Source organism: Sphingobacterium sp. E70, assembly GCF_019285695.1.
GTDB classification, from domain to species: Bacteria; Bacteroidota; Bacteroidia; order Sphingobacteriales; family Sphingobacteriaceae; genus Sphingobacterium; species Sphingobacterium detergens.
In genome coordinates this window covers 831,001-944,694 of sequence record NZ_CP079104.1, presented here as the reverse complement: position 1 = coordinate 944,694, position 113,694 = coordinate 831,001, and the positions used below count along the sequence as shown (strand labels likewise).

Below are 113,694 nucleotides of genomic sequence, written 5' to 3'. Positions count from 1 at the left end.
ATTACCTTTATTGTCACTTATTTCTAAATTGTCAAAAATATCTTTTGACACCGTTTTGCGATTACCTTTGTTGTCACTTATTTCTAAATTTCCGAATATATCTTTTGATATCGTTGTACGATTACCTTTGTTGTCACTTATTTCTAAATTTCCGAATATATCTTTTGATACGGTTTTGCGATTTCCTTTATTGTCACCAATTTCTAAATTTCCAAATATATCTTTTGATACGGTTGTGTGAATTCCTTTATTATCACTAATCGTTAAATCATTTTTGATGACGTTTAGATCTAAACCATTCGAAATGACGGATTTTATGATCTGCTCTCTGATATGATTAGAAAGCGTATCAGTCAACTGCTTTGAATAATTTTTGTCGGAAGAAATAGCAGCTTTTACTGTCAATATCGAAGAGAATAACAGGGCAAAACTAAATAGGATATATAAGCGTTTCATGTGGCTGTGATTTATGATTAAGATACACTTTTTTGGACAAAAATAAATTTTGCCGCATCACATTTTTATTTTATCCAAAACGGTATTTGTATTTATACCGTTATAAATATCTAGCAAAATCTTTTTCAATCATTGTACTGAATTCTCGTGATATCAATACGTTTAAGCTTTTCTTCGCCTAAATGTAGAATTGCTTGTTTACTGGCTTCGATAAAGTAAGGAACTCCAGGGTTGTACCAGTATTCAAAATGTTTTTTATCAGAGATATCAAGTGTGGATGTTTGGGCCATTTTTTTATTTCATTTGCTGGGATGCCCAATTGAGGTAGTAAAGCCAGCAAATATTTTTTTGCATCTGTTGGATTTATAGTTGTTATTTGGGAAATTACGCAAAACTATTATCTAAATCCAGATCATCCGTAAACATTGATATACGCGCAGGAATTGGGGTATTGCCAAATGGATTTTGCATTTCTCCTGTATAAAGCAATGTATCGCGAACTGGATAGATTATTCCGAATGGACTATGAAATAGGAGGATATCTTCGGCAACCATTTGTTCGATCAATTCCTTTGAACTGAACAGTTTTAGAAGGGCCTGATTCATTTTTTTGATTGTTCTGGGGGCATCTTGCCTGATTTCTCGAAATGCTCGGATATCTTATCAAATATGTTTAGCATTTTGTTTTTAATTTCTTCAAAGTTCTCCAGACCCCTATATTGACCGACTTCATCCGTTTTATATGTTGCTTCCATAACCATATCTTTTGCTATATTTTTGATTAATTCTGAGGTAGAACTGTCTGCAAAGGAAAATTTTGACCAATCTATATCATAAGCCCATTTGATTCTATATCCAGTTTCAGAGGAATCCAAAACGGTAAAGTTTGCTTGAAAAGTAGCAGAATCATTTTTTATAAGTTTGTCGTCTTGCCACTGTTGTTTTAATTTTGTGACCTTAAAATTATAAGAGTCTCCATTCTGCCAGTAGGCGACAAAGGGAATACTATCGACCTTAGTTTGGCCTATTACTTTGTGAGCGATTAAGAACAGAAACAGTGCGAGATAACTTACTTTCATACGTTTTGTTAATTTAAATTTTAAATATGGCTTTTTTACAAATTTATAGTTATTTCTTTAAATATTGGTAGGACAGGTTAGTGGCTATTGTTCTAGCAGACTATAAGCCCAATCCTTTTAATCCGCTAACAATATCCAGATAAAATTGGGGTATATGCAAATTTCCGATATTTCTACGCATTATATCGGTTATAGCAGCATGCGAAATACCTTTTGCGCACGTATGTGTTCAAACCGATCACCCCAAACGGCATTTTGAAGTGGTATCATTCCGTCATTCTCACCAGCTACCCGTGTTAGGTATTTAAAGGTTAGAGCATATAGCAAATCGTCCTGAGCGGTATTCATTGTTGATGCAAAGCTCTGATAATATACATTTTCCATATTGGGGTTGGACTGATTGAAAGCATGCATTTCTTTTATGCTTAGATTCCGTATCAATTCCGTCGGATTAGGCGATTGGCCACCAAGTAAGAATGAAATCCGTTGTACAAGTTTTTTTGTAATGGAGCCTCCAGATAGATGTTTTTCCATTAAATAGTCTGCTATTGGTGTGCCCAAATGTGGTGTTGATAGCGTACTTAGCGATGCGACTATTTCATGTCCACCTAGTGCTGAAATAAAGTGCCTAGCGTCTATTCCGCCCTTGGAATGGGCGATCAGGTTAAATTTTTAGTCCCCGTTGTTTCTACAAGCCTCAACAGATTTGCTTTTAATAGCTGTGCGTTATTGGCAACATTAGCCCAGCCATCTGTTTTTCCGTAATAAAACAGAATGTTGTTGTCTCTAAAAGCCTTTGGAATTCTTCCCAAAACAAACTGTTATCTCTGGCAGCTGTACCATGGATAAGAACGATGGGATATTTTAACCTAAGATCTGTCATTTGAGAATTGAGAAAAGTCTTACTAAAGCTATGATTTAAACGCTAATATTTATAATCCAATCAAAAAGTGTCAATTTTTTTAAAAATAATGAAGATTTATTCCATGTATGATTATCTAAGGAAACGATTGACTTATTTGATGTGTCTGGCGGAGGGAGAACTGGGAGCTATGCGTCTGTTAGATGTCGTTTAATAGGTTTTTAAGGCGGATTAAGAGGTTTAATAAAAAGTATTTGAAAATGCATTTTTACTAAAATAATTAGTATTTTAATTTGTGTTTAGCTATCTTTGTACTATTCACTTGCAGAAGTAATACCAATTAAATAAATAATTATGTTATCAGATCAAACTTTAATATCGGACATAAAGGCGATTATTTCCAAATCTAGAGATGATGCTATTCGTGTGGTAGATCATCAGCGTACATTGATGTATTGGCATATCGGCAAACGTATTTTCGAAGAGGAGCAACAAGGTAAGGATAGGGCTGATTATGGGAAATACATCATAAAATATCTTTCAGAGGAGCTGCAACCTGAGTTTGGTAGTGGTTTTTCCGCTAGACAGTTGAATTGGTACCGCCAGTTTTATCGCACCTTTCCAATTGTGTCTACACTGTGGACACAATTGAGTTGGAGTCAATACAAGCTACTTTTAAGTCTTAATAGCGAGGAACAGCGAGAATTTTATGTCGCCGAAACCATAAAGAATAACTGGACTGTCCGACAGCTTGAGCGGCAGATCAATACCAGTCTATATGAACGCCTATTACTTAGTAACGATAAAGAAAGTGTGTTGGCTGTTGCAAAAGAGAAAAGATGCCTTCCGATGCGAAGGAGATCATCAAAGATCCAATGGTACTCGAGTTTTTAGGTTTAAAGCGAGAGAGTGCGTATTATGAAAAAGACCTTGAAGGCGCTATTATCACCCATCTGCAGGAGTTTTTGCTGGAATTAGGGAATGGCTTTTCCTTTGTTGCCCGCCAAAAACGTATACATATTGAAGGCGATGAGTTCTTTGTTGATTTAGTTTTTTACAATCGTCTATTGCAAAGCTTTGTGATTATTGAAATCAAGACACATAAATTAACGCATCAGGATATAGGTCAATTGCAAATGTATGTCAATTACTACGATCGTATTGAAAAGCTCCCACATGAGCATCCCACGATTGGTATTTTACTTTGCGCAAGTAAAAATGATGCGGTCGTGAAATTTACCCTTCCCGAAGAACAAAAACAGATCGTTGCCAGTCAATACGAACTTTATTTGCCTACCGAAAAGCAGTTGCTGGACGAGTTAAATAAAGAACTGGATAGTTATGTAAGCAAAGGTGGAGTTGAGTAGATCACTGAGATTTTATTCTACCTTACTGCATCTTCAAAAGTTGGCCTTTGACGTTTTCCTGCTATGACATCCCGCACAATGGATGCAATATTTTTATTTATTTTGTCATTGGGGTCCAATTTAATAGCATTTTCAACTGCCTTTAGTGCTTCCGTATCTTTAAGAGCGATGAGTACTATTATTTGCAACCCGAGAAAAAAGAAGTAACTGCGAAAAATATGCCGCTTTGCTAGATTTTAGGCTGAATATTGATTGAAAATTTTGACAGCATTTTCTGTGTTTTTCCTGTATGATTTAGATCCTTGCTGGTTTTTTCAATTTTATTTTTCAAACATAGAATATTTTGTACATTTGTATCGAATAAAATCGAAATAGAAATGGCAGAAACTGTACAACCAAGAGCTCCAAAGACAACTGATAATAATGCGAATCAAACTCATTACTACAAAACATTGGTAGTAGCTATCGCTTTAGGTTTAATAGGCACATTTATCCGTTTTGTACCGGATGTATGTACTGCAATGGGACAACAAACATTTTTGTTCTCTGCGATAGCAAATATCTCATTGATCATAGGTACGCTTATTGCATTTAAAACTGTTTTCGGGATTTTGGGATTTGGAAAAAATCGTGACTAATTAAAAGTCATTTAATGATATTGGAAAGCCTCAGTTTTTACTGGGGCTTTTTGTGCCTATATGTGATGTTTTAATAGGAAGTTGATAAGAGTAAAGTAAGTTCACATACAAGTGAAATTTTACCCCAAACAGAAAAGGGCAGCATGGAAAAGAGTGCCATCAAAGAGAAAGCGGGTAAACTATTGCGGGGTAATTATTTATTTGATAGGCCAAAAAAGGGCATCAATTATTTAATTGATGCCTTTTCGCTATGAATGCTGTATAGACTATGCAAATAATGACCAGGTACCCCATGGAATACGAGCTAGCATTAAAATTAAACCGATGATGTAAAAAATCACAACAGTTTGATTTGCTTTTCTCGAGTTTTCCATCTTTTTAGCTTTTGAGTAACCGATGGTAATCAATACAATGGCAATGATCATCGTTAAAGGGTGCTCAATGATTTTTAAACGCAATGTTGGATCTTTCATCACGGCGCCAGAGATCATCGATGGATACTTCAAATAAAAGTATAAGATCAATCCCACTAATAATTGGATATGCGATACGATAAAACCTAATAAGGCAATTTTACGGTTGTAAGGTTTGTTGCCTAAATAGTTCATTAAGGTGATCACAATAGATATCACCAGGGCTAGCAATAAGACAATTGCTATTGTCGAGTGTAAGTGTAACATAAAAGCTCTCTTTAATTGTTTCCTAAGTTAGCAAAGATAAAAATATAATGAATGTATTTGTTAAAAATCATTGTTCTAGCAGAAATACCTCTGCAATTGGGTTGAAAAGGTACATGCGTTTGCTGGTTAACTCCATACATTTATAGCGTTTTCGTATTTTCTCAATTCGCTGAAAAGACCTTCCGTTCTTTAATTTAAAAAATGTCCATCTTCTAATGCTTCTACTGTGAGTGCATTGCTTTTGGCCTTGTCATAGGCCTTCAATGTCCGAAAGAGATGAAGATCGGTACAGCTCGATGCCGCTGGATTTTCCATATAACTGTGTATCGCATTATTGACATCGGTTGGGAAGATACTGAGTTTTAAAAAGGATCCATCAACTCCTTAAAGTGTTTCTTCCATTCAGTCCCATGTGGTTTTACGCGGTGTTGATGCTTATTCCAGGTCTGAAGATGTGCAAATTCGTGTATGGTCGTGATCAGAAAGGAATAAGGATTCAGGTCATGATTGACCGAGATACGATGTGGACTACCCTTAAACGGAGCACGATAATCCCCAGTTTGGTGCTTCTGGACCGGGAAATTTTAAATAAGCATGCGGTGTGATTTATCCAATTGGATATAATAGAGCTGCTTCTTCGGGCATGTATTTTTGAGGGTTGCACTGTAATCTTGCATGCCGTAAAAATAGTGATTTATTCATGCTCACATAATAATCGGAGGACATTATTTTGTCACTGGCAAACATTTTATTGTCAAAAGATCGTGTTTATCCGCAGGAATCTGCGGGGTAATTCGCTGTGGTTGGTTCATCCTGGTACGATCAATATGATGGATTTGAAGTGACATTTACAAATGAAAGCACTATAAATCGTTTATGAAAAAGGTGTTTTTAACTATAATATTTAGTTTTTATTTGGAATTTTGATATTATTTTTAGTATTTAGTGCCGTTAAATAAAATTCAAGAAGACAGTGTTCGAAACCGGTGCAATATTTTTTTGAAACAAAATGCATTGAAATCGGCTGAGTTTTAGGTAAATTACCTACTAAAGAAAGGATCATAAAAGATACGATTAATCCGGATGAGGAACGGTTTTCCTCTCAACTGTAAAATAGACCTTCAAGAATATGCTAGATACCTTACATATTAAGAATTATGCCCTGATCAATGTATTGGAAATCCAATTTGATAGTGGCTTGAATATGATTACTGGGGAGACTGGAGCGGGTAAATCCATTATTATGGGAGCACTTTCCTGATTTTGGGTAACAGAGCAGAGGAAAACATTTTTTGATCCATCAAAAAATGCGTGATCGAAGGAGAGTTTAACATTGGAGCTTATCAATTAAATAACTTCTTTGAGCAGAATGATTTAGATTATGCGGATCATACGATTATCAGAAGGGAAATAACGCCAGATGGTAAATCCCGTGCTTTTGTCAATGATTCGCCAGTTACATTGGCGATACTAAAGCAATTGGGCGAGCAATTGATCGATGTACATTCGCAGCACGCGACTTTGCAGGTCAATACGGAGGAATTTCAATTTCTGGTTGTTGATAGTGTTGCTGGTTCATTTGTATTGAAACAGAACTACAAAGAAAGCTATGCTGCCTATAAAAAGGCAAAGCGGGAATTGGAGGAACTGAAAGAGACGGTAAAGAAGGCAGCGATAGAATTGGATTATTTTCAATTTCAGTTTGATGAGCTGGATGGAGCGAAACTGATTGCTGATGAACAGGGGACACTCGAACAGCAGCAGCGTCAATTGGAAAATGCAGAGGATATCAAACGGGCCCTAAATGCTGCTTCGCATTTGTTGGAAAACGAAGATACGGCAATATTGACGCAATTGAAAGATACAATGACACAAGTTGAGGGTATATCTTCTTTTTGCCCGAAGCGTCTGATCTCTCTGTGCGGTTGAAAAGTACCTTGATTGAGCTGAAAGATGTGGCTGCCGAGTTGGCCTCACTTGAAGAAGATACACAATTGGATGAAGGAACTTTATTGGAGATTAATGAACGATTGAGCTTACTTTATTCATTACAGAAAAAGCATCATGTTGATTCTGTTGAGGAACTCATTCAGCTTAGAGATGATCTGGAGACAAAGCTAATCGCTATCAATTCCTCCGATGAACAATTGGAGCGACTGGAAGCTGAGGTTGTGCAGAAGTTAGCGATTGCATTGCGGAATGCGAAGGAACTATCGGAAGCGCGCAAATTAGTGCTGGATAGGATTGCCAAGGACGTGCAAAATACCCTGTCGAATGTCGGTATGTCAAATGCGATGCTTCAGATTGTATTAGAGCCATTAAAAGAAGGCGAGATGCGTGAATCTGGAATAGATACCATTCAGTTTCTATTTTCGGCCAATAAGGGGCAGGCATTGCAATCTATCCATCGTGTAGCTTCAGGGGAGAACTTTCTCGTGTGATGCTGGCGATAAAGTCGCTGGTTGCTAAAACTTCGGCTTTACCAACGATTGTTTTTGATGAGATCGATACTGGAATTTCGGGTGAGGTTGCATTACGTGTGGGTGAGGTCATGGAAAATCTAGCCGAAAATATGCAGGTGATTGCCATCTCGCATTTGCCACAAATTGCTTCAAAAGGGGCAGCGCACTTTAAAGTATACAAAGAAGATAACACCAATCGTACCATATCAAATATCGTTCGTTTGGATCAATCCGGAAGGGTAAAAGAGATCGCACAGATGCTGAGTGGAACAAACCCGACAGATGCTGCGGTAGAGCATGCTGAGTTGTTGTTGAAAGGGGAGTAATTGGGTTGGATGGCCTGCCGTACTAGAGAAGGGCAAAAAAATAAAACCTCAGAATATTTATTCTGAGGTTTTATTTTTATTTACTCTACGAAATCAGTTTCTGATATGATAATTTTTACAATTATGTCTTGAGTAGGCGGATTAATTGTAAATTCATTAGTAGGATCTTCTCCTATTATTGAAACTTCTCCGACTTTATAGTCAATATGGAAGCTGACGGGATTGGTTTCTCTGCCATCATTGAATGCAAACGAAGCCGGTAATATTTTGTATGAAGCTTCTTTTTTAAGCTCATATGAACAGAAACATTTCCTTGATCAATATAATATTTAGTAAGTTCCGGTAGGTTTATCTTATGTATTATCCTTTTATTATTATCGGATGACCATTCATTGGGTTTAACCGTATAAATAAATGACCTGCCAGGATTAATAGCCTCTTGTGTAATATACTCCTTTGTACAAGAAGAGAATGAAACCAAGGCTGCGGTTCCAATTAAAGCTGCGAATAAAAGTCTTTTCATATCGTTTGTGTTATTTGTGACATTTTTTATTATAGGACGATAAAATAGTGCGAAAGTTTAACGTCAACCTTTTTATAACAAAAAATGCACCACAATGGTGCATTTTCTTGAAATTATTTCGAGTACAGCAAGCGATTATTTCTCAGCTGTATCTTTTGAAGACTTCGGATCTGAGCTAGAGACCTCAATATCTTTGGTTTCCGGATTGATGCTGACAGTTAAAACTGAACCTGTTTGCACATTTCCCTTGAGGATTTCTTCTGCAATTGGATCTTCCAGATATTTTTGAATTGCCCGTTTTAATGGACGTGCACCAAAATTACTGTCATAGCCTTTATCAGCAATGAAATCTTTTGCCTCTTCCGTCAGATTAATGATATAACCTAAATCTGCAATTCGTTTAAACAATGATTTCAATTCGATATCAATGATTTTGAAGATATTTTCTTTTGTCAATGAATTGAAAACGATAACATCGTCAATACGGTTCAGAAACTCTGGAGCAAAAGCTCTTTTAATGCAGTTTCAATTACTCCACGGGAGTGTGCATCTGTTTGTTGTGATTTTGCTGCTGTAGTGAAACCTACACCTTGACCAAATTCTTTCAACTGACGTGCTCCAATGTTGGAGGTCATGATGATAATTGTGTTACGGAAGTCTACCTTACGGCCCAAACTATCGGTCAGCTGACCTTCATCCAATACTTGCAGTAACAAGTTGAATACATCAGGGTGAGCTTTCTCAATCTCATCCAAAAGCACCACTGCATAAGGTTTACGGCGTACTTTTTCTGTTAACTGTCCACCTTCTTCATAACCTACATATCCCGGAGGCGCTCCGACCAAACGTGACACGGCAAATTTCTCCATGTACTCACTCATGTCAATTTGGATCAATGCGTCTTCAGTATCAAACATAAATCGAGCTAACTCTTTCGCTAATTCTGTTTTACCGACACCAGTAGGGCCTAGGAATATAAAGGAACCAATTGGTTTCTTAGGATCTTTCAGTCCGGCACGTGTCCGTTGGATGGCTTTAACCAATTTACCGACGGCATCGTCCTGACCAATGATTCTTCCTTTCATGAGTTCACCCATATTCAACAGTTTTTGGCTGTCGGATTGGCTGACACGTTGCACTGGGATACCAGTCATCATCGCCACAACTTCCGCTACATTTTCTTCGGAAACAGTGTATCGCTTAGATTTGGTTTCTTCTTCCCACGCAATCTTCTCTTTCTCCAACTCGTCGATAAGCTTTTTCTCTGTATCCCGTAGTTTAGCAGCTTCTTCGTATTTTTGACTACGAACAACCTTGTTTTTCTCCAATTTGACTTCCTCGATTTTATTCTCGATATCAATAATGGATTGTGGTACATGGATATTGTTCAAGTGTACACGTGAACCTGCTTCGTCCAATGCGTCAATCGCTTTATCTGGTAGGAAACGATCCGTAATATAACGTGTTGTCAATGACACACAGGCTTCAATCGCGTCTGGCGTATAAGTCACATTGTGGTGATCCTCATATTTCTCTTTGATACGATTCAAGATCTCTACAGTTTCATCATGTGTAGCCGGCTCGATAGTCACACGTTGGAAACGACGGTCTAAAGCACCATCTTTCTCAATATATTGACGGTATTCGTCCAGTGTAGTCGCACCGATACATTGTATTTCTCCTCTTGCCAAGGCTGGTTTAAACATATTAGAAGCGTCCAAAGAGCCCGAAGCACCACCAGCACCAACAATGGTATGGATTTCGTCAATAAACAAAATCACATCCGGTGATTTTTCCAGTTCATTCATGACCGCTTTCATGCGCTCTTCAAATTGACCCCGATATTTCGTGCCGGCAACAAGAGAGGCAAGATCTAAAGTAACCACACGCTTGTTGAACAATACACGTGATACTTTACGTTGCACGATGCGTAACGCCAATCCTTCTGCTATAGCCGATTTACCTACTCCAGGTTCACCGATCAATAACGGATTATTCTTTTTACGACGTGATAAGATCTGTGATACACGTTCGATTTCTTTTTCACGACCTACAATAGGATCCAATCTACCTTCTTCAGCAGCTTTGGTCAGATCTCGACCAAAGTTGTCCAATACAGGTGTTTTGGATTTAATATCCGAAACCTTTTTAGGTTGGATATATTGATCATCCTCAGCAAAGTCATCGTCACCGGTAGGAGAGCCTGGAGCTTCATCCTTAATGGTGGTTCTATTTTGCTCAACTTCAGATTTGAAGATGTCATAAGTCACATTATATTGCTGTAAAATCTGCGAAGCGATATTATCTTCATCCGCAAGATAGCCAATAATAGGTGCTCGGTGCCAATAATATCTGACTTGAAAATTTTCGCTTCCAAATAAGTTATTTTCAGCACTTTTTCAGCTTGTTTAGTTAACGGCATGTTGCCAATAGGTGCACGTGATACAGATGCCCCCTTCACTGCGTCCTCCACAGATTGACGTAGGGCAGTTGTGTCAATGCCTATGTTTTTAAGGATTTTGATCGCCATTCCATCGCCCTCACGAATCAGGCCGAGCAACAAATGCTCTGTGCCTATATAATCGTGACGCAATCTCAAAGCTTCCTCTCTACTGTACGATATAACATCCTTTACGCGCGGTGAAAATTTTGCTTCCATTGAATACCTTTCTGTTTTATATTAAGGATATATAAATGTAGTAAATTCTACATTTCAAACCTTAAAATTATTTTAAATAATGTCATCAACAATTAAGCCATGACCATTATACGTCCAAAATGTCAGTATAAAAGATTACATTTGTATGTTAATATAACAAGAGTTTTCCAATTTTTTTAAATTTTATGTCAGACGAGAAGATTATTTTTTTCGATGGCGGGAGTCAACAAAATCTATCCGCCTCAAAAACAAGTTCTAAAAAATATCTATTTATCTTTTTTCTATGGTGCCAAGATCGGTGTGATCGGTTTGAACGGATCCGGAAAATCTTCATTATTGAAAATTATTGCGGGTTTGGACAAATCGTATCAGGGTGAAGTCGTGTTTTCTCCAGGTTACTCTGTGGGATATTTGGCACAGGAGCCCCAATGGATCTCGAAAAGACCGTACTTGAAATTGTGCAGGAAGGTGTTGCCGAAATTACGGCAACCTTAAAAGAATACGAAGAAATCAATGAAAAATTTGGTTTGCCTGAGGTCTACGAAAATCCAGATGAAATGGATAAATTGTTGGCAAGACAAGGTGAATTACAAGATAAAATTGACGCAACAAATGCTTGGGAAATCGATTCCAAATTGGATAGAGCAATGGATGCATTACGTTGTCCAGAACCTGATGCCAAAATTGCCAATTTGTCAGGTGGTGAGCGCAGACGTGTAGCATTATGTCGCTTATTATTACAAGAACCAGATGTATTATTGCTTGATGAGCCGACCAACCACTTGGATGCAGAGTCTATTGACTGGTTAGAACAACACTTGAAACAGTATAAAGGAACTGTCATTGCCGTAACCCACGACCGTTACTTCTTGGATAACGTCGCAGGATGGATCTTAGAACTGGATCGTGGTGAGGGAATTCCTTGGAAAGGGAACTATTCTTCGTGGTTAGATCAAAAAGCTAAACGTCTGGCACAAGAAGAAAAGCAAGAAACCAAACGTCAGAAAACTTTGGAGCGTGAGTTGGAATGGGTACGTATGGCTCCAAAAGCCCGTCATGCCAAATCTAAAGCTCGTCTTCATAACTATGAAAAATTAGCTTCTGAGGAAACCAAAGAACGCGAAGAAAAATTAGAGTTGTTTATTCCTCCAGGACCACGCTTGGGTAACTCTGTTATTGAAGCAACAGATATTTCCAAGGCTTATGGTGACCGTATCTTATTTGAAAATTTAAGTTTCATGTTGCCCCGGCCGGTATCGTTGGTATTATCGGGCCAAATGGTGCAGGTAAAACAACTTTATTCCGCTTGATCACAGGTCAGGAGACACCAGATACGGGGTCGTTCAAAGTAGGCGAGACGGTCAAATTGGGTTATGTCGATCAGATGCACCATGATCTGGATCCTGAAAAATCTGTTTGGGAAAATATCACTGGTGGTAATGATAATATGATCTTAGGCAATCGCTCGGTAAATTCCAGGGCATACGTATCCAAATTCAACTTTAATGGTGCTGATCAACAAAAGAAAGTTGGCGTGCTTTCTGGTGGAGAACGTAATCGTGTCCATTTGGCGATCACATTGAAAGAAGGCTCAAATGTGCTTTTACTCGATGAGCCGACCAATGATATTGACGTTAATACATTGCGCGCGTTAGAGGAAGGTTTGGAGAATTTCGGTGGTTGTGCTGTGGTGATCTCCCACGATAGATGGTTCTTGGACCGTATCTGTACACATATTCTTGCTTTTGAAGGTGATTCTCAAGTGTACTTCTTTGAAGGTAACTATACTGAGTATGAGGAGAACCGCAAGAAACGTTTGGGGATGTGACTCCACATCGTATTAAATACAAAAAATTGGTGAAATAACGATGATCATGGAAGGCGGAAGGCTTCTGGCGGCTATAATAGACCATGCAATTGATGGTATTATCACCATTGACAACAGGGGAATGTGGAAAGCATTAACCCTGCTGCCTTAGAATTGTTCGGTTATAATGCCGAAGAAGTTATAGGACATAATGTTTCAATGTTAATGCCTGAACCTGATCGGGGTAATCATGATAATTATATCCATAATTATCAAACGACTGGCCATAAGAAAATTATTGGAATCGGTCGGGAGGTGATGGGATTAAAGAAGAATGGAAAAACATTTCCATTCCGGCTTGCGGTCAGTGAAGTCTGGCTTAAGGATAAAAATATTTTCACGGGATTTATCCATGATCTTTCACGCGAGAAGGCTGCTGAGGACATGCTAAAACAGCATGCAGCCGAATTGGAGCATAAAGTCAGTGAGCGAACCCGTGATCTAATATCGATGGTTTCGGAGCTGGAAAAAGCAAAGGCCGAGGTCTCTAAATCTTTGGAGAAAGAAATTGAACTTAACCAGCTTAAATCGCGTTTTGTTTCCATGGCTTCACATGAGTTTCGCACACCTTTAAGTTCCGTTCAATTGTCGGCTTCGTTGATCGAAAAATATGCGGATCGCCCCGATGATAAGGCGAGTATCATTAAACACACCAACAAGATCAAAGGTGCGGTGCAGCTCCTGACCAGTATTTTGAACGATTTTCTCTCATTGGAAAAATTGGAGGCGGGTATTGTAGTCATGAACAAGCAGTACATTAATTTGGTGGAACTGGCTGAGGAGATTACGGAGGAAATGCAATTGATCTGTAAGAAAAATCAGCATATTGTGTATCAACATACGGGCGAGATCGGACATTTTTCTTTGGACCAGAATCTATTGAAAAATGCTTTGGTGAATTTGATCTCCAATGCAATCAAATACTCGGGCGAAGATACATTAATTGAATTTACAACCTGTATTGATGACGATGGCTGTTCGATTTCGGTCAAAGATAACGGTATCGGTATTCCCGAAGAAGATCAGGTGCATTTGTTTGAACCTTTTTTAGAGCGCATAACACGGGGAATATTCCGGGTACGGGATTAGGGTTGAATATCGTGAAAAGATATATTGAACTTATGCAGGGTAAAATGGAGTTTGTATCGGAGGTACACAAAGGAACATCATTTAAAGTTAGTTTTGAATAGGCGTAAGCTTAACCTTAGCAGTGGAGAAAATCTGTGCTAATGAACTTATGAAATAAATGCAAGGCATTAGAGGACCCATTGAAGATAAACAGGCGAGCTCTCATCAGCCATTGAAGGATAAATAAGATGAAAAATAAAAAGACAATTCTAATTATTGAGGATAATATTGACATTAGAGAGGGGACAACAGAGATTTTGGAGTTGACAGGACGGTATGATGTTATTACAGCGGAGAATGGTCGGATAGGAGTTGATTTGGCAACCCGGCATATTCCTGATTTGATTCTCTGTGATATCATGATGCCTGAATTGGATGGTTATGGTGTACTATTTATGTTGAGCAAAATAGAAAGCACTGCAAAAATTCCTTTTATTTTCTGACGGCCAAAGCCGAACGTGCAGATATGCGCAAGGCAATGGAGATGGGGGCTGATGATTACCTGACCAAACCTTTTGACGACGTGGAACTGATGAATGCGATTGAGGTTCGTTTAAAAAAGCACGAGCAGTTATCCGCTGATACGCCCGAAGACGCTGATCTAAATCTGAGTGAAGAGGAGCAGGTTTTATTGCTACAGGAATTGCTCGCCAACTCGCGGGTGAAAACGCTAAAGAAGAAACAGTCAATCTTTGAGAAAGACGATTCACCTACTTATGTCTATTATGTCAAATCGGGGCAGATCCGAAGCTTTAAATCATACAAAGATGGACGCGAGTTGTCAACCGGAATTTATATCGAAGGAAATTATTTTGGTTACGCTTCGGTGTTGTTGAATGAGAACTATGAAGATTATGCAGAGGCTGTTGAACCGAGCGAGGTTATTTTAATCCCGAAAGACGCCTTTTGGAACTTTTGTGGAAAAAGCCAGCTATAGCAAGTAAGTTTATCAAATTGCTTTCTGTTGACCTTCGTGAAAAAGAAGAACAACTGTTGGGTTTTGCCTATCATTCTGTCCGTAAACGTGTGGCCAATGCGCTGATCAGTGTAGCCGAAAAAGTGGAATTAATATCAATGAGGTCAATGCCTGTACAATTGATATCACCAGAGATGGAATTGCTTCGATAGCCGGTACGGCAAATGAAACTGTTTCACGTATGCTTTCTGATTTTAAGGAGGAAAAACTGATCTCGAAGGAAAAAGGAAAGATTTTCATCAATTCTATCAAAAACTTGAGGGATGTAAAACAGTAACAAGTAAATATTGCGTGAGCTTTGGGGCTTACGGTTTATAAATATCAATACAAAAAGGGTGTGTCTGAATTCTTCGGATACACCCTTTTTGTGTAATTGTGATATATATCATTATCAGGCATGGTCTTGTATCATGTTTTTGGGCTGAGCTATGAGCTAATTTTGTTTTTAGGATAAACTTATACGTGGTTGATTGTAGAATTCAAAATGAAAGTAGTTGTATATAATGTGAGGTCATTTGAAAAGGAGTTTTGGGCATTAGCTAATGCAAAACAGCATGATCTCACCTTGATTTCAAACGGATTAAATGCCGAAACTCAAAATTATGCGCGCGGAAAGGATGCGATTGTCATCTCAGGAGGAGATATTTTGGATGATAAAATGCTACTTAATTTGAAGGAATTGGGATCAATAAGATCATGACTAGGAGTAAAGAAACATCCCATATCGATTTGGTGAAGGCAGGCGCTTTAAGTATTCAGATTGCGAATGCACCTTTTGAGGATCAAAGCCCAAAAGGACTGGCAGAACAGACTGTTCGGAATCTCAATCTCTGGGGATGGAAAAATGTGTTGGTAAAGCATGTTGTTGTTTAAATGACTGTGCAAAAATAATTTTCAATGAGTACACAAGACAGGACTATGGCGGAGCTGGTGCAGAAATATAATATTGCAGCACCACGGTACACCAGTTATCCAACTGTCCCATTTTGGGATGAGAAAACATTTTCTATTGATGCTTGGATGGATCAGGTATACCGTACTTTCAAACAGTCAAAGGATAGGGGATTAAGTCTGTATATACATCTTCCATTTTGCGAAAGCCTATGCACCTACTGTGGCTGTAATACGCGTATCACAAAAAATCATCAGGTTGAACTGCCTTACATTGCTGCTCTTCTAAAGGAGTGGGAGATGTATCTGGCTGTTTTCAAAGGTGAGAGGCCGCTCGTGTCAGAAATACATTTGGGTGGCGGTACACCGACATTTTTTCAACCCGAGAACCTGAAATTGTTGATAGAGGGATCCTTGAACATGTCGATGTTACAGCAGATCGCTCTTTTTCATTTGAAGCGCACCCTGCTAATACCACAACCGAACACTTACAGATTCTTTTCGACCTAGGCTTCCGTCGTCTCAGCTTAGGGATACAGGATTTTGATCCTTTGGTGCAGTTTATGATCAATAGACAGCAGACCTTTGAAGAAGTGGAAGCGGTGATGCTGAATGCCAGAGAGATCGGTTTTGAATCTATTAATTTTGATTTAATCTACGGATTGCCGAAGCAGACCCAAGCATCTGTACAGGATACCATTGAAAAATCCATGCTGCTCAAGCCAGATCGGATATCTTTTTATAGCTATGCCCATGTGCCCTGGTTGAAACCCGGGCAGCGGCATTATACGGAGGCGGATCTGCCAAAGGGTACTGCCAAACTAGCACTTTACAATCTTGGAAAAAAGCTGATCCTGGCACAAGGCTACGCGGATATCGGGATGGACCATTTTGCAAAAAAGAGGATGAACTTTATTTGGCCTTCCAAGAGGAACGCTTGCACCGAAATTTTATGGGGTATGCGGATCGGTTTAACCCCTATTAATTGGGATTGGTGTGTCCTCAATCAGCGATGCTTGGGGTGGTTTTGCACAAAATGTAAAAACAGTTGAAGAATATCACAAGCTGATCGCATCAGGTGTATTGCCTGTCGTGAAAGGACATATACTTAATGCAGAGGATCTGGTCATAAGACGTTATATCCTTGATATGATGTGTAAAGGTAAAGTACAATTGGATCCCACATCGGATTTAACTGCTCAGATCAAAGAAGAATTGTCAACATTAGTCCAGGATGGCTTAGTCAGTATAGAAGGAGATCTGATTCGGTGCACTGCGATCGGACGTTCATTTCTACGGAATATCTGTATGGCCTTTGATCAACGTTTTTTGAAGCTGCGTACAAAAATGCAGTTATTTAGTGAAGCAATTTAATTGGGATATGGCGGTAACAAAGGAAAAAGTACAACAAATCGAGAAATGCTACCACTGTGGAGACAAAATCGATGAAACAGGTTACCATCTCGATGATCATGATTTTTGCTGCCTTGGATGCCAAACGGTCTATCAGGTTTTGCACAATGGGGGATGCAACAATACTACCGTTATAATCAGTATCCTGGGAAATCCAATAAAGAAAAACAAGCAGATTTTTCGTATTTAGATGAGCCACAGATTGCGGCTAAATTAGTCGATTTTAAGGATGATAAGATAACTATCATTACCTTTTATATTCCTGCTATCCATTGTAGCTCATGTATTTGGCTGTTAGAAAATCTCTATAGGCTAAATCCAAATGTGCTACAGTCCCGTGTGGACTTTATGAAAAAACAAGCAAGCATTACTTTTAATCACACTTTACTTCCGCTCAAAGATTTAGTATATCTATTAGCTAATATCGGTTACGATCCCAAAATTACGCTGCAGGATGTTGTTAAAGAGGGAATAAGAATAACCTGAATCCCTTGGTTGCCAAGATTGCAGTAGCTGGATTCTGTTTCGGAAATTCGATGTTATTTAGTTTTCCGGACTACTTTGGTATGGGAGCATTTGAAAAGGAGTATGCAAGTTTTTTCGGTTATATCAATTTAGCTTTTGGATTGCCAGTTTTGTTGTATTGTGCTTCAGACTACTTTAAGTCCGCTTATTTCAGTTTGAAACAAAAAGGTTGAATCTGGACGTCCCTTTGGCCTTGGGTATTTTGGTTCTGTTTTTACGTTCGGCCTTCGAAGTAATAACGCAGACTGGAGCTGGTTTTACAGATACCTTATGTAGTTTGGTCTTCTTTATTCTGATCGGAAAATGGGTGCAACAGCGGACCTATTACCATATTTCTTTTGAAAGGGATTACCGGAGCTATTTTCCCGTTGCGGTAACTGTACTTACTGAAGAAGGGGACAAACCTGTGCAATTGGCCGATGTTCATATCGGTGACCGTATCCTTGTTCGTAACAATGAGATTATCCCGGCGGATGCCATATTATTAAAAGGTGACGCAGCGATTGACTTTAGTTTTGTGACCGGAGAATCGAGCCCTGTGAGTAGAACCTTAGGGGAAATTATTTACGCTGGGGGCGTCAGACTGGTGAGGCAATCGAATTGGAAGTCATAAAGCCGATTTCACAGTCGTATCTGACCAAATTATGGAATAATGAAAACTATAAAGATTACGATAAGCACTTTCAGACTTTTGTGAACTTTATAAGTAAATATTTTACTGTTGTTTTATTGGCGATCGCTTTTTTGCAGCGCTGTATTGGGCTGTGGACGGTAGCGCCAATAGGGCCTGGGGAGCTTTTACGGCAGTGCTGATTATCGCATGTCCTTGTGCATTGGCGTTGAGCTCTCCATTTACCCTGTCTGCGGCATTAAGTATTTTCGATAGAAACAAATTCTATGTCAAAAATACAGCGGCAATCGAACAGATGGCAACAATAGATACACTCGTTTTCGATAAAACCGGGACTATTTCGTCGCCTAAAGCAACCTCAATTTATTTTGAGGAACACTTAGCACAAATGAAAGAAAATTGGTCAATGCGGTATGTCGAAATTCTAGCCATCCATTGAGCCGAGAGATTGTGAAATGGCTGGATGTGTGCTCAGATATCCCAGTACGAAATTTTAAAGAGTTTCCGGGAAAGGGGATGGAGGCAGTAATTGAAGGCCTAGTCGTCAGAATTGGTAGCGCTAATTTTTTGAACATAGGAAATATCAAGACTGACGGATCTGTCGTATTCATACGTATCGGTGATGAGCTGAAAGGATATTTCACCATGGAACAGGCATGGAGAGCTGGTCTGTCGGCATTGATCGAAGATTTCAGACCTCATTACGACCTGCATCTGATATCGGGAGATAATGACCGACGCCTGGATGCGTTAAAATTGATTTTTCCTTCGGAAGCATGCTTGATGTTTAACCAATCACCAATGGAAAAATTGGGGCGCATTCAGCAATTTCAACAAGAAGGAAAACATGTCTGTATGATCGGGGATGGATTGAATGATGCCGGAGCATTGCGTAAAGCAGATTTAGGGATTGCTGTCAGTGATGATATCAATAACTTTTCACCTGGATGTGATGCTATTTTAGACGGCGAATCATTTTCAAAATTATCGGATTTATTTGCTTTCAGCAAAGATGCTGTAAAGGTAATCCATATGAGCTTTGGGATATCATTGCTCTATAATATAATCGGGTTAAGTTTTGCTATTCAGGGAATTATGTCGCCCTTGTTTGCGGCAATCTTGATGCCGATAAGTACAGTTACAATTATCTCATTTACCAGCTTAATGACAAGATGGTATGCAAAACGTCATAAACTATAGTTGTTATGGAAATCATGTATATTCTGATCGGTTGTAGTGTCTTATTAGCGTTGGTGTTTTTATGTGCTTTCTTTTGGGCGAATAAGTCAGGGCAGCATGATGATACCTATACCCCCTCAGTAAGAATTCTGTTTGATGATGAAACAACGGAAGAAGTGGAAAAATAAATTGAAATAACTAAAACGTTATCGTAATTAAATTAATTACTTTTTTTTGTAATTAAGGTTATTATCAATAAAATTGGGGATAAATACCAATTTGAAATAGAAATACATGAGTAATAATCCATTTTCATTAAAAGATAAGGTTGTCGTGATCACAGGTGGTACGGGGATTCTTGGTGAGGCATTTGTGGAAGCGTTGGCTGAGGCAGAGGCAAAAGTTGCTATTCTTGGGCGTAACGAGCAGATCGGAAAGGAACGTGTACAGCAAGTTGAATCTCTCGGAGGGGAGGCCATATTTGTAGAGGTTGATATCATGGACGAACAGGATGTCAGTAGAGCAAAGGATGAAATTCTTGATAAATGGGGGCGAATAGACGCTCTTGTGAATGCTGTTGGCGGAAATATTCCGGGCGCGACAATAGGAGCTGACCAAGATCTATTTGCTAGTAACATTCAAGATACGATTAAAGCGATCGAACTAAACCTCTATGGAACCATTATCCCAACACATATTATTGGTCGCGTAATTGCAGAAAGCGGAAAAGGAGCCATCGTAAATATCTCCTCCTTGACAGCAAGCAGACCTTTCACACGGGTATTGGGATATACAGTTGCCAAACACGGTATTGATGGTTATACAAAATGGATGGCAACGGAACTTGCACAGCGTTATGGTGATCAAGTTCGCGTCAATGCAATTGCTCCAGGTGTCTTCCTGACCAAACAAAACAAAAATCTATTGATAAATCCAGATGGTAGTTATAGCGAACGTACCAAGCGGATACTTAGCGGAACACCTTATAACCGATTGGGAGATCCACGGGAATTGAAAGGAACTTTAATTTATCTATTGAGCGATGCCTCGGCTTTTGTAACTGGTGAGACAGTCTTTGTAGATGGTGGTTTTAATGCATGGTGTGGTGTTTAACGAAATTTTGAGATGAATAAATTAGAACAAACATGGCGTTGGTATGGTCCCAACGATCCAGTATCCTTGCAGGATGTTAAACAGGCAGGCGCGACGGGTATCGTTACAGCGCTGCATCATATTCCTCATGGTGAGGTTTGGCCTCTTGCCGATATTCAGGAACGAAAACGTATTATTGAAGATGCGGGTTTGGTTTGGTCAGTGGTAGAGAGTGTAACGGTTCATGAAGAAATTAAAACAAAAGGACCTCGAGTTGATGAATATATCGCCAAGTATAACCAGACATTAGCTAATCTTGCGGAATGCGGTATTAAAACAGTCTGTTACAATTTTATGCCTGTGCTGGATTGGACCAGAACGCAATTGGATCTGGTGATGGCAGATGGCTCAAAGGCCCTTTATTTTGACTGGATTGACCTTGCGCTTTTTGATATCTTTATTTTAAAACGAGCTGATGCTGAAAAGGACTATTCAGAAAATATTGTCAAAAGAGCAACAGCGCGCTTCGGGAAATCTCCGAGCAACAAAAAGATAGCTTGGCCAATGTTGTTCTGATGGGGATTCCGGGAGAAAAAATGTGGAATTGGATGCATTAAAAGCCAGTATTGATACCTATAAACATATTGGAAGGGATGGCTTGCGTAGAAATCTGGTCTACTTTCTAAACGGAATTGCTGCGGTATGTGAAGCAAACGGTATCTGTATGACGATCCATCCTGATGATCCACCATATCCGATTTTGGGTTTGCCACGTATTGCTAGCAATGGTGAAGATCTTGGCTATATCTTGCGTGAAGTTCCGCAACAATTCAATGGTATCTGTTTTTGTACAGGTTCTTTAGGAGCTAGCCAGACCAATGATTTGCCAGCAATATTAGAGCAGGTAAAGGCGCGGGTAAACTTTGTCCATTTGCGTAATGTCAAGAAAGATACTATTGGTAGTTTCTATGAAGCAGACCATTTGGATGGGGATGTGAATATGCATAAAATTATGCAAATTTTGGTTACCGAAAACCAGTTGCGATCTACTGCTATTCCTTTTAGACCTGATCACGGACATCAGATGCTGGACGATCTTAACAAGGTGACAAACCCTGGTTATTCTGCTATTGGCCGATTAAGAGGTTTAGCTGAATTGCGGGGACTGGAATATGGAATTGCTGGTGAGTAGTCTACGATAATAATCATACTGATTACTTTCGCTGATGACAAGGTTATAGTATAAAAAAACAGTCGGAGATAATAGCTTAAGCTATTATCTCCGACTGTTTTTTTGTTATTTTCTCTCGATGTAAAAGGGAAGGGGTTATAACGAAGATTTTCTTACGACAAGTTGTGTCGGAAGTTCTATGGTTTCAAATTCGTGAATCGGTCTTGTCTGATTGATGGTATCAATCAGTTTTTTTGTTGCTATTTCACCGATTTCAGTTGCAGGTTGTACGACAGTTGACAGTGCAGGGTTTAATGAAGCTGCAATTTGTGTATTGGAAAATCCAATGACGGCAACCTCCGTCGGAACTTCAATCCTAAGTTCTGCTAAAATGCCTAATGTTCTTGTCGTGATGACATCCGTTGCACCGAAAATTGCATCGATATTTTTATGGTCAATATACTCTTTGATTATAATTTCTCTTATACTCTTGTCTAAATCAATTGTGCTGTTAAAGCTACATTCGATGTAATGCTTTTCATTAAAAGGTATGGCTGCATCAGAGAGAGCTGCTTTAAAACCACTTAAACGTTCTTCGGCAACCCCTAGGTTTTTTCCTGTGATATGTAATATATTCCGTTTTCCTTGTTGAATAAGGTGTTGGGTTGCATTGTATGCTCCTTGAAAATTATTGACTCCGACTTTGAATGTGTCTAATTTGTGATTGATGCGGTCAAAGATAACAACAGGTATTTTAGCTTTAATGAGGTCTTTAAGCTCCTCAATATTTGACCCAGAAGATACAGGGGCTATCATTAGCCCATCTATGCCTCGCATTCTTAAAACATCTATACAATTCTTTTCTACACGTTCATCCTCTCTACTTTGCATAAAGATAACATCGTAGATGGTTTGCTGGGAAGCGATCTGAATTCCATCGAGAATCTGAGATACGAATGTATTACTGATATTGGAAACAATGACTCCAATGGTATTTGATTTCCCGATTTTTAAACTTCGTGCCAACTTATTGGGGTGGAAATTGTGCTTTTTAGCGTACTCCTGAACCGTTTTTTTAGTTGCTTCACTGATTTCGTAGCTGTCTGATAGTGCTTTGGAAACTGTCGAAACAGAAATATTGAGTTCTAAGGCTATATCTTTCAGGGTAGTTCTGCTCATCACTTTGGAGATTGTTATAAGAAGATAAATCTACATAAAAAAAAAAGACAAACCACTTGTTTTTGATAATTATCAAGGGTTTGTGTTGTAACAATAATATAGTCTGGTTTATCGTATTTTTATGTTTAACAAATGCAGTTTTTTGAATGCTTTTACTTCAAAAAACTGCGTTTCCAGTCAGTGAGTCCGAGTGTTTGGCCTATTTTGGTTTTTTTTTTTTTTTTGCTGTGATTCGGGAGCTGTTCGGGACCGAATCGGGCTTTAAACGAGTGTGAGTGCAGATGCTGGTAGGGTTTGACCGGATTGCTACCGCTGTTCTAGCGTGTTAGACTCGGACTCAGCACGGACTCAACATGGAGACACTACGGACAGATAGCAAAGCTGTCCCGACGGAGGTAGGTCACAGTCCCGAGGTTTATCTCTTGTGTTGCCACTAGAGTCGGGAGGGTGAGAACTGCTGGATATGATATATGACCACGCTAGTCCCATAGTTGGGTTTTGATCGGAGGCAAGACCGGTTTAAGAGGAAGGGAAGAGGGGGCGGCACCCACTGAGTTATTCCCTCTGGCTTAAAATGGCAGGGGTTCCATATGGAAGTGAGCACTGCGGATCCCTTTTCCCTTGAGACATCCGTTTCTATCCATTCTGTGGTCCAGGGTATCCACACTTGCGGCCCATCTCCGGCCTTTGCGCCGTGAGTTTGTGCTCAGGAGCTGTTTCCCTGCGGTCGATCCGCGCGTACTTGGCCTTTTTCGGTTGCGTTTCGGGTCTCGTTCGTCCACGCCTCGCCCTTTGTTCGGAAATTCTCTATATATTCTCTATCCGTTACCTATCGTTCACCTATCCAAACAATAGGGAATGGATAGGGAAAGGATAGGTAAACGATAGGTGGAGGCCGAAGGAAGGGCGAAGAAGGGGTGAGCAGATCCCGAGGAGCGCCCGTTTGAAAATACCCTTCAGCCCCTCTGGCAGTGACTGTCGCGGTTCCTTGCTTCCCTGATCCCCGGTTTCTGCTGCCCATGCACTTTTATCCCTTCACTGTTTTTTTGCGTATAGCTGGCCTTGCTGCGACCTTTCCACTGCATTCCCCGGTTTTTTTGCGCTGCTGCGGCGTAAGTCTAGCCCATAGGCAATCCGGCCTTTCCACTGCGTATCCGCTGCAGATCCTGATATAACCAGCCTTTTTGTCCCCGGAGCCCCCGGGATCCTGTTTCACAAAAAGAATCCGCCAAGTTCACAGCGAGTTAGCGGCAAAATGAAATAAATAAGAACAAAAGGCTTGGAAGTGATTATAAAAACTCCCTATCTTTGCACCACTCCGCAAGGGAGGGACGGTTGCTTCGAAAGAAGAGACCATGAAAAAAGAAGGGTTTAGGTAAGCGCGACAGGATTTAAAATCCCGTTCAGATTATTTTAAACGCGGAAATCAGAAAAAGAAAAAGAAAAAAACTTCAAAAGTTTTTGGAAGTTCAAAAGATTTCTACCTTTGCAGTCCCAACGGAAACGGAGGGAAACAAAAAAAAGATAAAGAGGAGCGCAATGCTCATCGGAATATAGCGGATACGGAAGTTGAAGCGAGATAAGTTCTTTAAGAAAACACAATCATGTAAGCGTGACGAGTAGACAAAACGAAAGTCATGAACAAATTCAAGCAATTCGTTCAATTCGATCCAAGATCAGAGATATAAAAAAGAATTCTGATTATGTAAATAGTTGGAATCAAAAACTTCATTTTACAATGGAGAGTTTGATCCTGGCTCAGGATGAACGCTAGCGGCAGGCCTAATACATGCAAGTCGGACGGGATCCATCGGAGAGCTTGCTCGAAGATGGTGAGAGTGGCGCACGGGTGCGTAACGCGTGAGCAACCTACCTCTATCAGGGGATAGCCTCTCGAAAGAGAGATTAACACCGCATAATATATCTGATTGGCATCAGTTGGATATTAAATATTTATAGGATAGAGATGGGCTCGCGTGACATTAGCTAGTTGGTAGGGTAACGGCTTACCAAGGCAACGATGTCTAGGGGCTCTGAGAGGAGAATCCCCACACTGGTACTGAGACACGGACCAGACTCCTACGGGAGGCAGCAGTAAGGAATATTGGTCAATGGGCGGAAGCCTGAACCAGCCATGCCGCGTGCAGGATGACTGCCCTATGGGTTGTAAACTGCTTTTGTCCAGGAATAAATCTCTTTACGTGTAGAGAGCTGAATGTACTGGAAGAATAAGGATCGGCTAACTCCGTGCCAGCAGCCGCGGTAATACGGAGGATCCGAGCGTTATCCGGATTTATTGGGTTTAAAGGGTGCGTAGGCGGCCTATTAAGTCAGGGTGAAATACGGTGGCTCAACCATCGCAGTGCCTTTGATACTGATGGGCTTGAATCCATTTGAAGTGGGCGGAATAAGACAAGTAGCGGTGAAATGCATAGATATGTCTTAGAACTCCGATTGCGAAGGCAGCTCACTAAGCTGGTATTGACGCTGATGCACGAAAGCGTGGGGATCGAACAGGATTAGATACCCTGGTAGTCCACGCCCTAAACGATGATAACTCGATGTTGGCGATAGACAGCCAGCGTCTTAGCGAAAGCGTTAAGTTATCCACCTGGGGAGTACGCCCGCAAGGGTGAAACTCAAAGGAATTGACGGGGCCCGCACAAGCGGAGGAGCATGTGGTTTAATTCGATGATACGCGAGGAACCTTACCCGGGCTTGAAAGTTAGTGAAGGATGCAGAGACGCATCCGTCCTTCGGGACACGAAACTAGGTGCTGCATGGCTGTCGTCAGCTCGTGCCGTGAGGTGTTGGGTTAAGTCCCGCAACGAGCGCAACCCCTATGTTTAGTTGCCAGCATTTAAGGTGGGGACTCTAAACAGACTGCCTGTGCAAACAGAGAGGAAGGTGGGGACGACGTCAAGTCATCATGGCCCTTACGTCCGGGGCTACACACGTGCTACAATGGATGGTACAGCGGGCAGCTACATAGCAATATGATGCTAATCTCTAAAAGCCATTCACAGTTCGGATTGGGGTCTGCAACTCGACCCCATGAAGTTGGATTCGCTAGTAATCGCGTATCAGCAATGACGCGGTGAATACGTTCCCGGGCCTTGTACACACCGCCCGTCAAGCCATGAAAGTTGGGGGTACCTAAAGCATGTGACCGCAAGGAGCGTGTTAGGGTAAAACCGATAATTGGGGCTAAGTCGTAACAAGGTAGCCGTACCGGAAGGTGCGGCTGGAATACCTCCTTTCTAGAGTATCGAAGATCGGTGCTCGTCACGTACATATGATTGAATAAAAGAAAAACATCAGAAGAAAGTGCCCGCCCCTATAAGGAGCAGGACCGAGAGAGATAGATGAACAGAATAGCTAGTCCCGTAGCTCAGTTGGTTAGAGCACTACACTGATAATGTAGGGGTCAGCAGTTCAAATCTGCTCGGGACTACTTAAAGAGATCTGAGAATAGAGATGTGAGCATTGAGACAAATTAAATTGTTTCCTGTCTCCGGTCTAAAATCTGATATCTGAAAAAAGGGGAATTAGCTCAGCTGGCTAGAGCACCTGCCTTGCACGCAGGGGGTCAACGGTTCGAATCCGTTATTCTCCACGTTTTTTGAGGAAAGATAGAGCAAGATAACAGACCATACAAGGTCTGATATCTCAGATCTAAAATCTCCTATCTAAAAAAAAAAAAAGAGTTCTTTGACATATTGAAAGAGAAAAAAATTACAAGAGAAGACAACAGTATAGAGACAATGCTGATATGTGTCTGATGTAGGGAGGAGACCCTCGGTCCAGGCCGAACGAATCTTTGCGTAGCATATCGGTATATATATCAAAAGCAGCCGCATAGTAGCAAAAGGCTATGCCGGTGAAGAAAGTAAATAAGGGCACACGGGGATGCCTAGGCTCTCAGAGGCGAAGAAGGACGTGATAAGCTGCGATAAGCTTTGGGGATTGGCAAATGCGACTTGATCCAGAGATTTCCGAATGGGGCAACCTGACTATTTGAAGAATAGTCGTATGATACGCGAACGCGCTGAACTGAAACATCTAAGTAGGCGTAGGAGAAGAAAATAACAATGATTTCCCAAGTAGTGGCGAGCGAACGGGAAAGAGCCCAAACCGATCATGTTACGGCATGGTCGGGGTTGTAGGACCACGACATTGTACAGCGCTATGAACTGGAAGCAGGTGGGAAACTGCGCAATAAGGGTGAGAGCCCCGTACAGGTAAAGAATGTTGACATAGTGGTATCCTGAGTACCGCGGGACCGGAGAAATCCTGTGGGAATCCACCAGCACCATCTGGTAAGGCTAAATACTCCTGAGAGACCGATAGTGAACCAGTACCGTGAGGGAAAGGTGAAAAGAACCCCGAACAGGGGAGTGAAAAGAACCTGAAACCGTGTGCTTACAAGCGGTTGGAGCAGGCAGGTCCTGTGACAGCGTGCCTTTTGCATAATGAGCCTACGAGTTACTCTTGTCTGGCAAGGTTAAGTCCTTCAGGGACGCAGCCGAAGCGAAAGCGAGTCTTAATAGGGCGCATAGTCAGATGAGGTAGACGCGAAACCTTGTGATCTACCCTTGGGCAGGTTGAAGTTGCAGTAACATGTAATGGAGGACCGAACCGATAAACGTTGAAAAGTTTCCGGATGACCTGAGGGTAGGGGTGAAAGGCCAATCAAACTGGGAAATAGCTCGTACTCCCGAAATGTTTTTAGGAACAGCGTCGGCATCGAGTTTAATAGAGGTAGAGCTACCGATTGGGTGCGGGGAGTCAAATCCTACCAAATCCAGACGAACTCCGAATGCTATTAAATATGGCCGGCAGTGAGGCTTTGGGTGCTAAGGTCCAAGGCCGAGAGGGAAAGAACCCAGACCATCAGCTAAGGTCCCCAAATTCGTTCTAAGTTGAACTAACGAGGTCCGGTTGCCCAGACAGCTAGGATGTTGGCTTGGAAGCAGCCATTCATTTAAAGAGTGCGTAACAGCTCACTAGTCGAGCGGCCGGGCGTGGATAATAAACGGGCATCAAGAACGGTACCGAAGCTATGGATTTGCACTTATGTGCATCTGGTAGGGGCATTCCTATGGGGCGAAGATATCTGGTAATGGGTGTTGGACCGTATGGAAAAGCAAATGTAGGCATAAGTAACGATAAGGCGGGTGGGAAACCCGCCCACCGAAAGACCAAGGTTTCCTGATCAACGTTAATCGGATCAGGGTCAGTCGGGACCTAAGGCGCACCCGAAGGGGCAAGCCGATGGACAACTGGTTAATATTCCAGTACTCTTCATAACTGCGATGTGGTGACGGAGTAGTGACACTGCCGCGAACTGACGGAATAGTTCGTTGAAAGGCGTAGGTATAGGGACGGTAGGCAAATCCGCCGACCCTGCTGAAACCCAATAGTACAGCAAAGCTTCGGTGGCGCTGATAGAGCAGGTAAACAGACTTCCAAGAAAACCCGCTAAGCTTCAGGTTATGAAGACCCGTACCGCAAACCGACACAGGTGGTCGAGGAGAGAATCCTAAGGTGCTCGAGTGAGTCATGGCTAAGGAACTCGGCAAAATGGCCCTGTAACTTCGGGAGAAGGGGCGCTGTCTCAGCGATGAGCAGCCGCAGTGAAAAGGCCCAGGCGACTGTTTAACAAAAACATATGGCTTTGCAAAATCGCAAGATGAGGTATAAGGCCTGACACCTGCCCGGTGCTGGAAGGTTAAGAGGGGATGTCATCGTAAGAGAAGCATTGAATCGAAGCCCCAGTAAACGGCGGCCGTAACTATAACGGTCCTAAGGTAGCGAAATTCCTTGTCGGGTAAGTTCCGACCTGCACGAATGGTGTAACGATCTGGGCGCTGTCTCAGCCATGAGCTCGGTGAAATTGTGGTATCGGTGAAGACGCCGATTACCCGCAACGGGACGGAAAGACCCCATGCACCTTCACTATAGCTTAACATTGAGATTGGGTACAGGATGTGTAGGATAGGCGGGAGATGTTGAAGCGTGTTCGCCAGGATACGTGGAATCAACCTTGAAATACCGCCCTTTCTGTATTCGGTTTCTAACTCCCTAATGGGGAGGACATTGTTTGGTGGGTAGTTTGACTGGGGTGGTCGCCTCCAAAAAGGTAACGGAGGCTTTCAAAGGTAAGCTCAGTACGCTTGGTAACCGTACGCGGAGTGCAATGGCATAAGCTTGCTTGACTGTGAGACCGACAAGTCGAACAGGGTCGAAAGACGGACATAGTGATCCGGTGGTTCTGTATGGAAGGGCCATCGCTCAAAGGATAAAAGGTACGCTGGGGATAACAGGCTGATCTCCCCAAGAGCTCATATCGACGGGGAGGTTTGGCACCTCGATGTCGGCTCGTCACATCCTGGGGCTGGAGAAGGTCCCAAGGGTTGGGCTGTTCGCCCATTAAAGTGGCACGCGAGCTGGGTTCAGAACGTCGCGAGACAGTTCGGTCCCTATCTGTTGTGGGCGTTGGAAGTTTGAGTGGATCTGACCTTAGTACGAGAGGACCGGGTTGGACAGACCTCTGGTGAACCTGTTATGCCGCCAGGTGTACGGCAGGGTAGCTACGTCTGGAATAGATAAGCGCTGAAAGCATCTAAGTGCGAAACTAGCCACGAGATGAGACTTCCTTATAGGGTCGTAGAAGATGACTACGTTGATAGGCCATAGGTGTAAAGGTTGAGAGACCAAAGCCAAGTGGTACTAATAGCCCGAAGCTTTCTCATGCAGAGACACACTGTTGTCTTCCTCTTTAATTTTTGAAACAAAGGAAACGAAACTCTTTCAATATACATGTCAGTTAGACGTGTGCATGGAGCAGAGCTATGTGGGACCTGAAAGGATCTCGGTACTCATATCTCCTATCTCACATCTAAAAAAAAACTTTAGGTGCCTATATCGGCGGTGTCTACCTCTTCCCATTCCGAACAGAGCAGTCAAGCCCGCCAGAGCCGATGGTATTGCCGTAACAGGTGGGAGAGTAGGTCGGTGCCTTTTTTACACGGAAGCCCTTGCTGGAAACAGTCAAGGGCTTCTTTCGTTTAGTTACTTCCCAAAAGGTTCCATTTGGATACTTTCCAATTAACAATGACCCTACAGCGGAAATTCGGTGTAGGACAAGCCTTATCAAGCCGGTGTGTATCCTCCTTGTCATCTAAGGCTATATCTTTGTCGATGTTATGCGGCTTTTGCTGTAGTGATCTTAACCGAGTGAAGTTCCTTTTATGTGCATCGTTCCTGAATAGAATTTGGGCTGCGACTATATAAATACCAGCGACCTCCTGTTGGCGATAGAGCAGTTCCGAACATCATGTATTTACCTATTTGGGGTAGTGTCGATAGTCCTTGTACAATCCCATCGAGGCGATGAAAATAGCCTTATTGAATGTAGCCTCAATCAAAAGAAAATATACCTACCTTCCCTATGAAAGTGACCGCCGTCACTTTTGTTATCAAAATGGATTGCGTGAATCGATATGCTATTTATCGTTTTTGTCTAAACGGCTTAAAATCAATTATTGCACAACGGATATTCGAGAATTTGACCCTTAAAATAAAGTGACGTACATCACTTTTGTACGCATTCTCTATCATTAGATTGTCATAAAATGCTGCTTACTTTTGATTCAGAATCAACAATTTAAGTAATGCAGTTAGAGCAGTTTAATTACGACAATAGAATTGTCAGAAATTTCGGAATCGCTACCATTATTTGGGGGATAGTTGGTATGACCATAGGATTGCTTGTGGCAACGCAACTTGTCTGGCCTCAAATGAACTTCGGATTGCAATACACAACATTTGGCCGTGTACGTCCAGTACATACCAACGCTGTGATATTCGCCTTCGTGGGTAACGGTATTTTTATGGGAGTCTATTACTCCTTGCAGCGGGTGCTTAAAGCGAGAATGTTTAGCGACGTCCTGAGTAAGCTTCATTTCTGGGGCTGGCAATTGATCATTGTTGCCTCGGCTATCACACTGCCATTGGGGCTGACTTCAAGCCATGAGTATGCTGAAATGGAGTGGCCAATTGACATTGCAATTACCCTGATCTGGGTTGTATTTGGAGTCAATATGTTTGGCACAATTATCAAACGGCGCGAACGTCATATGTATGTCGCAGTTTGGTTCTATATCGCTACGTTTGTTACTGTAGCAGTCTTGCATATCGTTAACTCCATTCAACTGCCTGTAGCCGGATGGAAAAGCTACTATGTATACAAAGGCGTTCAGGATGCATTGGTACAATGGTGGTATGGCCATAATGCCGTGGCTTTTTCCTAACGACTCCTTACTTGGGGATGATGTACTACTTTTTGCCAAAAATGGCCAACCGTCCCGTTTATTCCTATAAATTGAGTATTCTGCACTTTTGGTCACTGATCTTTATCTATATCTGGGCCGGACCTCACCATTTGTTATATACAGCATTACCAAGCTGGGTACAATCCTTAGGAGTTGTATTCTCGATCATGTTGATTGCACCAAGCTGGGGTGGTATGATAAACGGTTTGTTAACGCTGCGTGGTGCCTGGGATAAGGTGCGGACAGAACCGATGCTGAAATTTATGGTTGTAGCACTGACCTGTTATGGTATGGCAACCTTTGAAGGCCCAATGTTGTCTTTAAAGCAAGTCAATGCAATCGCACACTTTACCGATTGGATCGTTGCACACGTACACGTAGGAGCATTGGGATGGAACGGATTTATGACCTTCGGTATCCTTTATTGGTTGATCCCACGTATTTACAAAACGGAATTATATTCTAAAAAGCTAGCATCGACACACTTTTGGATTGGTACATTGGGGATTTTATTTTATGCCATTCCAATGTATTGGGCAGCAGTTGTGCAGGGCTTGATGTGGAAAGAGTTTACCCCTGAAGGCGTATTGAAGTATCCAAACTTCTTGGCAACAACATTGGAAATCCTTCCAATGCATATGATGAGAGCAGTAGGTGGTGCACTATACCTATCTGGGGTTTTCTTGATGACATTCAACTTGATTAAGACGATGAAGCAAGGGAAACTTTTGGCAAATGAACCGGCTGAAGCTCCTGCTTTATTACCGGTTCAGGTCAATGAGCAATCTCAACATCGTCGTCTAGAACGTAAGCCCATATTGTTTATGGTATTGGCACTTATTGCAATTCTGATCGGTGGTATGGTTGAAATGGTTCCGACATTTACCATTTCTAAAAATGTACCGACAATCGCAAGTGTACAGCCGTATACAGCATTGGAACTGCAGGGTCGGGATCTCTATGTAAGGGAGGGTTGTGTGAATTGTCATACACAGACTATTCGGCCATTTAGATCGGAGACTGCCCGTTATGGCGAGTATAGCAAAGCTGGCGAATATGTTTACGACACACCATTCTTATGGGGATCGAAACGAACAGGACCTGATTTGCACCGTATTGGCTCTAAATATCCTAATAAGTGGCATTTTGATCATCTTTTAGATCCAACCATTACCTCTCCTGGAAGTATTATGCCTTCATATCCTTGGCTAATCGACCAAAAGTTGGACAATGCGATTCTAAAAGATAAAATGGAAGCCCTTCGCAAATTAGGAATCCCTTATACGGATGCGGCAATAGCGAATGCAGATCAGGATCTGAACAAACAAGCACAGAAAATTGCGGATGATCTGAAACAAAATCAAGTCAATGTGTTAGCCGATCGTGAAATTATAGCAGTAATAGCTTATCTACAACGATTGGGAACAGATATAAAAGCAGCTCCGAAAGCGGCTGAGGATGTTAACGTAAATCAATAGCGCTATGTTTAAACAAATCACAAATTTGAACGGAAGTGAGCTTTACCTTATTGTGTCACTTTGGATATTCCTGATTTTCTTTATCTCGGTCGCAATTATGTTGTTTCGCATGAAAAAGGACTATGTGACTTACATGAAGGAATTGCCTTTGGAAGAGGAAACTGAAAAGGAAATGAATCATTCACCTGAAAGTATATAGTATATGAGTTTATTATTAGATACCGCACCTGCCACGGTAGAAGCTGTTCAGTCTACCTGGGGTTTTGGTACGGATAATTTATACACAGATATCTTAATTATCGTATTGATTGTCGTGATGTTGGCTCTTTTGGCCTCGGCACTGATGGTCAACCGCGCAATGAAATCCATCATTAAGATTACGATGCCTGAACTGGTCAAAGAGGAACAACTCAAGAAATTAGCCAATAAAGGATGGTTGAAACGATCTTGGAATAAGATCATGGGGATTAGGCCTATTTCTGAGGAAAAGGACATTGTCATCGATCACGAATACGATGGTATCCGGGAACTGGATAATCCCATTCCAATCTGGTTTAATTTTTTGTTCTATGGAACAATCTTCTTTGGCGTGGTCTACTTATTCATCTATCAGGTCTCTGGGATCGGTATGAATCAAGACCAGGAGTACGCACATGAAATGGTTGTTGCAGAAAAAGAAAGACAGGCTTATTTAGCTGCTTCTGCGAGTAATGTTGATGAAAATACGGTTGAATTTGAACCAGACATGGCTGTTGAGGGAAAAGCAATATTCGCTACAAACTGTGTCGCCTGTCATGGAGGAAACGGGGAAGGTGGTATTGGACCTAATTTAACGGATAAATTTTGGTTGCATGGCGGGGAGATCAAAGATCTTTTCAAAACAATTAAGTATGGTGTCCCGGATAAAGGAATGGTGCCTTGGGAACAGACTTTGAGTCCAGCTCAAATTGCACAGGTGGCAAGTTACATTGTCACGCTGAGAGATACACATCCGGCCAATCCAAAGGAAGCGCAAGGAGAAGAGGTAGCCTATGGGAATGCTAAGGATGCCGCACAACCAAAAGATGGTACAGGGACAGAAAAAGAAGCTGAGTAGTAAATCGAGACTGAAATGAGCACAGTAGTAGTTAATAATGCCAATAATGGCGGATCTAAGTCAAAAAAGAGACAGTGGATTTATGCCAAAAAACCGCAGGGAGCACTTTATAAAAAGAGACAGTGGGTTGGTTATACACTACTACTGTTCTTATTTGTAGCTCCTTTCATCAAGATAAACGGTGAACCATTCTTGATGTTCAATATTATTGAACGGAAATTTTCGATTTTGGGCAGCCTTTTCTATCCTCAGGATCTCTACATATTTGTGTTTGGAATGTTGATCGTAATGGTCTGTGTTGTGCTATTTACGGTTGTATTTGGTCGGGTCTGGTGTGGATGGACATGCCCACAAACGATTTTTCTCGAATTGATCTTTAGAAGGATAGAGTATTGGATTGAAGGAGATTGGCAACAACAGAAGAAATTAAATGAAGGCCCCAACACGGATCAAAAGCAGTTGAAGAAAGTGTTGAAGCACAGCATCTTTTTGATCATTTCGTTTTTTATATCGAACATCTTTTTGGCTTATATTATAGGTTCGGATGCGTTGATTAAAATCATCAGCGATCCGCTGGATCAGCATATCGGTGGTTTGGTCTCCATTATCTTATTCACACTGGTATTTTACGCGGTATTTGCTTATGTCAGAGAGATTGTGTGCATCGCAATTTGTCCCTATGGCAGATTACAGGGGTTCTTTTGGATGATCAAAGTATCACTGTAGCCTATGATCATAGACGTGGTGAACCCAGAGGGAAACAACAAAAAGATGCTTCTAATACACAAGGTGACTGCGTTGACTGCAAGCTCTGTGTTCACGTTTGTCCGACAGGAATAGATATCCGTAAGGGACTACAGTTGGAATGTGTAAGCTGTACAGCTTGTATTGATGCTTGCGACGCTGTCATGGAAAAAATTGGAAAACCAAAAAAATTGATCGGTTTTTATCCCATGGGGAAATTGAAGGCACACTCAAGAAGAAAAGTAATATCCGTGCTGTTGCTTACTCTATTGTCTTGGTATTGTTGATGACGGTATTTGGTTTTCTGTTGTTCAATCGCTCTCAGGTTGACGGTCGTTTGTTGCGGGCGAAAGGAAGTACGTACCAGCTTCGGGACGATAAGACGATCAGTAATCTTTATGCTTTGGAATTAATCAACAAATCTGGGAAGGAAATGCCTTTTAGGTTGATATGTGAAGATCCGAGGCTGAAGATTCAACTGGTCAATCCTATCCAGAAGCTCAGTAAAGATGGGCACGCCTCTTTAAGCTTTTTCTAATTATCGCGAATAAGGACGTCGAAACATATAAAAGTAATATCAAATTATCTATCTATTCAGGGGACAAAAAGGTGGAAAGTCTAAAAACTACTTTCATTGCTCCTCCTGGCATGAATTAAAAAAATAAAAATAATGAATTGGGGTACAAAAATTTTTTTGAGCTTGGCGGTATTTATGTTGTGCATTGTCGGAGCTGGATTGTATATGGTCAGCCACAACTCGGACAGCTTGGAAGAAGATGATTACTATGAACAGGGTTTGAACTATGACCAGGCTTATGAAAAAAAAACAGAATGTGCTGAACATGAAAGAGACGCCAACTATCGAGCTTAGAAAAGATACACTTTATATCCATTTCGTCTCCAAAGTGAATAGGGAAAGCTTTTGTTCCGTAAGCCTTCAGATAATACGCTAGATAAGGAGTTGCCATTTCAGACAACTGGTAATCTGTTTACATTACCCATTTCCTCATTCGATAAAGGGATGTGGAATTTGTATGTTGACTGGGAAAGCGCTGGTAAGGATTTTCTATTTGAGGAACATATTTTATTTTAAACCGAGAAAATGAGTTACACCTACTTTGCATTTTTTATGGGCTTATTTGGTAGCATACATTGTGCGGTCATGTGTGGTCCCTTAATTTTTGCAATTGAGGGTAGGCAAGGACTAAGCTGGGCTGTTTTTCTAAATAAAGTACTTTATCAGTTAGGCAGGGTTTTGACTTATGGTAGTCTCGGTTTTCTTTTGGGAACGATAGGTACATTTGCCCAAGTCCAGGGCTGGCAACGTGCATTGAGCTGGATCACGGGAGTATTATTAGTGCTGATTGCAGTGGTTCAGCTTATAGGGAAAAACAATCGTACAATTGCCAGCTTGCAGACTCGTTCCGTGCAGCCTGTTGTCAGGCTTCTGTCGAAATGGTTATATAAACCTGGGGAGTTTTATCGCTGGGGTATTGAACGGATTATTGCCCTGTGGTATGGTTTATATGGCTCTAATGTCCGCAATGAATGCGGACAGTTCACAACAGAGTTTCCTATTTATGCTGTGCTTTGGATTGGGGACAATTCCACTCCTGTTTTTGTTTTCCTTCTTGGGAAACTTCTCCAGATCTTTCAAAATTAGCTTTTCAAAATGGATTCCCGTGTTATATTTTTTGCTGGGAATCTGGTTTATACTCCGAGGCGCAAACTTAGATATCCCCTATTTAAGCCCTTTAATTCATATTGACGGCGCGATAAACTGTGCTTAACAGCAAACAATTTGTCAGTGCTAAGTATTATATTTGATATTAAACTTAGCGCATCATATGGAGGTACTTCATCATATTTTACAAATTGCTTTACAATATTACTGGATTCCCTTACTCATTTTATATATTGGTGTCATTGGTACCATTTTGATCGAAAACCGCAATCCTGCCAAAACGATTGCCTGGATTATGGTGATTGTCTTTCTACCTGTAATCGGTTTGCTCAGTTATTATTTCTTTGGGCAGAAATTCAAGAAGGTTAAAAGGATGAAACGGATGTATCGAGAGCAATCAAAGAAATTGCTTGATGCTTGGCGTAAGGAATCGGAAATTATGGAAGAACATATTGATACGCTGAACGAACGCATCGGTAGTTTAGCCATGGTGTATCGGTACCTCAAAAACCAGAAAATATCCACATTCTCTCTGAATAACGATGTTACCTTATTTATTAATGGCGAGGAAAAGTTTCCGGTACTGATTCAGCAATTGAAAAATGCAAAACATTCCATCCATATGGAGTACTATATCTGGGAAATGGATGAAATCGGTCGGGAAATATTAAAGATTTTGGAAGAGAAGGCAAAATCTGGTGTGACGGTACGTTTGATACTAGACAGCTTTGGAGCACCTGATGTGATTAAATATTTGCGTCGACATAAACCCGATTTTCTTTTTGAAGCTTTTCTCCCAGTTACTTTCACTTCATTGGCAAATAGTAACTACCGAAATCACCGTAAGATTGCGGTGATTGATGGAAAAGTTGGTTTTGTTGGCGGAATCAATATTTCGGATCGTTATATCAACAATGGGAAAAATGATGTTTATTGGCGCGATACTGCGATGATGATCATTGGTGCTGCCGTAAATACCTTACAAATTCAATTTTGGAACAGTTGGAACCAAACGGATGCGGAATCATTTGAACTGGGTAAAGGCTATTTAAATAGATTCCCGATCACAAATGAAGATGCGAGTGGTGTTGGTTTTACAGCTAGTGATCCCGGTTCTCCTGCTCCATTCAATATGGAGGCAATTATAGCGGGATCAATGAAGCAAAAGAATATGTACAATTGTGTACGCCTTATTTTATTCCAAGTGACCAATTGACAACTGCATTGATGTTGGCGGTTTCTTCGGGAGTTCGAGTTGATCTCATGTTACCTGCGCAATCTGATTCCTTTTTTGTACAACATGCTTCCTTCTCCTTTATCAAGCCGCTGCTCGAAAGGGGAGTAAATGTATACCTATATACCAAAGGATTTCTCCATGCCAAAACAATCTGTATTGATGGCAAACTAGCCTATATCGGGACAACCAACTTGGATATCAGGAGCTTTTATATCAATTTTGAGATATCTGGGATTGTCTCTGACAAAGCGCTTTGTGAACGTATGAACAATCAATTTCTTGCTGATATTGAATCCTCGGATTTAATCACAATTCGTAAATGGATGCAAAGAAGTCGTTGGAAACGTGGTGTGGATTCCATTTGTCGTTTACTCGCGCCTTTACTTTAGTCGGCTACGTGGATAAGGGTACAATGGTATAATAAATGTTAAAAATACCATAATAGGATGGGCCTTTGGTTAAAATTGAATATATTTAGCTATTCTTTTTTAATTCTAAGACTTTCAATGAAGCACATAAAACTATTGACTTTATCGATAGGGATTTTAGGAGTCGGGTCGGCTTATGCACAGACTGCACCTACATTGCCTATTAATACAATCGTAGAACGGGTTCAAAAATATTTTCAGGGCTACCCAACAGAAAAAGTACATCTACATTTTGATAAACCTTATTATGCGGTAGGAGATACGTTATGGTTTTCCTCCTATTTATCACGTAATCTACCAGAATATGAGCCAAGTAAAATAGCCTATGTGGAAGTTTTGAATAGCCGAGACTCTCTGATCCAAACTTTTAGAATTCCATTGGATAAAGGTGTTGGAAATGGGCAGATGGTCCTCGATCCGCAGTTCATGACACAGGACAACTATCGTTTCAGAGCGTATACAAAATGGATGTCAAACTTTGACGCATCTTATTTTTTTAATAAAATAGTTCCGATAGGTGATGTGATCAATAAAAAATTGATCACCAATATTGAATTTCAGAATAATCTTAACGGAAATAAAAGTCAGGCGGTTATACAGTTTAGGGATCGCGCAGGTAAACCGATGATTAATTCTAAGATCAACTGGGAATTTGTTGCTGGATGGGAAACGGTAGATAAGGGGAAAGGTGAAACGGATGCTATGGGAAAGGTGACGATCAGTTTATCGGCAAAGGAGAGGGCTGATTTAGAAGGGACAATTAAAGGTAAGTATACAAGAAAATAAGAATGAAAAACCTTTGTCCAGTTCTTTCCTGCTCAAAAATGCTTTGTGGGACGCTGATGTGCAGTTTTTTCGGAAGGTGGTGACTTAATTGCTGGATTTGCTAAGAAAGTTGCTTTTAAAGCTGTAGGATCTGATGGTAAGAGTTTGAAGGTGAAAGGTACAATCCTTGATTCTAAAGGAAAGTCGGTCGCAGAATTTGAAGATTTTGGATCGGGTATGGGCTATTTCTCTTTATTACCCTTGGCTGGAGAAAACTATCAGGCATCCATAAAATTTGACAATGGACAGGAACGTAAATATAAACTTCCGGCTGTTGTTAATGATAAAGCAAATGTTGTGTTTGTTAAGCAGGATGAAAAGAATGCTGAATTTGCTGTAGTGACCAGTGAAGAGAATTTTTCTAAAAATCAGGGACAATCCTATTATGTATTGGTTCAATCCAATGGACATCTTTGCTTTGGAGCTCAGGTGAATTTAAAGTCGTCATCTGCGCTGGTTAATATTCCAAAGGAACGTTTGCCAAATGGAATTGCTCAGGTTACTTTATTGACCCCGGATGGCAAACCTGTAAGTGAACGTTTGGCATTTGTTCAGAGTGAGAAATTGCTTAATATTCAAGTTGCAAGTGATAAGCAGAGTTATAAGGCGAAGGATCCGGTCAACCTGAAACTTTCAGTTGATAATAATGGACAGAAATATCCCGGTAGTTATTCCGTTTCTGTTATTGATGAGTCTAAGGTTCCCTACAATGATCAGGCTGATCTCTCCATTGTAAGCAACTTTTTGCTGACTTCAGAGTTGAAAGGGAATGTCGAAAATCCAAATGCATATTTTGATGAAAAAAATCCGAATAGAGAAAAGGCGTTGGATGCATTATTAATGACTCAGGGATATCGCCGTTTTGATTACCCTGCTTTAATCTCCGAAAAGTTACCGCAGATCAGTTTTCTCCCAGAGCAAGGGATAGAATTGTCGGGTATTTTACGGATGAACACAGGCCGCCCGTATCCTAATGGTGGCTTGTTGTTGTCTGTGCCTTCACGGAATATTAAAAAGATGTATATACCGATCAAAACGGTCGTTTTACGTTCAAAGATCTCGTTTTTCCGGATTCGTCGAAAGTGACGGTAAATGCAAGGTCAAATGATAATTACCGTAGTTTGGTGATCAATATGGATCAGACTTATTATCCTGAAATCGACAAAAATAATGGTTATAAAAGCTATTTCGTTCCCAATATAGATCAAGCATTCGCTCCTTATTTGGATAACAGTCGTAAAGAATACAGAAAATCCATCTTATTGGATGAAGTAGAAGTGACGGCTGTACAGAAAAAGGTAATTACAAATAAGGATTTTCCTGCAATTTCTGGTTTATCAATGCCTGAACATCGTATCGAAGCCGAGCGTTTGACTGGGTGTAACGTATTGACCATGTGTCTGCAAACTGTTTTAACGGGCATTACCTATGATCCACAAACATTGAAATATTATGTTTCGCGCGATTACAATGCCGGTGGACGTACCCCAGTTCAGTTTTTTCTAAATGGTATGGCTATTGACGAACCTGGATTAAATAGTATCAACGTTGCGGATATCGAAGGGATAGAAATCTTTTTGCGTGACGAATTGGGTACAGTGTCAAGAATGTATCAAAACAACGGTGTTGTGTCGATTTATACCAAGAAAGTTGAAGCCAAGAAACCTCGAATGGCACTAAGTGAAATTGAAAAATTGTTGCCCAAATCGAATGTTATCGATATGTTCCCGCTAGGTTATGTTAAGGAACGTAAGTTCTACACGCCAAAGTACGATACACCTGAACAAAAATCAGCCAACGATCTGCGGACTACAATTTATTGGAACCCGAAAGTACAGGTAACGGAGACAGGGGAGACAGCAATACAATTCTATAATGCTGATGGAAATGGTAATTATAAAGTAATTGTAGAGGGAATGGACCAAACAGGAAATATAGGTCGAAAGGTGATTAATTACCGTGTACAACCTTAATAGAATAAAGGAAAATGTCTAATAGGAACGCTGCTCTTTTGTGAAAGGGGCAGCGTTTTTTTGTGAAAAAAAACACCTCCTTGATGGGCAAGGAGGTGCAAACTAACCAATTATAAACCTAAATTATGAAAAGTATTTTGTCGCTTTAAAAGCGTTTATCTTCTTATTTGTAAAGTATATTTCAAATCCTATGCCAAATAGATTTCTAGTCTATTTGGCAGTTATTTTTAACAGAAATATTATAAATGTAGCTATGCTAACTTGAAGACTACTGATAGTCAATTGTGCAGGAAAATATGAGCCAGCTACGTTCCCCGCAGAATGTAGGAGTAGGACTGGAATTGTAATCATCGTTTTCTGGGCTGGAATTAGATGCCTTGTTGATCTAAATGATAATAACATTGTCTACAGCGTGGCTCATAGGCTTCTTTTTCACCAAGGAGTACGGTCTGGGTATCTTTTGTCAATCGATATGAATAATTTGCTGGTGCTCCGCATTGCATGCAAACTGCATGGACTTTGGTGACATGTTCAGCTACAGCCATCAAACTAGGGATAGGACCGAAAGGCTGTCCCTTATAATCCATATCCAATCCTGCAATAATTACACGAACACCACTGTTTGCCAATTTGACACATACTTCTGTCAATCCGTCATCAAAAAATTGCGCTTCATCTATTCCGACAACTTGGGTGGCCGAACTCAATAGTAATATCGCTGATGAATTTTCGACAGGGGTGGAGGGTATACTATTGCTATCATGAGAAACGACTAATTTTTCATCATATCGTTTATCCACGGAAGGTTTGAAAATTTCAACATTTAGTCGCGCATATTGTGCCCGTTTTAGCCTGCGTATTAACTCTTCGGTCTTGCCAGAGAACATTGACCCACAGATAACTTCAATACTTCCATATCGAGCTGGTCGCAATGTCAGATTATGTTCGGAAAAAGCATTTGATTAAATTATTTTTTTGGATAGCCAGCAAATAAGGTATTATTTGTCAATAGACCTCCTATTATATTCTGTTTTTGACAATGCTAATATCGAAATTAAATATTAAATTTGAGTAGCAAAAAGTGAATACAGATTCAAATATTTATAAATCAAAGGATTGAGTTTTCCACTTTTTAGGTTAGAGAAAGTATAGGTGTTATAAACGATTAATAGGCGATTTCAAATAAAATTATGGGTACTAAAGAGGAAATTTTTAATAAGATAGGAGATTTATTACAGGATTTGAATGCACAGTATTTGGCTTTGTCAGAAAGGAACACTGGTACTGAAATAGGTGAGCTAGTGAACTTGGAAGCTAAAGCACAATCTGTTGCGGCTTATGTCACTTTACTTAAAACAGATGCCGTGCTACAGGGTGGACAAGGTCAAAATACCTTGCGAGAGTCGGTGATGGAGAGTAGAAAAATAGCATTTAATGACTATTTTACGCCACCTTCTTCGATACGAGCATCCAGCCAAACTATTGCGGAACCGGAACGCGATGAGAAAGCTATTGTTCGCAATGAGGACACTACAAAGTTAAATGGCGATACTGTTGAAGTGAAAGAGGAAATGCAGGAAACCAATGACTTATCAACAGCGCATTATTCACCGGAAATAACACATGAAACTGATCATACAATAAATGAAACTGTTGTTGAGCATATTGAGGAAAAACAGTATAAAGTAGATGAACCCACGATAGACCTTGTAGAGGAAGAACCTGTTGTCGTTACTGAAATCGTAGAAGAACCAAAAGAGATCATCATTAAGGAAGTTCAGGAGAGTATTATCCAAGAAGAAGTGAATACAATCGTGGAGGAGGTACCTTCGAGACCGCTTACGTTAAATGAGATTATTTCACAGCAAAAACAAGCAGGGGTACAGAACCGAGTATATCAAGTGAACCAATCTGGAAGTTCTGATAAACTGACTGACATCAAGACCGGGATAAGTTTGAATGATAAACTTTTATTTATTAAAGATTTATTCAATGGTTACAGTTTAGCTTACAGTGAAGCAGTGGAGCTACTGAATAGATTCAGCAGTTATGCAGAAGCTGACGCATTTTTGCAAACGAATTATGCGGTTAAGAACAGATGGGCAGATAAACCTCATACCGTCGAAAAATTGTATGAGGTATTACGCAGAAGATATAGTTAATTTAATATTTTCCATAAGAAAAAAGCATCTTTAATCACTTTAAAGATGCTTTTTTTATGCGATAGTCTGACTATTGTTATTTTATAATTCTATTTCAATTGAAATTGCAACCATTCTTTGCCTTCGTGACCATAAACAAAATATTTTGGTTGGAAGATCTCGGCTAAAGATTCTAATTCCGTTAGGTATTCGTAGCCTGGAATACTGGCAAAATTAGGCTTGGTCATAATAAATAGCTGATCAAGTTCGATCGCCTTTGATTGCGCAATTGCTTGATCGTTCAATAAAACAGGTATTTGAGTAAATACACTTTCATCACTGTCAATTATGATTATTTTATCGGCTTCATGAGCTATTGTCGTGGGGATTCCGCCTGCGATTTTTATGGATTCTTGTAGAAAGGCAGACTGGTTGATCTCCTGTGGATCAATTCGATCTAAAACCAATACTTTGGGTCTGTCGCTAGCCGTTATAAATTTAAGTTTGTGAATGAGGATACTGGTCTCATCTTCTACTTTTTCGATGAGCTCGGCTACGTTTTGCTTGATATTTAATTCTTCCCCAAGTGTATTGATATAGGCAATCACATCTTCAATGCTAACGATTTCAGATTGCTTTGCCATTAATTTAGCAGATATTTCCTCTGGGACAGAAGTGTTATTTAGATTCAGCTGTTCCAAAAAATGGGCAACTAATTTTTCTTGATTGCTTTGCATGCTGCAAAAATACAAAAAGGGTAGCATTAGCGAAAGTAAATTAGCAATAGTAGGTATTGGAGGATTTTTGTAAATTGGCATCAAATAAATGTTATAGATATGTTTGACAAATTATTTCAGGCACAGCAAAAGGCAGAAGAAATCAAAAAGACTAGATACCATTTCGGTATCCGGTGAGGCTGAGGGCGGTTTGATCCGTGTGGTGGCGACAGCCAATAAGGAGATTAAAGAGATTACGATCGATCCTGTTTTTTTGTCCAATGCTGATAAAGAAGAATTAGAGGAATTGTTAGTGGTTGCTTTGAATAAAGCAATAGCCCAAGCGGAGAATATCAGTCAAGCTGAAATGCAAGCTGCGAGTAAAGATATGTTAGGCGGCTTAGGCGGATTATTTAATCAATAAATACATGATTATGAAAGCAACTTATTACGGTCAATCTTGTGTTGAGTTTGATTTTGACGGAACGAAGGTTTTGTTGGACCCATTCGTAACGTATAACCCATTAGCGAAAGCAATTGATGTAAATACGATTAAACCAGATTACATCTTTTTGAGCCACGGACATCAAGACCATGTCGCCGATATGGCTACCATTCAAAAGAATAGTAATGCGACAGTATTGGCCATCGTTGAGACAGCTGCGTGGGTAAGGAGACAAGGGGTACCCGAAGATAAAGTTGTTGAATTCAATCTCGGTGGTACAATACAGTTACCTTTTGGCTCCGTTAAGATGGTTTATGCTGCTCATACCAACAGTACGCCAGATGGCCAATATGGTGGGTTTCCAGTTGGCTTTGTCTTTAATGTACACGGCAAAAGATCTATTTTGCTGGTGATACTGCCTTGACAATGGAGATGAAACTGCTTGCTGATCTGAAGCTGGATTGGGCTTTTCTTCCGATTGGTGGGTACTATACAATGGATGTGGATGATGCGATCAGAGCGGCAGAATTTATCAATTGCTCCCGTGTGGTCGGGATACACTACGATTCATTTCCACCGATTCAGATTGACAAACAAAAGGCCTTTGACAAATTCCAGAATGAGGACATCTCATTGTCTCTTCCAAAAATCGGAGAGACAATAGAATTATAAAAAGCAAAAAGGCCGAACTAGTTCGGCCTTTTTGCTTTTTATAATTTCTTCCAAGATATATTGTTACTGTGCTTTTCGGCTAAGATGATATGACAATTTTCTTTAAATCTTCTAGACTGAAAAGTGGGGTGTCGATGATTTTGTTTTTAAGGATTTGCTCCTTGTTTTCTTCGAAATAGAAGAGCTTCCACTCCCCATTTTTGTATTCTAAGCTGCTTAGATTTTCAATCCAATCGCCCGAATTCATGTAGGTGCATGTACCTTTTCGAGTAATGACCTCCTTTATTTGGGGCTGATGAATGTGACCACAGATTACAAAATCATAGTTTTCTCAATAGCTAACTCGGTTGCTGTATGTTCGAAGTCTGAGATATACTTAACGGCCTTTTTAACAGAATTTTTTTTTTTTTTTTGAGAGTGAGTATTTCTCCTTTCCCATTTTATCTAGACAATAATTGATCACATTATTAAGTTGGATCAATTTGTCATAACCCCAACCCCAAGTTTTGCCAACCATTTTGAATGATGGATGGATGCATCGAAAACATCGCCATGAAAGATCCATACCTTTTGATTATTAAGTGAAAGAAGTAGCTTGTTGCTCAGTTTGATGTTTCCTAACTTGAGGTCAGTAAACTTGCGTAACATTTCGTCGTGATTACCAGTAATGTAATGGACTTCAGTACCAGTTGAGCTCATATCGATAATCTTCTTGATGACCTTTAAATGATCTTGTGGAAAGTAGCTTTTTTAAATTGCCAAATATCTACAATATCGCCATTGAGGATCAATATCTTGGGGCGACGGATTCCAGGTAAAGTAAAAGTTCTTTGGCTCTACTTCCGTATGTACCTAAGTGTATGTCTGAGAGTACAAGTATATCAAGGCTTCTTTTCATCGGAATAAACTATAAATATTCTTTTACAAAAAAAAGGTAATTTTATTTTGTACTGATGAAATTCCTGTTATTAAATTATTAAAATTTCCCGTAAAACGGTATGAATAAGTTTATTAGAATTTAATATTGTAGCTTAATTGTTGTAGGTTAGTTTTTTAAAAATGAGGAAATTTTTGGAAAAGAAGGAATTCAAAAGTTGTTTGTCAAGATCTCAGTCTAATTAGCCTAATTTTGAAGCTAGATTTGATTTGTTGAAAGGAGAAGGTAATAAAAAGGTGCATCATCTAATGCACCTTTTTTAAATATGTTAAAGATTATTTTCCTTTTCTATTTAGCAGTTGCTGCCGCTCTATCGATGTGAAATTGTACTAGGTCATCAATAGGAGAACGCAAAATTTTACCTACTTTCATGCCATATTGTTCAGCTTTTTCAGCTAATACATTTCTGAAATTGTAGCCTACTGAACCAATGCAATTAAAAGTATAACTTTGATAATTAGGATATTTACTTACTAAATTTCTGAAGAAAGCTTCAAATGCTTCATCTACAATATTACGTGTATATTCGATATTTACATTATTGTCATATACGAATTTACTGAAACTTGCACAGAAACGATTAGGCATAGGTTTGGTATACACCGCGTCCATGATTTCATCTTTCGTCATTTTATACGTGTTCCAAAACACTTCCTTTACATCTTTAGGCATTAAATTACGAACATAGTCTGCAAGTAATTTTTTACCAATGTAACTACCCGATCCCTCGTCACCTAAAATGTAAGCTCCGGAATCAATATTTAATGTAATTTCTTTGCCGTCATAGAGACAAGAATTTGTTCCTGTACCCAAGATCGCAGCAAATCCAGCTTCGGATCCCAGTAATGCTCTTGCTGCAGCAAGGAGATCATGTCCCACTTCCACTTTCGCTGTAGTAAATACGTGTTTTAGTGCATCAACTACGATCTGTGCCTTCTCTTTATTATGGACCCCTGCACCATAATAATTTACTTCCGCGATTTTTTCAAAAGGTAAATCCTGCGGTAATCCTTTTTTAGGGAGTTTACAATGTATTCACTGTCAACAAAATACGGGTTATACCCTTCTGTGTTGAAGTAGATTTTTTTATTTGAATCGTCTAACAAACACCAGTTTGTTTTTGTTGATCCCCGTCAGCAATGATTATCATTATTGAGTAGTTTTAATTGTGTTTATCGTTATAAAATGAGTAATCAATTCATTAATCAATTCCCCGAAAATACATTTTTTAATTTTAAATATCATAATTTATCCGAGTATTTTTGAAAAAATAAATTTTATGAATTTGCTCATAATATAAAAAAACTGGCTTAACAATACTGTTAAGCCAGTTTTTGGGTGCTGTAATAAAATTGATTAAATAGTGTACTATTTACAATTAGTTGATGCTTTTAATGTGCTCCTTCCGCCTCGATTTCATCAATATTGATTCCTTGTTTAGTTAAAATTCCCTTGACAAATACAGCAAAGAAAACGATATAACAGAATCCGATTAATGGTAGGATATAGGAGTTGTGTATTCCAATAAGATCTGCCAATTTTCCTTGGATAGGAGGAAGGACACCACCACCAAGGATCATCATGACCAGGAATGCTGAACCCTGAGCAGTATATTTTCCTAGACCAACGATTGATAAACTGAAAATAGATGACCACATAATTGAACAGGCAAGTCCTCCAGATAAAAATGCATAAATCGCGATCGTACCTGAAGAGAAAAGGCCGATTAACATGGCGATGATTCCAAATAAACCGAAAATGATCAATGTACGGGCTGGTTTTTTCTTTACTTAGATAAAAAGCAACGATTTGCAGAATAATACAGATCACATAGTAATAAAGGTGTGACATTTCGAAGCCTGCAAGTGTATTGACACCAATTATAATCGAGAAAGCGATTAAAGGAACAATAATCAGCAGTCCATTTTTAGCCGATTTACTGAGGTTGAATGCTGTAATGGCTCCGGCCCATCGACCGATCATCATACTTCCCCAATACATGGATACATATGGTGTGATTTGTGAAGACTGTAGGTGGCCAAATTCTTTTAAAGTAAGCAACTCACCTAAGTTACTACCAATAGCAACTTCGATACCTACATAGATAAATAATGCAAGCATTCCCAAAGCCAGTTGCGGATATTTCATTGCTCCCCAGCCTTCAGGGTTCTTTTTCGCGCTTCTGTTGGAGAAAAGTAAACCGCCGATAACAACAATTAATGCACCTGCTAACCACATCATACGTTGTGTTTCAAGAGGTTTGGCAACTTCTTTAATATGTGCTTTTAATTGGTCGATTTGTAGCTGATCAGTGAGGCTTGAGGCTTGTTGATGGAGCTGTTCGATATGCAATGCAAGGTCACTTTTGTAACTTAGGAATACTGGAGTGAACATACCGAATAGTAGAACTGTCATGATGATCAAGGTACGTAAAGCCTTATTGGCTTTTTCCATGGGTTCATTGCTAATTCCAGCTGGAACTTTTTACTGAAATTGAATAATGCTGCAGCCAAAATAAACAACAAACCAACACCAACATATAGATATACAACTTTATTTAAAGGAAGATTGGCAATTTCTGAATCTGAGATCGGCTCAAATGTTCCAAATAGCGAGAAACCAATCACCAATGGTCCTATTGTCGTTCCGAATGAGTTGATACCACCGCCAAGGTTGACACGGGATGCTCCGTCTTTGGGTCACCTAATAAAACGGCGAAGGGATTGGCAGCTGTTTGCTGTAACGAGAATCCAAGTGCAACCACAAATAGACCCAACAACATTCCAATATATAAATTTACCTCGACCGCCACAATCATTGCTGCTGCTCCCAAAGCAGAAAATAGTAGACCATAAACGATACTTTTTTGTAACCCCACTTTCCAACAAGGTCTTTACCGCCAATTGAACTAAAGATAAACAGGAGTAATGCTCCAATGTAGTAGGCCGTGTAAAAAGCAAAGTCAATGAGCTGCGATTGAAATTGATCTAGGTGAAAATAATTCTTGCAGAATGGGATAAATACGCTATTTCCCGCTGCAATGAATCCCCAAAAGAAAAACACAATAATCAATGTGTAGAGTGCGGGGTAATTGGTTTTAGTTTGTTGCTGTTCCATATAAGGGATCTAAAAACTTAAATTTTGAAAGGTACGAACTTATGAAAAAAATATAAAATTCAATCTAAAAATGTCGTTAAATCGTTTTACTAGCTACAATAGTAAATATTTTTTTGAAATATTTTGAAATAACAAAATTTGTTTTTTTCTTTGTCTAGGTTCTCAAGATTTAATCCACTTCGGGTTTAAAAGAAATCATTAAGTTCTTCATTCACTTAAACAAGGAAACAAGCTTAGGTGTGTAATCAGAATAAAGCTCAAAAGAAAATCCAAAAATCATACACAACACATTAATGGATATTAACGAATTAAACGCTAAACTCGTATCGGAATTGCGCGAGATTGCTAAGTTGATCGGTATCGCGGATGCTGATAAATTGCGTAAGCAAGAATTAATAGAAAGAATTAGCAATACCGGTGGGGAAGAAGAAGCAGCTCCGGCTTCTGTAGAAAAAGTTGCTAAAGTGGAGGAGGATAATCAGGAACAGGGTGAACGCACTCGTAAGCGCGTAAGAACGGTGAAGACCGTTGAGCCTGTGACTGTCAGAAAACGTGAGGCTGTTGAAAGTGAGGAAAGCAGTCCCGCAGTAGAAAGTACTCCTACAACAGATAAAGGTTCCCAACCTGAAAAAACACCTCAAACTCCAAAAGCTGAAAATACTTCTTCTAGTACAGATTTCGACAATGTTATCGTTAATGAGGGTGTGTTGGAAATTATGCCAGATGGCTATGGTTTCTTGCGTTCATCAGACTATAACTATTTGACATCTCCAGATGATATTTATGTATCACAGTCTCAGATCAAATTATTTGGTTTGAAAACAGGAGATACCGTTCGTGGTTGTATTCGCCCTCCAAAAGAAGGTGAGAAATATTTTCCATTGGTTAGAGTAGAGGCCATCAACGGACAGAATCCTGCAGAGGTACGTGACCGTGTGCCTTTTGACTACTTGACACCTTTATTCCCTGATGAGCGCTTAAATCTGGATATGGGTATGGGTAACTACTCAACTCGTATTATGGATTTGTTTACGCCAATCGGTAAAGGTCAACGTGGATTGATCGTTGCTCAACCAAAAACGGGTAAAACAAATTTATTGAAGGAAGTTGCCAACGCAATTGCGAAGAATCACCCTGAGGTATACCTTATTATCTTGTTGATCGATGAGCGTCCTGAAGAGGTTACGGATATGGCAAGAAGTGTGCGTGCTGAGGTTGTATCATCTACTTTTGATGAGCCTGCTGACCGCCATGTGAAAATTGCTAATATTGTATTGGAGAAAGCGAAACGTATGGTAGAGTGTGGTCATGACGTGGTCATCCTATTGGATTCAATCACTCGTCTGGCGCGTGCTTACAATACTGTTGCTCCTGCTTCAGGTAAAATCTTGTCAGGTGGTGTGGATGCAAATGCGTTACATAAACCAAAACGTTTCTTTGGTGCGGCTAGAAATATCGAAAACGGTGGTTCATTAACAATCCTTGCAACAGCTTTAACAGATACTGGTTCAAAAATGGATGAGGTGATCTTTGAAGAATTTAAAGGAACGGGTAATATGGAGTTACAATTGGATCGTAAATTGGCGAACAAGCGTATCTTCCCTGCAATTGACATTACTGCGTCAAGTACGCGTCGTGATGATCTATTGACGGATAAAGAATCATTGCAACGTATCTGGGTACTTCGCAATCACTTGTCGGATATGAATTCTACAGAAGCAATGGAATTCTTGCAAGGACAAATGCGTGGTACTAAATCAAATGAAGAATTTTTGATCAGTATGAATGGGTAATCCCATCAAATTTTGATATTTTAGCCATCATTTTACTAAAATGATGGCTTTTTTGTGTCCGATCGTATGATGTGGTAGAGTATAATTCAATTTTGAAATATTATTGAGCTGCTAATACATACAAAGAGGCCACTTTGAAAATTGCAATAAGTACATAAATATAATATTGATGAAAAAACATATTCCAAATCTGCTAACCTGCCTCAATCTTTTTAGTGGCTGTATTGCTGTACTGATGGCGTTGGATGGCAACATAAAAGCGGTAACTATATGTGTGCTTGCTTCTGGAATATTTGATTTTTTTGATGGTATGGTCGCAAGGCTGCTTCATGTAAAATCACCTATTGGTAAAGAATTGGATTCGCTTGCCGATATGGTCAGCTTTGGATTTCTACCAGGGGTAATTATGTTTACATTATTACAAAAGGTATTTCCCGGTGGATCTTTATTTCCTTATCTAGGCTTTATTGTTACTGTATTTTCAGCTTTACGATTGGCAAAGTTTAATTTGGATGAGCGGCAAACGGCAGATTTTATAGGGCTTAATACTCCAATGAATACTTTTTATGTGCTTTCATTGCCTTATATCGCTGATAAGTATCCTGAACTTATCATAAATCCAATATTCTTGATTTGTAGTGCGCTGCTGACCAGTTATCTATTGATTAGTGAGATTCGACTGTTTTCGATGAAATTTAGTTCAATGGACTGGGCGACGAATAAATATCGCTTTATTTTTCTATTCTTAACTTTGGTGTTATTTGCAATTGGACAATTTATGGCTTTGCCAGTTATTCTACTTCTGTATTTTATATTGTCAGCATTGCATTTCAATAAAAAAACGATCTAGCTTAGATCGTTTTTTCATATTGTTCGAGTTCAAATAACAATTCTTTCATTTCGATGTCCAGCACCTCAAAAGTTGCCCTAAGTCCTTCTAAGGATTCCTGATTTTTGGCACTTAATTCCAAATTCTCAAATTTAGCTTTTAAGTGAAAAGCTCCTATGTAATCCATCGTAGGTTTAATATGATGAGCTGCATCTGCAATTTTTTGATGATTACCTGTATTTAAGGCATTTCGCAAGTTGTCTAAGTCTACTGGGGTCTGGATAAGATACATTGATACAAATTGTTTGATCAAATCAGTATTGTCAAACATATTTTGGTTGATCAGGTCAATGTCGATATGATTCATCGTCGCTAATTTTCTTTACGGGTAATTCGTCTTTGCAATTATTCAATAAAGATACATTATTTTTTTGTAAACGGGGTGTATGTATGTTGGGGCTATTTCTGCTAAGGGCTCCAATGTAAAGCGTCTTTCTGAAATAAAAGGATGTGGTACAATCAGATTTGGGTGATTGATAACTTCGTCGTTGAAATAAAGTAAATCAATGTCTATCGCCCGCTCTCCCCATTTCTTCAGTCGTACTCTTCCTAGATCTAATTCAATCTTTTGGGTAAGGTTTAAGCATTCAAGTGCAGATAGCGGTGAGCTTATTAGGATGACCTGATTAAGGAATGAAGGTTGATCTTCAACTCCCAAGCTGCAGTTTCATATATTGAGGATTCTTGCATTATCATTCCAATCTGTTGTTCGAGGGATTGTTTTGCTAATGAGAGTTGTTGCAAGCGGTCTCCTAAGTTCGTTCCCAATAAAATAAAAATCTTGTTCATGTCGCTAAATTAAGTCTTTATGAAATAAAATACTGGGGAATAAAAATATTGCATTACCTTTAGCGTAAAATAAATCATTCCATGTACAAGAACTGCATAAACTGGAATTAATTATAAAATATGAAATCATTTTTTAAGTATGTATTAGCAACGATTACAGGGATTGTTATATCTTTTGTGATTTTGTTTATTGTTTTTATGGGTATTATCGGTGCGATTATTAGCTCTGCTTCCTCTGATCAGGAAGTTGCTGTCAAAACCAATTCGGTGCTGTTTCTATCCTTTGACTATGATATTAATGAACGGAATGACAATAATCCTTTTGGAAGCTTAAATCTTCCGGGTTATTCTACCAAAAGTATCGGGTTGGATGATATTCTGGGAAGAATAAGGTATGCGGCAACAGATGCGAATATAAAGGGGATTTATATGGATGCGGGTAGTATCGGTACTGGTTTTGCAAGTTTAAAGGCTGTACGTGATGAACTTTTAGCATTTAAAAAACGGGAAAATTTGTTGTTGCCTACAATGCTGGGTATAATCAAAAAGCATATTATGTAGCCAGTATTGCAGATAAGGTATATGTCAATCCCCAAGGTACCATAGATTTTAGAGGTCTTTCTAGTTCGACAATGTTTTACAAAGACCTATTGGACAAGGTTGGGGTTGAGATGCAGATTGTGAAAGTAGGGACGTTTAAGAGCGCGGTGGAGCCTTACTTCCTCAATAAGATGAGTGACCCAAATCGTTTGCAGATAACATCGTATCTGGGAAGCATATATGATACTTTTATCAATGAAATCGCTGCAAGTCGGAACATTCCGGCAGATTCATTGCGTGGTATAGCCAATGATTATCTGGTTAGGAATGCGGATGATGCGGTACGGTATAAGCTTGCTGATGCTAAGATCTATAAGGACGAACTGCTCTCTGATTTAAGAAAGCGATTGAAGATAGGCGAGAAGGATGAGATATCTTTTGTTTCATTGTTCGACTACAATAAAAAGGTGAAGGATGATGCTAGTGGATCTGAGGTGGCTGTGCTTTACGCTGTTGGCGAGATTGTGGATGGTGAAGGTACCCGTCCGGGTGAGATCGGAGGATAAATTTTCAAGAGAATTACGTAAGCTGCGAGAGGATGATGCGGTAAAGGCTGTTGTGTTGCGTGTGAATTCACCTGGGGTTCGGCACTTGCTTCAGATGTTATCTGGAGGGAGGTGATTTTGACTAAAAAAGTTAAACCAGTAATTGTTTCTATGGGAGATGTAGCGGCTTCAGGGGCTATTATATTGCTGCGGCCGCTGACTCCATATTTGCTGAGCCGACGACCATTACCGGATCAATTGGTGTATTTGGTGTAATACCGAATTTCCAGAATCTGATGAACAATAAAATTGGCGTTCACTACGATGGTGTAAAGACAGGAAAATTTGCGGATTTGATGACTACTTTTGATCGCCCATTGACTGCTGAAGAAAGGGATATTATCCAACGTGAGGTTGACAAAGTGTATGCTACTTTTACAAAAGTTGTGTCTGAAGGTAGAAAGATGCCATTGGCGAATGTTGATAGTATTGGTCAGGGCCGTGTTTGGACGGGTACACAGGGGCTGGGCAACAAATTGGTGGATCGACTGGGTAATCTTGATGTTGCTATTCAGGCGGCGGCTAAAAAGGCAAATCTAAGCAAGTATAAAGTTTCGCAATATCCTGCGAAGGAAGATCCGTTTACCTCAATATTGAACAATTCAAAGGAAAAAGTTCAGGTTTGGGTTGCTAAAGAACAAATGGGCGAATACTATCGTTATTTTGATGTGATGCGCAAGGCGACAGCGCAGAGCGGGGTTCAGGCAAGGTTGCCTTATACGGTTGAAATCCATTAATGATAATTTAATCCGATAAAAAGGCATTTATTTGATGAAAATAAATGCCTTTTTCTATATTTAGCTGTTCGTTTGGCAAACGACAGATCCTAAAACATTAAAGTTACATAATGAAAACAGTAGACGATTTAAATTTTGCAGGTAAAAAGCCTTGGTTCGCGTAGATTTCAACGTTCCTTTGGATGAAAATTTCAATATTACGGATGATAATCGTATTCAAGGAGCTGCTCCAACAATAAAGAAAATTTTGAACGACGGCGGAAGCGTGATATTGATGTCCCATTTAGGAAGACCAAAAGATGGTCCTACTGATAAGTATTCATTAAAACATATTGTGGCTCATCTATCTAAGGTATTAGGTACAGAAGTTCAATTTGCCGATGATTGTATTGGAAATGAAGCTGTAGAAAAAGCTGCTACATTGCAGGCTGGCCAAGTTTTATTACTTGAGAATCTACGTTTTTATAAAGAAGAGGAAAAAGGTGATGTAGGATTTGCTGAAAAGCTTTCAAAATTGGGTGATGTTTATGTGAATGATGCCTTCGGTACCGCGCATAGAGCACATGCTTCAACTGCGATTGTCGCACAGTTTTTTCCATCAGCTAAATATAGCGGTTATTTGATGGCTGCCGAGGTAGGGAATGCAGAGAAAGTTTTGAATAATCCGGTTAGACCTTTTACAGCGATTATGGGGGAGCGAAAGTTTCTGATAAGATCCAATTGATCGAAGCTTTATTGGATAAAGTGGATAACCTACTGATCGGTGGAGGTATGGCTTATACTTTTATCAAAGCAAGAGGTGGTGAAATTGGTAAGTCATTGGTTGAGATGGATAAACTTGACCTCGCAAATGAATTGGTAAAGAAAGCAAAAGAAAAAGGCGTGAATCTTGTTATTCCTACAGATGCTCAAATTGCTGATGCGTTTTCTAATGATGCAAATGTATATGACGGGCCAAACGATCAAATTCCTGCGGATCTTCAGGGTCTGGATATCGGGGAGGAGTCTGCTAAGAATTTTGCAGCTATTATCAAAGATTCAAAAACAGTTCTTTGGAATGGACCTATGGGGTTTTTGAATTTGATACCTTTGCGAAAGGTACCAAAGCTGTGGCTGATGCTGTTGTAGAAGCAACCAAAAATGGCGCATTTTCTTTAATCGGTGGTGGAGATTCAGCTGCTGCAGTGAGTAAATTTGGTATGACAGAAGATGTTAGCTATGTCAGTACAGGTGGAGGAGCATTATTAGAATATATGGAAGGTAAAGTTCTTCCTGGTGTAAAAGCACTCGAAGACTAATAAATCAAACAGAATATTGAAAAGGGGTAACGTTGAGTTATCCCTTTTTTTATGAGGAACGACTGGCCTAAATCTACGGTGTTTTTTTATTGATGGTGGTAGGAGCTAATGACTTGTGAAAAAGCTTCTATTTATTATGGCTGAGATGAGTTCGGTAATGTCAGATTTAAATCAATTATCTGTTAAATATCTGTATAGTGTTGGTGAGTGTTTGCCGTATTTGCTAAATTTATCACAACATGATTATATAGGTTTTATTGATGGATGCTAATCACAAAAAGAAAAAGATAGTTCAGGTTTTTTTCGGTGTTGACATACAATGTAGCGGGATTGCCAGGGTTTATTTCTTCTGCAATTACAGGCAGGAGTAGGAGTATCGCTGAGATAGGTAAAAAGATTAATCCTTTTGATATCGTAAATGTACAGGAGGATTTCAATTATAACAATAGTCTTTATTTGGGAGGAAACCAGCATCCTTATCGGACCAAGCCTAAGGGGCGTGTGCCTTTTGGCGATGGTTTGAACACGCTGTCTCGTTTTCCGATGTCAGATGTAATCCGCGTTCCCTGGAAAAAACGCACGGGGCTGATTTCCTGACGCCTAAAGGTTTTACCTTGGTCAAGGTGGAAATAGTTGCGGGGATATGGCTGGATGTCTATAATGTACATGCAAACGCTCAGAACAGTAGGCGTGCCTCTAGTGCTAGAAGGGACAATCTCAATCAGCTGCGCGATTATATAGGTGAGAACTCTAGTGATAATGCGCTGATTGTTATGGGGACTTTAATGCTCATTATAGTTTCGGTGATGATAATCTACATGATTTTATGGAGTCAACCACATTGGTGGACAGTTGGGTAGAACTCCAAAACGGCGGACTGGTGCCAGAAGCGAAGCATGCGTTCAAACCTCCTCATATGTTATCAATTGGTAATCAGAACGAGTCAATAGACAAAATTCTTTACCGTAGCAACGGTCATGTAAATTTGGCTGCGCGTGACTATAATATAGAAAATAATCTGTTTACGAACCTCAGGGGTCTACCTTTGTCAGATCATTATGCTCTAGCTGCTAATTTTAATTGGGCTATTCATCCTTAGTAGGTGTAATTTAAACTTACCGTTGGAACGACGCGCTGCGTTGCTGTATTATCATTGATGTAGGTTCCTTTTACGACAAACTCAAAGTCGGGTAATGGATATCTAAAAGCATTGAAATCAAAGGAAAGGTAGCCTCCAAAACTCTTCGGTACCGCTTCTTTATGTTTGTGGATATTTTGATAGTCTGCAAATACACCACCTTTTATACGTTTTATATAAGTCAGTGATCCTATACTAAAATCAGGATAGGCTATTGGAAAACGATAATTGACCAATAATGTATTTTTTATCTTTTCATATTTGTAATAACTAAACCCGCTGACGAGTGGGATATCGTTAATGTATTCATAAATTCCCGTTCCCGCCTGTGCACTCAAGCGAATTTGAAATCCATGATTGTTTACAAAGCCAGGTAGGTAAAATACTGTTCTCGCAGATAGAATTTCACCTTTGGCCTTGTTTTCAAAAGGCGTGTGCCTATAAGTTATACTGAAATTTTGTCCCCATCGCGGGTATTGATCCATATTTGCCATTCGGGCATTTCTGTTGAAATAAAGTTGGTACGTTAACGGAAATGCAGTTTCGTAATTAAAGTTTTTGAGGTCATTCCGACTTAGGCTGTAACGTTTCAAATAGGCTGTTGCAAAATTGAATCCTGTGGAATAATTGTAATCAAGCCTATAAAAAGATAGGGGATAGAAATTTGAGAGGAAACGTAATGTTCTCTCCAATCGAACCTTATACTGCTGTCTGGTTTATTGGGTACGCTTGCTGCTGCAATTTGCCCTCTATTTTCGTAGCGAAGTGAGAATTTCGGAAAATATTTGTTGTAAGTAAGTTCGGCCGAATAAATACTTTTTCTGATGTCTGTATCGTATTCATAGCCAAGCGCAATTTGAGTCGTGTTTAAAATGTTATTTGAAAGCCAAAAATGCCAGGTTTGAAATTATCAAAACTCTCAAAGTTGCTACTACTTAAAGAAAGACTATGGAAGTTAAACGTTCGTCCAAGTCCCTTGTATGGCTCAATGGTGTAATGCTGGTTGGAATCTGGTGCTGTGGCAGCAATATTGAATATGCTGTCTTTCTTTACAGCATCAGCATAGTAGTGGGAAAAATAATCAGTTTCTGGTTTTATATCGAAGGTCGTATCTATACTTGTTTGGCTGATTTTATAGCCATTGTATTGATAGTTGTTAAAAAGTAATTGCTTAGTTTCTTTATTATAAAAGGATTAAAAGCGCCGAATGGGGCTTTGGTCAGAGATGTTTCGCTTCCGATTGACGATCTATTTTGTAAATATTATCAATACCATTAAAGTTAGCTTTGACAAGTATATCCATACCTGAAAGGTATTGTGGCCTTTCGTATTGTTGATCGCCCCATGAGGTGATGTTTGTTATTTTATCATTTTTGAGATCTATTTCGCAGAGTGCTGTTCCAATTTCTGATAAGCGGATAGCAATTACTTTGTCTCCTGTTGGGTTGAAAGCGGGATGTTGAAGCTGTTCTGAATCGACTGTTTTTATCCGCTTAATTACAGAGCCGTTTTTAAGGCTTATAAGCGTAAGATAACTTGTGTTGGATAAATCTACTTCAATACAAGCAATGGATTCGTCTACGGGGCTAAATACGGGTGAATAATATCTGGACTGTTTGGTCAGTGTTTTGATTTTTCCTGTTTTCCGGTTCATTAAGTTGATGACACTATATGTTCTCTTGTTATAGCGTGGATCTTTTCGCAATTCATCCCATACAATATATTCCTTGTTGATGTCGAAATGTGGGGTCAACTGGATACCTGTTTTTACAAGTTGTGATTCCGATTTTTTATCATTGTCATAAGTATATATTGCATTTGTTTTTTCTGGATTTTGTTTAATGAAGTAAATCAAGTTTCCATTTGATTTTGGTAATAGATTGCTGTTATAATAGCGGTTATTTTGACCTGAAATTTCAGCGTAATTTTGAGCTAAATAATTGGCTGTTTTTTGCTCCCATATTGAGTCTAGTTTTGTGATCGTTTTATTGAATAAATAGCGGCTATTTCCACCTATTTTTTTCTTCAGTACACGGTTGATATTATAAGGATAGAGTGGCCGTTTGTTGAGCTCTGAAAATAAATCTGCTTCGTAATTTGGCGGCAGTTCCGATTTAAGTGTTGATGTCATCAAGTAGCCAATTGTGTAGTAACTGGGGACAATATCCTTAAAGGATCCGAGCAGGTATTTGTCGAAACTATAGTTCTGTTTAGATTGGAAGTTGGCTTTGATCGGCATTTCAAAAGAGGGCAATCGACCTCTTCCTCCACGAGAATAAATGGTTTCAGTCAGCGTAGCATCGCCTTCAAAAAACCAGGAAGGAACTGTAAGTCCATAATAAGCCAAGGCCAATTGTTCGAAAAAGGGAGCTCTTAATTTACCTGTCAATTTGTCAAACTGGTTAACATGTCTAGACTCATGGAGGATCAGATTGGGTAACCAAGTTTGATTATCGGGTTCGGCTCCAGCAGTGCTATATAGCTCGGATTTTCGAGGAGATAACTGTACAAAACCGTTTGTCTGTAGGTTCGTATTGTGTATAATGAAGGGGATCTGTCGCGGCGTTATTCTGTAATTTCTACTTGTTGTGCGCAAAGAGTTGTGGACCTGATTTGCTAGGGTAGGGCTTTACCTTTCATCTCTTCAGGGAAAATGAGTTTAAAATTTGGTGTCTCGATTTTAAACCATTTCTGACTTAAGGGGCTTGACTATCTTCAAAAAATTGTGCAAATGTTTTTTTGAAGATATAGTTGATATTAATACTATTAATGTATTGAAAATTATGTTTTTATATTTCATATATATGGCTAATTTATGAATTGCTATTTTTTTAGCTAAATATTTTGATTTTATATAAATATTATGTTTTAATAAGTTATTAAATATATTGATTTATATATAGTTATGGTTTTATTGTATTTATGTTTTTTGCTGTTTATTTATTGCTTTTAGTTTGTTTTAAATGCTTGCTTTGGCTGTAGAAATTCGTTATCCAACTGGAAACAAGCACCTGACGAATATACTCAAATATTCAGGTATAAGTTAGGTGCTGCTGAAAAATATTTGGACATTTTTTATGCGTATGAATTTTATGCTTACGAAAGAGAGAAGGTTTTTTGTTCAGAAAGCGGTATGTGTAGATGATTTCTTCTTTACGTTTTTTTTTAAAGATGATGGTCGAGCTATGGTGTTCTTATGATGGTCCGTTTTGTCTGTTTTTTTATGGGATCGTGATGTACAGGAGGGAATATTTGGTAATGACAAAATGTCTTATTTTGGAAAATGGACGGTCGGCTGTTCACTCATTGAAGATAAAATAGGAAAGAAGTTTTTCGGTCTTTTTATTATTTATTTTTTTATTCAGAATTTACTTTAAAAAAGCGATTTTTGTAACATATAATTTTGTACCGATGTAGGATTTTAAAATCGAAAGGAAGATATGGAAGAACTGGAAATGCAGGTAAGTCAAATAGAACAATTGATAGAATGGAGATTTTGTTGGGCTGGAAGAATTTCTAAATGAATTGAATATTTCTGAGGTGGAGGAACTGATTGATGAACTGCCAGAACATGGTCCGCTCTTTATAGAATCCTTAAATTTAAACCGTGCTGTAAACGTTTTTCGGATCCTTGATTTTCCTACCCAAAATCGAATTTTTAAGAAACTTTCTAAAGCGAAAATAAGTGCTTTAATTAATGAATTACCACCTGATGATCGGACTTCTTTTTTCTCCGAAATGAAGGATGATATAAAGCATTTAATCTTGCTCTTGCCACCAAAGGATAGGGTAGAAGCGCTGGCTTTATTGGGCTATCCCGAAGATAGTGTCGGGCGCTTGATGACTCCAGATTATATTACTGTAAAAGCACATTGGAGTATTGAAAGAATACTAGGACATATTCGTCGATATGGAAAGGATTCTGAGACTATTGATGTGCTTTATGTCATAGATTCAAATGGTAAATTGATTGACGATATTCGTATCAAAGATGTGCTGATGGCAGAGCCCGAAACAATTGTGGGTGATCTCATAGATTATCGATTAATTTCTTTGAATGCCTATGACCCGCAGGAGGAGGCAATTAATATTTTCCGTATGAATAATAGGGTTGCGCTTCCGGTTGTCGATGGACAGGGGTGATGCTTGGGATCATTACGGTAGATGATATCTTGTGGGTAGCCAATGAAGAGTATACCGAGGATATGCAACGTATTGGTGGTACAGAAGCTTTGGATGAACCTTATTTGGATGTTTCCATCAAAAATCTTGTTAAGAAACGCGCGGGCTGGTTGATTGTTTTATTTCTAGGACAGTTATTGACAGCAACCGTCATCGAACATTTTGAGGAGCAAATGGCGAGCGCAATTATGTTATTTGCGTTAATGCCAGTGATTATTTCCAGTGGTGGTAATAGCGGTTCGCAGGCTTCTACATTAATTATACAGGCGATGGCATTAGGGAAGTAACTCTTTCGGATTGGTGGCGCGTAATGCGAAGGGAGATATTGTCAGGGCTGTTGCTTGGGCTTATCCTGGGTGCCCTTGGTTTTTTGAGGATCATGGCTTGGCAGTCCTTTGCACATAGTTATGGTGAATACTGGGTACTGGTTGCTTTGGTGATTTCCTTGTCCTTGATAGGTGTTGTCCTTTGGGGCTCGCTTATGGGATCTATGCTTCCTTTTGTGATGAAGAGGTTGGGTGCTGACCCTGCGAGTTCATCAGCACCATTTGTATCAACTCTTGTGGATGTTACAGGCCTTTTAATATATTTTACAGTAGCCACACTAATTCTCAAAGGAGTATTACTTTAATCAGACGTTGAGGGTTAATTTGTTTGAGGGAATATTTAAGTAAAAGAAGAATTATGCTGTTAACGTTACTTAAAGAAGGTTTTTAGTGAGGACAGGATAAAAGAAAAAATAAATTATTCTAGTTGGATTTTAGGAAGTTGTAAAAAATGTGTTCAAAAAATTTGTAGTATTCTAATAATCTTCCGATACTTGCATCACGGAAACGCGATAGGGTCTCCGGAAAAATTGAAGAAAATATTCCTGAATAGCTCAGCAGGTTAGAGCATCTGACTGTTAATCAGAGGGTCGCTGGTTCGAGCCCAGCTTCAGGAGCAATTTAATAACTTACATAACCGGAGTTTTTAAAAGTATTCAATTTTTCATTCCTGAATAGCTCAGCCGGTTAGAGCATCTGACTGTTAATCAGAGGGTCGCTGGTTCGAGCCCAGCTTCAGGAGCAACAAGCAAATGACGAAATTATTTGCGAATAATATAAAAATGTACTATTTTTGTGCATTCAATGAGAAAGGAGTTTCTCGGAAGATTAAAAATTCCTGAATAGCTCAGCAGGTTAGAGCATCTGACTGTTAATCAGAGGGTCGCTGGTTCGAGCCCAGCTTCAGGAGCAATATTGAAACCGGCTTTATGCCGGTTTTTTTGTTTACCATGCTTATTAAAAAACTATGAGTTTAGTAATTATTGGTACGGTGGCTTTCGATACAATTGAAACACCGTTCGGTAAAACTGACAAAATTCTAGGTGGTGCCGGTACTTTTGCGAGTTTAGCGGCATCCTATTTATGTGATCAAATCAAATTGGTCAGTGTTATTGGAGAAGATTTTGGAAGCCGTAATCTTGCTGTTATAAAGGAGCGTGGCATCGATGTATCGGGTGTTCAGATTGTTCCAGGGGACAAACGTTTTCGTGGTCTGGAAGATATCACAATGATATGAATAGTCGGGATACGCTAGCAACGGACTTAAATGTATTGGCGGATTTCGACCCAATTATTCCTGATAGCTATCAAGATTGCGAATATCTTTTGTTAGGCAATCTAACTCCACAAGTACAGTTAACAACCTTGGCCCGCCTGAAAAGGAAACCAAAACTCGTTGTGCTGGATACGATGAATTATTGGATGAATGTTGCTCTGGATGATTTAAAGAAAGTTCTCCAAAAGGTGGATGTCTTGACGATCAATGATGCTGAGGCTAGACAGCTATCAGGTGAATATTCATTGGTTAAAGCTGCAAAAGTTATTTTGGCTATGGGACCAAAATATTTGATTATAAAAAAGGTGAGCATGGCGCATTGCTTTTTGGCGAGAATCAGATTTTTTCTGCTCCAGCTTTGCCTTTAGCGGATGTATTTGATCCGACAGGTGCAGGAGACTCATTTGCCGGTGGATTTATTGGTTATTTAGCCAAAGTAAAGAGCATAAATTTTACCAATATGAAGAATGCACTGATCTTTGGATCAGCACTGGCTTCTTTGCGTAGAAAAGTTTGGTACAGATCGTCTCGTGGGTCTTACCGAGGAAGATATACAGAAACGTCTCAATGCTTTTGTAGCATTGTCTCAATTTAATCTATAGATTTTATTAACTCTTCAGGATTCCGACAACCTGAAATTTTGAAAATACACTGTCTGAATGAGGAGCGTCTTTAAGCTCCTCAGTTAGATCTTGGCCCGCCCAATGCTCATAGTGCATACCATTTTTCCAAAGTCTACTGTCACTAACATCATAAATATAGCCGTTGTAAGCAATCCAGATCTGGAGCTTATCCTGACCATTTCGCAATGCGAGTTGACTCTTGCTATATTCGGGTAATCCTTCTTTTGTCATCACGATCTATCAGAAGGCGAAGATAGAAAAAACTAAGCTACTTTATAAGCTGATAGTGATCGTTTCATTAATTTCCGGGCAACATGTATCCTCGTCTTTACAGTACCAATAGGGATGTTTAAATGCTCTGATATCTCATGGTATTTAAATCCTTCGAAATAAAGCGAAAAGGGGATGTAGTATTCTTCTGAAAGATTGGATAGCGCTTCATGAATATCCTCCATCACGAACTTACTTTCTCCCTGGTTACTTGAAGCGGATATCAATAGGTTGGAATTGGAGATGTCTTCATCTTTTGTGATGAAGGAATTGGTTTTTACGATCCGTCTATAGTTGTTTATAAACGTATTTTTTCATGATGGTATAAAGCCATCCTTTTAGGTTAGTCCCTTCTTTGAAATTTTTGAAGTAGGTTACAGCTTTAAGGATAGTATCCTGTACGAGGTCGTTAGCATCCTCATAGTCGCTGGTAAAATTTCTGGCGTAGAGTTTTAATGAGTCTGATTGCTCAATAACCATGGTGTCAAATTCATTCTTTGTCATAGCTTAATGAATTATAACTGTTCTTTTTAAGAAACAGTAAGTTTATAAAATACGGTTCATTAAGTATGAGGCAAATAATGCGCCAAAATCGAAAGGAATGGATTTCTTAATGTAATTTTAAGATTATTTTAAGAAGTGCAATCGTGTGCGTATTTTAACCCTGAGTAAATAGGATGAGTTTTAAATGATGTTGAGGCGAAGTGGGGCTATATTATTTTGTTTTGAGTTTCAAATATGCACAAATGTTTTTTTTTGAATCTTTACAATAAATTAACTTCCCGTTCGAGTATAATTCCAAATTTGTCCTGTACATCTTTAATAATCCGGACGGAAAGGTCATAGATTTCCTGACCACTAGCGTTTTGTCTATTTATTAGTACAAGCGCTTGATTTTTCCAGACACCAGCTTGACCATATTCTTTTCCTTTCCAACCACACTGTTCTATTAACCAACCAGCTGCTAGTTTTGTTTGCTGATCGGGCATTGGATAATGCGGGATTGTTGGGTACAAAGCAGTTAATCTTTCAAAGTTGTCTACGGAGATCACCGGGTTTTTAAAAAGCTTCCCGCGTTGCCAACAGTGCTTGGATCCGGTAATTTTTCTACTCTAATTTTTGATACAACAGTAGCAATATCGGCAATAGTGGGGTGGGCTATATTTTCTTTAATTAGCTCTGTTTCGATAGCACCATAGCTTGTATTAATATTAGGGTAAGACTAAGTTTGTAGGTCACTTCTGTAATAATAAAACGTCCTTTGTGTTCAGTCTTAAAAATACTATCTCGATAGGAGAAATTGCAGTCCTCTTTTTTGAACGTTTTGAATGTACCCAGTGTGGTGTCAAACGCCTCACACTCGTGAAAAACATACATTAATTCAGTGCCATAGGCACCAATATTCTGTACGGGGATGCGCCGACGGTACCCGGAATAAGGGCCATATTCTCTATTCCTGCGTAATTATGCTCGATACAATACCAAACAAAGTCATTCCAAACCTCCCCAGCTTTTGCTGTAACATATACATGATCTGATTCTATTTTTGATTGTATACCCTTGCTAGCCATTCGGATAATGTATCCTTCAAAGGGTTTAGTGAACAAGACATTGCTACCGGCACCAAGAACAAAAAGTTTTCTTTGAAAATTCCTTGTTTAAAAATTTCGGTCAGTGTTTCATTATCATTCACTTCGATTAAGAAATTTGTCTTTTCCTCTATTCCAAATGTATTGAAAGGTTTCAAAGATATATTCGATTGAATGTTTAATTCCATATTGACTTTAATTTTCAGAAATTCAAAAAAATCAGCTATCTTTAGCATGATAATCGGTAAAGATAGTATAAACCGTTTATTTAACGATAAAAATATAAGTTTAATGGGTAATGCAGATGTAAAAGGATCAAAATTCTAGAAGCTGCAACAAGGCGCTTTGCACACTTTGGAATGGCTAAAACCACAATGTCGGAGATAGCTAAAGATCTTAATTTTTCAAAAGCGCTGCTTTATTATTATTTTCCCGATAAAAACAGTTTGTATTCTGCTGTTTTTGAGTATGTTATCGATAAAATGATTGAAGAGATCGAGGAGGTTATCGACAAAGGTGGCAACTTTGAAGAAATCATGATGTACTCTATTGATATGCGTGTCAAGGCAATCAATCAATACTATAATTTATTTGAATATACCATGAAAATGGTTAAAGAGCTTCCGGATGAATTGGAGCAGGTATTCAAAGAATCTTATCTACGTGAGGTTGAAATCATTGAAAAAATTCTTAAGATCGGCATAGATGCTGGGGAGATTCGGGTGGATGATCTGAACGAGACGGCTCGTATTTTATTGTATTCGTTATTTGGCATGCGTATGGGGATATTGAAAGATATGAAAAATATGCTGTTTCCAACCAAAGAAGAATTTGATCATATTCTCAGTTTGCAAAAGAAAATGATGAAAATCTTCTTGAATGGATTGCGTTATCAACGTAGTTAAATCGACATTGACTGTATATGTGCGATGATCTGCTTAGCGTGGATACGTGAATTTTCAATAAACCAAAGATGGGTATTTAAACCTCCACATACTACACCTGCCAAGTATAGGCCTTTAATATTGGTTTCCATTGTCTGTTCGTTGTGATGTGGGATACAGGGGGCTGGTTTGGGATATCAATTCCTACCTTCCTTAAAAATCAAAATTTGGCCGATATCCAGTCAGCGCAAGTACAAAATCATTTTCGATCTCAATGATGCCTGTCGATGTTTGAATTGTGGCGCTCGTTTCGGTTATCGCTGTTAATTCACTGTTGTAAAGTACATCGATTTCCCCAGCGGCAATTCTATTCTCAATGTCCGGTTTGACCCAATATTTTACCCTTGGGCTGATTTCATTACTCCGAATCACTAAGGTAACCTTTGCTCCTTTGCGAAATGTTTCCAAAGCAGCATCTATGGATGAATTGCTTGCTCCTACGACAATCACCTTTTGACCACTGTAGTAATGTGGATCATCATAGTAGTGTCTCACCTTGTTCAGTTCTTCCCCAGGAATATTGAGTAGCATGGGGATGTCATAAAAGCCAGTAGCAATGATAACTTTTCTTGTTGTGTAACTACGTTTGCTTGTTGTGACATAAAAGTTTTCGGTCTCGTTTTCTTGATATCCAGTACTTCTTCAAACAGGTGAGTATCCAATTCAAATTTCTGTTGAATGCGTCTGTAATATTCTAAGGCTTCCGTTCTTCGGGGCTTTGGATTAGTTGTCACAAAAGGGATATCCCCAATCTCCAGCCGCTCAGAGGAAGAAAAAAAGGTCATATTTTGGGGATAGTTATAGAGCGAATTGACTAAACATCCTTTTTCCAAAATGAGGTAGTTGAGATTGGCCTGTTTTGCTTCCAAGGCACAGGCAAGGCCGATAGGTCCTCCGCCAACGATAATGATGTCATAGGGGGCTGTTGTGTTTTCGCTCATAAATGTAAATTTCGCTAATTTTTAGAATAAACTAGCTTGCTAACTTAGATAATTCTGCTGCTTGTTCGGCAGCGCTTTTGTCATGGAGATCCTGAACAATTTTATTTAAGTCCTGTGCAATTTTATACAGGAACTCCAATTGCTCTTCCAGGAGCTTCCCATCAGCGGAATTGATGTCACTGTTGTCAAAACGATGATTGGATATCTCTATTTCCATCGGTGAAAATACTGCACTGGAATCTTGTGAATACAGTAATTGAATAGATTGATCCAAGCTGTTTAATATTTTTCTTATGGTTCTGACATGGTCTTTGTTGAGGTAATTGTTATCCATTTCATCCAAGTGATTCATCAGTGTAACAGAAAACGAAGCTAGAATATGATTGAATATGACAAATTTATTGACCTCCTTGCTGTATTTCTGTCTTTTTTAGGCTCAGTCAGCATACGTTGAAAGGTAGATCCCATATTCGCGGTTTCGACATAAACGGCTTTTCTTGCTAATTTATAGTCAGTAATCGAAGGGGCCTGTCCTGCAATTTCTTTTAATGCCTGGAAGATATAATTGTAATTGGCGATCAAAAGCTTTCGCATAGATTCCTTCACCTGCATACTCTCCCAATTTGGAAAAACAATATAACTGGATAGGAAAGCAATCATACCTCCGATGAATGTGTCCAAAATGCGTTCTTTGGTTACTTCCAAGGTGTTCGAGCTTACAAAGCTGAGCATGATTAATACGTAAGGAGTCATAAATAGGACAGCGACAACATAATTGACTCTAAATAGGCTATAGGCTGTCAGGAAGAAAAAGACCAGCAGCACGAATAGTATCGTTGGATCATGTATCGTCAATAGGATGACGGCGCCGATTAGCCCGCCGATGGTGGTTCCGATAAGACGTTGTATATTTCGCTCTTTTGTAAGACCAAAGCCTGGTTTCAGGATAACCATGATTGTCAGTAATATCCAATAGACATTATTGGTGATATTGGTTGTCTCAAAAACATAATACGTGACTGACATAACGATTGCCATACGACAAGCATGTCTAAAGATTGTTGATTTTAAGGTAAGGTTTTCACGAAATTTCTTCAGATCAATGGCAGAGCTTTGGACAAAACGTTTGGCGTCATCAATTTCTTTCCTTTTAATATCGTCGGGTTGCAGGTGTGAATAGCCGTAGATATTTTTTATACGGCGGACCAGGTCACGTAAATTGATCAGAACTTTACGAAGAGCAAAGGTACTGTATTGATTTTCTTTGTCGAGTTGATCAATCTTCGCATGAAGACGTGTGAGGTCTGCATCGAAATCATACAGCGGCTTGGGCTGAATATTCGTGTTGAGCTGGTAGGCTAAATTGTCGAGCTCGTTTGTGTATTTTAAAATAACGTTTTTAAAATCATCTAGAATGCCTGTTGGACCAAAGCGTTCACTAATTGTATTATAGTCGTAGTGTGCAGCCATACTTTGCTCAAACAGATCAACAATATCATTAAAGATCAGTGTAAGGTAGCGGCCTACTTTTGTTGTATCCTTAATAGATCGTTTACTTTGAAACAGCAGATCTCTAACGTTTTCCTGATGCTGATTTACTTCGACTTGTTTGTCAATCAGTTTAAGGTAATTTTTATCATTGTCGATCTTGGCATCATAAAAGTTTGCTTTTAGCCGAATATAATCTGCCACATAACGAATGGTTTCTGCAAGTTCCTGTTCGGCTAATCGATAGGGACGTACCTGTGTGATGGAGAGGCTGATTGCAATATACCAAAGCCCGCCAAGTGTGTAGAAACCGAGGTAGTTAATCGCTTGGTCAAGAGGGTAATGTATCTGTACGTGGATCAGCATCATCAGTATACACATCAAGCCTACATTGGCTGCCCGACCATTGAATACCGCAAACATCGCAAATATAAAACAGGCGATTCCGATAAAAATGGCGAGGAGATATACATTTTGATTGACAAGATTGGTGAGGATAAATGTCAAAGTGGTCAGTATTGCTCCTGCAATCATACCTTTGCGTCTATGACTCGGAGCCCCTGGCGTGTCGGATAGTCCAACTAAAAGAGCCCCAAAGATACAATGGTCCCATTGGTAAACTGGCCGATGGTAGCGAAGATGAGGACAGGCACAATGCATCCAATGGTGATCCGGAGCCCATCTGCAAAATATTGACTGTAGAAAAAACTTTTTATTTCTTGTGTCTGTTTCATAATGTATAGCACAAATATACGAGATAAGGCTATATTAGCCTGTGGTTTCTCTATTTGCTGTGATAATATACTAAAAACGAAAAATTACTAAATTTCATTAATATCTTTATAATATTTTAATGTTTTTTTGATTAATTTATATTTTTTTATTTGTTTAAATATAATATTGCTATATTTGGCGCATAGGGTAATTTCAGATATATTACAAAAACTCAAGAGTCACCTAAACTCTCTTGACCATTTTTCAAAGATTTAAATATGAAGCAAAGTAAAAATGAGGCCGTCTTTCAGGACGAGGTATTGACACGCTTTGAACTTTTCAAAAGTTTGTTTTTAACATTACCATTTCAACGTGTTAAAGATACAGGTACTTTATTGCCATTTTTTGCAAAGCAGTGCGAGAAGGGTGTTGATCAACATTTGACTCCAGATGAGATTATAAAGAGTTTTTTCGATCAGCATGAAGAGTTTTCTTCGGAAGAACAACGCATAGACTTACTGTTTCGTTTTGTCCAATATATAGAACGTCAGGTTGTATTGTTTGATGCGATAGAGGATTCGTCATTTCAAATGGTCGGCCGTGGTGATGATGAAAATGTCTTAGGGCATTGATCAAGAACGCTGAAGGGAATGGTGATATGCGACGAAAAATCGTTTCCAAATTAAAAGATTTCTCCGTTCGTCTGGTACTTACCGCTCACCCCACTCAATTTTATCCTGGACCGGTATTGGGGATTATTAATGATCTGATCGATGCAATAAAGACCAATGATATCCATAGTATACATTTATTGTTACAGCAGTTAGGTAAAACACCATTTATCAATAAAAATAAGCCGACACCGGTAGACGAGGCAGCAAGTTTAGCTTGGTTTTTGGAAAATGTATTTTACAAGGTAGCCTCGGAGATCCAGTCTTTTATTGATGATGAATTGGATGTTGATACTGAAGAGGTAAAACAGCTTATTGAATTGGGCTTTTGGCCAGGGGAGACCGTGATGGAAATCCGAATGTAAGCGTTGAAAGTACCAAGAAAGTCGCCGCTTTATTGCGTACGATTTTGTTTAGATGTTATTACCGCGATTTCCGTATTGTAAGACGTCGCATTACATTCAGGGGAGTCGAGGAATATATGGAGAACTTACAGACCTTGTTTTACGAAAATAGCTTTAACCCTGTCGAACATCCAGAAGATGAAACCGACAATATCATTACGAATTTAAAGGCGATCAAAAACGTATTGGAAGAATATCACAATGGTCTCTTTGTTGAGATTGTTGATGATTTGCTTCGTAAAGTAATGACATTTGGTTGTTTTTTCACGACTTTAGATATCAGACAAGATAGCCGTATACTACGTGATGCAACAGATTATTTGATTCAACAAAATCAGGAAGCTACTGGTGTTCCATTAAATTACTTGGAACTGAATGAAGCTGATAAACAGAAAGCGTTGAAGTTTAAGGAGCTGGATTTAAGTGTCGGTGATGATGCGGATCCATTGACCAAAGATACTTCTGGTGTGATTAAATTGCTCAAGGAAATCCAACGGTCGGGTTCTGAGCGTGCTGCACAACGTTTTATCATTAGTAATTGTCAGCAAGCAAGTGATATTTTGGGATTGCGTCAGTTGTTTTTGTGGTCTGGTTGGAAGAAAGATGCATTAACAATAGATTTCGTACCTCTATTTGAAACAGTGGATGATCTGACCAGAGCTGCCGATGTTATGAAAACGCTCTATAGCAATAAAGAATATAAGGCGCATCTGAAACGCAGAGGAAACAAGCAGACCATTATGCTAGGCTATTCGGATAGTACAAAAGATGGAGGTTACCTAATGGCAAACTGGTCAATCTATAGAGCAAAAATAGAGTTGACAGCTATTTCCCGCGAATACGATGTTGATCTTGTCTTTTTTGATGGACGTGGTGGACCTCCGGCACGTGGAGGAGGTAAAACACAACGCTTTTATGCTTCCATGGGTAAGGAAATTGCCAATGATCATATTCAATTAACGATACAGGGACAGACGATCAGTAGCCAATATGGCTCCTTGGATACGGCCCGATTTAATATAGAACAGCTCCTACATGCGGGTATTATCTCTGATTTAAAACAACGGGTAGGTGACACGCTGACCAAACATCAGCAAGAAATTATTGATAAATTGGCCGAACTGAGCCATCATAAATTTATGGATCTTCGTACCAATAAGTTATTCCTGCCTTATCTGGAAACGATGTCTCCGTTGAAAGCACTTTCATCCATCAATATTTCAAGCCGACCTGTAAAAAGAAATTCAGGACGGAATTACGCCTCGAAGATCTACGTGCGATCAGTTTCGTTACTTCGTGGAGTCAATTGAAGCAAAATATCCCTGGGTTTTACGGGGTTGGGACAGCTTTACAATGGGCCGAGAAGAATAATCTATGGAAAGATGTACAACAATTGTATGTTTCTTCGGGATTCTTCCAGACCTTGATCGACAACTGTATGATGTCTATGACCAAATCTAATTTTGATATCACAGCTTACATGAAGGAAGATAAGGTGTATGGTGAATTTTGGAAAAATCTTCATGCGGAATACCAGATTACCAAAGAGTATCTGTTAAAGCTCAGTGGGACATCTAAATTGATGGAGAACTATCCTGTAGACCGTGAGTCAATTTTGGCGCGAGAAGGTATCGTATTGCCTTTGTTGGTGATTCAACATTATGCAATTCGTGCACTCAATTCGGATAAACTGGATGAAGCACAACGGGAGGATTATTCAAAGTTGATCGCACGGACAATATTCGGTGTCATCAATGCGGGAAGGAATGTTGCGTAATTTTTGTTTCTTTTCGCGGATAGGGTTTCGCAGAAAGTATATTTTATCTACTTTTGTATAGTTAACAAAATTGATATGAAGATTAATAAGTTATTTATTGTAGCTGCTTGTGCGAGTACTGTATTTGCATCTTGTGGTGAAACAGCTGCAAATAGACAGCGTCAATATGCCAATGCATCTCTAGCAGATGGTGATGCTTTTGCAATGATTAAATTCGTTGGTGAGGAAGGTAACTATTTGGTAAACCTTGCTGATGTAGCAGCAAAACAATCAACTTCAACAGAAGTTAAGAATGTTGCGGCTAAAATTAAAGAAGCTTATGCGACCGTATTGCCTGAGTTGGATGGTTTGGCAAAAGAGTTACATGTAGGTGATGCACAACGTGGTGTGCCTGCGTTTCAAACTCCGGCTTCGATCGGATCAGATAGTACTGCTGCATTCAATGATAAAGCTTTTTTAGCATTGGTTCTTGAAAAACAAGGTGAGATCAATAGCAGATTAACCCGTGAAGAACACAACACCAATCATAGGGTTATTCATGTTTCTGAGGAATCTTTGAAAAAAGTTGAAGAAATCTATAAATTGGCTGGTGGAAAAGTGGAAGGCCACGCTCACCACTAAATAGCAACTTATATCGGAAGAAAAGGAATATTCGGTTAGCTGAATATTCCTTTTTTATGCTGTTGTTTACTTGTTATTCTATATAGGTAATTGAATGGTCTATAACAGTAGTAAATAAGACAGGTGAGGAGAGGATAAAACCATACTGCTGGGTGTTTATATTGGGATTTTACAAGATATTTCTGAACGCCATTTTAAACGCTGTCATTCAAAATAGGTTTTATTTTTGGGATGAAGTAGGTACGGTTTTTCATAAAAATAGGGAGTCAAAAAGAGAAATAATTTGTTGAGTTGTTAAATTAATAATAACTTAACATTACTATAATACAGTTATTAATAACTGTGGTTATTTTAGCATGATTTAATCAAATAATAGATAAGAAACAATATAACGTGAGATACGCTGCTATAGACATAGGCTCCAATGCGGTCCGTCTTTTGATCGCTGATATCATTGGCCAAAAGGATCAATACAATTTTAAAAAAATACGCTTTTACGGGTTCCTTTACGCCTGGGCGATGATGCATTCATTCAACAGGAAATTTCTCCCAGAAAGGCGGAGAGCTTGATAAAAACGATGAAGGCATTTCGCGAATTGATGGATGTTTATCATGTGGAAGACTATATGGCTTGTGCAACCTCTGCGATGCGTGATGCTAAAAATGGTGCTGATATTGTTGCGGAAGTCAAGAAAAACGGAATCAATATCGATATTATAGAAGGAGCGAAGGAGGCTGAAATTATCTACAACAGCCATTGGGATAATAAGATGGAAAAAGACAAGGTATATCTTTATATCGATGTAGGTGGTGGTAGCACCGAATTGTCTTTATTTGCGAATGGTGTACTGGTGAATTCAAGATCCTTTAATTTAGGGACAATACGTATTCTGGATAATCAGGATAAAGCAGAAACCTGGGATGAGCTCAAAGAGTGGGTCCGAAGCAACACACATATGTATAAACAGGTCATCGGGATAGGAACTGGTGGTAACATCAATAAATTGGCCCGGTTGTCCAATGAGAAATTGGATAAGCCATTGTCTTACGCAAAATTGAAAGCGGTGTATGAACATTTATCGTCTTTCTCTTTAAAGGAACGTATTATTTTACTGGGTCTCAATGAAGATAGAGCGGATGTAATTATCCCTGCTAGTGAGATTTTTCTGACGATTATGAAGTACGGTCGTCTAAAACAAATCATTGTTCCCCGTGTAGGTTTGGTCGATGGTGTAATTAGAACCTTGATCAATAGGAATTTAGTGAAATAAAGTATTAAAAAGCATTTTTCACCTTGCAAAAGAAGGAAAAATCTTTATTTTTGTGATACCAAAGGCGAATGTGAGCCCAGGTGGCGAAATTGGTAGACGCACCATCTTGAGGGGTGGCGCTCGTATGGGCGTGGCAGTTCGAATCTGCTCCTGGGCACTTAAAAAAAGCCAAATCTTTAAATTAAGATTTGGCTTTTTTTATTGACTATATAGTCTTTTTATTATGAATGAGTAGACTCTTTAAAATCTTATCCTTCACTGATTTCTTTGAGAATTTGTAAAGCTTTTGGCCACGATTCGTCAAAATATTCAATATACTCTTCATTGGTGTCCACATCAACCTTTAATAATGTTTTACCATCAAGATCCGTAAAAGTATAATTCTCCAATGAACCTGCCCAGCCTTCGACAGCAGGTCCTTCGGTAATCTCTTTACCTTTGTCCAATATACCGTAGTGACGAATAGATATGTATTTATTTGGAATATTTTCGGCTATCTCCGCTACCATACCTTCTTTTTCACCATCTTTATTGATGCCTGTAAAATAAATCTTGGCACCCTTTTTCCAGCTACCCTCAAAGTCAGAAGTTGGGTTAAAGGCGGCTGTCCACTTTTGTACGTTTCTTTATCGAGCATTGTCTTAAATACATGATCAACAGGGGAATCGATCGTGACCTGATAATTCATTTTTTTCATGATCTTATTGTTTTGGAAAGTTAGGATCTGCTTTTACTTCTTCAATCTGTTTGGTATGTCGGGCACAATGTGCCGCTATAAACATCAAGCCTTGGTAACCATCTACGACGCCTGTCGGATAATCGTTGATATGGTTGCGGAGGTCTTTAGCATCTGCTTTTTTATGTAATCAATGACCGGTTGTCTTGCGGTACGAAAATCAGCTAAAGCTGTTTTTGAGTCTTTGTATATACCGGTCGGTTGAAGTTCTTTGGGGCCTGAAACTTATGACTTCGATCAGTAATTGTCGTTTTTAGATTGTCGTCAGTCATCTGAACCTCACTTTTTCTTTCTGGTTGGGGAGCTTTTGTCAACGACGCTTTTGCCATATCAAAAATCATACGTTCAGAGAGTATAATGTGTTCCAGGCATTGGCTGATTGACCATTTGTCTGGGGCTGCCTTAAATTGTAGCTGAGCTTCACTAAGACCTGAGACTTGTTTTTCGAGTTCTTTGGTTGTCTGGTCGAAGTATTGCAATAAGGAATCAGTACCTTCTATTCCTTTTGTAAGTGGGGCTTGCTCGATTGCTTCGTTGTAGTTGTTATGACCTACACCTTGCTGAGGTACTGGGGTTGACGAAAGGAGTACTGCGCTGAGACCCGTAATCGCTATCATGTTCATAATCTGGTTCATATTTATATTTTTTAAATTGTTAAATGTCACTTTCTCATTACAATTATAATACATTTTTGTTTTTTTATTCTTTTCATAAGGCAAGAAAATAACATCTTGAGCAGCGTGTAATTAAAAATTACGTTTTTTGAAATAGCGAATCTAAAACTACCTGCGAAATGTTAAATTTAACCTGTAGCAGGAATATGCTGGTTGGTATATGCATTGAATATCAACTTGCTGTTTGAGATTGCTAAATAACAGTATTCATTTTATATATTTTCAATTTTCAAACATTTTATTAAAATGTTTGAAAATTGAAAATATATAACTAACTTTAATTCAGATGAACAAAAAGGAACAGGTTAAGGAGCGGATTGGTCAGGCCGCAATGGAGTGTTTTGAGCGATATGGTTTGGAGAAGACGACATTGGACGATATTGCGAAAGCCGTAGGATTGAATAAAACTTCGCTTTACTATTATTATAAGAACAAGGAAGATATTTTTATAGAAGTTGCGATCCGTGAGGGTGAGTCTTTTATAAATACATTGCAACAGAGTACCTTAAAGAAAAAAAGGCGTGGAGAATCAGATCGGGTTCTATTTAGAATCGCGATTGAACTATTACACGAATGTGCTCAATATGAATAGAGTGTCGGTAGAATCGCTTGATAAGATTTTGCCTCGTTTTTTTGAACTATATGATGCGATGATGGTGCAGGAAAAAGATTTTCTGACAAAACTTTTGGTGCAGGCCATTGATCGGGAGCAGCTGGATATGGAAGATCCAGAAAATACTGCTTCTGTACTAATCAATTTTGCGAATGCATTAAAACATAGTACAGAGCAACAAGCGATCCTAAAGAAGCAAGTCGAGATCGACTATGCGCAAAGTCTTCGGATACTAAATTTTTGGTTTCCTTGATTTTCAAGGGGATCAGAAAACAGGGATGATGACCTGTTTCAGGGAATCATGGATGGGGTAAAGTGAGGCATTGAAGCGAATATTATACGCTAACCAATATAAACTATGAAAAAAATTACCTTATTAATCCAGATTCTCTGCATCTGCGCTCCATTTTCTTTGTTTGCGCAACAGACGATAAACGGGCGTGTTAGTAATAGCCTGACCGGGGAGGCCGCCTATGCAATCTCCATACGTATAAAAGACAGTAAGGAAGGTACCTTTTCGGATGATCGAGGTCGTTTTCAATTGAAAACGAATCTGCCTTTGCCCCTAATCCTTTCTATTTCGGCGATCGGCTTTGAACCCCGTGAGGTTCTTGTCGAGAGCGCAGCTTCCCCTTAGAAATTCCGCTTAATGTTTCGCCGATACTGGGGCAGGAGGTGGTTGTGTCCGCTAGCCGAACAGTTCAGACCAAATTGTCTTCCCCTGTGACCATCGAGCAGATCAGTAACAAAGATATCCGTAATTCTGCTCAAATAAGTTATATGGACATGCTTCAGGGCCTGCGAGGAGTCGATGTTACGGTGTCCAGTATCGGTTTCACCAGTGTAACGACACGCGGGTTCAATACAAGCGGGAATACAAATTTTACACAGATTGTTGATGGTATGGACAATCAAGCCCCGGGATTGAATTTTCCGCTGGGCTCAGTTATTGGTTTGACCCAACTTGATGTCGATAATATTGAGCTTTTATCAGGTGCTTCTTCTGCCTTATATGGCTCCCGTGGGCTCAACGGAACCATGATCGCAACTGGGAAAAATCCATTCAAATATCAGGGATTAAGTGTATTGGTGACGCAGGAGTCAATCATGTAAACGCGAAAAAGAACAATGATCCTGTTCCCGCATCGCCCTATTATGATTGGACAATTCGCTATGCTAAACAATTGAGTAATAAGATTGCTTTTAAGGTCAATGGTCAATATACCCAGGCAAAAGATTGGGTAGCTAATGATGAAACGAATAAAAATGGCTTGGGTACAGCGCTAACGGATCCAAATTATAATGGTGTCAATATGTACGGAGGGGCAACTTCGGTCGATATCAACCCTTTCCTGGAAGCTGCACTTGCTGGAAATCCAGATTTGGCGCCAATTGTTGAACCCCTGCTTACTCATTCAAATTATGTTTCCCGGACAGGCTATGCTGAGTATGGCTATCTCGATAATAGGGCCAGGCTTTTTAAGGTAAATGGTGAATTTCGCTATAAGATTTCACCGGATATCGAAGCGATTGCTTCGGCGACTTTTGGCACTGGAAATATAGTGTATACCAATGATACCCGTTATCAGTTAAAAGGATTTAAAGTTGGCCAATATCGTTTGGAGGTACGAAGTGACAAATGGTTTGTACGGGCTTATACGACTCAGGAAAATTCAGGTAAAACACTCGTCGCCGGACCGACGGCCCAATACATCAATGAGTCCTGGAAAACAAGTTACGATGGTAATGTAGGAGGCTGGTATCCGGAGTATACAGCTGGTCTTCTTAATGCACTTGCTACTGGCACATCGCTTACAGATGCTCATCTCCAAGGACGTACTTTAGCTGACCAGGGCCGGGCGGAACTTGGTAGCGCAATATTCAATAGACTTAAAGATAGCATTAGCAATACGCCAATTTCAGAAGGTGGGACATTATTTCTTGACCGTAGTAAGTTATATAATGCTGAAGCGCAATATAATTTCTCAGATCATATTAAATTTATGCAGGTCATAGCGGGTGTCAATTGGCGCCTGTATAGTCTCAATTCTAAAAATACACTTTTCCCAGATAAGGATAAACCGATTCATGTCAATGAATACAGCGCTTATCTTCAAATGGCAAAGAGAGTCATGGACGAACGGTTGAATATCGCGACTTCTTTTCGATATGATAAAAATACATTATTTGCTCAACCACGGCTTACGTCACGTGCATCATTGGTCTATGATATGCAAAGACAGAATTATTTGCGTTTCTCTTATCAGAATGCATATAGTTTCCCTTCTAATATTCAGGCTCTTCAAAATACATTGAATGGTTATAATAGTTTTTCATCCGGTGGATCCTCACTATTATTGATTGATAACTATCAATTTGACCGCTATCCACCCTATACATTAGAAAGTGTACAAAAATTTCAGTCGACAAATGATCCGAAAGTACTTCAGCAATTTAAGTTTGATGATATCAAACCGCAGTCAGTCAATGCTTTTGAGTTAGGATACGCAGCGATGTTTGGTAAGCGTGTCATGGTTGATGTCCTTGGTTATTTTTCAACATGGAAGAATTTTATCGGTTATGCCAATGTAGCCAATACACCGGGTACTGACGATGTCAACGCTTTTAAGGATCATGCTACTTATGTTCAATATAATGTCGCTTTTAATGGTGGAGAAACAGTAAATACATACGGCTATGCTGCAAGTGTAAGCGTAGATCTGGGCAAGAATTTTATGACCAAGGCAAACTATTACTCGGACTATCTTAAAAATAAAAACAATAGCCAGATCAATAACTTTAATACACCTAATTATCACTTTAACTTTGAATTTGGAAATAGTGGTTTTGGTAAAAAACAAGTCTGGTCGTTTAGTACATCACTTCGTTATAAACCCGGTTATTATTATGTTGTGTCTGGGGGCTTGCGGCGGGGCAGGTGCCTAGCTCAACTGTAATTGATGCACAGGTGAGCTATAAGCTTATTAAAGCGCGTTCTGGCATTCGTATCGGTGGTACAAATATTACGAACAAATATTATTCTACTGGTATAGCCAACCCTCGTATTGGTGCGGTGTATTATGTCACCTATGCCTATAATATTTTTAACCAAAATAAATCATAAAAAGATAAATCATGAAAAGACATGTAAAAAACAGGCTCATAATGGTGTTCATCGGACTCGTCTTTTGGAGCTGTAAGAATCAACAAGGCACAGATTATAATGTGTTGACTTTTGGTCCGGGGCAGGAGGAAGCGATTGAAGAGGCTTTTCTGTCGATTAAAGATAGTACCAATATACACTTGAAAGCAGGTAAATATCGTTTTGAAAACCTGAGTATCGCCCAGGTAAATCATATTAAAATCGACGGCGACGGGCATGATAAAACAATTGTGGATTTTTCGGGGCAGACACAGGGAGGAGAGGGGATTCGTATCACTGATGTCAAAGGACTAACCATCGGAAATATGACGATCCGGGATTCAAAAGGTGATTTATTGAAGATAAACAACAGTCAGGACATCATTATTGCAGATCTTCACAGTATATGGAGTTCGGCTGATTCCACCAGCGGTGGATATGGAATTTATCCTGTACTCTGTAAGAATGTGTTGATTGAGAATTGCTATGCCGAGGGCGCTTCTGATGCCGGTATCTATGTAGGGCAGACCAAGGGCGTAGTGGTGAAAAATTGTAAGGCATCCAAAAATGTAGCTGGCTGTGAAATTGAAAATACAACAGATGCTGAGGTATATGACAATGAGTTTTATGGCAATACAGCAGGTTTTTTGATTTTGATCTACCTGATCTATCGCAGCGAGGTGGTCATGTGAAAGCCTATCGTAACAAGATCTATGATAACAATTTCAAGAATTTTGCGAAAGGAGGAAGTTTTGGAACTTTTTGGGGCGTAGGAAACGCCTCTCCCGGAAGTGGAATTATTATCCTTTCCACCTCAAATATCGAAATATATGATAATACGATTGAAAAAAATAATACTTCGGCGATTACTATAGCTTCTGGTTTTGCTGTAGATGAAAAAGCTGCTGAACGTATCAATGCCAATTACTCGCCAATACCGACTCATATTAAGATCCATGGCAACACCATAAAGATGGAAGACAAGTTCCCACAACCGGCTTATGAACATCGTATTGGCCAGTTAATTATTGCTACTGAAGCACAGCTGAATGCCGTTGAACCCAATCGTTCGGTGAAAAGAATCCCTGCGATCCTGTACGATGGAATCACCAGCAACATTATGACCAATGGTACTTCCTTAAATCCAGATTCTATTTGTATTGACCAGCCCGGTGAAAATATGTTTGTTTCGGCAGATTTTAAACATGCGGGGCAAGCAGATAAATGGAAACCATCAAGTAATGTGAAACCATTTCAATGTAAATAACTGTGAGAAATATAAAATTGACCATTGCTGTTATCATCGTTTTGACTGTATTCTCCTTGACTTTGCAACAAAGCTGCCGACAGGGAAAGAATAAATCAGAACAAACCAATACATCTTTCGTATTTAAAGAAAAACTATCTGATTATGGGTTTTTTCAAGGGAAAGCTAAGTAGTCTAATGCCGCAAGAGGGGTGCTTCCGTACGAGCTAAGTACACCTCTGTTTTCTGACTATATGGTTAAAGATCGTTTTATTGTTCTTCCACGGGGAAAATCAATTGAATATACTGCACAGGGACCTTTGGATTTTCCTGATTCAACCATAATTGTTAAAAATTTCTCCTATATCAATGTTCAGGGACAAAAGGTCGTCATTGAAACCCGTTTGTTGGTTAAAGATCCAATAGATCATAATTGGAAAGTCATGAATTACCTTTGGAATACGGAGCAAACAGATGCAGTTAAGCATATTAGAGGATCGAAACTGGCAATCACGTTGGTCGATAACTCTGGTAATAAACATACAACAAATTATATGGTGCCGAATACCAATGATTGTAAACGTTGTCATAATAATGCATCGAAACTAATGCCAATAGGTCCTAAAGCGCGCAATCTGAATTTTGTGCGTACAGGCGATTCTGTCAACCAATTGACCCGTTGGAGTTCGCTGGGATTGTTGAAAAATATGCCCGACTTAAAGAATATTTCACAACTGCCCGTATGGACCGATAGAGAAAATACAGTATTGAAGAACGTGCCAGAGCTTATTTGGACGTCAATTGTGCACACTGTCATACGAAAGGTGGTGACGCATTTAATACAGGGTTATTTCTCAATTATGAAGAGAACGAACCGGCACATCTGGGTGTGGATAAAGCACCTGTATCTGCCGGAGGAGGGGCAGGTGGCTTAAACTTTGATATAATACCTGGAGATTCAAAGCATTCTATCTTGCTTTATCGAATGAATAGTACCGAGCCGGGTACGGCAATGCCCGAATTGGCCCGAAGTATTATCCATAAGGAAGGTGTGGATTTGATCCGGCAATGGATAGATAATATGCCCAAGAAAAAATAAAAATATCATCACCTTTCAATTTATATTAATTAGAACAGTATGATTGAGCAAATAGATTCAATATTTCAGCAACAGCAACTCTTTCAAATCGAATTACGACAGAGTGATGCCCAGCAACGGATAAAAAAGCTGCGTAAATTGCGTCGTGCGATTGAAAGTAACGAGGATTTAATTTATGAAGCGTTGGCGAAAGATTTGCGTAAATCAAGAAATGAGGCCGCAATAAGTGAGGTGCTCTTTATCTATGGTGAAATCGATTTTGCTATTCGCCATTTGCAAAAATGGATGCTACCCAAACGCGTAGGGAGATCGGTGACAAACTTGCTGGCAAAAAGCTCGATCGTCTATCAACCCAAAGGAGTGGTTCTGATTATATCGCCCTGGAATTACCCCTTTCAGCTTACGATGAGCCCCTTGGTATCTGCGATTGCTGCTGGCAATTGCATCGTACTAAAACCCTCTGAACATAGTCCATACACAGCAGCAGTGATTCAGAAGATGATATCCGAATCATTTGATGTGAAAGAAGTTGTTTGCATAACGGGTGAAAAATCTACAGCGGAAACTCTTTTGAAACTTCCTTTTGATCATATTTTCTTTACAGGAAGTTCTATCGTTGGTAAACATATTATGAAGGCTGCTTCCGATCATTTGAGTTCAGTAACCTTGGAGCTCGGAGGAAGTCTCCGGTTATATTGGATGAAACCACCCACTTTGAAAAGGCAGCAAATAAAGTAGCTTGGGGAAAATTGATCAATGCTGGTCAGACTTGTATAGCTCCAGATTATGTTCTTATTCCGGAAAAGCGACGTGACGAATTTGTGGGACATTATTTAAATGCGGTGAAAAAGATGTTTTTTCGAAGGATGGTAAAATAGATCCGAATGTCTACGCGAAAATTATCAACCAGAGGCATGCTGATCGTCTTATTGCTTTGATCAATAAGTCGGTTCAAGGGGAGCCCGATTAGTTGAAGGAGGTGTACTGTCTGAGGATTTAACCTTGAGTCCGACATTGTTATTAGATGTTTCATTGGATAATACGATCATGGGAGGAAATCTTTGGACCTATTCTTCCGGTGATAACGTATGGGAAATTGGAAGAAGCAATTGCTATCGTAAATCGAAGTGAAAAGCCTCTTGCATTGTACGTATTTAGCGAAAACAAACATCATATTCAACAGGTTGTACAGCAAGTAGCATCGGGCGGCGTTTGTATCAATGATGTACTTATCCATGTTTCCAATCCTCATTTACCGTTTGGTGGTGTTAACGGTAGTGGCCAGGAAGTTGCCATGGTTTTTTTGGCTTCAAGGCATTTTCACATGAACGCGCTGTGATGCGTCAATCTAGATATGCACTTTCTACATTGATCTATCCACCATATACAGAGAAAAAAATAATATTTAAATTGCTAAAAAAATGGATTTAGGTAGCTTAATTTTTTATACTTGTATATGAATAAAATCAAAAGCATTGTTGTGTTTTGTGCTTCTAGTTTAGGCAACTCCAGCATATATGAAGATCAGGCAAAATATGTAGGTTATACGTTTGCGCAGCGAAACGTTCAGTTGGTGTACGGAGGTGGCCGTGCAGGATTAATGGGGGTGGTTGCAAATGCCGTTTTAGAAAAAGGCGGTGAGGTCGTTGGCGTAATTCCCCACTTTCTAAACTCAAAAGAAAGAGAACATCGCGGCGTAACAAAATTAATTACAGTGGATAGTATGCATGATCGTAAACGAATCATGAATGATCATGCCGAAGGAATAATAGCTTTGCCAGGAGGATTCGGAACGCTTGAGGAACTTTTTGAAATGACTACCTGGGGACAACTCGGTCTCCATCGTAAGCCAGTGGGGATATTAAATATTAATGGGTTTTATGATCATTTGATCAAATTTATGGATCATATGGTTGTTGAGGGACTTTTAAAACAGGAGAATAGAGAAATGCTGTTGATAAGTGATTCAATTGAAGAGCTATTAGATAAGATGGACAACTATGTGGCACCAGAAGTAACAAAATGGATTAACAAAAATGAGGTCTGAGAAGACCTCAATAATTTAGTAGCTACTTAATTTCTAAGACAATCTTAATATTACGCTTATGGTTTATTAAGATTGTTCTTATTGAGTTTTAATGTTGTTTTTGGATTTTTGTAACAAAAATTCTTTATCTAATTATGTTACAATTCCAAGGCCTTGTTACACCTTTATTAATTGCTGCTCCTTTTTGTCTTAATGCACAGACTATTTCATCTGACACCTTAAAGTTGTTAAAAATTGATGAAATAGAAATCACCTCTAAATATTACAAGCGGTATAATCCCAAACAATTGTCTGAAGCATTGCGCTTAGAAACATCTTTATTGAAAGCACCACAACATATTCAGGTCATTAATAACGAGATTTTTCGGGATCAGGCAGTATTGAACCTAAATGAGAGTGCTACCCGCAACGTAAGTGGCACTTTTAGAGAGGAACTACACAATGGTATATCCCCTGATATATATTCGCGTGGAGGCTATATCAGTGCACAACGCAATGGCGTGGATATGCGCCCATTGGGTAAGGGGCCAATAGCAGATGATTTGGCGATTATTGAGCGTGTGGAATTTGTAAAGGGGCCCAGTGGTTTTATGAATGGCATTAGTGACCCATCCGGTTCCTATAATATCATTACAAAAAAACCAACTGGAGAAACCAAAAGGAGTTTCGATTTGCTAACCGGAAGTTTTGGTTTGTTGCGTGCCGCCGTAGATTTGGATGGGCAACTGGATAAAAGCAATAAAGTCCAATACCGTTTAAATGTCATGGGTATGCGTGGTAACGGGTTTCTCAAACATGATCAAAATAATAGATTGTTGTTTGCGCCTCATTAAAATATCAATTTAGCGATCGCACTTCGATAACAGCTGAATACATCTATCAACAATTGAACTATCTTCTTCTCAGTGAAGCACAGATGTCCCCCTACGGTTATGGTACACTCCCGAAAGATTTTACCATTACTGACCCTAGTATACGACCTTTTGTAGGTAACGACCATAATGCATTTCTGACATTTCAACATAAATTTAAGAGTGATTGGCAATTGACAACAAAATTGGCGTATATCCGTAGTGGCTATAATGGTACGTTGTTTTGGGTGAATGGTGCGAATGCCGAGAATAAGGACATTTTGGATAGAAATCTAGTTTACGATTCGAATAAATACGGTATCTTTTCTACGCAGGCTTATCTGAATGGATATTTTAAAACTGGAAATGTTGGCCACCGTATCATCACTGGAATTGATATCAATAATAAATCATCCCGAAGTTGGGATACATGGGGCACCGCGACAACCGTCTATCCGCTGTCCATTACGAATCCACAGTACTCGGAAACAATACTTAATACAGGTATAGGCGGCGATTTTGCTTCGCAAAATGATTTTACGTCCGAGGGAAGTAAAATACACCGACGACTTTTCTACGTTTCGGCTTATGCAATGGATGAATTACTTTTTCTGGATGAAAAACTACGGATTTCTCTCGGTTTACGTGTCACTGCATCGAATGGCAAAACAAATGACTATGGTGCAAAGAGTAATTCAGAAGATGTTGTTTTAACCCCACGATTGGGAGTCAATTATGCATTGGATCGAAATACTTCACTCTATTTCTTACATGACCAGAGTTATTTGCCACAAGCAGGAATTTCCGTGGATGGTACAGCGTTAAAACCATTAAAAGGAGTAAACTATGAATTAGGGATTAAACGTGACTGGATGGAGGGAAAATGGAATACAAGTGTTTCTGTCTATCATATCGAAAGAAATCGTTTGATCACACCTGACCCAGTATCCAATCTGATCTATCAGACTGGGGAAAGTAAATCAAGAGGAGTTGAGTTTGACCTCAAGGGAAGACTGACAAAAGGCCTGAATGCGGTGATTAACTATGCTTACACAGATTCTAAAATCTCTGCGGATGAAATGAAACCCGAAAATATTGGGCTGGCCACACCCAATCGGGTAAAACATATTCACAATACTTGGTTGAATTATCTATTGCCTATCGAACGTGTAAAAGGTTTAACAGTATCCTTGGGATATCAATGGCTCGTTGGTCGAGCTGAGCGTTTTACATCAACAAATCCTGTCGCTCTCAAAGATATCTTTCGATTGGATGCCGGAGCAGGATGGAGCAACGATAAGTACCGTATTAATCTAATCGTCAATAATCTCTTGAACGAAAAAATGTATTCTACAGCTTGGCGTAATGGTAGCGGAAATATGTACTATTGGGTACAAATGGCACCTATACATGCAAGGCTCTCATTGGGAATAAATCTGTAAAAAACGATGAAAATAAATTTTATAAAAAAGTTGATAGTGATCCTATTTCCTATTTGGATAGGCTGTAGTGGCGAAAATCAAAAAGAAAAAGCGAATGGAGCGGCTGTAGAGGTCACCGATGCGCAAGGGCATCTTATTGCGCTAGAGAAACCCGCGGAACGTATCGTATGCTTATACGAACCTGGATTGGACGCGCTATATATGCTGCAGGCAGAGCATAAAATTGTCGGGCTATTTAATGATGTTTATTCCAGTGATGAACTATTTCCCATCTTTTCGAAAATGGACGCAAGAATCTTGGAACGGAAATTACCGGTAGTAGGGACAAATAATCAGGGAAGCGTTGAACAGATTGTCGGACTCAGTCCAGATTTAGTAATTGTACATGCTGGTCAGGCGGATCTGATAGAGGGTTTACGAAATGCTGGAATGAAGGTGTATGCAACGAAAGCCGAATTGAAAGCAGAGGTGTTTAAAACAGTGGAGGATATTGCAACACTTACAGCGAGTACAGAAAGGGGTATGGAGTTGATTTCCTATGTAAAGCAGAAAGAGGAACTAATCAAAAAAACTTCTGATACGATTACAAAGAAACGACGGGTATATTTTACTTGGGCCTATGGTCGTATTTTTTCGACAACAGGTACGAAGAGTATGATGCACGCTTGCCTGGAAATGGCCGGCGTCGAAAATGTCTGTCCTTTTGAGTTGGATCAGCCGAATATTAACGCGGAAACATTGATCGGTTGGAACCCTGATATGATTGTCATGTGGAACGATAGTCCACAATTATTTTATAAACGAAAGGAGTTTGCGGATATTCCTGCGATAAAGGAGAAGCAGATTTTTAATCTGTTGCCAATGTTTGCCTACAACCCACATACCTTGAAAGCGCTTTGTACAGCAACGGCAATACATCATTGGGCGTATGGGGATAAGCAATTAGATCAGAAGGGGCAGGTTGAAGAAATTATTACCCATCTTTATGGAAAGCAAAAAGCTGATAAAATTATAGATTTATTATGATAATTAACAGGATTACATCGTATTGGGACAAGCAGAGTAAGATTTGGCGTGAAGAGAAAGAGGAGGCCTGGTCCCAACCAGAAACGGCAAATTGGTTGAATTTCTTTGGAGAAATATTGCTTGACCCAAAGTTGGGGGAAAGAGTATTTTGGAGATAGGGACTGCTTCAGGATACTTTGGTAATATTATGACCAAGGCAGGCTTTGCGGTGACCGCTATTGATCTCTCACCAAACATGATAAATGAAGCAAAACAGGTTTCTGATGCATTAAATCTAACAGTGGATTATCATGTAATGGATGCTCAAAATTTGGCATTTGATGATGATCAATTTGATCTTGTTTTTACACGTCTTATGACTTGGACTATTCCAGATTTATTTAAATGTTATAGTGAAATATTTCGGGTATTGAAGCCAGGAGGAATGTTTATAAATTTTGATGGCGATTTCGGAGCGACAGTTTTCAGTCAAGAGGGGCATGAAAGATATCCTAAAGAAATTATGGAAGAGGCAAATGCCATCAAATCCAACTTGGATATAAGTAAACATAGCCGACCAGAAAGAGATTTATATCTATTGGATAAGGTGGGCTTTATTGATTTAAAAACTGATAATGAAGTTCACAATAAAATCTATTCGAAACCTGAGGAAGAAGGTGGATTATTTATGTTGAGTGGCGTAAAGCCAATGTGCTAGCCTTCCAGATTATCCTGATTATCTTATTTTTCTTTATTAAAAAACTGCCTATGAGGTTGCAAAATTTTAGAATTGCAGCCTCATTGTGGTTAAAGTATTTGTTTTTTTTTCAATAGTTAGGATTTGATCAACATTTTCTAGGAAATTATCAATATCTACTTGGAAAATGAACTCTACTTTTGAAATGGTTAATCGTTGGTTTGACTGATGGGGTAATATATTTTACCCCGTCACTAACCGTTTCATAGGTATCTTTATTTTAACCGGTAAGGTATCTATGGCGGTTAGTTTCCCCGGCGTTGAAAGGGTGTCCGTTCCCCTTTTAACAAAGAGGCTCGATCGGAAGATCGAGCCTTTCTTATTTTATTTCGTGATTTGAATCGAAACTTTTAAAGTTTATTTGCACGGGCTGTTATTTCAGCAATGTCGAGCACTTCTATTTCGGACTCTTTCTCCTTTATTTTGACACCGTCCTTTAACATCGTCATACAGAAAGGACAAGCAGCGGCAACAACATGAGGTTGTATTGCAATTACCTCTTCAATACGTTCAATATTAATATCTTTTTGCCTTGTTCGGGTTCTTTAAACATTTGGCCACCACCAGCACCACAACATAAACCATTGCTTCTGCAACGCTTCAATTCAACAAGTTGCGCATCTAGACTTTCAAGCACTTTTCGAGGTGCTTCATAGACTTCATTTGCTCGCCCCAGATAGCAAGGGTCATGATAGGTTATTTTCTTACCCTTAAATATATTATTGTCAGCCGGTTTTAATTTACCATTATCGATGAGATCCTGGATCAATTGGGTATGATGAATGACTTCGTAGTTACCACCTAAGGCAGGGTATTCATTTTTAAGCGTATTAAAACAGTGTGGACATGCGGTTACAATCTTTTTGATTTCATAGCCATTCAATACTTCGATATTCATCATGGCTTGCATTTGAAATAAAAATTCGTTTCCACTTCTTTTGCGGGATCACCGGTGCAGCTTTCTTCTGTTCCAAGAATCGCATAATTAAGCCCTACATGCTGGAGAATCCGACATATGTCTCGTGTTATTTTTTGAGCACGCTCATCAAAACTACCAGCACAACCCACCCAAAATAATATATCGGGAATCTCTCCCTTAGCTAACAGCTCTGCGACTGTTGGAACTTTTAATTCATTTTCCATCCTTAAAACTATTGTTGTTGAGTCCAATTTGCACGGTCCATTTGCGCATATTTCCATGGAGCGCCATTATTCTCAATGTTTCCAAACATATTATTGATACTTGCCGGGGCCTGAGATTCTTCCATAACTGCAAAACGACGAAGTTCGATGATAATGTCCAATGGATTAATATTGACAGGACATTGCTCGACGCAGGCATTGCAGCTTGTACATGCCCACAATTCTTCCCGGCTGATATAAGTGTCGATAAGAGACTTACCATCCTCTACGAAGCTACCATGTACCTTAATGTTATTGCCTACTTCAGTTAGTCTATCCCTTGTATCCATCATTATTTTTCGCGGAGATAGCAGTTTTCCTGTGATATTTGCCGGACAAGAGGAGGTACAGCGACCACATTCGGTACACGTATAGGCATCAAGTAGGCTTTTCCATGTTAGATCCTGAACATCTTTGGCTCCAAAGCGGGCTGTGGCATCTGAAGAAGGCGGAGTGAAGCTCGGATCGAGCATTGCTTTTACTTCGTTGGTTACAGCAGTCATATTGGATAATTTTCCTTTGGCATCCAAGTTTGAAAAATACGTATTTGGAAAAGCGAGAACGATATGCAAATGTTTTGAATAGGGCAGATAGTTTAAAAAAGCCAATACACCTAATATATGGAACCACCAACAAAATCTTTCGATCATGTATAGCGTGGTCGTAGAAGTCGGAAGATAGGGTAATAAATAATGACTTACCGGAAAGGAGCCAACAGCATTAAAATGTTCAAATCCATAAAGCTGTAATTTGAGATCTGTGGCATTCATTAGAGGAAAGCCGACATAAGCAGAATCTCTGTAATCAAAATAATATTCGCATCCGTTTTAGGCCAGTTGTTAAGTTCTTTACTATTCAGGCGAGTTACTTTGACAACATTTCTTCGAATAAGGAAGATCACACAGGACAATAGTACACCAAGTGCTAACCATTCAAATGAACCAATCAAAAAGTTATAGAAGCCTCCTAAAAAGAAAATACCCGATGCGTTCCGAATAAACCGTCGATAATGATTTCCAACATTTCGATATTGATAATAACGAAACCTAAATAGACAAATAAGTGTAGGATGGCAGGAATAATCCGTTTAAACATCTTTTTCTGTCCTAATGCAACCAGAAACATTGTTTTCCAACGTTCCGAAGACCTGTCGGAACGATCTAAATCTCTGCCTAACTTGATATTACTATAGATCTGTTGTGCATTTTTACCAAAGAAAAATAATGCTCCTAAAAAACAAACTGCAAATATTAGTTGACCTATCATATGCTCGAATAATGGTTATATAACAAATATACTATAATATTTTTGTTATGCTAACATAATAAAAATAAATCAAAAAATAGGATTGAGCAGCTAATTTTCTAAAAAAAATGAATAGGAAAGGGACGATCAGTAGAGAAGCCTCCAAGAAATCGAAGCAATTTCTTGGAGGCAAATATTATTTGGATAATTAATCTATATCAGCAAATGCTTGCTTAAGAATTTTTTCGACAGTTTTTTCAATACGGATTTTCCCTTCTTCTGTATTGATATCGATACCGCAGAAAGTACTGCCTGTCGATTTAGCCTGTAGGGCTAAGTAGTAAATTCCGCTGACCAGTAATGCAAGTGTCGCTCTTATGTCAGTTTCAGAATTCTCAAATTTTGGATCAAAGTGTTTAAACAATTCTTCACCGAGAACTTCGCGTCTATCCGCTATATTTTTAATGCTTTTGTTTTCTCACCCAGTCCCCAATGGATGATTTTTTGTTTAGTTTTATCTTTTAAGAAGGTATTCAATTGAGATTTAAGCAATTCGTTTACTAAAGCTACATCAATATCATTTGGATTTGATATCATTTGCTCTAAAACTCCTTTATCTCCGATTTGCCAAAAATCCTTTTGTGTTAAGTAAGCTTCTACTAATTGATCAAGACCTCCAAAATAATTCCAGATGAGCGCTTTATTTAAGCCGCACTCCAGTGCAATATTCGGGCCGTTCAGCGCATGGTAGCCTTTCTTTTGGATTACTTTTCCCACCGCTGCGATCATCCGCGCCTTGGTACGTTCTTTGTCTCGGATGGGACCGGATGTTACTTTTCTTTCTTTCTTTGGATGATCCTCAGTTACTTTCTTTTTCATTAGAATAATTTGTTTATTCATTACCAGTTTGTTCTCAAAGGCATTTATACCGCCTTCGTCGGTGTTACTAAGAATGAAACTATCATATAAACTCAATCGTATAAGTCTTTGAGCTTAATTTATGCTCGTGATAATTCCATACGAATAAAACCATTTTTAGCAACGAAGCTTCCATGAGTTATCCTATTCGTTCGTTAATAAACAAATTTGGACTCATGATGTTTTCATTAGGGTAGATGTATATTTTTTCTACAATATCTAAATTTTAGCTGGTAAAAGCAAGAAATCGTATTGTAGATTTTTATTCCTACTGATAAATCCATTTCTTTCGATCACCAAATAATCATTTTGAGAGTTTCCTAGTGGATTATATTAATGTACGAATAGCGGGGAGGGCATAATAAAAAAAGGATTATTCATGTGAATAATCCCTTTTTTATTATGTACAATATGTTATTATTTTTTTGCTGGTACAGCAGGTGCTGCTGTTGCTGAGATACCTAGTTTTGACTTAACAGCTGCAGTCAAATCTTCGCCACCTTGGAAATAAGGAATATTTGTGCTTGAGATATCAAATACATAAGCCATACCTTTTCTTTAGATACTGCGTTTACAGCATCAGCTACTTTTCTTTGAATAGGAGTGATCAACTCATCTTCTTTTTTGCAACTCTTCTTGAGCAGTTTGTTGTGAAGTTTGAATACGCGTTTGCATATCTTGGATTTCTTGACCTAACTTATTAAGTTCAGGATCTAGCGTATCTTTGTTCGCTTCACTTCTAGTACGTAATTTATCAGTTCCTTCTTTTTGTTTGGCTTGTAACATCGTTACCATCCCTTGAATTTCCTTTGTTTTAGTCTCACTCAATGTTTTCAATTGACCTTCAGCTGTTTTATAATCTGAAGTGGCTGAAATGATTTCAGCAAAATTGATATGACCAATTTTTTGCTGCGCATTCGCAAATTGAGTTGAGAAAAATACTGCCACTATAGCAACCGCACCTTTTAATAAGTTTTTCATGCTTTTCATTTTAATCTAATACGCCATCTCTATGGCAATCTTTTTAGTTTTCTAATTAATTACTACTTTTATTACTTGTGTCCACAATGATAATAAACTCCTGCTTAGTTTGCAAGACTGGGATTAGGTTTATAGCCTAATTTTGTAATGACATCATTACTTTTGTTCAATTTTGAATTGGCATAAAGAAAAGTAGACTCTTTGCCTTTGTCCACGATGAAGTCAAAATTCTGTGCTGAGGCAACTTCTTGAATTGCTTTTGCTACGCGGTCTTGAATAGGTTTAATCAATTGAACCCGTCTTTTGAAAAGTTCACCTTCAAATCCGAATTTTTGTTTTTGATAATCTTTTACCTCTTTTTCTCTGGTTACAATTTCATCCTCACGACGACGACGCATATCCTCGTTTAATAAAACTTGATCCTTTTGATAAGCCTGATATAACTTTTCTATTTCAGCATATTTTTGATCTACCTCTTCCTGCCATTGTTTAGAAAGATCATCTAATTGTTTTTGGGCCGTGGTATATTCGGGAATGTGTTTTAGGATATATTCTGAATCTACATATGCAAGCTGTTGCGCAAATGTCGCTGTAGCACTCACGACTACAAAAGCTATAACTAACAATATTTTTTCATATTTCCTGTAAGTTTTATAGACTATAATTTATTATTTAACATTAATTTACTTTATGACAATGGACAAGCCCAAAAGTTTAATCTGAGAAGCCGCCTTAAATAAATTTACGGCTCAAAAATAACAAAAAGATGCAATCTAACAGATATTTCTCGGGTTTAACACTATTTAACTTGTTGGGCGATTCTCGTTATACCTTTTCAAAGGGGGCTATATGGCTAACCTTTGCAGCTAAAAAACAAGCTCGCTTCAATATAGGAAGATTTATGATATATTCTGCGTTAAATCGAATAAATAATTTTGTTGGATGTATATAAAAAAAGCTATCGCAGAAACTGCAGATAGCTTTTTTATCCCGATAAGGATATATCTTAGTGATTGGATCAACCTCGGTTAAAATCCGCCCATATTTTGCATAATACTGAACGTGAAGTTCTGTTTCCACGTACTGCTTGGTAATCCCGGAATAGGGTCGAATGCATGACCGTAGTCAATACCCAACATACCGAAGATAGGTAGGAAGATACGTGCACCTACACCTGCCGAACGACGAACCTTAAATGGATTGTATTCTGTGAATTTGTTCCAGGTGTTACCTGCTTCCGCAAATGCCAGTACATACACTGTTGCTTGGTCATTTAACATAACAGGGTGACGCAATTCCATTTGATACTTGGTGTAGATCGGGCTTCCTGAGTTTCGTGCTACGTTTACATTTTGAGTACCCTCTGGGATAATTACACCATTTGCATAACCACGCATCGCGATGATTTCAGAACCTTGAAGGTAATCGAATCCTTGCATACCGTCACCACCGACCTTGAATCGCTCGAAAGTAGAAATTTCTGTTTTGCTAGAATATTTTCCTAAGAAACCAAACTGTGCCTGAGCTTTGAAAACTAATTTCCCAACAATTTTTGCATACCATTGCGAATCGAATTTCCATTTGTGGTACTCAGTCCAGCGATAACGATCTTGAGGTGTACCATTCTTATAATCAATGTTATTGAATAATGAATAAGGTGGCGTTAACTGCACAGAGAATTTGATATTCGAACCCGAAGTAGGGTAAATTGGCGCATCAATCGAGTTACGGCTAAATTCTTGTGTTAAGTTGATATTGTATGCTGTACCGTTATCAAACAAGAAATAGTTACCATAATTCTGAAGTTTATACCGTTGGAAAGACAATGAGGTATTTGCTTGGAACCAGTTGTCTGGCCACTGTAGGCGTTTACCTAAAGTCGCGGTAATACCCGTCATCCAAATACGGTTTAATTCCGAATCTTTTACGATCTGCTCACCCGTATAGTAGTTGAACCCACCATACGATGAACTAGAAGTATAGGCACTCAGACCAAAGTATATTGGTTTTTTCCGCCCAACCAGGGTTCCGAAAAGGAGAAGCTATAGGATTGATAACGTTTACCTGATGTCTGACCACGTACACTTAATTTTTGGCCATCACCACGAGGTAGCGGTTTCCATGAACTTTTATCAAAAAAGTTACTTGTGGAGAAGTTATTGAACGTCAGACCTAGTGTACCTATGATTTGTCCAGCTCCATAACCTCCTGAAAGTTCGACCTGATCGGATGGTTTCTCCGTTACATTATAAACGATATCTACTGTTCCTTCCGCATAGTTCAAATTGCTCGGAACTGGATTTGTTTTTGTTCATCAAAATTTCCCAATTGTGCAATTTCACGAACACTACGCATAATTTGCTCTTTTGAGAATTTTTGTCCTGGTTTGGTATAAATGGAACGTAATACAACCCGATCGTTTGTGACATCATTACCTTTTACGATAACATTGTTGATTGTATACTGTGCACCTTCATATACACGCAAATTTAAATCGATGGTATCGTTATATACACGAGTTTGCTCAGGGTCTACCGAGAAAGTCAAATAACCATCATTCATATAGATGGATGATATGTCATCTGAATTTTTGCCTCCACCCAACAATTTAGTACTTAGTTTTTCTTCGGAGAAGACATCACCACGTTTGATTCCTAAAATTTTATTTAATAGGGTGTCCGAATACTTGGCATTTCCTGTCCATACAATATTACCCACATAATATTTAGGCCCCTCATATATATCAAATTTTACCAATACATTTTTTTCGCCATCCCGGATGATCGTATCTTTTAAGATCTCAGCATCGCGGTAACCTTTGGCGGCCATTTTTTTGATCAGGTTTTCTTTACCTTCTTTGTATTTCTCTTCTTTGAATTTACCTGGACCAAATATGCGGTACCACATTTTTTTGCTTAATTGGCTTCGCCATTTTCCGCAGATCTTTTTGAGAAAAATGCTCGTTGCCTGTAAAGGTCATTTCTTTGACTCTTACCTTATGTTTTTTATCCACATCAGCAATTAGGATTTCGTTGTTAGCTTGCGCCGAATCCTTAACTGTTTTTAGTGTAATTTCTGGATATAAAAAGCTTTTCTTTTAGAAACCGTTGAATGGTTGCACGAGTGGTATTCATCAAGTTCTCATTGACGATTTTACCTGTATTACTATTTAAACGTTTACGGACTTCCTCGGTTTGGCTTTTGCTTAGTCCGTTAATATCAATACGTGTCAAACGGGGACGTTCTACGACACGGATGGTCAAAAAGATATTTTCGCCTTCAATTTTTTCTGCCCATAATTCGACATCGTCGAAGAGGCCTTGAGCCATCATGTCTTTTACTACTTTCGCAGTCGCCTCACTTGGTACTTCCAAATATTGACCTACAGACAATTTAGATATGGTAATTAATACATTCTTATCCAAAAATTGTGTTCCGGTTACATCAACAGCGCTAATTACATAGTTTTTAGGGTTGAGATAACTGATTTTTTCGGGGTCATTTAAGTTGAACGCACCATTTTGCTGTCCATAGACAAGTTGCATTGATGAGAGACCAAAAATAGTATTACGGGTAGTATACGCTTCATTTATCTTTAATTATTGGCGCTAAAGTACACCAATCAGTTGTTAATTTTTGTTAATTAAGAAAATTTTAACCAGCTTGTTTTTTATTCAAATCAGTTGACAAATTTAATAAAATCATTTATAACTGCTCACTTGTTTTTCCAAACCTTCTTTCTCGTTGCTGATATTCTACGATTGATTTATATAAATCTTCTTTTGTAAACTCTGGCCACATCTTGTCTAGGAAGCATAGTTCAGAATAAGCAATTTGCCAAAGAAGGAAATTACTAATCCGAAGTTCTCCACTCGTTCTGATCAATAAATCTGGATCTGGCAGGTCTCGGGTGTATAGATTGGCGGAGAAAATGTCATCGTTGATCTCTTCTATGCTCAATTCTCCTGCTTTAACTTTTTTAGCCAGATTTCGGGTTGCTTCCACAATTTCTTGACGGGAACTATAGCTTAGCGCTAGGGTTAGGTACAGTGTGTATTATCTTTGGTAGCATCAATGGTTTCCTGAAGCTTTTTTGTGCATTCGATGGAAGCTTGCTAATATCTCCGATCGCGTTTAATTTGACACCGTTTTCTTGAAATGTCTTGATTTCCTTTTTTAAAGAGGAGACCAAAAGCTCCATCAGCGCGATTACTTCCAGTTTTGGGCGATTCCAATTTTCGGCTGAGAATGCATAGAGTGTTAGAAATTTAATGTTAGCCTTAACACATCCTTCTAAAGCCTCTCTTACTGCTTTCACGCCATTTTGGTGTCCAAATACACGAAGTTTGCCTTTTTGCTTTGCCCAACGACCATTACCATCCATGATAATGGCAATATGTTGGGGTAATTTAATGTTATCAATTTGATCTAAAAAGCTCATTGTTGCTATTTTCAATAAATTAACACCTTTAGCCTTTTACAGCTTATTTGTGTGTTAAAACCAGATACTGGCTTTCTGTATATTACCTTCAAACGAAGTTTTACCTCCCAAGGTTAATCCGTTTGATTATTATTATGAAACCTTACTATCCGTGCCTTAGCTGTATTTATTTCTTCCAAATATCGATTTTTAATTGGGAATTCAGAAGTACAATATGATAAAGATTAGTAGTTCCTCACATCGATACCCCAAAGCAGTTTTCTCTTAATGTGCTAAAAAAGCTTTCGTGCGGAAGACGAATTAGATTAATCGTAAATGGAGCTTGTTTAATTGTCAATTTTACTGAAGTATCGATAGACTCATTTTTTGAGTCACAACTGAGTATGTATTGATTGCTTCGGCTCTCGATTTCAAGTTCCAGTGTGAATTGATTTGAAATAACGATCGGTCTGACGTTAAGGTTATGTGGTGAAATCGGTGTAATGACAAAATTCCCGCTTTCAGGCATAATGATCGGACCTCCGCAGCTCAGCGAATATGCTGTGGAACCGGTAGGAGTGGCGATAATCAATCCATCTGCCCAATAGGAATTGAGTAGTTCACCATTAATCCGTGCATTGACTGTGATCATTGCGGAACTATCATAACGAAATACCGTGATATCGTTAAGGGCATAATGATTACCTTGGAACAAATTGGTCTGTTCAGACTCTACCGACAGGAGAACACGTTTTTGGATATCATAGCGATTGTTTAAAATATCGTCTATGGCATGTTCAAAATCATTTTTATTAATGGAAGCCAAAAAGCCCAAGCGGCCAAAGTTAATTCCTGCAATGGGAATACCAGAGTCTTTAATGAGCGATACTGCTGATAACATTGTTCCATCACCACCTAAACTTAGCATGAGATCAACATTGTCTTTAATTTGCTCATACTTATGATAAGTAGGAAAACTAAAACCACATTCAAACTGCGTTGTCAAGAACTTATAAAAGGGTCATAAACCCAAATATCAACGTTTTTGCCAACGAGATATTTAAATAAGTGCTTCACATGTGCTATAACGGAGGGTTGAAACTCTCGTCCATATATCGCAATTCTCATATTTTTGAATTTATGGGGCAAAGATGAGAAAAAACTAATCTTAATTAATTAAATATTGATGTAATTCATAAGCTGCTGATAACGATCGGCGGTATCATCAAATGCTGCAACAGTATTGTGTGTCTCCATAATTATATAATTATGCCTTAAGAATGAATTAAGTAGCGCGTTGATATTGGATTTGTCTACCTTCAAGGTGACTTCAATCGAGTCACTTTCGAGATTTATTTTTGTCGCACAATTGAGGATCCTACAGTTGTCACTCTCTACCAGATGTGCAATCTGAGATAATGAAAAGTCATGTAATCCAATTGACAATACGATAATAGCACCAGATTCATTTTGAGATTGGATTAATGAAATTGCCTTTAAAATATCCAATTGTGTAGAAACACCAATATATTTGTTGTCTTGATCCAAAATAGGGACTAAGGAACTATTATACACGGTTGTCATGACCAATGCATCATAGGGATGTTGGTTAAATCTAAGCTGTATTGGTGCTGTGTTAATTTTAATGGAGGAGATCGGACCTGCGTCATTATCGGCATCCAATAAAATAGACTCATTGACGAACCCAATATATTCATCTCCATTTAAAACAACCAATTCTTTACAAAGCATGTCTTGTAGTTTTTCTAATGCCTGCTGTATTGAATCAGCTTTTTGAATGCTGAAATCTGCGTTTGAAAGAAATTGTCCTATTAACATATCCAAACTTAATAAAAAAATGATGTGAAAGGGAAATTTTTGTAGATCAGAATCTTTAAGAGGGTAATGACTTTTTGTGTTTGGAGAATAAATTGAAAGTAAGTAGTCACATTATTGCAAATAAGTACAATTTTAATGTTTAAAATTGTACTTTTATTAGCATTCTGTTAGTATTTTTGTCCACAATTTGAGATATGCTTAAATGAAGGACAGCTAGTTTTTTTCAGAAAAATAAGATTGATGGTTACGAGTGAGAATAAAAATTTATTGATATACGTGAGGTTATTCACAAAAAAATGCGGGATTAGCAAAGTGGATTCCTTCCTTCCTGTTGAACTATCTTAAAAGAACCATTCATGAGGATGAGATAAATGATATCATGACACGTTTTGCTGATTTGCAAGGACTAGATTTTGTTGATGCGTTAATCAATGATTTGGGGTGACTGTGAATTTATATGGCGCAGAAAATATTCCGGAGTCCGATCCTGTGATTTTTGCCTCCAATCATCCTTTGGGAGGTTTGGACGGTATCGCCTTTATGCATGCGATAGGAAAGCACCGTCGGGATGTGAAATTTTTGGTTAATGATATCTTATTAAATATAGGTAATTTGAGGCCTTTATTTGTAGGTGTAAATAAACTAGGCGGTCAGGGTAAACAGGCTATTTCAGCAATAGAGGAAGCGTACGGGGCAGATGATGCCTTGCTTGTATTCCCAGCGGGCTTGGTTTCCAGAAAGCAGAAAGATGGGCGTATTGAAGACCTGGAATGGAAAAAAAGTTTTATTAGTAAAGCGAAAAAATATAAAAAAGATATCATTCCAGTACTTATTGACGGCAAAAACTCTAAGTTTTTTTATAATTTTGCAAGGCTTAGACAAAAATAGGTCTTAAGGTAAACATTGAAATGTTATATTTACCCGATGAAATGTTTGCCCAGCGCGGGCACACCGTTAACATTATAGTAGGAAAGAGAATCCCTTATACAGCGTTTGATCAATCAAAAACGAAAAGACTTGGGCTGAAGAAGTGAAAAGAAGGGTTTATGGATTAGCTCAAGAAAAATAGAATTTATGCAAGAAATTATACCTCCAGTTGATAGAGAACTATTGAAAGCCGAATTGAACAAGGACGTTTTCTTACGCTATACCAACAATGGAAATAACGAGATATACTTAATCAACTATCATAACTCGCCCAATGCTATGCGCGAAATTGGACGGTTACGAGAATTGACATTCCGTGGCGCAGGAGGAGGTACAGGGCTTTCAATCGATATTGATGAAAATGATACATGTGATGATTGTTATGATCAATTGATCGCATGGAATCCTGAAGATGAGGAAGTCGTTGCAGGTTATCGTGTGATTAAATGTACAGCAGCCGGAGAAACAAATGGTATTCCTAATTTATCTACGGCCCATTATTTTCAGTTCTCAGATCAGTTTACGAAAGATTATTTGCCGTATACTATTGAACTCGGGCGGTCTTTTGTTCAGCCCAGATATCAACCAGCAATTGACAATAGAAAAGGTATCTTTTCTTTAGATAACTTATGGGATGGCTTGGGCGCTTTGGTGATGCTTAATCCTGAAATTAAGTACCTTTTTGGGAAAGTGACGATGTATCCACATTATAATAAGGATGCACGGGATATGTTGCTTTACTTCATGGATTACTATTTTCCTGATCAGGATAAGTTGGTAACTCCGTTGCCTGAATTGGAAATCAAAAATGACTATGATCGTTTTGTTGGCGTTTTTGATGGGTTAGATTATAAAGAAGGATATAAAATATTAAACAGTCACGTAAGAGCACTAGGGAAAATATTCCGCCGTTAATAAATACTTACATGAACCTGTCCCCAACGATGAAGTCTTTTGGTACAGCTCGAAATGATGAGTTTGGTACTGTTGAAGAAAAGGGCATTTTGATTGTTATTGAAGATGTTTATCCTGTGAAAAAGAACGACATATGAATACTTTTGAGCGGGATCGTGAATATGGTCATCGAAAACCAAAACGAGTATAAAATAATAAAGGGATTCAATATTGAATCCCTTTATTATTTTATTAAAGTATAGAGTACAAATGCTAAGATCGCGCCAATGATCGGTCCAATAATAGGTATCCAGGCGTATGACCAGTCAGAACTTCCTTTTCCTTTAATTGGCCAGAGCGCATGAAATAAGCGTGGTCCAAAATCTCTGGCAGGATTAATAGCATAACCCGTTGTGCCTCCTAATGACAAGCCAATAGCCCAAACTAAAAAAGCAACCGGTATAGCGCCTAGAGATCCCATCCCGATAGGTTCAGTCTTTCCATTGATCGTAATATCTTGACCTGTTATAAAGAAGATAACAAAGATTAAGACGAACGTTCCAATGATTTCACTGGCTAGATTTGTTGACGTGTTTCTAATATTTGGGATGGTCGCGAAAACACCTAATTTTGTGGTCGGATCGGCTGTAGCGTCAAAATGATCTTTGTGTATAATGTAAGTTAAAAATGCTCCACAAAATCCACCTGCAATTTGGGCAAGAATATAGCCAGGAACTTCTATCCAGGGGAGCGCGTTGTTAAGTGCCATGGCAATTGTTACCGCTGGATTCAGATGAGCGCCCGTGTAAGGCCCTGCAAAGACTACTCCAACATATACGGCGAGGGCCCATGCAGTTGTAATGACAATCCAGCCACTATTTTCCCCTTTTGTTCCTTTTAATATGACATTTGCAACAACACCGTTCCCAAGGAGTAAGAGGAGCGTGGTTCCGATAAATTCAGCTAAATAATGGTTCATAAGTATTGGTTAGTTTTCTGTCCAGAATTGTAATGCTTTAACGCCCTTGATCCATTGTTTAATAATTTTCTGAGTCTGTTCTTCTTGTTCTTTTTCAGGTTCAAAGAGGCGGTCCTGTGCCCAAAATTTTGAAAGCTCATCTTCATTTTTCCAGAAGCCGACAGCCAGTCCCGCTAAGTAGGCTGCTCCCAATGCTGTTGTTTCAGTAATTTTGGGCCTGATGACATTACTTCCCAACACATTTGCTTGGATCTGCATTAAAAGGTTGTTTGCTGTTGCTCCACCATCCACGCGCAGTTCTTTGATCGGTATTCCACTGTCAGCTTCCATTGCCTGTAAAACATCTCTTGTTTGGAGCGAAATTGCCTCTAGCGAAGCTCTAGCAATATGTCCATTTGTTGATGCCCGTGTTAATCCAAATATAGTGCCTTGAGCTCTGGCGTTCCAATAAGGTGCTCCCAGTCCAGCGAAAGTTGGGATAAATGTCACTCCGCCATTATCTTTTTCGGAAAGTGCCAATTGCTCAATATCTGCAGATTTGTAAATAATATTAAGGTTGTCCCGTAACCATTGAACCAATGCACCACCAATAAATATACTTCCCTCTAATGCGTATTCAGTTTTTCCATTGATCTTCCAGGCTACGGTTGTCAATAAGTTGTTTTTGGACATGATTGGCTTATCACCAATATTCATTAACATAAAACATCCTGTACCGTAGGTATTTTTACCATTCCCTTTTCTATACATTGCTGACCGAAAAGAGCTGCTTGCTGATCTCCTGCAATACCGGCAATTCTGACTTTATGAGCAAAAATCGTTGTTCTAGACTCGCCATATATTTCGCTGCTTTCCTTAACTTCGGGTAACATGGAGGGGGGATGTCAAATAATTCAAGAAGCTCCGTATCCCAATCCATCGTATGTATATTGAATAAAAGTGTACGGGAAGCATTGGTAACATCGGTAATGTGCACATCCCCGCGTGTCAGATTCCATACCAACCAAGTGTCAATGGTGCCACAGATCAGCTCTCCATTTTTTGCTTTTTCTCTCGCTCCGTCCACATGATCAAGAATCCACTTTATTTTTGTTGCTGAAAAATAAGGGTCAAGGATGAGCCCTGTTTTTTCTTTATCATCTCATGTTTACCAGATTTACGGAGCTCATCACAGTAATCTGCTGTGCGCTTATCTTGCCATACAATAGCATTATAAACTGGTCTGCCGCTTTCTTTTTCCCAGACAACAATCGTTTCCCGTTGATTGGTTATTCCAATGGCAGCGATATTTTTGCCATTCAGTCCGGCTTTCGTTGTGGCTTCGGCAGTGACACCTGCTTGCGTGGACCAGATTTCATGTGGGTCATGTTCTACCCATCCTGGTTGTGGAAAGATTTGTGTAAATTCTTTTTGCGCAATTGAAACGATATTTCTGTCCTTATCAAAAATAATGGCTCTGGAGCTTGTTGTACCCTGATCCATCGCCAAGATGTATTGTTGTTCCATAATTTGATTACTGCTGGTTATTTTCTATTAGTTTAAGATATAATTTTTTGCAACTTTCTCGAAATTTTCTACCTGATTTTTTTGCCAGTTTTCGTCTTTACCTAATTCTTGAGCGAGTATGCTGGCGACTTCTGGAGCAGCGGTAATTGCTGCTTTTGCATCAAGAAATAGGATGCGTACACGGCGTGAAAGTACATCTTCCACGGTCTGTGCGAGTTCGTTGCGCACGGCCCATAATACCTCTGCTTTTTTAAATTCCAAATGTTCAACTAATTTTTCACCCCATACCGGATTTTCTTGTTCAAGCGCACGGATTGCCTCCTGGTCGGAGCCATAAATATACATGTGGTTACTTCTATCAGTTGTAGGAATAGCGCTATAGATTTTTTGTGTTGCCGAGGTACTTTCCTTTTTTGGTAAACAGCCAATTTTAATTGCTTTATCAACGGTGTCTTGTCCCATTCTGCGAAAGGTAGTCCATTTTCCTCCAGTCAAAGTTAGTAAATTTGAGTCGCTGACAATTACTTTATGACTTCGGGAGATTTCTTTGGTTTTGTTGGAATTTCCCGTTGGGGCAGCCAATGGTCGAAGACCAGCAAATACAGCTAATGCATCCTGACGGGTTGGCTGTTTAGTGAGGTAACGCCCTGCAGTTTTTAAGATAAATTCGATCTCTTTCTCTAGTGCTATCGGTTCCAGGCTGTGTTCGTCGATAGGTGTGTCTGTGGTTCCTGCGATGACCCGATTGTGCCAAGGAACAAGAAAAAGGACACGGCCATCATCTGTTTTTGGGATCATGATTGCGTCATCCCCGGAAGAAAAGATTTGTCAAAAACAAGGTGTACACCCTGGCTCGGTCTCACCATTTGTTTTGCTTCGGGTTTATCCATTTTGAGGATATCATCAACAAAGATCCCTGTCGCATTGATAATGGCTTTACCCTGAATCGTGAAAATTTCTCCGGTATCAGTATCTTGCGCGATAACACCGTTAACTTTACCAGTGCCGTTTTTGGTTAGATTAGTTACCCGCACATAATTAAGTGCTACGCCGCCCATTTGAATACAGGTCTGCGCTACATTGACAGCGAGTCTTGAATCGTCAAATTGACCATCCTGATAAACAACACCGCCATAGAGCCCTTTTGTTCTGACTGTACTGATTCGACGTTGTGTTTCCTCCTTATTGATATGTATAGATTTTCCTAAGCTCAATTTGCCGGCTAAAAATCATATATTTTCATGCCGATGGTATAGAAGGGGCCGTCAAACCAGCTGTAATTAGGGATCACGAAAGATTGATTTTTAACTAAATGTGGAGCGTTTTGCTGTAGGAGCCCGCGCTCATGAAGTGCTTCCCTTACAAGAGATATATCGCCCTGAGCGAGATAGCGGACACCTCCATGAACGAGTTTTGTCGCTTTGCTCGAGGTGCCTTTCGCAAAATCAACCTGTTCCAATAATATCGTTTTGAATCCTCTGCTCAACGCATCCAATGCAACACCCAAGCCACTTGCTCCGCCTCCTATGACAATAACATCCCACTCGCTTGTGTCTTTTATTCTTTCTATTAATTTTGACCTTTTGAATTCTTCTTGTTTCATTTTGTTTCGTTTTTGGTCTTAAGTTACTGTCTCTTTTATTTGTCTATGTAACCCAATTATACTAAGTTATAGTATATTTATGGATTTTTAAAGGAATTTTGTAAAAAAAACACAAAAATAACACATGTTTGTTTTTGTTTTGTTTTGTTTTGTTATCTATATTTTTTTAAGTGTTTTAAAAGTTTGTTATCACTTATTTGTCGAATATTTTAGAAATAATTGAGATAACATCATTACTATGGCCTGTTGTATATTCTTTGTTGTTTTGTAGCAAAGAGCTATATACTGTTTAACCATTATAATAGGCTTATGTTTTGGTTTGGTAAAATGATTTTGTAATTTTAAATCATATAAATAATTTGTTGGATAATGAGAAGGATTAAATTATTGTTTTTTGGAATCGGCATCTTCTTGGGAAGCCAATTCGTACATTCGAGTGTAGTCGCTCAGGAAGTTTCAAAAACTCAGGATGAGCTTTCAAAGCCTTATAACCCAGAAGCAGACGCACAAAAAGATATCGATGGCCTGCTGCAATTGGCTAAGAAGGAAAAAAAGAATATCGTTATTCAAGCTGGGGGAATTGGTGTGTATGGTGCCTGCGTTTTAACGATTACATTCATAAAACTGCCCGTGTTGATGATTTACTGAAGCGTCGTTTTCTTTATTATCATTTGAATTATTCAAAAGAAAATAAGAATGAGGCAGTTTTTCAAAAGTATGCACCTGAAGGTAGTAAATTAGGTTATCCATTTTTTATTATATTGGATAAGAATGGAAAGACACTTCATGTACAGGAAAGCGGTAGTCTGGAAAAAGGAAAAAGCTACGATGAGGAAAAGGTTCTGAAATTCTTTAATACTTGGGTGGCGAAATAAAAAGAACCACAGCTAAATTTCCTTGGAAAAATCACAATAAAATAACAGAAAATACACTGCGAGCAGGCCTCTAAATAAGGGGCCTGCTTTATTTTTTTGCAAACTGATGTATAGGAATATTACTACACTGGATTTGGTATTTAGCGATATATTTGGACGGAGACAGCAAGGGAAAAACTTCATTATTGACGCGGATTTGATCATGAGATTATACAGGACTAAAAGGGACTTTATACGGTTTTATCCGAATGAAGTCCGAATGAGGTCCCTGTCGGGTCCGAGTGAAGTCCCTGTTAAATGATAACTTGTTATGAGGTTATATGCTGTCAGTTTCGTTTGATTGACAAAGGGAACTTAGATTGCAAATGATTGGAAAAAGTAGGGAGTGCTTAAAGAAAAGGTCTCGATCCTAAGATCGAGACCTTTCTCTCTATGATTGATTGGCATATCTTCTTTCTAAAAAGATACATTACAATTTATGGTATCTTTTTTAGATGGGATATCTTATTGATAACCTAGTAGCTTCATGACTTGCTTGGAATTTTGTTCCTCTCCAAATACTTCGTAGTTGAAAGTCTCATCTCTATTTCTACGCACCAAAACATGTTTAGGTGAAGGGAGTAGGCAATGATGAATTCCACCGTATCCACTCAATACATCTTGGTAAGCTCCAGTATGGAAGAATCCTAAATATTGTACTTTACGTGTTTTAGGCATAAAAACAGAGTTCATATGTGCTTCCTGATTGTAATAATCTTGGCCATCACAAGTAATTCCCCCAAATTGACACGTTCGTATTCCGAATCCCAGTTGTTGATTGGTAATAGAATATATTTTTGGTTCAATGCCCAAACGTCAGGTAGGTTTGTAATGAAAGATCCATCAATCATAAACCAGCGCTCGCGGTCATTTTGTTGCTTACGTCCAAGTACTTTGTAAAGGATGCCCGATGCTTCAGCAACGGTGTATTTGCCAAATTCTGTAATGATATCTGGTTCCATTACTTCGTGGTGTGCACAGATTTGTTTAATCCGGTTGACGATTTCGTTGACCATGTATTCATAATCAAAATCGTGTACCAATGAATCTTTAAAAGGCATTCCACCACCGATATCCAACGTATCTAAATCAGGATTTATCTTTTTGAATTTACAATAGAGGGTAACGTATTTCTCCAGCTCATTCCAGTAATATGGCGTGTCTGATATCCCCGAATTGATAAAGAAGTGAAGTAGTTTTACTTTGAAGTTGGGATTGTCCGCTATTTTGTTGTTATAGAATTCTACAACATCTTCTTGACGAATACCCAGTCTTGACGTGTAAAATTGAGAATCAGGCTGTTCCTCCGAAGCTATGCGAATACCCAGCGCACAAGGTTCATCCAATTCAATTTCATCATCATAGAGGTTGAACTCTTCTTTGTTGTCCAGTACCGGTATAATATTTTTATATCCATCATGGATCATATCAACAATATACTGTTTATACTGATAGGTTTTAAATCCATTACAGATGACTGTGATGTCTTTTGTTACGGTACCTTGTCTCTCCAATGAATCAATCATCGGCATGTCAAACGCAGACGAGGTTTCAAGGTGGATGTCATTTTTCAAGGCTTCTTCTACGATATGCTTGAAATGGGAAGATTTGGTACAATAACAGTATTTGTAAGTTCCGCGATAGTTATGCTTCAGAATTGCGGTCTGAAACAAGATTTTCGCTTGTTGAATTTTTTTGCTGACGATAGGCAAATAAGTAAAACGTAACGGCGTACCGTACGTTTCTATCATTTCCATTAAATTCAAATCGTGGAAATACAATTCGTCGTCGATGATTTCGAATCCGTCTTGCGGAAAACCAACACTTAAGTCAAGAAATTCCTGATAGCTCTGCATTTTTTATTATTTTTGCAAAGATATACTTTAATGGTGAATACCTAAATAAGGAATGTTATTTATTTCCAGTTCACTATCAGGAAGTTGTAAAATTTACAAAATCATTAAATGGCAAATTCTATTCAAAGGCGACTTGTTGAAGTCACTGTACAGGCTGTTAAAGCGCTTTACAATGCAGATATTTTAGAACATCAAATTGCTTTACAAGCGACTCGAAAGGAGTTTGAAGGGCAGATTACAATCGTAACTTTTCCCGTAACTCGCTTTTCGAAATTGTCTCCAGAGCAAACTGGTAAAGAAATCGGTACCTATTTGCAACAGCATATAACTGAAATATCGGACTTCAATGTGATAAAAGGCTTTTTGAATATTGTGCTTTCCGACGACTATTGGGTTTCCTTGTTGAACAAAACGATTGTTGCCAAAGATTTTGGTGTTTTCCCAGCGAATGGAAAGAAATTGATGGTTGAATATTCTTCGCCAAATACCAATAAACCATTGCATTTGGGGCATATCCGAAATAATCTGTTAGGTTATTCTGTTGCTGAAATCTTGAAAGCTTATGGTTACGAAGTCATCAAGGCAAATTTGGTGAACGATCGTGGTATACATATTTGTAAATCCATGCTGGCTTGGCGGAAATTCGGTGCCGGAGAAACGCCTGAATCTACTGGAATGAAAGGTGACCACCTTGTAGGAAAATACTATGTAGTCTTCGATAAGGAATATAAGAAAGAAATTGAGGCATTGAAAGCTGAAGGGCAGTCAGAAGATGAAGCAAAAAGAATGCTCCACTGATGAAGGAGGCTCAGTCTATGCTTCAAAAATGGGAGGCAGGAGACGAAGAGGTTATTACGCTTTGGAAAACGATGAACGGCTGGGTTTATGCTGGTTTTGAAAAAACCTATAAGCAATTGGGCGTAGACTTTGATAAATATTATTACGAATCCGATACCTATCTTTTAGGGAAAGATATTATTCAGGAAGGATTGGACAAAGGTGTTTTCTTTAAAAAAGAGGACAACTCCGTTTGGATAGATCTCACAGATGAAGGATTGGACCAAAAATTGGTGCTCCGTGGCGATGGTACTTCAGTTTATATTACACAGGATTTAGGTACTGCGCAACTGAAATATGATGAGTTCAAAATGAGTGAATCTATTTACGTTGTCGGTAATGAGCAAGATTACCATTTCAAGGTTTTGTTTTTGATTCTCAAAAAGTTGGGTAAATCATGGGCTGACGGTTTGTTCCACTTATCTTATGGCATGGTTGACTTACCTTCAGGTAAAATGAAATCACGTGAAGGAACAGTGGTGGATGCTGATGATTTAATGGACGAAATGCTTAAAACAGCACAGGAGCGTACAGAAGAACTGGGGAAAACCGAAGGTCTAGCCGAAGACGCCAAGGCTGCACTTTATAATACCATAGGGATGGGAGCATTGAAGTACTTTTTATTGAAAGTAGATCCAAAGAAACGTCTATTGTTTGATCCAAACGAATCTGTAGATTTTCAGGGCCATACTGGGCCTTTTATCCAATACACACATGCACGTATTAAATCTGTATTGAGTAAAGCTGAATTTGATGCCGATAACCCTGTTTCGGTACTGACATCCATTTCGCCTTATGAACGTGATTTGATTCAGCAGTTGGGAGCATTTCCTGAAACTATTGAGGCATCTGCACAAGAATTTAGTCCGGCGCAATTGGCAAATTATATTTACGAGGTTGCCAAATTATATAATAAATTTTATCACGAAGAGAGCATATTGAAAGCCGAAGCCAATGATGTAAAGAATTTTAGATTACATCTGTCCGCCGCTGCAGCGAAAGTTATCGCCAAGGGAATGGGTTTGTTGGGGATATGTGTACCAGAAAGAATGTAACGATATGAGGAAGATCCGTGTTGGCCTTATAGGCTTTGGTATTTCGGGACAGGTTTTTCATGCTCCTGTCATGCGCTCGATTGCGGCATTTGAACTTGTAAAGGTTACTGCGCGTAAGGCTGAGCAACAGGTGTTATTGAAAGAGCGTTTTCCGCAAGCTGAAATCGCTTTGTCTGCTGATGAAATTTTTGCTGATGATACGATCGAGCTGGTCGTGGTTGCGACTTCTAACGATATGCATTATCCATTGGCAAAACGTGCATTGGAGGCCGGAAAACATGTCGTTGTTGAAAAACCGTTTACAAATACGGTAGAACAAGCAGATGAGTTGATCGCCTTAGCGAAAGAAAAGAATTTGGTGCTTGCCCCTTATCATAATTTGAGATTTACTTCGGATTTCCGTACACTCGTAAAAATCATAGAAGGTGGACGATTGGGTAGGATCGTAACTCTGGAATCGAGATTTGACCGTTTCCGGAATTATTTGCGACCAAATGCCTGGCGTGAGGAAAATCTGCCTGGATCGGGTATATTTTACGATCTAGGACCGCATCTGATCGATCAGGCTTTGCAGTTATTTGGAAAGCCGAATGCTGTATTTGCAGATCTTGCCATACAACGTGATCATGCAAAGACCATTGACAATTTTGACTGCATCTTGTACTACGATAGCCTGAGAGTTTCGCTAAAAGGATCAATGCTTGCGAAAGAACCAACACCACGATATCGCCTTTTTGGTATGAATGGCAATTTTGTGAAAAATGGCGTTGACCCCAGGAAGCATTATTGCGTGATGGTAAGTTCCCCGATGAAGACTCAAATTGGGGCGAAGAGGATCCAAGTATTTATGGTAAACTAAACATTGTCGAAGACGGCAGAGATGTAGAGGAAATTATTGCGTCGGAACGTGGCTCATATCCTGATTTTTATCAAAATGTTGCAGATACTATTTTAGGGCAAGCTACCTTAATCGCTTCACCGGAGCAGGCTCGAGATGTAATCCGTATCATCGAGCTTGGCTATCAGAGTCAATCTGAGCGAAGGGTCATTTCGACTGAATATCAATTGATTGCTTATTAATATAGGACTGTGAATATATACGATGCTATTATCATTGGCGGTGGTGCCTGTGGTTTAATGTGTGCAGCACAGGCAGGATTGCTGGGAAAGAAAACCTTGCTATTGGAGCGTAATGATAAGGTAGGGGCAAAGATCTTGATTTCAGGTGGTGGAAGATGCAATTACACAAATACCGGAACTACAATTGCTAATTTTATCTCTGAAAATCCAGATTTTTTGCACGGCATATTTAAGCAATGGACCGTCGAGGATACCATCGATTTTTTCGAAGCATACGGTATTAAAGGACAGGAAAAAACCTTAGGACAGCTGTTTCCCGAAACCAATAAAGCCAAAGATATCGTTGCGATATTTTCGAAAATTCTTTATGAAACTGAACAGGATATAGCGCTCAATACGCTTGTGAAATCCGTGGAAAAGAGCACCAATGGATTTGTCGTTCAGGTAGAGAACTCAAAAGGTGCGTTTCAATATGAAACTAAGAAACTGGTGATTGCCTCGGGAGGACTGCCAGTTCAAAAACTAGGCGCTTCTGATTTTGGATTACGTGTTGCAAAGCAGTTTGAACTAGAAATTGTGAAAACCGCACCAGCACTGGTACCATTGACAATTACCGGTAAAGATGCGGATTGGTATACTTCTCTAGCTGGCAATTCGGTGTTTTCGAAAGTATCCACAGCCAATATGTCTTTCGAAGAGAATATATTGTTTACGCATTGGGGTTGAGCGGTCCAGCAATTCTTCAAATATCAAGCTATTGGAAACCGGGACAGGAGATTACGATAGACTTGCTTCCAAATTTTAATCTGGAACAGTTGATCAAGGAAGAGCGGCAGCAGGGGGAAGCGATTGGTCTCACAATTGCTGAATGACTATTTTAGTCGAAAACTGGTGGATGCGCTTGGCAAATTCCTCACATTGGATATCAAAATAGCATCTTTGAGCAAAGCTGATGCGAAGTCGATTGTAGATACGGTTCACCGTTTTAAGGTCAAACCTGCAGGTGATAAGGGCTATGATAAAGCTGAGGTGATGCGTGGCGGTGTTGCTACGGCGGAACTGCAGGGCAAAACATTAGAATCCAAGAAAATACCCGGTCTTTATTTTGGAGGTGAGACTGTCGATGTTACGGGCTGGCTTGGGGATATAATTTCCAATGGGCCTGGGCAAGTGGTTATGCGATAGCGCAAGCTATTTAGAGTCCATAAACCCGATATCAGTTGGTTGCAGTGCAGCGGTGTTTTACAAATACAATGGCTACCTGTTTACTAACAATACAGCCTATACGTTTCAGATCAATCTCTGGTTTACTGAAAAATGTTTTGAAGCTGAATGGAGGATCGATCAGAAGCTTGATATGATTAGATCCAGACTTTTACGAAAGAGAGTTAGAAGCTCAGTGATTCTATGCCGTATCCGTTGACTTTTCCGACCGATCGGGATATAATTGAGCTGCCGCAATCAAACGTTGCTTTATCCGGCTCTGTAAATTACGTGGCGCAATCACCTTGATCGCTTCGCCAAACCCTAAAATTTCCCGCTCCAATTCAAAGTTTAGGACAACATCGATACGGATTAATAGGAGCCGTCGTCTTTTTTATCCAGGATCTGCTGAGAGGGGTGGATAGGCTTGGTTTCTACATAAGGAGCATTTCTTGCATTTATTTCCAGAATAACACGATGACCACGATCTTTATGCGTTTTTGTGACTCCAATCGTGTCGGAATAGTAACGTTCAAAATCTACCCCTGTATAATCTTTATACGAATTTTTTCCCATTTCCTCTATTGTTTCTATCCGATCTAAAGCAAGTGTCAATAATCCTTCGCTTTTTCTGTGGTGCCCAATGAGAAACCAACGGTTACGATATTCTTTTAATAGGTAGGGAGAGAATACCAGATCTTGTTTTTGTAGTGCTTTAAAAGATTGATAGCCTATCAGAAGCGGTGTTTTTTCGCGAATGGCCTGATGAAGCTGGCTAATAAACGATAAGCCTTTCAATAGATTATTGCTCTCCATTTGGATAATGGAAGGTTGATTGTCTTTTTTGTATGAATACTATCCTCAAGGCGTGCGACAATATCGCTCATTTCATCAAAACTCGAGAAGCCGCTGACATGTTTTAAGACCTCTACAGCTTCCTTCATTTTTTGCATATCGCCGACTGAAATAGGCGAGTTGCTTATACTATAGTTTGGATCTTCGTAAGTATAAAACTTACGATGTGTGACAACAATAGGCGCATTATAACCTAATTTATTACTTCGCATCAACTGTATATCGCCCTGAACAGTGCGTTTACTTATACCATTTTTGATGCCTTCAAACTCATAGAGAGCATCAGAAACCTTTTCCATTAAGTCTTCTAAAGTCCACTTGCGATGTCTTAATCGAAGACAGTTATCTATTGTTTTGTAGCGGATCAGTGCGAGTTTGTTTAATGCCATGTTTTGTTGAAGCAAGTTTTAGATGAAAATACAAAAACTTTATGTTATCTACGCAAGAGTGTTGCGTAATTTTTGTAATCTTTAGAGCCCGGTGCCCAGCTTGTTGAAATTGTAAAGAAATTGGCTGTTTATCCAAGTAAAATCGCTACTTTTGCGCAGAAGCAAACTGGTTCTATCGCTGCTCTCTTTTTGGGAGGAGAGGAAAGTCCGGGCAACATAGAGCGACACGCTTCCTAACGGGAAGGATGTTATTTTAAATAGCAGACAGAAAGTGCCACAGAAAATATACCGCTTTTCGGAGTAAGGGTGAAAACGTAAGGTAAGAGCTTACGGTCTTGTATGGTAACATATATTACGGTAAACCTCGTGTGTTGAAAGACCAAATAGGTTGCGAAATCCGAAGGCTGCTCGTCTTCTTTCAATTTATTGGAATTCGTAATGGGTAGGTTGATTGAGTTTGTCAGCGATGACAAATCTAGATAAATGATAGAAATTCCACTTCGGTGGTCTACAGAACCCGGCTTACAAGGTTTGCTTCTTTTTCGCTAATTGCTAAAAAAACCTTATATTGATTTCCGTAATTGAAAATAGCATAACGCTGAATTTATGAGTACAATTTTAATCATTGACGATGAACGCGCCATCAGAAGCTCTTTGCGTGATATCTTAGAATACGAAGATTATACGATTTTAGATGTTGACAATGGTCGTGATGGATTGGAGATCTTAAAAAAGAAAAGGTCAACTTGGTTCTTTGTGATATCAAGATGAATAATATGGACGGGATGGAAGTGTTATCTGAGGCACATCAGAGTAGCCCAGATATTCCTTTTATAATGATCTCTGGCCATGGAACGATTGAAACCGCGGTTGAGGCAGCAAAAAGGGAGCTTTTGACTTTTTGGAAAAACCACTGGATTTAAATCGATTGCTCATTACGGTTCGGAATGCATTGGATAAAAGTTCTCTTGTCACTGAAACCAAAGTATTAAAACGTAAGGTCAGCAGTTCAAAGACCAAAGATATATTGGGGAGTCTGGTGCAATTAAACGCATCAAAGAGACGATAGATCGTGTGGCTCCAACAGAAGCAAGAGTACTGATTACCGGTGCAAATGGTTCAGGTAAAGAACTTGTGGCTCGTTGGTTGCATGAGAAATCAAATCGTTCACAAGCGCCATTGATTGAAGTAAACTGTGCCGCTATTCCTTCGGAATTGATCGAATCAGAATTGTTTGGACATGAAAAAGGATCCTTTACTTCGGCAATTAAACAACGTATCGGTAAATTTGAGCAGGCGAGTGGCGGGACATTGTTTTTGGACGAGATAGGGGATATGAGCCTTTCCGCTCAAGCTAAAGTCTTGCGTGCTTTACAGGAACATAAAATAACTAGAGTTGGTGGTGACAAAGAAATTGATGTCAATGTACGTGTTGTAGCTGCGACTAATAAAGATCTGCTTAAGGAAATTGAAGACGGCAATTTTAGAATGGACTTATATCATCGCCTCTCGGTGATTTTAATCCATGTGCCAGCGCTGATAGATCGTGTTGATGATATTCCATTGCTTTCAACAAACTT

At 39.1% G+C, this 113,694-nt stretch carries 132 protein-coding genes, 6 tRNA genes, 3 rRNA genes, 1 other RNA gene and 22 pseudogenes (2 of these 164 cut by a window edge); 103 read left to right on the top strand and 61 right to left on the bottom strand.

Features of this window, described 5'->3' with window-relative positions:
• The 6 genes from KUH03_RS06795 to KUH03_RS06770 form a co-directional block, all read right to left on the bottom strand.
• Positions 1-456: the 5' portion of a hypothetical protein gene (locus KUH03_RS06795; RefSeq protein ID WP_257092122.1), read on the bottom strand. 408 nt of this gene lie to the left of the window's left edge; the window shows 456 of its 864 coding nt (coding positions 1-456); it begins with the start codon at positions 454-456; the stop codon falls past the left edge of the window.
• A 125-nt stretch (positions 457-581) separates the two neighbouring features.
• Entirely contained in the window at positions 582-746 is a 165-nt protein-coding gene (locus KUH03_RS06790) for a hypothetical protein (protein ID WP_257092121.1), read from the bottom strand.
• 94 nt (positions 747-840) lie between these two features.
• On the bottom strand, positions 841-1,062 hold the full coding sequence (locus KUH03_RS06785; RefSeq protein ID WP_257092120.1) for a hypothetical protein: 222 nt from the start codon (positions 1,060-1,062) through the stop codon (positions 841-843).
• Positions 1,059-1,535 (bottom strand): hypothetical protein, encoded by a 477-nt coding sequence (locus tag KUH03_RS06780; RefSeq protein ID WP_257092119.1) that lies wholly within the window; start codon positions 1,533-1,535, stop codon positions 1,059-1,061. Before KUH03_RS06780 ends, KUH03_RS06785 begins: the two co-directional genes overlap by 4 nt.
• Positions 1,536-1,724: 189 nt before the next feature.
• A complete protein-coding gene (locus KUH03_RS06775) occupies positions 1,725-2,096 on the bottom strand; it encodes a hypothetical protein (protein WP_257092118.1) in 372 nt (123 codons plus the stop codon).
• Positions 2,097-2,194: 98 nt separating this feature from the next.
• Positions 2,195-2,347, bottom strand: a complete 153-nt coding sequence (locus tag KUH03_RS06770) for a hypothetical protein (protein ID WP_257092117.1) — start codon at positions 2,345-2,347, stop codon at positions 2,195-2,197.
• Positions 2,348-2,751: 404 nt separating this feature from the next.
• Between KUH03_RS06770 and KUH03_RS06765 the strand changes: the two genes are divergently transcribed.
• From KUH03_RS06765 to KUH03_RS06755, 3 genes are all read left to right on the top strand, one after another.
• Positions 2,752-3,291 carry a DUF1016 N-terminal domain-containing protein gene (locus tag KUH03_RS06765; protein WP_257092116.1) on the top strand — a complete coding sequence of 180 codons (540 nt, stop codon included), beginning with the start codon at positions 2,752-2,754 and terminating at the stop codon, positions 3,289-3,291.
• Complete coding sequence (locus KUH03_RS06760; protein ID WP_257092115.1) at positions 3,273-3,764, top strand: DUF1016 domain-containing protein; 492 nt, start codon at positions 3,273-3,275, stop codon at positions 3,762-3,764. Before KUH03_RS06765 ends, KUH03_RS06760 begins: the two co-directional genes overlap by 19 nt.
• 377 nt (positions 3,765-4,141) lie before the next feature.
• Positions 4,142-4,402 carry a hypothetical protein gene (locus KUH03_RS06755; RefSeq protein ID WP_077438329.1) on the top strand — a complete coding sequence of 87 codons (261 nt, stop codon included), beginning with the start codon at positions 4,142-4,144 and terminating at the stop codon, positions 4,400-4,402.
• A 266-nt stretch (positions 4,403-4,668) separates the two neighbouring features.
• Here the strand turns inward: KUH03_RS06755 and KUH03_RS06750 are convergent, their stop codons facing one another.
• From KUH03_RS06750 to KUH03_RS48225, 3 genes are all read right to left on the bottom strand, one after another.
• On the bottom strand, positions 4,669-5,082 hold the full coding sequence (locus KUH03_RS06750) for a hypothetical protein (protein ID WP_120259976.1): 414 nt from the start codon (positions 5,080-5,082) through the stop codon (positions 4,669-4,671).
• Between the two features lie 189 nt (positions 5,083-5,271).
• On the bottom strand, positions 5,272-5,397 hold the full coding sequence (locus KUH03_RS45515; RefSeq protein WP_306429501.1) for a hypothetical protein: 126 nt from the start codon (positions 5,395-5,397) through the stop codon (positions 5,272-5,274).
• Between the two features lie 47 nt (positions 5,398-5,444).
• A complete protein-coding gene (locus KUH03_RS48225; protein ID WP_373564787.1) occupies positions 5,445-5,552 on the bottom strand; it encodes a hypothetical protein in 108 nt (35 codons plus the stop codon).
• A gap of 659 nt (positions 5,553-6,211) precedes the next feature.
• On the opposite strand from KUH03_RS48225, the gene KUH03_RS45510 reads away from it, so the two are divergent.
• Genes KUH03_RS45510 through KUH03_RS45495 form a run of 4 tightly spaced genes read left to right on the top strand, consistent with a single transcriptional unit; the run spans position 6,212 to position 7,870 of the window.
• On the top strand, positions 6,212-6,343 hold the full coding sequence (locus KUH03_RS45510; RefSeq protein ID WP_306429500.1) for an AAA family ATPase: 132 nt from the start codon (positions 6,212-6,214) through the stop codon (positions 6,341-6,343).
• Positions 6,344-6,393: 50 nt separating this feature from the next.
• Positions 6,394-7,011 carry a hypothetical protein gene (locus KUH03_RS45505; RefSeq protein ID WP_306429499.1) on the top strand — a complete coding sequence of 206 codons (618 nt, stop codon included), beginning with the start codon at positions 6,394-6,396 and terminating at the stop codon, positions 7,009-7,011.
• Complete coding sequence (locus tag KUH03_RS45500) at positions 7,002-7,523, top strand: hypothetical protein (protein WP_306429498.1); 522 nt, start codon at positions 7,002-7,004, stop codon at positions 7,521-7,523. Before KUH03_RS45505 ends, KUH03_RS45500 begins: the two co-directional genes overlap by 10 nt.
• Complete coding sequence (locus KUH03_RS45495) at positions 7,523-7,870, top strand: hypothetical protein (protein WP_306429497.1); 348 nt, start codon at positions 7,523-7,525, stop codon at positions 7,868-7,870. The genes KUH03_RS45500 and KUH03_RS45495 overlap by 1 nt, the downstream gene beginning before the upstream one ends.
• 175 nt (positions 7,871-8,045) lie before the next feature.
• Here KUH03_RS45495 and KUH03_RS06735 read toward each other — a convergent pair whose 3' ends face one another.
• On the bottom strand, positions 8,046-8,393 hold the full coding sequence (locus KUH03_RS06735) for a hypothetical protein (protein ID WP_257092114.1): 348 nt from the start codon (positions 8,391-8,393) through the stop codon (positions 8,046-8,048).
• Between the two features lie 135 nt (positions 8,394-8,528).
• Positions 8,529-11,052 (bottom strand): annotated as a pseudogene (locus KUH03_RS06730) (ATP-dependent Clp protease ATP-binding subunit).
• Between the two features lie 185 nt (positions 11,053-11,237).
• Between KUH03_RS06730 and ettA the strand changes: the two are divergent.
• From ettA to uxuA, 20 genes and pseudogenes are all read left to right on the top strand, one after another.
• Positions 11,238-12,918 (top strand): annotated as a pseudogene (ettA, locus tag KUH03_RS45490) (energy-dependent translational throttle protein EttA).
• Positions 12,919-12,926: 8 nt separating this feature from the next.
• Positions 12,927-14,109: pseudogene (locus KUH03_RS06710) on the top strand (PAS domain S-box protein).
• A gap of 126 nt (positions 14,110-14,235) precedes the next feature.
• The gene (locus tag KUH03_RS06705) at positions 14,236-14,490 is read left to right on the top strand and encodes a response regulator (RefSeq protein ID WP_257092112.1); all 255 of its coding nucleotides are present in this window, start codon (positions 14,236-14,238) and stop codon (positions 14,488-14,490) included.
• Positions 14,491-14,513: 23 nt separating this feature from the next.
• The gene (locus tag KUH03_RS06700) at positions 14,514-14,984 is read left to right on the top strand and encodes a Crp/Fnr family transcriptional regulator (RefSeq protein ID WP_257092111.1); all 471 of its coding nucleotides are present in this window, start codon (positions 14,514-14,516) and stop codon (positions 14,982-14,984) included.
• Complete coding sequence (locus KUH03_RS06695) at positions 14,963-15,175, top strand: hypothetical protein (RefSeq protein ID WP_257092110.1); 213 nt, start codon at positions 14,963-14,965, stop codon at positions 15,173-15,175. Before KUH03_RS06700 ends, KUH03_RS06695 begins: the two co-directional genes overlap by 22 nt.
• Positions 15,112-15,300, top strand: a complete 189-nt coding sequence (locus KUH03_RS06690) for a helix-turn-helix domain-containing protein (RefSeq protein WP_306429707.1) — start codon at positions 15,112-15,114, stop codon at positions 15,298-15,300. Before KUH03_RS06695 ends, KUH03_RS06690 begins: the two co-directional genes overlap by 64 nt.
• A gap of 207 nt (positions 15,301-15,507) precedes the next feature.
• Complete coding sequence (locus KUH03_RS06685; protein ID WP_257092109.1) at positions 15,508-15,723, top strand: hypothetical protein; 216 nt, start codon at positions 15,508-15,510, stop codon at positions 15,721-15,723.
• On the top strand, positions 15,720-15,896 hold the full coding sequence (locus tag KUH03_RS06680) for a hypothetical protein (protein WP_257092108.1): 177 nt from the start codon (positions 15,720-15,722) through the stop codon (positions 15,894-15,896). The genes KUH03_RS06685 and KUH03_RS06680 overlap by 4 nt, the downstream gene beginning before the upstream one ends.
• Positions 15,897-15,920: 24 nt before the next feature.
• Complete coding sequence (locus KUH03_RS45485) at positions 15,921-16,424, top strand: hypothetical protein (RefSeq protein WP_306429496.1); 504 nt, start codon at positions 15,921-15,923, stop codon at positions 16,422-16,424.
• Positions 16,310-16,966, top strand: coding sequence for a radical SAM protein (locus tag KUH03_RS45480; protein ID WP_306429706.1), 657 nt, complete (start codon positions 16,310-16,312; stop codon positions 16,964-16,966). The genes KUH03_RS45485 and KUH03_RS45480 overlap by 115 nt, the downstream gene beginning before the upstream one ends.
• Entirely contained in the window at positions 16,911-17,288 is a 378-nt protein-coding gene (locus KUH03_RS45475; RefSeq protein WP_306429495.1) for a hypothetical protein, read from the top strand. The genes KUH03_RS45480 and KUH03_RS45475 overlap by 56 nt, the downstream gene beginning before the upstream one ends.
• 7 nt (positions 17,289-17,295) lie before the next feature.
• A pseudogene (locus KUH03_RS45470) lies at positions 17,296-17,391 on the top strand (hypothetical protein); the annotation flags it as partial.
• Positions 17,392-17,405: 14 nt separating this feature from the next.
• Positions 17,406-17,813, top strand: coding sequence for a cation transporter (locus KUH03_RS45465; protein WP_306429938.1), 408 nt, complete (start codon positions 17,406-17,408; stop codon positions 17,811-17,813).
• Positions 17,814-17,818: 5 nt separating this feature from the next.
• Positions 17,819-18,025, top strand: a complete 207-nt coding sequence (locus KUH03_RS45460) for a hypothetical protein (protein ID WP_306429494.1) — start codon at positions 17,819-17,821, stop codon at positions 18,023-18,025.
• A complete protein-coding gene (locus KUH03_RS45455; RefSeq protein WP_306429493.1) occupies positions 18,022-18,465 on the top strand; it encodes a hypothetical protein in 444 nt (147 codons plus the stop codon). Before KUH03_RS45460 ends, KUH03_RS45455 begins: the two co-directional genes overlap by 4 nt.
• A gap of 151 nt (positions 18,466-18,616) precedes the next feature.
• Positions 18,617-18,922, top strand: a complete 306-nt coding sequence (locus KUH03_RS45450; RefSeq protein ID WP_306429492.1) for a hypothetical protein — start codon at positions 18,617-18,619, stop codon at positions 18,920-18,922.
• Positions 18,883-19,683, top strand: coding sequence for an HAD-IC family P-type ATPase (locus KUH03_RS45445; RefSeq protein ID WP_306429491.1), 801 nt, complete (start codon positions 18,883-18,885; stop codon positions 19,681-19,683). The genes KUH03_RS45450 and KUH03_RS45445 overlap by 40 nt, the downstream gene beginning before the upstream one ends.
• 5 nt (positions 19,684-19,688) lie before the next feature.
• Entirely contained in the window at positions 19,689-19,850 is a 162-nt protein-coding gene (gene ccoS, locus KUH03_RS06665; protein ID WP_120259988.1) for a cbb3-type cytochrome oxidase assembly protein CcoS, read from the top strand.
• 106 nt (positions 19,851-19,956) lie between these two features.
• Positions 19,957-20,775 (top strand): SDR family oxidoreductase, encoded by an 819-nt coding sequence (locus KUH03_RS06660; RefSeq protein WP_120259989.1) that lies wholly within the window; start codon positions 19,957-19,959, stop codon positions 20,773-20,775.
• 12 nt (positions 20,776-20,787) lie between these two features.
• Positions 20,788-21,946, top strand: a pseudogene (gene uxuA / locus KUH03_RS48220) (mannonate dehydratase).
• 135 nt (positions 21,947-22,081) lie between these two features.
• Here uxuA and KUH03_RS06650 read toward each other — a convergent pair.
• Both KUH03_RS06650 and KUH03_RS06645 read right to left on the bottom strand, forming a co-directional pair.
• Positions 22,082-23,104, bottom strand: a complete 1,023-nt coding sequence (locus KUH03_RS06650; RefSeq protein ID WP_257092107.1) for a LacI family DNA-binding transcriptional regulator — start codon at positions 23,102-23,104, stop codon at positions 22,082-22,084.
• A gap of 829 nt (positions 23,105-23,933) precedes the next feature.
• Complete coding sequence (locus KUH03_RS06645) at positions 23,934-24,125, bottom strand: hypothetical protein (protein ID WP_257092106.1); 192 nt, start codon at positions 24,123-24,125, stop codon at positions 23,934-23,936.
• A 714-nt stretch (positions 24,126-24,839) separates the two neighbouring features.
• Here KUH03_RS06645 and KUH03_RS06640 point away from each other — a divergent pair.
• From KUH03_RS06640 to KUH03_RS06550, 19 genes and pseudogenes are all read left to right on the top strand, one after another.
• Positions 24,840-26,364: ribosomal RNA gene (locus tag KUH03_RS06640) — 16S ribosomal RNA — on the top strand.
• A 120-nt stretch (positions 26,365-26,484) separates the two neighbouring features.
• Positions 26,485-26,558: transfer RNA gene (locus tag KUH03_RS06635), tRNA-Ile, on the top strand.
• An 88-nt stretch (positions 26,559-26,646) separates the two neighbouring features.
• Positions 26,647-26,720, top strand: a tRNA-Ala gene (locus KUH03_RS06630).
• Between the two features lie 267 nt (positions 26,721-26,987).
• Positions 26,988-29,859: ribosomal RNA gene (locus KUH03_RS06625) — 23S ribosomal RNA — on the top strand.
• 159 nt (positions 29,860-30,018) lie between these two features.
• Positions 30,019-30,130 (top strand): 5S ribosomal RNA (gene rrf, locus KUH03_RS06620).
• Together the 16S, 23S and 5S rRNA genes with 2 tRNA genes alongside form the textbook arrangement of a ribosomal RNA operon.
• A gap of 650 nt (positions 30,131-30,780) precedes the next feature.
• Positions 30,781-32,918 (top strand): annotated as a pseudogene (gene ccoN / locus KUH03_RS06615) (cytochrome-c oxidase, cbb3-type subunit I).
• Positions 32,919-32,922: 4 nt separating this feature from the next.
• Positions 32,923-33,117: a hypothetical protein gene (locus KUH03_RS06610; RefSeq protein ID WP_120260567.1), complete on the top strand. Its 195-nt coding sequence runs from the start codon at positions 32,923-32,925 to the stop codon at positions 33,115-33,117.
• A gap of 3 nt (positions 33,118-33,120) precedes the next feature.
• Positions 33,121-34,014, top strand: coding sequence for a cbb3-type cytochrome c oxidase N-terminal domain-containing protein (locus KUH03_RS06605; protein ID WP_257092105.1), 894 nt, complete (start codon positions 33,121-33,123; stop codon positions 34,012-34,014).
• 15 nt (positions 34,015-34,029) lie between these two features.
• Entirely contained in the window at positions 34,030-34,740 is a 711-nt protein-coding gene (locus tag KUH03_RS06600) for a 4Fe-4S binding protein (protein ID WP_257092104.1), read from the top strand.
• Positions 34,716-35,045, top strand: a complete 330-nt coding sequence (locus tag KUH03_RS06595) for a 4Fe-4S dicluster domain-containing protein (protein WP_257092103.1) — start codon at positions 34,716-34,718, stop codon at positions 35,043-35,045. Before KUH03_RS06600 ends, KUH03_RS06595 begins: the two co-directional genes overlap by 25 nt.
• Positions 35,045-35,296, top strand: coding sequence for a FixG Ig-like domain-containing protein (locus KUH03_RS06590; RefSeq protein ID WP_257096742.1), 252 nt, complete (start codon positions 35,045-35,047; stop codon positions 35,294-35,296). The genes KUH03_RS06595 and KUH03_RS06590 overlap by 1 nt, the downstream gene beginning before the upstream one ends.
• A 132-nt stretch (positions 35,297-35,428) precedes the next feature.
• Positions 35,429-35,851 (top strand): annotated as a pseudogene (locus KUH03_RS06585) (FixH family protein).
• 9 nt (positions 35,852-35,860) lie between these two features.
• A pseudogene (locus KUH03_RS06580) lies at positions 35,861-36,097 on the top strand (sulfite exporter TauE/SafE family protein); the annotation flags it as partial.
• Positions 36,098-36,275: 178 nt separating this feature from the next.
• On the top strand, positions 36,276-36,548 hold the full coding sequence (locus tag KUH03_RS06575) for a sulfite exporter TauE/SafE family protein (RefSeq protein ID WP_306429488.1): 273 nt from the start codon (positions 36,276-36,278) through the stop codon (positions 36,546-36,548).
• Positions 36,549-36,605: 57 nt separating this feature from the next.
• A complete protein-coding gene (locus KUH03_RS06570) occupies positions 36,606-37,658 on the top strand; it encodes a phospholipase D-like domain-containing protein (protein ID WP_257092101.1) in 1,053 nt (350 codons plus the stop codon).
• Positions 37,622-38,068, top strand: coding sequence for a phospholipase D-like domain-containing protein (locus KUH03_RS06565; RefSeq protein WP_257092100.1), 447 nt, complete (start codon positions 37,622-37,624; stop codon positions 38,066-38,068). The genes KUH03_RS06570 and KUH03_RS06565 overlap by 37 nt, the downstream gene beginning before the upstream one ends.
• A gap of 117 nt (positions 38,069-38,185) precedes the next feature.
• Entirely contained in the window at positions 38,186-38,893 is a 708-nt protein-coding gene (locus KUH03_RS06560) for a hypothetical protein (RefSeq protein WP_257092099.1), read from the top strand.
• Between the two features lie 150 nt (positions 38,894-39,043).
• On the top strand, positions 39,044-40,018 hold the full coding sequence (locus KUH03_RS06555; RefSeq protein ID WP_257092098.1) for a hypothetical protein: 975 nt from the start codon (positions 39,044-39,046) through the stop codon (positions 40,016-40,018).
• Entirely contained in the window at positions 40,015-40,905 is an 891-nt protein-coding gene (locus KUH03_RS06550) for a hypothetical protein (RefSeq protein WP_257092097.1), read from the top strand. Before KUH03_RS06555 ends, KUH03_RS06550 begins: the two co-directional genes overlap by 4 nt.
• Positions 40,906-41,273: 368 nt before the next feature.
• On the opposite strand, the gene KUH03_RS06545 is transcribed toward KUH03_RS06550, so the two are convergent.
• Entirely contained in the window at positions 41,274-41,843 is a 570-nt protein-coding gene (locus KUH03_RS06545; protein WP_257096740.1) for a thymidine kinase, read from the bottom strand.
• 252 nt (positions 41,844-42,095) lie between these two features.
• Here KUH03_RS06545 and KUH03_RS06540 point away from each other — a divergent pair, with 252 nt between their 5' ends.
• Positions 42,096-43,067, top strand: a complete 972-nt coding sequence (locus tag KUH03_RS06540) for a hypothetical protein (protein WP_257092096.1) — start codon at positions 42,096-42,098, stop codon at positions 43,065-43,067.
• Between the two features lie 89 nt (positions 43,068-43,156).
• On the opposite strand, the gene KUH03_RS06535 is transcribed toward KUH03_RS06540, so the two are convergent.
• A complete protein-coding gene (locus KUH03_RS06535; RefSeq protein ID WP_257092095.1) occupies positions 43,157-43,783 on the bottom strand; it encodes a hypothetical protein in 627 nt (208 codons plus the stop codon).
• 103 nt (positions 43,784-43,886) lie between these two features.
• Here KUH03_RS06535 and KUH03_RS06530 point away from each other — a divergent pair, with 103 nt between their 5' ends.
• Genes KUH03_RS06530 through KUH03_RS45425 form a run of 3 tightly spaced genes read left to right on the top strand, consistent with a single transcriptional unit; the run spans position 43,887 to position 44,879 of the window.
• A complete protein-coding gene (locus tag KUH03_RS06530; protein ID WP_306429487.1) occupies positions 43,887-44,186 on the top strand; it encodes a YbaB/EbfC family nucleoid-associated protein in 300 nt (99 codons plus the stop codon).
• 10 nt (positions 44,187-44,196) lie between these two features.
• Positions 44,197-44,631 (top strand): MBL fold metallo-hydrolase, encoded by a 435-nt coding sequence (locus KUH03_RS45430; RefSeq protein ID WP_306429486.1) that lies wholly within the window; start codon positions 44,197-44,199, stop codon positions 44,629-44,631.
• Between the two features lie 2 nt (positions 44,632-44,633).
• Positions 44,634-44,879 carry a hypothetical protein gene (locus tag KUH03_RS45425; RefSeq protein ID WP_306429485.1) on the top strand — a complete coding sequence of 82 codons (246 nt, stop codon included), beginning with the start codon at positions 44,634-44,636 and terminating at the stop codon, positions 44,877-44,879.
• Positions 44,880-45,356: 477 nt separating this feature from the next.
• On the opposite strand, the gene KUH03_RS06520 is transcribed toward KUH03_RS45425, so the two are convergent.
• The 5 genes and pseudogenes from KUH03_RS06520 to KUH03_RS06500 form a co-directional block, all read right to left on the bottom strand.
• Positions 45,357-45,578 (bottom strand): hypothetical protein, encoded by a 222-nt coding sequence (locus tag KUH03_RS06520; RefSeq protein ID WP_257092094.1) that lies wholly within the window; start codon positions 45,576-45,578, stop codon positions 45,357-45,359.
• 526 nt (positions 45,579-46,104) lie between these two features.
• Positions 46,105-46,966: pseudogene (locus tag KUH03_RS06515) on the bottom strand (N-acetylglucosamine kinase).
• A 287-nt stretch (positions 46,967-47,253) separates the two neighbouring features.
• The gene (locus tag KUH03_RS06510) at positions 47,254-48,270 is read right to left on the bottom strand and encodes a sugar MFS transporter (protein WP_257092093.1); all 1,017 of its coding nucleotides are present in this window, start codon (positions 48,268-48,270) and stop codon (positions 47,254-47,256) included.
• A gap of 181 nt (positions 48,271-48,451) precedes the next feature.
• Positions 48,452-48,634: a hypothetical protein gene (locus tag KUH03_RS06505; RefSeq protein WP_257092092.1), complete on the bottom strand. Its 183-nt coding sequence runs from the start codon at positions 48,632-48,634 to the stop codon at positions 48,452-48,454.
• On the bottom strand, positions 48,631-48,933 hold the full coding sequence (locus KUH03_RS06500) for a hypothetical protein (protein ID WP_257092091.1): 303 nt from the start codon (positions 48,931-48,933) through the stop codon (positions 48,631-48,633). Before KUH03_RS06500 ends, KUH03_RS06505 begins: the two co-directional genes overlap by 4 nt.
• A gap of 293 nt (positions 48,934-49,226) precedes the next feature.
• Here KUH03_RS06500 and rho point away from each other — a divergent pair, with 293 nt between their 5' ends.
• Entirely contained in the window at positions 49,227-50,726 is a 1,500-nt protein-coding gene (gene rho / locus KUH03_RS06495; RefSeq protein WP_257092090.1) for a transcription termination factor Rho, read from the top strand.
• 169 nt (positions 50,727-50,895) lie between these two features.
• A complete protein-coding gene (pssA, locus tag KUH03_RS06490) occupies positions 50,896-51,576 on the top strand; it encodes a CDP-diacylglycerol--serine O-phosphatidyltransferase (RefSeq protein WP_257092089.1) in 681 nt (226 codons plus the stop codon).
• A 1-nt stretch (position 51,577) separates the two neighbouring features.
• Here pssA and KUH03_RS06485 read toward each other — a convergent pair whose 3' ends face one another.
• From KUH03_RS06485 to KUH03_RS06475, 3 genes are read right to left on the bottom strand one after another with little or no spacing between them, the layout of a single operon-like run.
• The gene (locus tag KUH03_RS06485; RefSeq protein WP_120260587.1) at positions 51,578-51,922 is read right to left on the bottom strand and encodes an Hpt domain-containing protein; all 345 of its coding nucleotides are present in this window, start codon (positions 51,920-51,922) and stop codon (positions 51,578-51,580) included.
• A gap of 42 nt (positions 51,923-51,964) precedes the next feature.
• Positions 51,965-52,273 (bottom strand): 2-amino-4-hydroxy-6-hydroxymethyldihydropteridine diphosphokinase, encoded by a 309-nt coding sequence (gene folK, locus KUH03_RS06480; protein ID WP_257092088.1) that lies wholly within the window; start codon positions 52,271-52,273, stop codon positions 51,965-51,967.
• On the bottom strand, positions 52,228-52,404 hold the full coding sequence (locus KUH03_RS06475; protein WP_257092087.1) for a 2-amino-4-hydroxy-6-hydroxymethyldihydropteridine diphosphokinase: 177 nt from the start codon (positions 52,402-52,404) through the stop codon (positions 52,228-52,230). The genes folK and KUH03_RS06475 overlap by 46 nt, the downstream gene beginning before the upstream one ends.
• A 120-nt stretch (positions 52,405-52,524) precedes the next feature.
• Between KUH03_RS06475 and KUH03_RS45420 the strand changes: the two genes are divergently transcribed.
• From KUH03_RS45420 to KUH03_RS06455, 6 genes and pseudogenes are all read left to right on the top strand, one after another.
• A complete protein-coding gene (locus KUH03_RS45420) occupies positions 52,525-52,965 on the top strand; it encodes a hypothetical protein (protein WP_306429484.1) in 441 nt (146 codons plus the stop codon).
• Positions 52,966-52,967: 2 nt separating this feature from the next.
• Positions 52,968-53,510, top strand: a pseudogene (locus tag KUH03_RS45415) (S49 family peptidase); the annotation flags it as partial.
• A gap of 182 nt (positions 53,511-53,692) precedes the next feature.
• Positions 53,693-54,286 carry a S49 family peptidase gene (locus KUH03_RS45410; RefSeq protein ID WP_306429705.1) on the top strand — a complete coding sequence of 198 codons (594 nt, stop codon included), beginning with the start codon at positions 53,693-53,695 and terminating at the stop codon, positions 54,284-54,286.
• A 110-nt stretch (positions 54,287-54,396) separates the two neighbouring features.
• Positions 54,397-55,584, top strand: a pseudogene (pgk, locus tag KUH03_RS06465) (phosphoglycerate kinase).
• Between the two features lie 309 nt (positions 55,585-55,893).
• A complete protein-coding gene (locus KUH03_RS06460; RefSeq protein ID WP_257092086.1) occupies positions 55,894-56,181 on the top strand; it encodes a hypothetical protein in 288 nt (95 codons plus the stop codon).
• A gap of 229 nt (positions 56,182-56,410) precedes the next feature.
• Positions 56,411-56,683, top strand: coding sequence for a hypothetical protein (locus KUH03_RS06455; RefSeq protein ID WP_257092085.1), 273 nt, complete (start codon positions 56,411-56,413; stop codon positions 56,681-56,683).
• On the opposite strand, the gene KUH03_RS06450 is transcribed toward KUH03_RS06455, so the two are convergent.
• Positions 56,680-57,414, bottom strand: coding sequence for a hypothetical protein (locus KUH03_RS06450; RefSeq protein ID WP_257092084.1), 735 nt, complete (start codon positions 57,412-57,414; stop codon positions 56,680-56,682). The genes KUH03_RS06455 and KUH03_RS06450 overlap by 4 nt on opposite strands.
• Positions 57,415-57,670: 256 nt before the next feature.
• Between KUH03_RS06450 and KUH03_RS06445 the strand changes: the two genes are divergently transcribed.
• Positions 57,671-57,889, top strand: coding sequence for a hypothetical protein (locus KUH03_RS06445; protein WP_257092083.1), 219 nt, complete (start codon positions 57,671-57,673; stop codon positions 57,887-57,889).
• Between the two features lie 52 nt (positions 57,890-57,941).
• On the opposite strand, the gene KUH03_RS06440 is transcribed toward KUH03_RS06445, so the two are convergent.
• Positions 57,942-59,318 (bottom strand): hypothetical protein, encoded by a 1,377-nt coding sequence (locus KUH03_RS06440; protein ID WP_257092082.1) that lies wholly within the window; start codon positions 59,316-59,318, stop codon positions 57,942-57,944.
• Positions 59,319-60,247: 929 nt separating this feature from the next.
• Between KUH03_RS06440 and KUH03_RS45405 the strand changes: the two genes are divergently transcribed.
• From KUH03_RS45405 to KUH03_RS06415, 7 genes and pseudogenes are all read left to right on the top strand, one after another.
• A complete protein-coding gene (locus tag KUH03_RS45405; protein ID WP_306429483.1) occupies positions 60,248-60,865 on the top strand; it encodes a magnesium transporter MgtE N-terminal domain-containing protein in 618 nt (205 codons plus the stop codon).
• Positions 60,865-61,191, top strand: a complete 327-nt coding sequence (locus KUH03_RS45400) for a hypothetical protein (RefSeq protein WP_306429482.1) — start codon at positions 60,865-60,867, stop codon at positions 61,189-61,191. Before KUH03_RS45405 ends, KUH03_RS45400 begins: the two co-directional genes overlap by 1 nt.
• A 50-nt stretch (positions 61,192-61,241) precedes the next feature.
• The gene (locus tag KUH03_RS45395; RefSeq protein WP_306429481.1) at positions 61,242-61,535 is read left to right on the top strand and encodes a magnesium transporter; all 294 of its coding nucleotides are present in this window, start codon (positions 61,242-61,244) and stop codon (positions 61,533-61,535) included.
• A 238-nt stretch (positions 61,536-61,773) separates the two neighbouring features.
• Positions 61,774-61,847: transfer RNA gene (locus tag KUH03_RS06430), tRNA-Asn, on the top strand.
• Between the two features lie 51 nt (positions 61,848-61,898).
• A tRNA-Asn gene (locus KUH03_RS06425) sits at positions 61,899-61,972 on the top strand.
• A gap of 94 nt (positions 61,973-62,066) precedes the next feature.
• Positions 62,067-62,140 (top strand) — tRNA-Asn (locus KUH03_RS06420).
• Between the two features lie 57 nt (positions 62,141-62,197).
• Positions 62,198-63,108: pseudogene (locus KUH03_RS06415) on the top strand (PfkB family carbohydrate kinase).
• A gap of 6 nt (positions 63,109-63,114) precedes the next feature.
• Here the strand turns inward: KUH03_RS06415 and KUH03_RS06410 are convergent.
• The 4 genes and pseudogenes from KUH03_RS06410 to KUH03_RS45385 form a co-directional block, all read right to left on the bottom strand.
• Positions 63,115-63,360 (bottom strand): cytochrome b5 domain-containing protein, encoded by a 246-nt coding sequence (locus KUH03_RS06410; RefSeq protein ID WP_257092081.1) that lies wholly within the window; start codon positions 63,358-63,360, stop codon positions 63,115-63,117.
• A gap of 32 nt (positions 63,361-63,392) precedes the next feature.
• Positions 63,393-63,903, bottom strand: a pseudogene (locus tag KUH03_RS06405) (RNA polymerase sigma factor).
• Positions 63,904-64,163: 260 nt separating this feature from the next.
• Positions 64,164-64,451, bottom strand: a complete 288-nt coding sequence (locus KUH03_RS45390) for a hypothetical protein (protein ID WP_306429480.1) — start codon at positions 64,449-64,451, stop codon at positions 64,164-64,166.
• A gap of 324 nt (positions 64,452-64,775) precedes the next feature.
• Complete coding sequence (locus KUH03_RS45385; RefSeq protein ID WP_306429479.1) at positions 64,776-65,006, bottom strand: FAD-binding protein; 231 nt, start codon at positions 65,004-65,006, stop codon at positions 64,776-64,778.
• Positions 65,007-65,347: 341 nt separating this feature from the next.
• On the opposite strand from KUH03_RS45385, the gene KUH03_RS06395 reads away from it, so the two are divergent.
• A complete protein-coding gene (locus KUH03_RS06395; RefSeq protein WP_373564649.1) occupies positions 65,348-65,893 on the top strand; it encodes a TetR/AcrR family transcriptional regulator in 546 nt (181 codons plus the stop codon).
• Here KUH03_RS06395 and KUH03_RS48215 read toward each other — a convergent pair.
• The 4 genes and pseudogenes from KUH03_RS48215 to KUH03_RS06370 all read right to left on the bottom strand — a co-directional run bounded on the left by KUH03_RS48215 (position 65,890) and on the right by KUH03_RS06370 (position 69,095).
• Positions 65,890-66,873: pseudogene (locus tag KUH03_RS48215) on the bottom strand (YpdA family putative bacillithiol disulfide reductase). The gene KUH03_RS06395 and the pseudogene KUH03_RS48215 overlap by 4 nt on opposite strands.
• A 31-nt stretch (positions 66,874-66,904) precedes the next feature.
• On the bottom strand, positions 66,905-67,225 hold the full coding sequence (locus KUH03_RS06380; RefSeq protein ID WP_257092079.1) for a hypothetical protein: 321 nt from the start codon (positions 67,223-67,225) through the stop codon (positions 66,905-66,907).
• Between the two features lie 20 nt (positions 67,226-67,245).
• A complete protein-coding gene (locus tag KUH03_RS06375) occupies positions 67,246-68,895 on the bottom strand; it encodes an FUSC family membrane protein (protein ID WP_257092078.1) in 1,650 nt (549 codons plus the stop codon).
• A 47-nt stretch (positions 68,896-68,942) separates the two neighbouring features.
• Positions 68,943-69,095 carry a hypothetical protein gene (locus tag KUH03_RS06370; protein ID WP_257092077.1) on the bottom strand — a complete coding sequence of 51 codons (153 nt, stop codon included), beginning with the start codon at positions 69,093-69,095 and terminating at the stop codon, positions 68,943-68,945.
• A 258-nt stretch (positions 69,096-69,353) separates the two neighbouring features.
• Here KUH03_RS06370 and KUH03_RS45380 point away from each other — a divergent pair, with 258 nt between their 5' ends.
• The 7 genes from KUH03_RS45380 (at position 69,354) to KUH03_RS06350 (ending at position 73,976) form a co-directional block, all read left to right on the top strand.
• Positions 69,354-69,707: a hypothetical protein gene (locus KUH03_RS45380; protein WP_306429478.1), complete on the top strand. Its 354-nt coding sequence runs from the start codon at positions 69,354-69,356 to the stop codon at positions 69,705-69,707.
• Positions 69,704-70,111 (top strand): phosphoenolpyruvate carboxylase, encoded by a 408-nt coding sequence (locus tag KUH03_RS45375; protein ID WP_306429477.1) that lies wholly within the window; start codon positions 69,704-69,706, stop codon positions 70,109-70,111. Before KUH03_RS45380 ends, KUH03_RS45375 begins: the two co-directional genes overlap by 4 nt.
• Complete coding sequence (locus tag KUH03_RS45370) at positions 70,075-71,460, top strand: phosphoenolpyruvate carboxylase (RefSeq protein ID WP_306429476.1); 1,386 nt, start codon at positions 70,075-70,077, stop codon at positions 71,458-71,460. Before KUH03_RS45375 ends, KUH03_RS45370 begins: the two co-directional genes overlap by 37 nt.
• Positions 71,457-71,927, top strand: a complete 471-nt coding sequence (locus tag KUH03_RS45365; protein WP_306429475.1) for a phosphoenolpyruvate carboxylase — start codon at positions 71,457-71,459, stop codon at positions 71,925-71,927. The genes KUH03_RS45370 and KUH03_RS45365 overlap by 4 nt, the downstream gene beginning before the upstream one ends.
• A gap of 75 nt (positions 71,928-72,002) precedes the next feature.
• A complete protein-coding gene (locus tag KUH03_RS06360; RefSeq protein ID WP_257092076.1) occupies positions 72,003-72,548 on the top strand; it encodes a hypothetical protein in 546 nt (181 codons plus the stop codon).
• Positions 72,549-73,114: 566 nt separating this feature from the next.
• Entirely contained in the window at positions 73,115-73,819 is a 705-nt protein-coding gene (locus KUH03_RS06355; protein WP_306429474.1) for an exopolyphosphatase, read from the top strand.
• Between the two features lie 74 nt (positions 73,820-73,893).
• Positions 73,894-73,976: transfer RNA gene (locus tag KUH03_RS06350), tRNA-OTHER, on the top strand.
• A gap of 91 nt (positions 73,977-74,067) precedes the next feature.
• On the opposite strand, the gene KUH03_RS06345 is transcribed toward KUH03_RS06350, so the two are convergent.
• The 3 genes from KUH03_RS06345 to KUH03_RS06335 all read right to left on the bottom strand — a co-directional run bounded on the left by KUH03_RS06345 (position 74,068) and on the right by KUH03_RS06335 (position 75,190).
• Positions 74,068-74,328 (bottom strand): hypothetical protein, encoded by a 261-nt coding sequence (locus tag KUH03_RS06345; RefSeq protein ID WP_257092075.1) that lies wholly within the window; start codon positions 74,326-74,328, stop codon positions 74,068-74,070.
• The gene (locus KUH03_RS06340) at positions 74,322-74,516 is read right to left on the bottom strand and encodes a hypothetical protein (RefSeq protein WP_257092074.1); all 195 of its coding nucleotides are present in this window, start codon (positions 74,514-74,516) and stop codon (positions 74,322-74,324) included. Before KUH03_RS06340 ends, KUH03_RS06345 begins: the two co-directional genes overlap by 7 nt.
• Positions 74,517-74,719: 203 nt before the next feature.
• The gene (locus KUH03_RS06335; RefSeq protein ID WP_257092073.1) at positions 74,720-75,190 is read right to left on the bottom strand and encodes a DinB family protein; all 471 of its coding nucleotides are present in this window, start codon (positions 75,188-75,190) and stop codon (positions 74,720-74,722) included.
• A 325-nt stretch (positions 75,191-75,515) separates the two neighbouring features.
• Between KUH03_RS06335 and KUH03_RS06330 the strand changes: the two genes are divergently transcribed.
• From KUH03_RS06330 to KUH03_RS06250, 16 genes and pseudogenes are all read left to right on the top strand, one after another.
• Complete coding sequence (locus KUH03_RS06330) at positions 75,516-75,821, top strand: TetR/AcrR family transcriptional regulator (RefSeq protein WP_257092072.1); 306 nt, start codon at positions 75,516-75,518, stop codon at positions 75,819-75,821.
• Complete coding sequence (locus KUH03_RS06325) at positions 75,814-76,095, top strand: hypothetical protein (RefSeq protein ID WP_257092071.1); 282 nt, start codon at positions 75,814-75,816, stop codon at positions 76,093-76,095. Before KUH03_RS06330 ends, KUH03_RS06325 begins: the two co-directional genes overlap by 8 nt.
• 105 nt (positions 76,096-76,200) lie before the next feature.
• Positions 76,201-76,479 carry a carboxypeptidase-like regulatory domain-containing protein gene (locus KUH03_RS06320; protein WP_257092070.1) on the top strand — a complete coding sequence of 93 codons (279 nt, stop codon included), beginning with the start codon at positions 76,201-76,203 and terminating at the stop codon, positions 76,477-76,479.
• A gap of 44 nt (positions 76,480-76,523) precedes the next feature.
• Positions 76,524-76,955, top strand: a complete 432-nt coding sequence (locus KUH03_RS06315; protein ID WP_257092069.1) for a Plug domain-containing protein — start codon at positions 76,524-76,526, stop codon at positions 76,953-76,955.
• Positions 76,956-77,026: 71 nt separating this feature from the next.
• Entirely contained in the window at positions 77,027-78,799 is a 1,773-nt protein-coding gene (locus tag KUH03_RS06310; RefSeq protein ID WP_257092068.1) for a hypothetical protein, read from the top strand.
• Complete coding sequence (locus KUH03_RS06305) at positions 78,781-78,966, top strand: hypothetical protein (RefSeq protein ID WP_257092067.1); 186 nt, start codon at positions 78,781-78,783, stop codon at positions 78,964-78,966. The genes KUH03_RS06310 and KUH03_RS06305 overlap by 19 nt, the downstream gene beginning before the upstream one ends.
• An 11-nt stretch (positions 78,967-78,977) precedes the next feature.
• Positions 78,978-79,676: a parallel beta-helix domain-containing protein gene (locus tag KUH03_RS06300; RefSeq protein WP_257092066.1), complete on the top strand. Its 699-nt coding sequence runs from the start codon at positions 78,978-78,980 to the stop codon at positions 79,674-79,676.
• Complete coding sequence (locus tag KUH03_RS06295; RefSeq protein WP_257092065.1) at positions 79,673-80,251, top strand: hypothetical protein; 579 nt, start codon at positions 79,673-79,675, stop codon at positions 80,249-80,251. Before KUH03_RS06300 ends, KUH03_RS06295 begins: the two co-directional genes overlap by 4 nt.
• Before the next feature lie 191 nt (positions 80,252-80,442).
• Positions 80,443-81,165, top strand: coding sequence for a hypothetical protein (locus KUH03_RS06290; protein WP_257092064.1), 723 nt, complete (start codon positions 80,443-80,445; stop codon positions 81,163-81,165).
• Between the two features lie 203 nt (positions 81,166-81,368).
• Positions 81,369-82,207: pseudogene (locus KUH03_RS06285) on the top strand (aldehyde dehydrogenase family protein).
• Between the two features lie 200 nt (positions 82,208-82,407).
• The gene (locus tag KUH03_RS06275) at positions 82,408-82,668 is read left to right on the top strand and encodes an aldehyde dehydrogenase family protein (RefSeq protein WP_257092061.1); all 261 of its coding nucleotides are present in this window, start codon (positions 82,408-82,410) and stop codon (positions 82,666-82,668) included.
• A gap of 117 nt (positions 82,669-82,785) precedes the next feature.
• Complete coding sequence (locus KUH03_RS06270; RefSeq protein ID WP_257092060.1) at positions 82,786-83,376, top strand: TIGR00730 family Rossman fold protein; 591 nt, start codon at positions 82,786-82,788, stop codon at positions 83,374-83,376.
• 134 nt (positions 83,377-83,510) lie between these two features.
• Positions 83,511-84,209 carry a TonB-dependent siderophore receptor gene (locus KUH03_RS06265; protein WP_257092059.1) on the top strand — a complete coding sequence of 233 codons (699 nt, stop codon included), beginning with the start codon at positions 83,511-83,513 and terminating at the stop codon, positions 84,207-84,209.
• A 53-nt stretch (positions 84,210-84,262) separates the two neighbouring features.
• A complete protein-coding gene (locus KUH03_RS06260) occupies positions 84,263-85,669 on the top strand; it encodes a TonB-dependent siderophore receptor (RefSeq protein WP_257092058.1) in 1,407 nt (468 codons plus the stop codon).
• Between the two features lie 6 nt (positions 85,670-85,675).
• Positions 85,676-86,695 (top strand): ABC transporter substrate-binding protein, encoded by a 1,020-nt coding sequence (locus KUH03_RS06255; protein WP_257092057.1) that lies wholly within the window; start codon positions 85,676-85,678, stop codon positions 86,693-86,695.
• A gap of 145 nt (positions 86,696-86,840) precedes the next feature.
• A complete protein-coding gene (locus tag KUH03_RS06250) occupies positions 86,841-87,392 on the top strand; it encodes a class I SAM-dependent methyltransferase (RefSeq protein WP_373564786.1) in 552 nt (183 codons plus the stop codon).
• 389 nt (positions 87,393-87,781) lie between these two features.
• On the opposite strand, the pseudogene KUH03_RS06245 reads toward KUH03_RS06250, so the two are convergent.
• The 16 genes and pseudogenes from KUH03_RS06245 to KUH03_RS06180 form a co-directional block, all read right to left on the bottom strand.
• Positions 87,782-88,574: pseudogene (locus KUH03_RS06245) on the bottom strand ((Fe-S)-binding protein).
• Positions 88,575-88,582: 8 nt separating this feature from the next.
• Complete coding sequence (locus KUH03_RS45360; protein WP_306429473.1) at positions 88,583-89,383, bottom strand: (Fe-S)-binding protein; 801 nt, start codon at positions 89,381-89,383, stop codon at positions 88,583-88,585.
• Positions 89,383-89,562, bottom strand: coding sequence for a hypothetical protein (locus tag KUH03_RS45355; RefSeq protein ID WP_306429472.1), 180 nt, complete (start codon positions 89,560-89,562; stop codon positions 89,383-89,385). Before KUH03_RS45355 ends, KUH03_RS45360 begins: the two co-directional genes overlap by 1 nt.
• 17 nt (positions 89,563-89,579) lie before the next feature.
• Positions 89,580-89,879, bottom strand: coding sequence for a hypothetical protein (locus tag KUH03_RS45350; protein WP_306429471.1), 300 nt, complete (start codon positions 89,877-89,879; stop codon positions 89,580-89,582).
• 187 nt (positions 89,880-90,066) lie between these two features.
• Complete coding sequence (locus tag KUH03_RS06235; RefSeq protein WP_257092055.1) at positions 90,067-90,282, bottom strand: hypothetical protein; 216 nt, start codon at positions 90,280-90,282, stop codon at positions 90,067-90,069.
• Between the two features lie 29 nt (positions 90,283-90,311).
• Positions 90,312-90,758 (bottom strand): TetR/AcrR family transcriptional regulator, encoded by a 447-nt coding sequence (locus KUH03_RS06230; protein ID WP_257092054.1) that lies wholly within the window; start codon positions 90,756-90,758, stop codon positions 90,312-90,314.
• 435 nt (positions 90,759-91,193) lie between these two features.
• Entirely contained in the window at positions 91,194-91,325 is a 132-nt protein-coding gene (locus KUH03_RS06225; RefSeq protein ID WP_257092053.1) for a hypothetical protein, read from the bottom strand.
• A gap of 63 nt (positions 91,326-91,388) precedes the next feature.
• Positions 91,389-91,757: an OmpH family outer membrane protein gene (locus KUH03_RS06220; RefSeq protein ID WP_257092052.1), complete on the bottom strand. Its 369-nt coding sequence runs from the start codon at positions 91,755-91,757 to the stop codon at positions 91,389-91,391.
• A gap of 104 nt (positions 91,758-91,861) precedes the next feature.
• A complete protein-coding gene (locus tag KUH03_RS06215; protein WP_257092051.1) occupies positions 91,862-92,383 on the bottom strand; it encodes an OmpH family outer membrane protein in 522 nt (173 codons plus the stop codon).
• A 402-nt stretch (positions 92,384-92,785) separates the two neighbouring features.
• Entirely contained in the window at positions 92,786-93,655 is an 870-nt protein-coding gene (locus KUH03_RS06210) for a BamA/TamA family outer membrane protein (RefSeq protein WP_257092050.1), read from the bottom strand.
• Positions 93,656-93,744: 89 nt separating this feature from the next.
• A complete protein-coding gene (locus KUH03_RS06205) occupies positions 93,745-94,041 on the bottom strand; it encodes a hypothetical protein (protein WP_257092049.1) in 297 nt (98 codons plus the stop codon).
• The gene (locus KUH03_RS06200) at positions 94,038-94,664 is read right to left on the bottom strand and encodes a POTRA domain-containing protein (RefSeq protein ID WP_257092048.1); all 627 of its coding nucleotides are present in this window, start codon (positions 94,662-94,664) and stop codon (positions 94,038-94,040) included. The genes KUH03_RS06205 and KUH03_RS06200 overlap by 4 nt, the downstream gene beginning before the upstream one ends.
• Positions 94,665-94,810: 146 nt before the next feature.
• Positions 94,811-95,302 carry a hypothetical protein gene (locus KUH03_RS06195; RefSeq protein WP_257092047.1) on the bottom strand — a complete coding sequence of 164 codons (492 nt, stop codon included), beginning with the start codon at positions 95,300-95,302 and terminating at the stop codon, positions 94,811-94,813.
• Positions 95,303-95,462: 160 nt separating this feature from the next.
• A pseudogene (locus tag KUH03_RS06190) lies at positions 95,463-96,198 on the bottom strand (isoprenyl transferase).
• 235 nt (positions 96,199-96,433) lie between these two features.
• On the bottom strand, positions 96,434-97,183 hold the full coding sequence (locus tag KUH03_RS06185) for an NAD kinase (protein ID WP_306429470.1): 750 nt from the start codon (positions 97,181-97,183) through the stop codon (positions 96,434-96,436).
• A gap of 170 nt (positions 97,184-97,353) precedes the next feature.
• A complete protein-coding gene (locus KUH03_RS06180; RefSeq protein ID WP_257092046.1) occupies positions 97,354-98,016 on the bottom strand; it encodes a CBS domain-containing protein in 663 nt (220 codons plus the stop codon).
• 331 nt (positions 98,017-98,347) lie between these two features.
• Here KUH03_RS06180 and KUH03_RS06175 point away from each other — a divergent pair, with 331 nt between their 5' ends.
• The 5 genes from KUH03_RS06175 to KUH03_RS06160 are packed head-to-tail and all read left to right on the top strand — an operon-like array spanning position 98,348 to position 99,995.
• Positions 98,348-98,461, top strand: a complete 114-nt coding sequence (locus KUH03_RS06175) for a hypothetical protein (protein ID WP_257092045.1) — start codon at positions 98,348-98,350, stop codon at positions 98,459-98,461.
• Positions 98,462-98,463: 2 nt separating this feature from the next.
• A complete protein-coding gene (locus tag KUH03_RS06170) occupies positions 98,464-98,904 on the top strand; it encodes a 1-acyl-sn-glycerol-3-phosphate acyltransferase (RefSeq protein ID WP_257092044.1) in 441 nt (146 codons plus the stop codon).
• Positions 98,905-98,924: 20 nt separating this feature from the next.
• Positions 98,925-99,050, top strand: coding sequence for a hypothetical protein (locus tag KUH03_RS48210; RefSeq protein ID WP_373564648.1), 126 nt, complete (start codon positions 98,925-98,927; stop codon positions 99,048-99,050).
• 40 nt (positions 99,051-99,090) lie between these two features.
• Positions 99,091-99,858 carry a GNAT family N-acetyltransferase gene (locus KUH03_RS06165; RefSeq protein ID WP_257092043.1) on the top strand — a complete coding sequence of 256 codons (768 nt, stop codon included), beginning with the start codon at positions 99,091-99,093 and terminating at the stop codon, positions 99,856-99,858.
• A gap of 11 nt (positions 99,859-99,869) precedes the next feature.
• On the top strand, positions 99,870-99,995 hold the full coding sequence (locus tag KUH03_RS06160; RefSeq protein ID WP_257092042.1) for a hypothetical protein: 126 nt from the start codon (positions 99,870-99,872) through the stop codon (positions 99,993-99,995).
• 86 nt (positions 99,996-100,081) lie between these two features.
• Here KUH03_RS06160 and KUH03_RS06155 read toward each other — a convergent pair whose 3' ends face one another.
• From KUH03_RS06155 to KUH03_RS45335, 5 genes and pseudogenes are all read right to left on the bottom strand, one after another.
• Complete coding sequence (locus tag KUH03_RS06155; RefSeq protein WP_257092041.1) at positions 100,082-100,816, bottom strand: MIP/aquaporin family protein; 735 nt, start codon at positions 100,814-100,816, stop codon at positions 100,082-100,084.
• A gap of 9 nt (positions 100,817-100,825) precedes the next feature.
• Positions 100,826-102,322, bottom strand: a pseudogene (glpK, locus tag KUH03_RS06150) (glycerol kinase GlpK).
• A gap of 27 nt (positions 102,323-102,349) precedes the next feature.
• Positions 102,350-103,120, bottom strand: a complete 771-nt coding sequence (locus KUH03_RS45345; protein ID WP_306429469.1) for a glycerol-3-phosphate dehydrogenase/oxidase — start codon at positions 103,118-103,120, stop codon at positions 102,350-102,352.
• Positions 103,117-103,536: an FAD-dependent oxidoreductase gene (locus KUH03_RS45340; RefSeq protein WP_306429468.1), complete on the bottom strand. Its 420-nt coding sequence runs from the start codon at positions 103,534-103,536 to the stop codon at positions 103,117-103,119. Before KUH03_RS45340 ends, KUH03_RS45345 begins: the two co-directional genes overlap by 4 nt.
• Positions 103,537-103,544: 8 nt before the next feature.
• On the bottom strand, positions 103,545-103,925 hold the full coding sequence (locus tag KUH03_RS45335; RefSeq protein ID WP_306429467.1) for an FAD-dependent oxidoreductase: 381 nt from the start codon (positions 103,923-103,925) through the stop codon (positions 103,545-103,547).
• Positions 103,926-104,312: 387 nt separating this feature from the next.
• Here KUH03_RS45335 and KUH03_RS06140 point away from each other — a divergent pair, with 387 nt between their 5' ends.
• Together KUH03_RS06140 and KUH03_RS06135 are read left to right on the top strand one after the other, a co-directional pair.
• Positions 104,313-104,573 carry a hypothetical protein gene (locus KUH03_RS06140; protein ID WP_257092040.1) on the top strand — a complete coding sequence of 87 codons (261 nt, stop codon included), beginning with the start codon at positions 104,313-104,315 and terminating at the stop codon, positions 104,571-104,573.
• A gap of 23 nt (positions 104,574-104,596) precedes the next feature.
• A complete protein-coding gene (locus KUH03_RS06135; RefSeq protein WP_257092039.1) occupies positions 104,597-104,800 on the top strand; it encodes a hypothetical protein in 204 nt (67 codons plus the stop codon).
• Positions 104,801-105,304: 504 nt separating this feature from the next.
• Here the strand turns inward: KUH03_RS06135 and KUH03_RS06130 are convergent.
• Positions 105,305-106,695, bottom strand: a pseudogene (locus KUH03_RS06130) (arginine decarboxylase).
• Positions 106,696-106,803: 108 nt separating this feature from the next.
• Here KUH03_RS06130 and argS point away from each other — a divergent pair.
• From argS to KUH03_RS06110, 4 genes and pseudogenes are all read left to right on the top strand, one after another.
• Positions 106,804-108,587 (top strand): annotated as a pseudogene (gene argS, locus KUH03_RS06125) (arginine--tRNA ligase).
• A gap of 4 nt (positions 108,588-108,591) precedes the next feature.
• On the top strand, positions 108,592-109,446 hold the full coding sequence (locus KUH03_RS06120; RefSeq protein WP_257092038.1) for a Gfo/Idh/MocA family oxidoreductase: 855 nt from the start codon (positions 108,592-108,594) through the stop codon (positions 109,444-109,446).
• Entirely contained in the window at positions 109,374-109,667 is a 294-nt protein-coding gene (locus KUH03_RS06115) for a Gfo/Idh/MocA family oxidoreductase (protein WP_257092037.1), read from the top strand. Before KUH03_RS06120 ends, KUH03_RS06115 begins: the two co-directional genes overlap by 73 nt.
• Positions 109,668-109,724: 57 nt before the next feature.
• Positions 109,725-110,866, top strand: a pseudogene (locus tag KUH03_RS06110) (NAD(P)/FAD-dependent oxidoreductase).
• Positions 110,867-111,072: 206 nt separating this feature from the next.
• On the opposite strand, the gene KUH03_RS06105 reads toward KUH03_RS06110, so the two are convergent.
• From KUH03_RS06105 to KUH03_RS06095, 3 genes are read right to left on the bottom strand one after another with little or no spacing between them, the layout of a single operon-like run.
• Entirely contained in the window at positions 111,073-111,213 is a 141-nt protein-coding gene (locus tag KUH03_RS06105; protein ID WP_257092036.1) for a hypothetical protein, read from the bottom strand.
• A 29-nt stretch (positions 111,214-111,242) separates the two neighbouring features.
• Positions 111,243-111,686 carry a YafY family protein gene (locus tag KUH03_RS06100; RefSeq protein WP_257092035.1) on the bottom strand — a complete coding sequence of 148 codons (444 nt, stop codon included), beginning with the start codon at positions 111,684-111,686 and terminating at the stop codon, positions 111,243-111,245.
• Positions 111,665-112,114 (bottom strand): hypothetical protein, encoded by a 450-nt coding sequence (locus KUH03_RS06095; RefSeq protein ID WP_257092034.1) that lies wholly within the window; start codon positions 112,112-112,114, stop codon positions 111,665-111,667. Before KUH03_RS06095 ends, KUH03_RS06100 begins: the two co-directional genes overlap by 22 nt.
• 159 nt (positions 112,115-112,273) lie before the next feature.
• Here KUH03_RS06095 and rnpB point away from each other — a divergent pair.
• Together rnpB and KUH03_RS06085 are read left to right on the top strand one after the other, a co-directional pair.
• Positions 112,274-112,655, top strand: an RNA gene (gene rnpB / locus KUH03_RS06090) — RNase P RNA component class A.
• A gap of 65 nt (positions 112,656-112,720) precedes the next feature.
• A pseudogene (locus tag KUH03_RS06085) lies at positions 112,721-113,694 on the top strand (sigma-54-dependent transcriptional regulator); it runs 433 nt beyond the window's last position.

Coding starts and splice junctions, on each gene's coding strand:
- KUH03_RS06335 (WP_257092073.1), bottom strand. CDS start 75,190: ATGAACCAGATTATGAACATGATAGCGATTACGGGTCTCAGCGCAGTA.
- KUH03_RS06200 (WP_257092048.1), bottom strand. CDS start 94,664: ATGTGGTACCGCATATTTGGTCCAGGTAAATTCAAAGAAGAGAAATAC.
- KUH03_RS06120 (WP_257092038.1), top strand. CDS start 108,592: ATGAGGAAGATCCGTGTTGGCCTTATAGGCTTTGGTATTTCGGGACAG.
- KUH03_RS06410 (WP_257092081.1), bottom strand. CDS start 63,360: ATGACAAAAGAAGGATTACCCGAATATAGCAAGAGTCAACTCGCATTG.
- KUH03_RS06160 (WP_257092042.1), top strand. CDS start 99,870: ATGAACCTGTCCCCAACGATGAAGTCTTTTGGTACAGCTCGAAATGAT.
- KUH03_RS06100 (WP_257092035.1), bottom strand. CDS start 111,686: ATGGAGAGCAATAATCTATTGAAAGGCTTATCGTTTATTAGCCAGCTT.
- KUH03_RS06445 (WP_257092083.1), top strand. CDS start 57,671: ATGGAAGTTAAACGTTCGTCCAAGTCCCTTGTATGGCTCAATGGTGTA.
- ccoS (WP_120259988.1), top strand. CDS start 19,689: ATGGAAATCATGTATATTCTGATCGGTTGTAGTGTCTTATTAGCGTTG.
- KUH03_RS06155 (WP_257092041.1), bottom strand. CDS start 100,816: ATGAACCATTATTTAGCTGAATTTATCGGAACCACGCTCCTCTTACTC.
- KUH03_RS06575 (WP_306429488.1), top strand. CDS start 36,276: ATGGTTTATATGGCTCTAATGTCCGCAATGAATGCGGACAGTTCACAA.
- KUH03_RS06095 (WP_257092034.1), bottom strand. CDS start 112,114: ATGGCATTAAACAAACTCGCACTGATCCGCTACAAAACAATAGATAAC.
- KUH03_RS45425 (WP_306429485.1), top strand. CDS start 44,634: ATGGAGATGAAACTGCTTGCTGATCTGAAGCTGGATTGGGCTTTTCTT.
- KUH03_RS06790 (WP_257092121.1), bottom strand. CDS start 746: ATGGCCCAAACATCCACACTTGATATCTCTGATAAAAAACATTTTGAA.
- KUH03_RS06785 (WP_257092120.1), bottom strand. CDS start 1,062: ATGAATCAGGCCCTTCTAAAACTGTTCAGTTCAAAGGAATTGATCGAA.
- KUH03_RS06230 (WP_257092054.1), bottom strand. CDS start 90,758: ATGAATAAACAAATTATTCTAATGAAAAAGAAAGTAACTGAGGATCAT.
- KUH03_RS06395 (WP_373564649.1), top strand. CDS start 65,348: ATGGCTAAAACCACAATGTCGGAGATAGCTAAAGATCTTAATTTTTCA.
- KUH03_RS06265 (WP_257092059.1), top strand. CDS start 83,511: ATGTTACAATTCCAAGGCCTTGTTACACCTTTATTAATTGCTGCTCCT.
- KUH03_RS06605 (WP_257092105.1), top strand. CDS start 33,121: ATGAGTTTATTATTAGATACCGCACCTGCCACGGTAGAAGCTGTTCAG.
- KUH03_RS06705 (WP_257092112.1), top strand. CDS start 14,236: ATGAAAAATAAAAAGACAATTCTAATTATTGAGGATAATATTGACATT.
- KUH03_RS45350 (WP_306429471.1), bottom strand. CDS start 89,879: ATGATAGGTCAACTAATATTTGCAGTTTGTTTTTTAGGAGCATTATTT.
- KUH03_RS06370 (WP_257092077.1), bottom strand. CDS start 69,095: ATGAAACAGACACAAGAAATAAAAAGTTTTTTCTACAGTCAATATTTT.
- KUH03_RS45515 (WP_306429501.1), bottom strand. CDS start 5,397: ATGGAAAATCCAGCGGCATCGAGCTGTACCGATCTTCATCTCTTTCGG.
- KUH03_RS06750 (WP_120259976.1), bottom strand. CDS start 5,082: ATGTTACACTTACACTCGACAATAGCAATTGTCTTATTGCTAGCCCTG.
- KUH03_RS06325 (WP_257092071.1), top strand. CDS start 75,814: ATGAATAGAGTGTCGGTAGAATCGCTTGATAAGATTTTGCCTCGTTTT.
- KUH03_RS06765 (WP_257092116.1), top strand. CDS start 2,752: ATGTTATCAGATCAAACTTTAATATCGGACATAAAGGCGATTATTTCC.
- KUH03_RS06380 (WP_257092079.1), bottom strand. CDS start 67,225: ATGAATCACTTGGATGAAATGGATAACAATTACCTCAACAAAGACCAT.
- KUH03_RS06455 (WP_257092085.1), top strand. CDS start 56,411: ATGGAGTCAACCACATTGGTGGACAGTTGGGTAGAACTCCAAAACGGC.
- KUH03_RS06650 (WP_257092107.1), bottom strand. CDS start 23,104: ATGAGCAGAACTACCCTGAAAGATATAGCCTTAGAACTCAATATTTCT.
- KUH03_RS06195 (WP_257092047.1), bottom strand. CDS start 95,302: ATGCAACTTGTCTATGGACAGCAAAATGGTGCGTTCAACTTAAATGAC.
- KUH03_RS06505 (WP_257092092.1), bottom strand. CDS start 48,634: ATGATTGTGGCGGTCGAGGTAAATTTATATATTGGAATGTTGTTGGGT.
- KUH03_RS06255 (WP_257092057.1), top strand. CDS start 85,676: ATGAAAATAAATTTTATAAAAAAGTTGATAGTGATCCTATTTCCTATT.
- KUH03_RS06510 (WP_257092093.1), bottom strand. CDS start 48,270: ATGGAAAAAGCCAATAAGGCTTTACGTACCTTGATCATCATGACAGTT.
- KUH03_RS06270 (WP_257092060.1), top strand. CDS start 82,786: ATGAATAAAATCAAAAGCATTGTTGTGTTTTGTGCTTCTAGTTTAGGC.
- KUH03_RS06645 (WP_257092106.1), bottom strand. CDS start 24,125: ATGGGCAGCAGAAACCGGGGATCAGGGAAGCAAGGAACCGCGACAGTC.
- KUH03_RS06345 (WP_257092075.1), bottom strand. CDS start 74,328: ATGGTAGCGGAGATAGCCGAAAATATTCCAAATAAATACATATCTATT.
- KUH03_RS06165 (WP_257092043.1), top strand. CDS start 99,091: ATGCAAGAAATTATACCTCCAGTTGATAGAGAACTATTGAAAGCCGAA.
- KUH03_RS06755 (WP_077438329.1), top strand. CDS start 4,142: ATGGCAGAAACTGTACAACCAAGAGCTCCAAAGACAACTGATAATAAT.
- KUH03_RS06220 (WP_257092052.1), bottom strand. CDS start 91,757: ATGAAAAACTTATTAAAAGGTGCGGTTGCTATAGTGGCAGTATTTTTC.
- KUH03_RS06780 (WP_257092119.1), bottom strand. CDS start 1,535: ATGAAAGTAAGTTATCTCGCACTGTTTCTGTTCTTAATCGCTCACAAA.
- KUH03_RS06485 (WP_120260587.1), bottom strand. CDS start 51,922: ATGAATCATATCGACATTGACCTGATCAACCAAAATATGTTTGACAAT.
- KUH03_RS06760 (WP_257092115.1), top strand. CDS start 3,273: ATGGTACTCGAGTTTTTAGGTTTAAAGCGAGAGAGTGCGTATTATGAA.
- KUH03_RS06340 (WP_257092074.1), bottom strand. CDS start 74,516: ATGAAAAAAATGAATTATCAGGTCACGATCGATTCCCCTGTTGATCAT.
- KUH03_RS06685 (WP_257092109.1), top strand. CDS start 15,508: ATGAAAGTAGTTGTATATAATGTGAGGTCATTTGAAAAGGAGTTTTGG.
- KUH03_RS45345 (WP_306429469.1), bottom strand. CDS start 103,120: ATGATCCCAAAAACAGATGATGGCCGTGTCCTTTTTCTTGTTCCTTGG.
- KUH03_RS06500 (WP_257092091.1), bottom strand. CDS start 48,933: ATGGAACAGCAACAAACTAAAACCAATTACCCCGCACTCTACACATTG.
- KUH03_RS06570 (WP_257092101.1), top strand. CDS start 36,606: ATGGAGGTACTTCATCATATTTTACAAATTGCTTTACAATATTACTGG.
- KUH03_RS45380 (WP_306429478.1), top strand. CDS start 69,354: ATGAAGCAAAGTAAAAATGAGGCCGTCTTTCAGGACGAGGTATTGACA.
- KUH03_RS06210 (WP_257092050.1), bottom strand. CDS start 93,655: ATGACGGGTATTACCGCGACTTTAGGTAAACGCCTACAGTGGCCAGAC.
- KUH03_RS45335 (WP_306429467.1), bottom strand. CDS start 103,925: ATGAAACAAGAAGAATTCAAAAGGTCAAAATTAATAGAAAGAATAAAA.
- KUH03_RS06540 (WP_257092096.1), top strand. CDS start 42,096: ATGGGTACTAAAGAGGAAATTTTTAATAAGATAGGAGATTTATTACAG.
- KUH03_RS06680 (WP_257092108.1), top strand. CDS start 15,720: ATGACTAGGAGTAAAGAAACATCCCATATCGATTTGGTGAAGGCAGGC.
- KUH03_RS06560 (WP_257092099.1), top strand. CDS start 38,186: ATGAAGCACATAAAACTATTGACTTTATCGATAGGGATTTTAGGAGTC.
- KUH03_RS06320 (WP_257092070.1), top strand. CDS start 76,201: ATGAAAAAAATTACCTTATTAATCCAGATTCTCTGCATCTGCGCTCCA.
- pssA (WP_257092089.1), top strand. CDS start 50,896: ATGAAAAAACATATTCCAAATCTGCTAACCTGCCTCAATCTTTTTAGT.
- KUH03_RS06225 (WP_257092053.1), bottom strand. CDS start 91,325: ATGGCTTATGTATTTGATATCTCAAGCACAAATATTCCTTATTTCCAA.
- KUH03_RS45400 (WP_306429482.1), top strand. CDS start 60,865: ATGCTTGGGATCATTACGGTAGATGATATCTTGTGGGTAGCCAATGAA.
- rho (WP_257092090.1), top strand. CDS start 49,227: ATGGATATTAACGAATTAAACGCTAAACTCGTATCGGAATTGCGCGAG.
- KUH03_RS06375 (WP_257092078.1), bottom strand. CDS start 68,895: ATGATTGCAGGAGCAATACTGACCACTTTGACATTTATCCTCACCAAT.
- KUH03_RS45430 (WP_306429486.1), top strand. CDS start 44,197: ATGAAAGCAACTTATTACGGTCAATCTTGTGTTGAGTTTGATTTTGAC.
- KUH03_RS06475 (WP_257092087.1), bottom strand. CDS start 52,404: ATGAACAAGATTTTTATTTTATTGGGAACGAACTTAGGAGACCGCTTG.
- KUH03_RS06700 (WP_257092111.1), top strand. CDS start 14,514: ATGCGCAAGGCAATGGAGATGGGGGCTGATGATTACCTGACCAAACCT.
- KUH03_RS06330 (WP_257092072.1), top strand. CDS start 75,516: ATGAACAAAAAGGAACAGGTTAAGGAGCGGATTGGTCAGGCCGCAATG.
- KUH03_RS06610 (WP_120260567.1), top strand. CDS start 32,923: ATGTTTAAACAAATCACAAATTTGAACGGAAGTGAGCTTTACCTTATT.
- KUH03_RS06590 (WP_257096742.1), top strand. CDS start 35,045: ATGACGGTATTTGGTTTTCTGTTGTTCAATCGCTCTCAGGTTGACGGT.
- KUH03_RS45495 (WP_306429497.1), top strand. CDS start 7,523: ATGCTGGCGATAAAGTCGCTGGTTGCTAAAACTTCGGCTTTACCAACG.
- KUH03_RS06600 (WP_257092104.1), top strand. CDS start 34,030: ATGAGCACAGTAGTAGTTAATAATGCCAATAATGGCGGATCTAAGTCA.
- KUH03_RS06180 (WP_257092046.1), bottom strand. CDS start 98,016: ATGTTAATAGGACAATTTCTTTCAAACGCAGATTTCAGCATTCAAAAA.
- KUH03_RS45420 (WP_306429484.1), top strand. CDS start 52,525: ATGAAATCATTTTTTAAGTATGTATTAGCAACGATTACAGGGATTGTT.
- KUH03_RS45485 (WP_306429496.1), top strand. CDS start 15,921: ATGAGTACACAAGACAGGACTATGGCGGAGCTGGTGCAGAAATATAAT.
- KUH03_RS06360 (WP_257092076.1), top strand. CDS start 72,003: ATGAAGATTAATAAGTTATTTATTGTAGCTGCTTGTGCGAGTACTGTA.
- KUH03_RS06735 (WP_257092114.1), bottom strand. CDS start 8,393: ATGAAAAGACTTTTATTCGCAGCTTTAATTGGAACCGCAGCCTTGGTT.
- KUH03_RS45360 (WP_306429473.1), bottom strand. CDS start 89,383: ATGAATGCCACAGATCTCAAATTACAGCTTTATGGATTTGAACATTTT.
- KUH03_RS45510 (WP_306429500.1), top strand. CDS start 6,212: ATGCTAGATACCTTACATATTAAGAATTATGCCCTGATCAATGTATTG.
- KUH03_RS48210 (WP_373564648.1), top strand. CDS start 98,925: ATGTTATATTTACCCGATGAAATGTTTGCCCAGCGCGGGCACACCGTT.
- KUH03_RS06660 (WP_120259989.1), top strand. CDS start 19,957: ATGAGTAATAATCCATTTTCATTAAAAGATAAGGTTGTCGTGATCACA.
- KUH03_RS06520 (WP_257092094.1), bottom strand. CDS start 45,578: ATGAGCTCAACTGGTACTGAAGTCCATTACATTACTGGTAATCACGAC.
- KUH03_RS06535 (WP_257092095.1), bottom strand. CDS start 43,783: ATGCAAAGCAATCAAGAAAAATTAGTTGCCCATTTTTTGGAACAGCTG.
- KUH03_RS45465 (WP_306429938.1), top strand. CDS start 17,406: ATGCCAAACGGTCTATCAGGTTTTGCACAATGGGGGATGCAACAATAC.
- KUH03_RS06300 (WP_257092066.1), top strand. CDS start 78,978: ATGAAAAGACATGTAAAAAACAGGCTCATAATGGTGTTCATCGGACTC.